Origin of the sequence: Bacillus sp. FSL R7-0685 (assembly GCF_038002425.1) — a bacterium.
GTDB classification, from domain to species: Bacteria; Bacillota; Bacilli; order Bacillales; family Bacillaceae; genus Bacillus; species Bacillus subtilis.
The window spans coordinates 575,083-690,425 of sequence record NZ_JBBOCN010000001.1 but is presented as its reverse complement, the minus strand read 5'-3'; the positions used below and the strand labels follow the sequence as shown (position 1 = coordinate 690,425).

The following is a 115,343-nucleotide window of genomic DNA, read 5'->3' as shown; positions in this document are numbered from 1 at the left end:
TCCTGCTTCAGCTTATAACCCTTTTGTTCCGCCGCCTTTTTTATGTAATCATAAGACGTATAGGAATTGTGGGGCGGTTTGCTGAAATCAGCTCTCCAAAATAAGCTTCCGTCAAAATCCAATCCGTTCATATAATCGGCAGCTCCGGATTCCAGCTGCTCTTTGGCGCCGGGACTCCAGCCGTGATGGACAAATATGCTGTCAAAGCCATTGCTGAGAGTGACGAAATATTCCCGCGCGCTCCGCACAGGTCCGACAGTTTCAGGCATCTGGCTTTGGAAAATGGCCAGAAATCTTGTGATTTGCCCTTCGGCTAGCGCTTCTATGACAATGTCGGCTTTAGACAGACCCGACTGCGGCCTCGCCTTCGGGTGATTGTTCACCACAACAGCAACAGGCCGGCGTTCAGTCACCTTCTGTTCAGTCTTTAGCCCCGTTAAAGGAGCTTTCAGCTTCTTTGCAGTATCCGGGACAGCATCCTTCTGCTGGCAGGATACCAGCAGAAAAAACACGAAACACAGCGCGCAAACTGTCATCCATTTTTTCATATGTCGGCTCCCTGCTCTTTTATATTTTAACGCATTATCGATGGAAAGAGTACAGTTTTTTTCATGACGTCGAAGATTCCTCTTGGCGTAATGCGTATATACGGAAGGTGCGTACTTTGCAAAAAGAGCAGCGTATAGATAGGATCGCAAAACTCATAGCCTCTTTCAGTCAAAAGATCTCTCAGCTTTTGTTCCTTCTCAAGCACGTCTTCATACGCTTCCGAAGAGGCGCAGCCGCACAGCGCAAGCGGGATTTCATGCAGAATGTTTCCGTTCTCCGCTAAAACAATTCCTCCTCCGATTTCTTTCATGCGGGCAAAAGCGAGCAGCATATCCGCTTTATTTTTTCCAATCGCGACAATGTCGCCCGTCGTCGTAAAGGAGCTTACAAATCCCTGCACGCTTGAGGCAAACCCTTTTATCATCGTATTGACGCGCCATTTCCCGTGTCTGTCGAGCATCGTCAAATAACTTTCATCATGGTCAAACGAGAGCTGTTCCATCGAATTGTCGATCTCAATCATATATGGCTCCATAATAACCGCATTCCGCATTTTCACGCCCATCGGCATAGAAAACTGCAAGTCATCCATCGTCATATCATATGAAAGTTCAAGCGGGACAAGACCGCCTTTGTGCCAGTCCGTCTTTGTAAACGCCTTCAAATCACAGCCGTCTTCACGCAGAATGGTCCCTTTTGACAGAACAGTCAAGGGATTCGGATTTAACGGATCTTCCAATATGTTCAGCGATGCCAGTCTACCCGGTCCGACAACTCCTAAATAATCATCCATTTGGTAATACTTTGCGATATTAAATGATGCCATATTGTAGGCGTCGATTGCAGGTACGCCTTCTTCTAACGCGATACGAATCAGCTCGTTTGTCATGCCGCCTTTATAGAAATTCGGAGTTGCGCCATCTGTCGTGTAAAAGAAGTGGTCATAATAGCGGAAGCCCTTCTCATGCAGCTCTTGCAAGATTTTTCTTACATCGGGACGAATGGAAGAGTTCCGAAGGGAAACATAATAGCCCAGTTCCAGCCTTCTCATCACTTCATCACCTGTCATCGCTTCATGATCACAATCCGCTCCGAACAGCTTCATTTTTGTAAGCGTTTTATCAGATGCGCCGGGAAAATGCCCTTCAATGCGTTTCCTCTGTTTCTTTGTAGCTTGCATGCAGTGGAGCATTAAATCATCACCATCTACCAAGCGAGGCCACCCGGTCATTTCTCCGCCTTGAATCACATCCGGATGTTCAATCCACTGTTTTCTGACGTCAAATGGAAGGACGTGGTCCTCGTTCAGAACCTCGGTCTGGAGGTCATAGCGTGACCACCAAAAATACTGGACAGGCTGCTTTTTGAGTTCATTCAAAATCGTAAGCGCTTTCTTTTTTCCGCTTTGTAAAAGCAAAAATAAGTTATCATTCACGAATGTCGTTGTTCCGTATTGAGACACATATTCCGCCAGTGTTTGGGGATTATATATTTGAAAAGGATGTGCGTGCGGTTCAATATAACCTGGCACAATGTATTTTCCTTCACAATCAATCGTATGAATTTCTTCGGCTCTATTCGGAAGTTCATGACCCACATAAACAATGCGGTCCTGATAAATCCAAATGTTTTTTTTCAGCCATTGTTTTACATATGGATTTAAGACGAGAGCATTCCGTAAAAGGAGCGTTGGAAGCAGCTTTGAGTCTACAACATCAACCTGTGCCCTGATGTCTTTGTTTTTCCAGTTAAAGGTGCGTTCGGACATTCACATACTCTCCTTTACATGTATTAGACTCATGGTATCACATCCTTCCTCATCACGCACGATAAAAACGTTACAAATTTTTGAAGGTTCGGTTAAAAAACTTTTTTTAAGTAAAAGGAGCGGATTTCCTTGAAGCCAAACATCAGTCTCATCAATGCCGTGTTCAGAATCGCATGCGGATTGACGATTATGTCAGCCGCAAGCGCAAAGTTTACGAAAAAACCTTGGTGCAGAATGCATCTCTTTTACATCTTTATGGGGGCCATGAAAGCGGGTTCGGGAATCCTTCGATTCTGCCCTGTGACCTACATGTTTCAACACAGCGATTCTGGAAATAACGGCCAGCATAACGGATAAATGAAAAAGCTTGATCACGAAACGTGATCGAGCTTTTTTTTATGCCCACCCTTTATTTTCATATAGAAATATCCTGCAGCTGCCAGCACTGCCGGATAAAGCAGTGCCCAGCCGCTGAATGAATAAATCACCGCGCACGTCACAAATGCCCCGAGCGCCATCCACCAGCCTATATCTCTCCTGCCCAGCAGTTTCAGTGCTGCCGCCATTGTACATATGTAAGATGCGATAAAAGCCGCGCTCGGCCCTTTCAACAGAGTCGTCAAATCGATTTGAAACAGACCATGCGCTGCAAGCACTAAGCCAAATACTGCGGCCATCGCTGTCAAAACGCGAATAGGCGTACGTTTTGTCGCACTGAGTTTTCCAAAAAATACGGGTATGTGCCCCTCTCTCGCCAATGCGTACACCATTCTTGAAAAACCAGCAATATTGGCATGGATGGTAGCGAATGTAATAAACAGCGCTAAACATACCGTGACGTATACACCGCTTTCCCCTGCTCCTTTTGAGATGAGCATGGCAAGCGATGCAATTTCTCCATTCTCTCCATATGAATGAGTACCCACGGTCACAAATGACAGCATGATATACAGCCCCGCCACACAAGACGCTGCCAAAAACAAGCTGAGCGGGACATCTTTTTCAGGACGATGAAATTCCTCAGCCAATGGGGTAATCATTTCCCAGCCTACAAAAGAGAAAAAAATCATAACAGAAACAGATCCCGCGGCAGACCAGCCATGCGGAAGAAACGGTTTGAATTCTGCTATCGTGACGTGTGGCAATGACACAGCAATAGAAGTGACAAGCAGAAATACAATGACACATATAACGAGTGTACTGATGTTTGCGGATAGTTGAATCCCTCTCATATGAAGCAAAATAGATATAGCCAGCATACAACCAGCAATCAATGTAATCTGCCAATCGGCCGCCTCTGTGATGTAACTGACGTAATGCGCGCCAGTCAAAGCGATGATGGGAACGCCAATCGGAACGGAACCTAACATGATCCAGCCCAAAATAGCCCCTGCTTTTTTCTGAAAGGCCAGCTGCACATAAGCCGTGATTCCTCCCGCGCTGGGCGCTATTTTCACAAGCCGTGCCAGCGTGCCGACGAGAAGAAAAGATAAAAAAGACATGAATACCCAGACAACTAAAGAAGCGGGGCCGGCTGCGTCAGCTGTTACAGACGGCAAAATTAATATCCCGCATCCTAAAACCGCCCCAATCGTTAACGCCGTCCCTTGTATCCAAGTAATAGAGCGCTGTAATTCTGGCAACATGATGCCTCCTCTCTGATTGATGGCTTTATTATAGAAAAAATAAGACGGCATCCATATGCTACAATGAAGGTAAGTCAACAGCATTGCCTTATGATCAAAGGAATTTTCATTCATTCGCCTAAATATGTAAAGGAGCCGGACAAATGGACGATACAGACCTTCAGATTCTCTCGCATTTGCAGCGAAACGGCAGATTAACGATGGTTGAGCTGGGAAAGCTTGTCGGACTCAGTTCGCCAAGCGCGGCGGAGCGTGTCAGGAAGCTTGAAGACAAAGGAGTGATTACCGGCTACAGCGCGAATATCTGTTACGAAAAACTAAACAAGCATGTCACCGCTTTTATTCTCATGGAGCCAAAAAGCTGTAAGCACTACGCCGCCTTTGCAACATCGCATCCTGATGTAGCAGAAAATCACCGCATCACAGGGATGTACAGCTATGTGACAAAGGTCGTGACTGAATCGGTACATACGCTTGAGGATTTTATTGACGCCTCGATGGCCCATGGAAAACCGACCACGCTCGTTGTCCTTTCTTCTTCCGCTCACCACCCCGCTTTTACATTATAAAAAAACCCGCAGCTAATCTGCGGGTTTTCCTCACTTATTTTTGGGCAGCCTTTAAAGCGCGTGCCCCAATGTCTTTTCTGAAAAAGAGTCCCGGTTTGAATATTTCATCAACCGCTTTGTACACTCGGTCTCTAGCCGCTTCAAACGATTCATCAAAAGCTGTCACATTGGCGACGCGCCCCCCGTTTGTAACGAACTCTCCGCCTTCTGCTTTCGTTCCGGCATGGAAGACCACGACCTGCTCAGTTTCTGCTGCAAGGCTGCCGATCGGCGTGCCTTTTGCATAGCTTTCCGGATACCCTTCTGATGCAAGCACAACACTCACTGCCGCGGTATCCTTCCATCTTAAGTCAACTTCCTTATCATCTAAAAGATCAAGAAGCACCTGTATCAGATCAGATTCCATGCGCGGAAGCACGACCTGTGTTTCCGGATCGCCGAAACGGGCATTAAATTCAATGACCTTCGAGCCGTTTTCAGTAAGCATCAATCCAGCGTACAAAACGCCAGTGAAGGAACGGCCTTCTTGTACCATTGCTTTTGCGGCCGGTTTCACGATGGTTTCTACAGCATGGCGAACCGTTTCTTCCGAAATTTGCGGAACTGGAGAGTAAGCGCCCATTCCGCCCGTATTCGGGCCTTTGTCTCCGTCAAACGCACGCTTGTGATCCTGGGCAATCACCATCGGATACACCTTTTCCCCTTTGACAAAGGCCATCAGAGAAAATTCTTCACCAGAAAGATATTCTTCAATGACAACGGACGCGCTCGCATCACCGAACTTTTCATCTTCAAGAAAGTCATGCAGACACGCAATTGCTTCTTCCTCTGTCATAGCCACAGTAACGCCTTTTCCAGCTGCAAGTCCATCTGCTTTTATCACAATCGGAGCACCTTTTTCCTGCACATATGCCTTCGCCTCTTCAAAGGATGTAAACGTGTCGTATTCTGCGGTCGGAATGTCGTATTTCTTCATTAAATCCTTAGCGAACTGTTTGCTTCCTTCGATGATCGCCGCGGCTTTTGACGGGCCGAACACACGAAGACCCGCTTTTTCGAATTCATCCACCAGACCTTCAATTAAAGGAACCTCAGGGCCGACAATGGTCAGGCCGACCTGATTTTCTTTTGCAAATGAGACAAGCCCTGCGTGGTCGCTTTCCTCAATGTTTACAAGCTGTGCGGAAGCTGCCATGCCGTCATTTCCGGGAGCGGCAAATACATTCTCGACGAGGCTGCTTTGCGCTGCCTTCCACGCCAGTGTATGTTCTCTTCCGCCTTTACCGATAATTAATACATTCACGTCGTTTTCATCCCCTTAATGTTTGAAGTGTCTGATGCCGGTGAATACCATGGCAATGCCGTATTCATCCGCTTTTTTGATGGAATCCTCATCTCGGATCGATCCGCCTGGCTGAATGATGGCTGTAACGCCCGCTTTTGCCGCTTCTTCGACAGTATCTGGCATTGGGAAATATGCATCCGAACCGAGCGCGCTGCCCTTCGCTTTTTCCCCTGCTTGCTCGATTGCGATTTTTGCCGATCCAACGCGGTTCATTTGGCCTGCTCCCACGCCGACTGTCATGTTGTCCTTCGCGAGAACGATCGCATTTGATTTCACATGCTTCACAACTTTCCAAGCAAGCTTCAAGTCTTCCCACTCTTGCTCGTTCGGTTCTCTTTTTGTCGGAATGCTAATCTCAGCATCATCAAACCCGTGCATATCTAAATCTTGAATCAGCAGCCCGCCTTGAACAGATGTCAGCTGTTTTTCCTTTTGAACAGCGGCGGATACGTCAAGCGTCAGCAGACGGAGATTTTTCTTCGCAGTCAGGACGTCGAGCGCTTCTTGGCTGAATGAAGGCGCAATGATGATTTCTAAGAAAATGTTATGAAGCGCTTCGGCAGTTGCCTTGTCCACTTCACGGTTCAGCGCGATAATGCCGCCGAAGATAGATGTTTTATCCGCTTCAAACGCTCTGTCAAACGCTTCGGCGATCGTTTTTCCTGTTCCTACACCGCACGGATTCATATGCTTTACAGCAACAGCAGCCGGCTCAGTGAATTCACGAACGATTTGAACTGCCGCATCCGCGTCTTTAATGTTGTTGTAAGAAAGCTCTTTTCCGTGAAGCTGTTCTGCTTGCGCAATAGAGCCTTTGACAGGAAGAGCTGTTTGATAGAAAGTTGCTTCCTGATGCGGGTTTTCTCCATAGCGAAGCGATTGTTTTTTCTCAAATGTCACAGTGAATTGCTCTGGTTCTTTTTCACCGACAACATTTGTCAGATAGTCAGCGATCAGTGCATCATATGCCGCAGTATGACGGAATACTTTTGCCGCGAGCTCGCGTTTTTTCTGAAGAGATACGCTGCCTTCTTCTTTGATTTGATTCAGCACTGGGCTGTAATCGGCCGGATCGACGATAACCGTGACATCCTGATGGTTCTTTGATGCCGCACGCAGCATGCCAGGTCCGCCGATGTCGATATTTTCGATCGCTTCTTCATACGTGACGTCTTCTTTAGAAATCGTTTCTTTAAATGGATAGAGGTTGACGACAACGAGGTCAATCGGCTGAATCCCGTGTTTATTGATCTGCGCCATATGCTCTTCATTGCCGCGAACCGCCAGAAGACCGCCGTGAATATTCGGGTGAAGGGTTTTTAACCGGCCGTCCATAATTTCAGGAAAGCCTGTCACTTCAGAAATTCCGATCACATCTACACCGTTTTCTTGAAGCAGCTTTTTCGTTCCGCCTGTGGAGATGACTTCAACGCCAAGCTCTGTCAGTTCTTTTACGAAAGGAACGAGATTTGTTTTATCTGAAACACTGATTAACGCACGTTTAATGGTCATGCCTTTTCACCTCTGTTATTTAATCCTAATAGCTGTTTAATCACACTCGGATACCATTTATGCTCAAGCTTGTGAATCCGCTGTTCGATTGTTTCCAATGTATCATGTTCATCAATTTCGATTGCCTTTTGAGCGATGATCGGACCTGTATCCATTCCTTCATCGACATAATGCACGGTGATTCCGGCCACCTTCACACCCGCCCGGAACGCCTGTCCGACTGCGTCGATCCCAGGAAACGCCGGAAGAAGCGACGGGTGAATGTTAATGATTTTTCCTCCATATGCTTGAAGGAGCGTATCACCAATTAGCCTCATATAGCCGGCAAGAACAATCAATTCAACCTCGTGAAGACGAAGCTGTTCAATGATGGCTTGTTCAAATGCGGCCTTGTTTTCATAAGACTTCGGCTCAAATGCAAAGGATGGAATGTGGAATGCTTCCGCCCGTTCGATGACTTTCGCCTGCGGTTTGTCGCAAACGAGGAGCGCTGCTGACGCATCCCAGTTCTCCTCCTTCAAACGCGTAACGATGGCTTCGAAGTTTGAACCGTTTCCTGATGCAAATACCGCAAACTTTTTCATGAAAGTGCCGCACCGCCGAATGTGACGCCTTCACCTTTTTTCACTCGCCCGATTAAATAGGCTTTTTCGCCATGGCTTTCAAGCGTTCCGATCACATCTGTCAGATGCTCTTCTTTGACAGCCAAAACAAAACCGATACCCATATTAAAGACGTTGAACATGTCTTCTTCCTTCAGCTTGCCGTACTCTTGCAAGAAAGAAAAAATTGGCGGGATCGGCCATGAGCCATGATCAATTTCCGCACTTAAGCCTTCCGGAAGCATACGCGGAATATTTTCAATAAATCCTCCGCCTGTCACGTGCGCCATGCCGTCGATTTTTCCGCTTTTGACCGCGGCAAGCACAGGCTTCACGTAAATCCTTGTCGGTTCAAGCAATTCCTCGCCAAGCGGGCGTTCAAACGGCTCATATGTTGTATCGAGGTCCAGCTCCGCATCATCCAGAAGCACTTTTCTGACAAGGGAAAAGCCGTTGCTGTGAAGGCCGCTGGAGCTGAGGCCGATCAACAGATGGCCCTCTTCAATGTTTTCTCCAGTCACGATTTCGTCCTTTTCTGCCACTCCGACTGAGAAACCGGCAATATCGTATTCATCAGCTGTATAGAGCCCCGGCATTTCAGCCGTTTCACCGCCGACTAAGGCTGAACCTGACTGCTCACAGCCTTCCGCAACACCTTGTACAATCTGTTCAATTTTCACTGGGTCCGCTTTGCCGACCGCTAAATAATCGAGGAAAAACAGCGGCTCTGCACCTTGTGCCAGCACGTCATTGACACACATTGCAACAGCGTCCACGCCAATCGTGTCATGCTTATCCATGGAAAAAGCGAGCTTTAATTTTGTGCCGACACCGTCCGTTCCCGAAATGAGAACTGGTTTTTGATAAGAAAGCTCAGACAGGTCAAACATGCCGCCAAAACCGCCAAGGCTGCCCATAACGCCAAGCCGTTTCGTGCGCTCCACGTGTTTTTTCATTCGTTTTACAGCTTCATATCCGGCTTCGATGTCAACTCCTGCGTTTTTATATGCTTCAGACATCCTATTCACTCCTTTAAGGCGCTTTTCAAAATATCTCCCCGAACGAGGGCAGAAAGAGAAAGGCAGCCGAACTGCGCTGCCTTTATGTCATTTTTCAAGTTTTATTTGGTTAATACTGCTTCTTTTACGTGAGGAAGCACTGTATCCTGGTAAATTTCAGTCGGATATTTTCCTGTAAAGCAAGCGAGACACTGTCCGCAATTCGAGTCATCGTATTTTCTGCCGATGCCTTTCAGCAGCCCTTCCACACTCAAAAATGAGAGGGTATCGGCTCCGATTTCCTGACGGATTTCTTCAACAGAATGCGAAGACGCGATCAGTTCTTCATGTGTGGAAGTATCAATGCCGTAAAAGCACGGATGAGCGATCGGCGGTGAACTGATTTTCACATGCACCTCTGTCGCACCCGCTTCTCTTAGCATCGTGACAATCCGGCGGCTAGTTGTTCCTCGCACGATAGAGTCATCCACCATCACGACGCGTTTGCCTTCTACAACCCCGCGCACCGCAGACAGCTTCATTCTAACGCCTTGCTCACGCAGAGCCTGGGAGGGCTGAATAAATGTTCTGCCGACATAGCGGTTTTTGATTAAGCCCAGCTCATACGGAATGCCTGTTGCCTCTGCATAGCCGATCGCCGCAGAAATACTGGAATCCGGAACCCCAGTTACGACGTCAGCTTCAACTGCGGATTCCTGAGCCAGCATTTTCCCAAGGTTTTTACGGGCACTGTGCACATTAATACCGTCAATATTGCTGTCTGGTCTGGAGAAATAAATGTACTCCATGCTGCAAATGGAACGATTGATATTCATGGAAAAACGCTCTGATTTCATGCCTTCATCATTAATGATCAGCATTTCCCCCGGCTCTACCTCGCGAAGGTACGTTGCGCCGACGACGTCAAATGCGCATGTTTCTGATGCGACCACATAAGCATCGCCCATCATGCCGATGGATAGCGGTCTCAGCCCGTTCGGATCAAGTGCGACAATCATTTCTGTTTCGGTCATGATCAGGAACGCGTAGGCGCCTTTCAGCATAGAAAGCGAGTTTTTAATTTGATCCTTCAGCGTGAAGTGTCCGCTTCTTTTGATCAGGTGAGCCAAAACCTCTGTATCCGAAGAGGTTTGAAAGATGCTCCCTTGATTTTCAAGCTGCTGCTTCAGCTGAGTGGCATTGACAAGATTTCCGTTATGAGCAAGCGCCAGGCTGCCGTTGTTTTGGGAACGGAAGAGGAGCGGCTGAACATTTTCGTATCCGCCGCCTCCAGCCGTTGCGTACCGAACGTGCCCGATAGCGCCTTTTCCCTTTACTTTGCTGAGTTCGCCGTTTTGAAATACTTCAGTGATCAGCCCTTGGCCTTTGTGAGCCGTCAGCTTTTCACCGTCAGTCGCTACGATGCCAGCACCCTCCTGTCCTCGGTGCTGAAGGCTGTGGAGACCGTAATACGTGATCTGCGGGGCTTCTTCATGTCCCCAAATCCCAAAAACGCCGCATTCTTCATTTAAGCCTTTGATTTCAGCAAGCATGGGATAGCTCCTTTCCATACGCGTTCAAGCTCTTTCGTTTGCGCATGAATCATTTGTTGTCCGTCTTGGTTTTGAATCGCCAGAATTCCGTCAGCTGTTACCTCACCAATATGAACCGCATCTTTGACAGTTGCTTCAAACGCTTCTTGGTGTTCTTTTTTCACTGAAACGACGAAGCGGGATTGAGATTCAGAGAATAATAATGCCGCTCCCCCTTCTACAGTCACATTAGCGCCAAGGTTTTCCGTCGTCATGACACTTTCCGCAATCGCTACGCCTAAGCCGCCTTCAGACACATCATGCGCAGATTGAACGAAGCTTTTTTTAATCGCGTCAAGCAGTGCTTTTTGACGAGACAGCTCTACATCAAGATCGATTTGCGGCGCTTTGCCGTAAATACGGCCTTCTGTCATTTTTTGCAGCTCGCTTCCCGCAAACTCTGGTTTTGTTTCGCCGATCACGTATACGAGATCTCCTGCTTGTTTGAAATGCTGTGTTGTAATGTGCGCTGTATCTTCAATTAGGCCGACCATGCCGATAACTGGTGTCGGATAGATCGCCGTGCCGTTTGATTCGTTATAAAGCGATACGTTACCGCCGATAACCGGAGTGCTGAGAACATTGCACGCTTCGCTTATGCCGTCTGCCGCTTTTTCGATCTGCCAGAAGATTTCCGGCTTCTCCGGGTTTCCGAAGTTAAGGTTATCTGTGACCGCAAGCGGTTCTGCGCCTGAGCAAATGATGTTGCGCGCTGCTTCAGCGACAGCAATTTTCCCGCCGACTTCAGGATCAAGATAGAGATAACGCGCGTTACAGTCTGTCGTCATCGCCAGCGCCTTTTTCGTTCCGCGGATTCTGAGAACACCAGCATCAGACCCAGGAGCGACAACTGTATTCGTGCGCACCATGTAGTCATACTGATCATAAACCCACTCTTTACTCGCAATCGTCGGCTGCTGAAGAAGGGCCTTCAGCGTTTCATTCGCATCTTCAATTTGCGGAGCCGGAACGTCCGTTTCCAAAAACTCGCGATAGTAAGCAGGCTCTTGAGAAGGCTTATGGTAAACCGGTGCTTCTTCTGCCAAGGCATCAACAGGCAGCTCGCATACAACCTCTCCTTTGTGTGTCAGGCGAAGCATTTTATCATCTGTCACATGTCCGACAGAAACCGCTTCAAGATCGTACTTGTCAAAAATATCGATAATTTCCTGCTCACGTCCGCGCTCAATAACCAAAAGCATCCGTTCTTGTGATTCAGAAAGCATCATTTCATACGCGGTCATGCCTGTTTCGCGCTGAGGAATCAGGTCAAGATTCATTTCAATGCCAGAACCGGCTTTACTTGCCATTTCTGCACTTGAGCTTGTTAAACCGGCAGCTCCCATATCCTGAATGCCGACCAAGGCGTCGCATTGGATGACTTCCAGACATGCTTCAAGCAAAAGCTTCTCCATAAACGGATCGCCGACTTGGACAGCAGAACGCTTTTCTTCAGACGAGTCTGACATTTCTTCAGAAGCAAACGTAGCGCCGTGGATGCCGTCACGCCCTGTTTTCGCTCCTACGTACATTACTGTGTTGCCGACACCCTTTGCCTGGCCTTTTTTGATGTCTTCATGGTTGATTAAACCGACGCACATTGCGTTGACGAGCGGATTTCCTTCATAGCTGCTGTCAAACTGCACTTCTCCGCCGACTGTCGGGATGCCGATACAGTTGCCGTATCCGGCGATACCCGCTACTACTTCTTCAAACAAGTACTTCACGCGGGGTGAAGTCAGTTCACCAAATCGAAGAGAGTTCAATACAGCGATTGGGCGTGCACCCATTGAGAATACATCACGGATAATTCCGCCTACGCCAGTCGCAGCGCCTTGGTAAGGCTCGAGAGCTGATGGGTGGTTATGTGATTCAATTTTGAACACAACCGCTTGGTTATCACCGATATCAACGATTCCGGCGCCTTCCCCCGGCCCCTGCAGCACACGCTCGCCGCTTGTCGGGAATTTACGCAGAATCGGCTTTGAGTTTTTATAGCTGCAATGCTCAGACCACATGACAGAAAAAATTCCGATTTCTGTGTAGTTCGGCAATCTTCCAAGAATGGATTCTATCAATGCAAACTCATCATCACTGACACCCATTTGCTGATACAGTTTCTCTTCTTTTATTTGTTCTTTACTTGGTTCAAGCAGTAGTGACATGAGTTTCCCTCCAATTTTTCACGATAGACTGGAACAATTTAAGACCGTCGGCGCTTCCAAGCAGTTCATCGACCGCGCGCTCAGGGTGAGGCATCATGCCTAATACATTGCCTTTCTCATTCACGACACCGGCAATGTCGCTGACACTTCCATTAATATTAGAGCCGTATGTGAAAGCAATTTGATTGTTTTCCTTTAATGAAGCAAGCGTCTCGTCATCACAGTAGAAATTCCCTTCACCGTGGGCAACCGGGATTGTAATCGATTGTCCCTTTTCGTAGGAAGCTGTGAATAACGTTTCGTCGTTCTGAACAATTAATTCAACCGGACGGCAAATGAACTTCAAATCTTTGTTGCGTCTCATTGCACCTGGCAGAAGGCCAAGCTCCTGTAAAATCTGGAATCCGTTGCAGACGCCAAGAACAGGTTTTCCTTCAGCCGCTGCTTGTTTGACAGCTGGCATAATATTCGCAAATCGGGCGATGGCGCCGCATCTTAAGTAATCGCCGTAAGAAAACCCTCCCGGAATTAACACGCCGTCGAAGCCGTCAAGACTTGTTTCCTCATGCCAGACGTATTCCACTTCATGGCCGAGCTCATCCTTTACAGCATGATACATATCGATATCACAGTTGGAGCCGGGTAACACAATCACCGCAAATTTCACTGTGCGACTACCTCCTCAACCTCATATCTATAATCTTCAATCACTGTGTTCGCAAGAAGTTTTTCGCACATTTCTTTCACTAGCACGTCAAGATCACGGTCAGATTTTTCAATGGTAAGCTCCATGTATTTCCCGATGCGCACATCTTGAACTTCATTGTAAGTCATACTGTGCAAGGCATGCTGGACAGCGCTCCCTTGTGGATCCAGTACACTTTCTTTTAAGCTGACATAAACTTTTACTTTATACATGATGAATGCCTCCCAGTCTTTTGAAAATCTCTTCGTATGCGTCGGTTAAGCTTCCCAGATTGCGTCTGAATAAATCTTTGTCCAGCTTTTCGTTCGTTTCTTTATCCCACAAGCGGCATGTGTCAGGAGAAATTTCATCCGCCAAAAGCACTTGCCCTTCTGCATCTAAACCGAATTCAAGCTTGAAATCTATTAATCTGACATGACAATCGTCGAAGATGCTTTGAAGCTCTTCATTTACTGTTTTTGTAATGGACTTAATGGTTTCTACCTGCTCAGGAGTCGCCGCCTTCAAAAGCCAAATATGATCTTCGGTGATGAGCGGATCACCCAGCGCGTCATCTTTGTAGTAAAACTCGATAATCGGCTGTTCAAGTTCCGTGCCTTCTGGAATGCCGAGACGTTTGGACATGCTTCCTGCCACAACATTTCTGACGACGACTTCAAGCGGCACGATCGTTACCTTTTGAATGAGCTGCTCCGTTTCCGAAATGCGCTCGATAAAGTGATTGTTAATGCCCTTTGTATGAAGATGTTTGAAAATCAAGCTTGAAATCTCGTTATTTAAGCGTCCTTTTCCGCTGATTTCTGCTTTTTTCTCGCCGTTAAAGGCAGTGGCGGAGTCTTTATACACGACATACAGCGTGTTTTCGTCATCGGTTTTGTAGATCTTTTTTGCTTTTCCTTCGTATAAAAGTTCATTCTTCACAATATTCACGGAAGGCCTCCTAACCCGAATGTTGGGAATTTTCAAACTGCGGCGGCTTAGAAGAAGCCGCTAAAAGCTTCTTCTATGCTAAACCTAAACGTTCAAAGATCAGATCAACATTTTTCAGATGGTAATTGTAATCAAAGCAGTCGGCAATTTTTTCCGGAGAAAGACGTGACGTGATTTTCTCTTCCGCTTCAACAAGTTCGCGGAACGGCACTTGTTTTTCCCACGCTTCCATTGCTTTCGGCTGAACAGTATCATAGGCTTCTTCACGTGTAAGGCCTGTGTCAATCAAAGCAAGCAGCACACGCTGAGAATAGATAAGGCCGAGAGTGCGGTCCATGTTGCGCTTCATGTTTTCCGGGAAGACCGTTAAGTTCTTCACGATGTTGGAGAAGCGGTTCAGCATGTAGTTCAGCGCAATTGTCGCATCCGGAAGAATAATCCGTTCTGCTGAAGAATGAGAAATATCGCGCTCATGCCATAATGGAACATTTTCGTAAGCTGTCATCATGTAGCCGCGGATCACGCGCGCCATGCCTGTCATGTTTTCAGAGCCAATCGGATTTCGTTTATGCGGCATTGCAGATGAACCCTTTTGCCCTTTCGCGAAAAATTCCTCAACTTCACGTGTTTCACTCTTTTGCAGTCCGCGGATTTCCACAGCGAATTTCTCAATGCTTGTCGCGATCAAAGCAAGTGTTGCCATATAGTCAGCATGGCGGTCACGCTGAAGGGTTTGAGTGGAAATTGGTGCTGCTTTCAATCCGAGCTTCTCACAGACATATTGCTCAACAAATGGATCAATGTTCGCATATGTGCCGACAGCGCCGGAAATCTTTCCAACCTCAATGCCTGCTTTCGCTTGTTTAAAGCGCTCAAGATTACGTTTCATTTCTTCATACCAAAGCGCAAGTTTTAAGCCGAAAGTTGTAGGCTCAGCATGTACGCCGTGCGTGCGCCCCATCATGACTGTGTATTTATGTTCTTTCGCTTTTTCTTTTATAATGTCAACAAATCTCTCAAGATCCTTGAGCAAAATATCGTTTGCCTGTTTTAATAAGTAGGAAAGAGCCGTATCAACAACGTCAGTTGACGTTAATCCGTAGTGCACCCACTTTCTTTCTTCGCCCAGTGATTCGGAAACGGCGCGTGTAAAAGCGACAACGTCATGGCGCGTGTCCTTTTCAATTTCTAAAATGCGGTTGATGTCAAATGACGCGTTCTCACGCATAACCTTTACATCTTCTTTCGGAATGACGCCAAGCTCCGCCCACGCTTCACAGGCAAGAATCTCTACCTCCAGCCATGCTTGAAATCTGTTTTCATCCGTCCAAATCGCGGACATTTCAGGTCTTGAATAACGTTCGATCATTCTGCTTGTCCTCCGTCTCTATTCATCCATTTATTTGTGATCTCCTGAATCCATTCGTCTTCAGGCTGCTTCATAAATGTAATATGCCCCATTTTGCGGCCTTTTTTGATTTTATGTTTTCCGTATATATATAGCTTTGCCTCTTTTAAAAGCTCCGGGTCTTCCTCAACAAGCTTTACTTCATCGCCGAGAAGATTCACCATCATGCCCGGCTTCAGCAAATCTGTCTTCCCAAGCGGAAGCCCGCATACCGCTCTGATATGCTGCTCAAACTGGCTCGTCTCGCAAAGGTCCAGCGTATAATGCCCAGAATTGTGCGGTCTTGGCGCCAGTTCATTGACCAAAAGCTCTCCGTCCTCTGTCAGGAACATCTCAACAGCAAGCGGTCCGACAAGGTTAAGCTCATCTGCAAGCTTAACTGCGAGATCAGCAGCCTTCTGCTGAATCCCTTTCTCTACCCGTGCGGACACGATGCTTTGGAAAAGAATATTGTTGTGGTGAATGTTTTCAGCTGTCGGAAATGTTGAAATTTCACCGTTTACCGATCTGACGACGATCACCGACAGTTCCATTTTAAAAGAAACCCAGCTTTCAAGAATGCAAGTTCCGTGTTCTAACAGACCGGCTGCCTGCTCCATTTGCGCCTCTTCTTTTATCACAAATTGGCCTTTGCCGTCGTACCCGCCGCGGCATGTCTTCAGAACTGCGGGTAACCCGAGCTCCTGTACCGCCTGTTTCAATTCATTCTTTGTTTTGACGATGCTGTACGGTGCGACTTCACAGCCCGCGGATTGAATTGCTTTTTTCTCTGTTTCACGGTTTTGGGTAATGAGCAGCAGCTCACTTCCTTGCGGGAGATACGCATGATCTTTTAGCCAATGCAGCGCATCATAGTCGATGTTTTCAAACTCATATGTGATGATATCGCTGATTTCAGCCAATTTTCGAATCGCTTCACGGTCATTATAATGAGCGGTAATTTCGACATCCGCAACCTGCCCGCACGGCGAATCTTTCACCGGATCAACGACCGCGACTTTATACCCCATTTGTTTGGCGGACACAGCCATCATTTTCCCAAGCTGGCCGCCGCCGATAATGCCGATTACAGCTCCCGGATAGATGATTTGTTTAGACAAGCTGATCACTGCTTTCTAACACTGTCTGTTTTGTATTTTCTCTTCTCTCATCCAGCTTACGGGCAAAATCCTCGTCAAATGCTGACAAAATTTGCGCCGCTAACAGGCCTGCGTTCACAGCACCCGCTTTGCCGATGGATGTTGTCGCAACAGGCACGCCTCCAGGCATTTGGACGATGGAAAGAAGTGAATCCATTCCGTTCAGCGCCTTGGACTGAACCGGAACTCCAATGACTGGCAGTGTTGTTTTCGCAGCCGTCATCCCTGGCAGATGCGCCGCTCCTCCGGCACCGGCAATAATCACCTTGATGCCTCTTTCTCTAGCAGTTTCAGCATATTCAAACATGAAATCAGGCGTCCGGTGAGCGGAAACGACCTTTTTTTCGTACGGAACATTGAGTTCGTCAAGTATGTCGCATGCGTGTTTCATTGTCTCCCAATCGGAAGTGCTTCCCATGATGATTCCTACTAGCGGCTGCATTCTGTTCCCCACCTTCTAATGCTTTTGTTTTCAGAAAATAAAAAATACCCGCTCTGCATTGCACTTATGAGGAAGCAATACAAACCGGGCATGGTACATGTATCGTCAGTCGTTCGCTTCTGCGATATATCCATGTCAGTTTTATCGATCACTTTCCTGCATAGTCCGGCAATTTACGGTTGCCGGGTAGAAACTTATGGGCCATATTCCCAAGATTATATGAGGTCGTGTTTTGATTTCATGTTTATCTTAACAACGGACATGGATAATGTCAACGATATTATCGAACGATACAAAAATTCATTCTACTAATGTTCGTGTTTTAGATCAATTTCCCTTCAAATACGATTTTTTTCCCGCACGGAACGATCTGAATTGACCCATTTTCCTTTTTTTCCATAAAAATAGGCTCTTCCATTCGCCTTACAGGCAGATATCCTTCTTCTTTCATTTGCTGAAGCACCGCATCAATCGTTTGCTGCTCTGTCACTTCAAACTTTTTCTTCTTCGGCTTTGCCATTATTCTTTAATTCTCCTCTTCTTCACCGCTTTGACCCAGAAGCCGCCGTGGATTGTTTTTGGTTCGTACGCAATAATAAAGGCTTTTGAATCAAGTGTTTTAATCGTATCATATAGCTGGAGTTCATATCTTCTCGGCGTCAGGATCTGAAGGGCTGTGCGGTCGCCTTCAAGCCCGCCTGCCACCCAATTTGTCACGCCGTAGCCTTTTTCCCGGAGCTGCTTCGGAAGATCAAGATCGAGCTCCTTCGTAATCACATTGACCATAATATAGCCAAGCGCCAATTTTTCTTCTATTTTCATGCCGACAATTACGCCTAGACCGTAACCGAGCGCGTACGCGATCACATTTTGAATCTGGTCTAAGTTATCGAGCACCAGACTCAGCCCCGTCACATAAACCAGTATTTCAATCGTACTGATGCCGGCCGCTAAATAACGCTGTCCTTTCAGCGTTAAAATCATTCTTATCGTAAAAAATGACACATAGACAATATTAATAATGAGAATTATGAGAACCATGGCTATCCCATTTGATAAGATGGTTTGCATCATTTTATTCATCCCCCTACTCTTCAGCTTGCACAAAGCATTCATATTCTACTAGAGAAATGAGCCGTTTACAATCAGCTTCGCCCGTAAGCTTAAGCAAAATATTTCGACATGCTTTTATGCGTTGAACAGTAGTAGTTTACCCTCTTTCTCGCCTTTTCAAAATCAAAACAAAAAAGCCCGCTTTTCAGCAGACTCACCTCTTTATATCTATTGTCAGATCTCTTTTTTCATTTTCTGAAGGGACTTGTATTCTTTCTCAAGCTCACTCAGCGTGTAGTCAGCAAGCTGTTCCCCTCTTCCTTGATAAAATTCCGAGAGCAGTAATTTGGTTTTTAAAAATTGCTTCTTTTGATTAATTGCTCGGCGAAGCACATCAGCCATGTCCATCATCCTCCTTAAACATAAAGGTTTTTGCGCTGGACGTTTTCAGCATTTTCCCCATCATACACGGGTTAATCCTACAAATCAACTATGTTTTTTAGATATATTTGTAAAAAATGTGACATAAAAAAACCGGCTAGGATTAGCCGGTTTTTTCATTAAAGCGGAATCAGCGACGCCGTAAAATATTCAGAAATAAATGGCCAAGTCACTGCCGTAAACAGCAGCGCTATCCCCACCACAGCCAATACACAATAGATATAATCAATCGGTGCATCTTCTGCCGCCTGGTACACCCGCTGTACATACAGCGCGATGATAAAAAAGATGGAAAACAAGATCAGCACCGTAAACAGTACTGTCAGCATTGGGATATTCACGATCGCAAAGATCAGCCAAAGGATTGAAACAGCAATTACCGGTACAAGCAATGAACCCAATACGGCAGCTGCTTCTCTGAACGTCACCTTCTGCTTCATCATATAGCGGGAGACAGCCCATATAGCAAAGACCATTACCGCGAAAAAGATCAGCAAATACACAAGAACAACTAAAAACCCGTCATAGAAAGCATGATGGCGTTCTCCGAAACCGAGCGGCCGATTCCAGCTTGCCTTTAACTGAAACCAATTCCCAATTGAAAAAATGATACTGAATATAAGCATTGAAATCAGACCGTACTTATAATGAGAAAAACCATCCGTTACGACAGTTTTCGCCGGTGATTTTAAAATCGAGAACGCAAAACCGCAATATCTGTTGATGGCTGCCCAAACAGACGCAAGCTTGTCTTTAACAGTTGATTCACCGCGTTCCTGGCGCGGTTTCTGCTTTTGTTTTTGCTTGCTTTGCCGGCTCGCCTTTCTGGACATTCTCGATAGCGGTTCTTCATCTGCATCTATTCTTTCACTCTGGTTAATTTCTTCTTCAAACGTTTCTTTTCTTTCTTCCGTCATGTCAGCAACTCCTATCAAAAAAATACGGCGGAATACCATTCAGCAAGAAAATAAAACACTTATATAAGGTACCGAAGCCTTCCTGAACAGTCAAGTCATTTCCATTTAAGTAAAGCATGGCGGCACATCTACATGACGGTATATCGTATGAAATGGTTTTATCTTTTGCAACAAAAAAACCAGCTGCCGGTGCAGCTGGTTTTTCATTCCTTATTTTAAGAAGATAAAGTACAGGATAAATACGACAAACAGCCCGTACATGATTGGATGAACCTCTTTTGCTTTTCCTTTGCACACCATTGTAATCGGATAGAAAATAAATCCGATGGCAATACCAGTCGCGATGCTGTACGTTAACGGCATCATGATCATGGTAAGGAAAGCAGGAACAGCCACTTCGAACTTATCCCAAGCGATTTTGCCAAGCGGCGCCACCATCAATGCACCAACAATAATAAGCGCCGGTGCTGTTACATTTGATGTAACGACTGATAGGAGCGGCGAGAAAAACGTAGCCAGTAAAAAGAGAATCCCTGTTACAATTGCGGCAAATCCTGAACGGGCACCCGCAGCGACACCTGAGCTTGATTCCACGTAAGAAGTTGTTGTAGACGTACCAAGCACGGCACCGATCACAATAGAAGATGAATCAGCTAAAAGCGCACGGCCCGCACGCGGCAATTTGTTTTCCTTCATTAAACCAGCTTGTGTTGCCACAGCAACAAGTGTACCAGCTGTATCAAAAAATCCGACAAACAAGAATGTTAAAATAACGATCAGCATTTGTACGGAGAAAATATCCGGGAGGTGAATCCACGCTTGTCCGAAAGTCGGCGCAAGGCTTGGCACACTGCCGATAATTTGAGTCGGAACCGGAACCAAACCGAAAATCATGCCGGCTACCGCTGTTAATAGCATCCCGATAAACACGCCTGCGTTCACGCGAAGCACCATTAAAATAACCGTGACAATCACACCGAAAATCGTTAACAGCACAGGACCGCTGTGAATGTTTCCGATCGTGACGAGCGTAGAAGGATTCGCTGTAATGATTCCTGAGCCTTGTAAGCCAACAAATGTAATAAACAGGCCGATCCCCGCACCGACTGCCAATTTCAGCTCAGGCGGAATGGCGTTGATGATTTTTTCACGAAAACCTGTTAAAGAAAGAGCAACGAAAATAAGACCTGAAATAAAAACACCAGACAAAGCTGCCTGCCATGAAATACCCATACCAAGGACAACAGAAAACGCAAAAAACGCGTTCAGCCCCATACCCGGCGCGATGGCAATCGGATATCTCGCTATTAATCCCATTAAGATACAGCCTGCTGCAGACGCCAGCGCTGTCGCCGTAAAGACCGCACCCTGGTCAATTCTCAGCGCCTCCGGAAAATCTTTCACGCTCTCCAAAGCAAGCGTAATCGGATTGACGAACAAAATATATGCCATAGATAAAAAAGTCGTTAATCCGCCAATGATTTCATTGCGATAGCTGGTGCCCAGCTCATCAAACTGAAAATACTTTTTCAAGCTATTTGACTCCCTTCACTCTTTGCTATTTATTCTGTCCTGAAATCGCCAAATAAAAAACGCCCCAATAATTTTGGGACGCTTGACTACAGACGGATTTCAGTTTGAATAAATAAACGTGTTTTATTTATATCAAACGAAAGAAATGTTTACGTAGTCAAGCCATTTACGGTAGCTTGGTAGAGACTTGCGAGCCATATTCCCGCGATTATACGAATTCATCTTATTTGATTTCTGTGTCTATTGTACCAAGTTCATTTTGAATTGACAATATAAACAACGAACATTACTTATTAAAAAAATTGGTTTATTCGTCTATTGACTAAATTGGTAACAATGATAAAAACCGTATGTATGGCAACATACGGCTTTTCAACTTATGATTATTTTTTTTCGGTAGGCTGACTCACCTGATGCACTGGTACAGTAAACGAGAATGGCTTTATTTGAATCAGGTCATTTAAAACGCCGTTATCAATATACAGACCGTATTCATTAAACTCAAAATGCTTTAAAGACAGCTTATCATTATAATCATCATCCAGTTCAAAAGTAGATACCATTTCGGCTGTTTTCATATTTTTCACTTTAGCAATATTTCCTTTCAAATAATAACCTTCTTCATAATCACCTACTGGATCAGGCCAAGATTGCATTTTTTTTATATCACCAAGGCCAATCGTTTCACCGATATTCACTAATTTATTTTCGTCCACGCTTGAGGTATCAATTCCAGTGAAATGGTAATGAACCAATACTTTCCTCCCTTTTTGGTTAATGTTATTGATTTCAATCCCTATGTTTTGATGGTTTGTTTCTGAAACATGAAATGGCATCTCTGCATTTAACGGGATAATTTCACTGCCCTCTGCCTCAGATTTAATATCAGCTATTAATGTTAGCTTTTTCGCTTTTGGATTAATTGGTGATTCTAACTGTGTTTGTCCTTTTGCTCTAACCGTTCTCTCGTTTACTTTTTTGCGGTCTCCCAGTTCGATGTTTGACGATGTCATCTCATATGTGTTTCCTAAATCATCTTTGACTTCGTTAATTTCAACCGTATCATGCTTTGCTATGCCTTGATAATCGATTGTAAATTGAAGGACAGATCCTAGCTTACCATTCTCCACTTGAATATTGGAAAATTGATAACGATTGTGATGCACTGATACCACTTTTGAGCTTTCTAAATAACTCGCATTCTTTTTGGTAATAGGCAGTTTGAATCTCCAATTTCCCGGTATTTCATTGATATGAGTCATCACAAAAGGCACGGTATCCCCATTCTTTATTTCTGTCCCCTTTGTATAAAGCCTTAATTGACCAGCATATTGTTTGTTATTTAATTTTTTGAGCATTAAGGAATCGTAGTTGATTGAAAAATTATTGTTAAAACTCGCTTTACTCACATTATAACTGAGCTCTTTTTCATCAGACTGGAGGTTATCAACAGTAAAGTTATACACAAGCTGCCCGGCATCGTAATAGGAGCTGTTTACCAAAACAGTGATTCCCCTTGACTCAGCTTTTTCATTCAAAGCTGTGACCAGATTGCTTTTAAACAATGATAGACCAACTTTATCTTGAAACTCCTTATAAATTTGGCCGACAATGGGTATGCTCCCCATCGCTTTGTTTACAGAAGGCAGAAAAAGACCGGACGTTAAATACAGTATACCTACCACAGCAGCAATAGCCATTCCATTTGTAATAGTTCGTGCCCATTTAAAACGGCGCCTCGTGTTACTTTCATTTTCAGCACGAACGACAGCTTGATGTATTGCCTTTTTGAGTGCTTTCTTTGGCACTTCAATGTCATCAAATATCTGCTTCATTTGGTGTTTGTCCATTTGTTTTGATCCTCCTTTTCCAGCTCCTGTTTTAATGCTTTTCTCGCTCTATGTAAATGGGTTTTAATTGTGCCTTCTACCATTCCTGTTTGTTCAGCTATCATTGAAATCGAATAATCTTGAAAATAATAGAGCTGTATCGTGAGCTGAACATGTTCATCAAGTAAATCAATCGCATTTCGCAAGTCTATGTATTCCTCAATATTTGCTTGATTAGTTCCAGCATCATGATGTTTCTCAAACGGAACCAAATCTCCCTTCTTTTTATTCATGGCAAAAATGGTATGAATCAATATTCGAGTAAGCCACGTTAAAAAATACTTTGGCTCTTTTAGTTTTTCTATACTGATAAAAGCTTTATAAGCTGTTTCCTGTACAGCATCAAGTGCATCTTCTTTATTTCTTAAATAGAGATAAGCGGTTTTATATAAAGTCTCCTGATGTGCCAGCATAAGCTTTTCAAAGGCCCGTGCATTTCCTTTTCTCGCCTTTGTAATCAATCTTTCTTCCTTCACCTTATCCACCTCCTATGTTGTTAGATACAAAAATTGTCGAAACGGTTTCAAAAAGTTAACAAAAAAACGCCCCTTTTGTAAAGGGACGTTTTTTTCGTTGTTATTTACTTATTCCCACTCAATCGTCGCAGGCGGCTTACTTGTAATATCGTACACCACGCGGTTAATGTGCTTCACTTCGTTTACGATACGTGTCGAAATAACTTCAAGCACATCCCACGGGATACGCGCCCAGTCAGATGTCATGCCGTCGATTGATGTAACGGCGCGGATTCCGATTGTGTAATCATATGTTCTTGCGTCACCCATAACACCAACGCTGCGGATGTCAGGTAGAACAGTGAAGTATTGCCAGATATCACGCTCTAAGCCGTGATTTGCAATTTCCTCACGCAAGATTGCATCTGATTCACGAACGATTTCAAGTTTTTCTTCTGTTACTTCGCCAAGAACACGGATTCCGAGTCCCGGTCCTGGGAACGGCTGACGCCATACGATTTCATCCGGAATGCCGAGCTCTGTGCCAAGCGCGCGCACTTCGTCTTTGAAGAGCGTGTTTAACGGCTCGATCAGCTCAAACTGCATGTCTTCAGGAAGTCCGCCGACATTGTGGTGAGATTTGATCGTTTGTGCCGTTGCTGTACCGCTCTCGATGATATCTGTGTAAAGCGTACCTTGTGCAAGGTAGTCGATGCCTTTGAGCTTGTCCGCTTCATCATCAAACACGTAAATGAATTCATTACCGATGATTTTGCGTTTTTGCTCAGGATCAGAAACGCCTTTTAGTTTATCTAAGAATCGATCTTGTGCGTCTACTTTAATCACGTTCATGTTAAAGCCTTCGCTGAATGTTTTCATAACACCCTCAGCTTCGCCTTTACGGAGAAGACCATGGTCTACAAAGATACAAGTCAGCTGGTCGCCGATCGCTTTATGAATCAAAACAGCAACAACAGAGGAATCAACGCCGCCGCTTAGCGCGCAAAGAACCTGTTTGTCTCCGACCGTTTCACGGATTTTTTGCATTTCGATTTCGATAAAGTTCTCCATTGACCATTCGCCTTCGCATTCGCAAACACCGAATACAAAGTTTTTCAGAAGATCATTGCCGTATTCAGAGTGGCGCACTTCCGGGTGGAACTGAACGCCATACCATTTTTTGTCCGCTTTGCTCATCGCTGAGTTCGGGCAATGATGGCTTGTCGCGTCAACAGTGAAGCCTTCAGGAACTTCTACAACCAAATCGCCGTGGCTCATCCAAACCACTTGTTCGTTTGGAAGATCTTTGAACAAATCAGGTGTGCCTTCGATGCGGATGTTTGCTTTTCCGTATTCACGCTGGCTTGCCGCTTCAACTTTACCGCCAAGGTAATGAGTCATCAGCTGCATGCCGTAGCAAATTCCCAAAACAGGAATATCAAGCTCGAAGATTTTCTCGTCACAGCGGAAAGAGTTTTCATCATACACACTGTTTGGACCGCCGGATAAAATAATTCCTTTTGGATTCATTTTTTTAATTTCTTCAGCCGTCAATGTATGTGGATGCAGCTCGCTGTAAACACCGAATTCACGGATACGGCGTGTAATCAGCTGGTTATACTGACTGCCGAAATCAAGGACAAGAATCATTTCATTCACTAACTTTGTCATGGTTGTCACCTAATCTCCTCTAAGTTTTTTGACACAGAAAAAAACGAGGACAGATATGAAGCTCGCTCCGCCCTCTTTGGCAAGGCCGTTTGCCGGAGTCAGGCCAACTCGCTCCCAGACTCCGATAATATTCACTAATTCTAACAACACGTCGATAAGCGGTCAAGACCATCTTCTTTTAATTAAATTTTCCCATAACTCTCTCGAATCATTCCATAGCGCCGAAGAATCTTCATTTCTGTAAAGCGCCCTTTCATAGCTTAATGTCAGCTTTGACATGTCTTCTATGTCGTATTTTTCATCGATTCGTTTTGCATAATCACGCAGCGTTTCACTGTCTCGTTTCGGCAGTCCTTTTCTCTTCAGTTGTTTCAGCAGCGCGCCATATGCCTCAAAAAACGCGTGCTGATCGCTGCGCCGCTTCAATTTCCTCACGGCGAAAACAGGAATCCATAACGAGCGGAAAACATACAGCAATACAGCTGCCACCAGGAGGACTGCAAGAACCGCAAGCGCTGCATACAAGCCCGCACCGGCATTGGTATGCGAAGCGGACGGCTTTTTAGAAACAGCTGGCTCCCGCTTTTCCTTTTGTTTTTCCTCTTTTTGCGGCTGTTTTTTCTCTTCTTTCTGTTTTGCTTTCTTCGGCGAGCTGCTGTTATCGCTGCCAGAGTCCTTTGTTTCAGAAGAAGTAAATTCAGCCGGATTTGTAAACCCTTTAGTCGGCTCAAATGTAACCCAGCCCTGTTCCGGGAAATACACCTCTACCCAGGAATGGGCATTGTTATTTGTCACTTCGTAGATGTTGCCATTTTTGTTTCCTGCTTCTTTGTATTCGCCGGACGTATAACCCTTTACCCAGCGGGCCGGAATCCCGGCCGAGCGCAAGAGCACCACCATGGCGGAAGAAAAGTTATCACAATAACCCATTTTCGTTTCAAAGAGAAATTGATCGACATAATCTTCATCATTCTTAGGAATGGTCACGTTTTCTGTTTCATATGTGAACGCATTTGACCCTAAATAGTCCTCAACCGCTTTCACCTTATCAAACATATTGTCGTGATCCTGAGTCAGTTTGATCGCAAGGGTTCTCACCCGCTCTGGCAGTGAATCTGGAAGCTGCATGTAGCGATCGCTGAATGTGTACTCCTCACTGTTTTTTCTCACTTTTACCTTTCTCAGTTCATCCAGCTTATAGACCGGGGAATTGTACGTTACAGTATAATTTCCCATATTTCTGATTTCACCGGCTTGTTCACTGATCGGAGAAATTTGCTCCGTGTTGCCGTTCATTTCAAGTGAGACAGCCTGCTTTGGCTGAATGGTTTCCGCACCAATCGGATACATCAGATGGTTATACCCGTAGTGCTTATCGACTTTTACACGGACGGTGCGGCGCTCTGTCGCAACCTTATGGTCAAACCACAGATTTTCAACTTTTCCATTGCTAAGCTGATACGACATGCCTGTGTCTGTTTCAATCCAGCCTTTTCCGGTATACGTGTCCTTCGTTTCCACACGGAAATACGTACGCTCTTTTCCCTGCCATGTAAAAACAGGTGTAGCATCCTGCTGGAACGGGCCGCCGAGTGATTCATCATGATTCCCGTATCCGATTTTGCTTTCCCCTGCAGACACGCGGTCTTGATGAGTGATTTTTTTAAGAAAAGGCACCGGATCAGGCCAGGCCGGCTCTGATTTTGGAGCGGCGAGTCCGAATCCCGTTGCAGCCAAAACCAATACAGATAAAGGAAGAAACCATTTCAGGACAGATGTTTTTGGCAGTGTGATTCTTTCCATCAGCTTAATGCGTTCCAAGTATAAAAGGCCCAGCATAAAGAAGCCGATCAGCACGATACGGATGACGGCAAAAGTGGCATCATATGGCGTAAAGGTATCAAGAATCGTAATATACGCTACTGTCATCAAAAAGAAAAACAAAATTCTTCTCTGGTAAATCACCCAATAATGCAGGAGATAGACCAGCAGCCACAGTAGCACAAAAAACAGCAGGGTCCGAAATGAAGGAATCATGTCATTCCATTGCCCTGATTGAATCAGCGTGATATTCAGATAGACATCCTGCAAAAAAGAGCTGACCCAGCTCAAGTCGAATATAGATCCTTGATAAAACAGGATGTGTATCGAGATCAATGTAAATATGACACAAAAAGGAACTGTGACAAACCACCTCATCCTGAAAAAAGTCAGCAGAAACGTCAAACCGATAAAGACACTAAAAAAGCCTGTATGTTTCGTTTCAGTAAAACTGTCAAGCGGCCTGAGCCACTCCCACAGCAATAAAAAAGCCAGAAAATAAAATAACAGCAAGCTCAAACGGCTTCCCTTGTGATCATCGTGCGGCATGTGAACCAGTCACCTCTCTTTCTAAACAACACGCGAAACTCGCCCACCCCTCATGACCCGAACTCTGATTTGGCGTTTCATCATGCGTTCAATCATGGCATTTTCAGCTTGAGAGAGCTCAGCATCTTTCTCTTTTGCCAATATCACCGTAACCCGGCCGCCTCCTATTTCTGCGAGGTGCAGCATATCTTCCGTTAACTGTCCCGTGACAACAACTTGATCAGCTTGGCGAACAGATGGCTTTCCCAGCTCTTCCCGTGCATATCGGCTTATCGGGTCTGCCGCATCACAATGAGCGATGGCTAAATGCCGAAGCATGTGCTTAAAATGCTGATCCCCTTCCTGAATAGGGAAAATGTTTTTTTCCTTCCCGATGGAAGCCAGACCAGCACCCGCGCCGTTTTTTAAAACAGAATGAAGAATCGAAGCTGTCACTGAAACGACCTCTTCGAATGCGTCTGAGGAAAAACGGTCCATCAGCAGAAACAGATTTTTGCTGCGAGAAGGCTCAAATTCCTTCGTCATCAGCTGGCTCCGCCGTGCAGATGTCTTCCAATCTAACGCAGCAAATCGGTCTCCCGGCTGATAATTCCGCACACTTGCTGCGACTGAGGAATGGTGCTGATGAATAGGAGAAGAACCGCTTACACCGTCTTCCTGATGCCTCTCATTCACCTGATAGGAAAAACGCTGATAGAATGGATAAACAAACAGGGTATCATCCAGCTCAAAAAATGCTGTTTTTTCAATCAAGCCAAGAACATCCCCGGTTCGCACCCTGACAGAATGAAAGTGATGCTCTCCGCGCGGTACCCGAGCTAATTCATACGACATCGTCATGCTCCGTTTAAACCAAGGAAAAACGAGCCGTTTGGCCGCGGCTCCGTCTCGATTTAATGACTCGATACCTTCTGGCAGGCAATCTTCAATCACCATATACATCAGGGGGAATGGCAGCTTTCTTCTCAGCGTAACCGTTACGCCCAGCCTGTCCCCCGCATGCAATTGTGTTTTATCCATTTGCCTTGAAGCCTGAAAAGAACGGAGCGGATACAAGGCCAACAGCCCGGCATACAAGACAAAAGGGAGAAACGCGTAAAACAAAAACCAACTGACAAAGCCGCCCTGAAACATCGCATAAGAAAAAACAGCAGCCGTCAATAAAGTTAATATAATCAGCTTCCAACCATATATGAGCCATTGCCATTTCTTATTCATCAGCGGACCGACGACCTTTGAACCGGCACCTTCACAGCTGACATGATCTCCCTTACGATCGCTTCTGCCTGAATCCCTTCAAATTTTGCCTCAGGATGAAGCATCATCCGGTGCGGCAGCGTGAAAGGAGCTAAATATTGAATATCATCCGGTATGACATAGTCGCGATGATGCAGCAGCGCGTATGCCTGTGCCGCTTTCATGAGGGCGATTGAGCCGCGCGGACTGACGCCTAATTGAACAGAAGGATGCTGTCTCGTTTTCTGCACAATTTCAACGATATATTCCTTAATGCTGTCATCAGCACGGACATTTTGCACTTCCCTCTGTAAATGGATGAAGTCTTCTTTTGCAATAATCGGCTCAAGCGTCTCAATCGGATGGCTTTTTTCCTGAAGAGATAAGACGTCAAGCTCTTCATTAAAGGACGGATAACCCATCCGAAGTTTGAATAAAAAACGGTCAAGCTGGGCTTCCGGCAAAGGATAGGTTCCTTCATATTCGACTGGGTTTTGCGTTGCCATCACAAAAAACGGATCGGCAAGCTGCATCGTATGGCCATCTACCGTGACGCTTCCCTCTTCCATCGCTTCGAGCAAAGCCGACTGTGTCTTCGGAGAGGTACGGTTGATTTCATCGGCCAGCACGATATTTCCCATAATCGGGCCGGGACGATATTCAAACTCCATCGTTTTCGCATTATAGATAGATACCCCTGTTACATCAGATGGCAGCAAATCCGGAGTGAATTGGATTCTTTTGAAATCGGCGCCGATTGACTTTGCCAGCGCGCGGACCATCATCGTTTTTCCGACTCCGGGTACATCCTCAAGCAGCACATGCCCTTTGGCAAGAAGGGCTGCTAAGCTGAGTATGGCAATGTCTCGTTTTCCAACCATTACTCTATTAATATGTTCAACTGCTTTCCCCAGCAAAGGATGCAGGTCTTCTCGATATGCCATTCTTTTCCTCCTAGTCATCTACAAAATTCATCATAATGTAACCTAACTTTACCACAAAAAGCAATCTGTATAAAAAAACGATTCAAGCAAATTGTTTCCAATAAAGCTGGCCAAAACACACAAAAAAGCTTCCTGTGGCAGGAAGCTCCAGATTGTTGACAAAATCCTAAAATGGCTTTCATTTTAGGGTTTTGTCATCTTTTCAGCGTGATTGAAAACCCTTGAAGTCTAGGAAGGACGAGCATAGGAGCGGAGCGAATGTTCTAATTCGTGAGCACCGAAGCGCAGACCTGACAACGAATGCGAGGGTTTGTCGACACGCTGAAGCTTCCTGTGGCAGGAAGCTCAATTATTTGTGTTCTAAAGGCTCCATATGAACATGCGAATAATCAATCGCATGCTCCTCCTTCATTCTCCGCTCAATTTCATTGGCTATATCGTGGCTTTCCGTAATATTTAAATCTGCCGATACCTCAACCACCACATCAACATGAACCGTACTGCCCAAGTATCTTGCTTTTATGTCTTTTAAACGGCTCACACCGGAGATTTTTTCGATTGTCTGTTTATAAGCGGAAATGTCTTTTATGTCGAATCCATCTGTCAAAGAGTGAGATGACTCTTTAAAGATATTCCATGCGGTCTTGCAAATAAGCAGACCGATCACAAACGCAGTGACCGTATCAATCCAAGCAAGATGGAATTGAGCAGCCACAATGCCGATAAATGTGCCGATACTGACGAATGCGTCTGATTTATTATCAGCAGCCGCAGCAAGGAGCGCCTGGCTCTTCACCTTTTTGGCCAGCCTTTTATTGTACCGATAAACGATCAGCATCAGGACTGCCCCGCCCGCTGCCGTCCAAGCCGCAATCATATCTGGCGTCTCTTGTTTAGCAGAAAAAATAGATTCTCCGGCGCTGAACAGCACTTGCAGTCCGACAACCATCATAATAAACGATGCGATAAGCGATGCAATCGTTTCCGCTCGAAAGTGGCCGTATGGATGATCTTCGTCAGGAGGCTTTTGAGAGATGCGCAGGCCAATCAGCACAGCAACAGAAGCAATAATGTCAGTTGTGTTATTTAACCCGTCTGCCGTAAGTGCTTCCGAGTGAAAAAGATAACCGATGATCAGTTTAATTGCGGAAAGAACAAGATACGCGGCAATGCTGACCAGCGCCCCGGATTCTCCCTTTTTCAGTTCATCATATCTCTCCATACAAAACCTCCTCCCCGCTCACATTTTCCTATTATTATCTTACAAAGCTGAACCGCAGTGGGTCTACAGAAACATGATTCACCCGCCACAGAAAAATAGTGATGATGGAACACTTTTTCTCTCATCCAATTTATTTGCTCCGCCAAAAAGCACATCAAACCCAATGACACCAGCGCTTCTCGCATTCTATAGAATTGTAAATATTACGCAAAATCATACAGCGAATAAAAAACGAAACATTTTTTCCACACATTCGCTGAAAGCGCAAACAAAACACTACAAATTTGAAATAAGCTGGTATATTTTCTTACACGAATTTTCGACAAACTGTATATTTATGATAGAGTTTCAATTATCATAATATTCAGTAATGATTGCATTTTAAAAGGAGGTAACTTATGAACCAGTCTCAATCAGGATTAAAAAAGGAATTAAAGACCCGCCATATGACAATGATTTCGATTGCCGGTGTAATCGGAGCCGGCCTATTTGTAGGCAGCGGTTCAGTGATTCACTCGACCGGTCCGGGTGCCGTTGTTTCTTACGCGTTAGCCGGATTATTGGTGATTTTTATTATGAGAATGCTCGGTGAGATGTCTGCCGTAAACCCGACGAGCGGATCGTTTTCTCAATACGCTCACGACGCCATCGGACCGTGGGCAGGATTTACAATCGGCTGGCTGTACTGGTTTTTCTGGGTGATCGTCATCGCGATCGAAGCCATTGCCGGTGCTGGCATTATTCAATACTGGTTCCATGATATTCCGCTGTGGCTGACAAGTTTGATCTTGACCATTGTGCTCACCCTGACAAACGTCTACTCCGTTAAGTCTTTCGGTGAGTTTGAATATTGGTTCTCCCTCATTAAAGTTGTGACTATCATTGCTTTTCTAATCGTTGGTTTTGCCTTTATTTTTGGCTTTGCACCGGGCAGTGAGCCAGTCGGTTTATCGAATCTTACAGGCAAAGGCGGATTTTTCCCGGAAGGCATCAGCTCCGTATTGCTCGGCATTGTCGTTGTCATCTTCTCTTTTATGGGAACTGAAATCGTTGCCATTGCAGCAGGGGAAACATCGAACCCGATCGAATCTGTGACAAAAGCCACCAGATCCGTTGTATGGCGCATCATCGTCTTTTACGTGGGCTCAATCGCCATTGTCGTAGCGCTGTTGCCATGGAATTCAGCAAATATTTTAGAAAGCCCTTTCGTCGCTGTACTTGAGCATATAGGAGTGCCCGCAGCCGCACAGATTATGAACTTTATCGTCCTCACAGCCGTACTCTCTTGCCTGAATTCAGGTTTGTATACCACATCCAGAATGCTGTATTCACTTGCAGAAAGAAACGAAGCGCCGCGCCGTTTTATGAAATTGAGCAAAAAAGGCGTTCCCGTACAAGCCATTGTGGCCGGGACATTTTTCTCTTATATCGCGGTCGTAATGAACTATTTTTCACCGGATACCGTCTTTTTATTCTTAGTCAACTCATCAGGCGCAATCGCTTTACTCGTCTATCTTGTCATCGCAGTTTCCCAGCTGAAAATGCGGAAAAAACTCGAAAAAACAAACCCAGAAGCATTGAAGATCAAAATGTGGCTCTTCCCTTTCCTAACCTACTTGACCATCATCGCCATTTGCGGAATTTTAGTGTCCATGGCGTTTATTGATTCCATGAGAGACGAGCTGCTGCTGACAGGCGTCATCACGGGAATCGTTCTGATTTCTTACCTTGTGTTCAGAAAACGCAAGGTGAGCGAGAAAGCGGCTGCCAACCCAGTTACACAGCAGCAGCCCGATATCCTGCCTTAATGCTGATCAAATCCTAAACGGCCTGCCGTTTAGGATTTTGTTATTTTCTTCTTCGGGCGGGCTGCAGCACGAAGATTTTTTGTAACCATCACGTCCTTATTGTCATTAACTATAATACCAATTTGGAAAATTTAGATAAGGACAGATGAAAATGACACTTGAAAAATTTGTGGATGCTCTCCCAATCCCAGATACACTAAAGCCAGTACAGCAATCAAAAGAAAAAACATACTACGAAGTCACCATGGAGGAATGCACTCATCAGCTCCATCGCGATCTCCCTCCAACCCGCCTGTGGGGCTACAACGGCTTATTTCCGGGGCCGACCATTGAGGTTAAAAGAAATGAAAACGTATATGTAAAATGGATGAATAACCTTCCTTCCACGCATTTCCTTCCAATTGATCACACCATTCATCACAGTGACAGCCAGCATGAAGAGCCCGAGGTAAAGACTGTTGTTCATTTACACGGCGGCGTCACGCCAGATGATAGTGACGGGTATCCGGAGGCTTGGTTTTCCAAAGACTTTGAACAAACAGGACCTTATTTCAAAAGAGAGGTTTATCATTATCCAAACCAGCAGCGCGGGGCTATATTGTGGTATCACGATCACGCCATGGCGCTCACCAGGCTAAATGTCTATGCCGGACTTGTCGGTGCTTATATCATTCATGACCCAAAGGAAAAACGCTTAAAACTGCCTTCAGACGAATACGATGTGCCGCTTCTTATCACAGACCGCACGATCAATGAGGATGGTTCTTTGTTTTATCCGAGCGCACCGGAAAACCCTTCTCCGTCACTGCCTAATCCTTCAATCGTTCCGGCTTTTTGCGGAGAAACCATACTCGTCAACGGGAAGGTATGGCCATACTTGGAAGTCGAGCCAAGGAAATACCGATTCCGTGTCATCAACGCCTCCAATACAAGAACCTATAACCTGTCACTCGATAATGGCGGAGAGTTTATTCAGATTGGTTCAGATGGAGGGCTCCTGCCGCGATCTGTTAAACTGAATTCTTTCAGCCTTGCGCCTGCTGAACGTTATGATATCATCATTGACTTCACAGCATATGAAGGAGAATCGATCATTTTGGCAAACAGCGCGGGCTGCGGCGGTGACGTCAATCCTGAAACAGATGCGAATATCATGCAATTCAGAGTCACAAAACCATTGGCACAAAAAGACGAAAGCAGAAAGCCGAAGTACCTCGCCTCATACCCTTCGGTACAGCATGAAAGAATACAAAACATCAGAACGCTAAAACTGGCAGGCACCCAGGACGAATACGGCAGACCCGTCCTTCTGCTTAATAACAAACGCTGGCACGATCCCGTCACAGAAGCACCAAAAGTCGGCACAACTGAAATATGGTCCATTATCAACCCGACACGCGGAACACATCCGATCCACCTGCATCTAGTCTCCTTCCGTGTATTAGACCGGCGGCCGTTTGATATCGCCCGTTATCAAGAAAGCGGGGAATTGTCCTATACCGGTCCGGCTGTCCCGCCGCCGCCAAGTGAAAAGGGCTGGAAAGACACCATTCAAGCGCATGCAGGTGAAGTCCTGAGAATCGCGGCGACATTCGGTCCGTACAGCGGACGATACGTATGGCATTGCCATATTCTAGAGCATGAAGACTATGACATGATGAGACCGATGGATATAACAGATCCCCATAAATAACCAGACAAACTTGCCTCTAGCAGGCAAGTTTTTTCTTTATGAAACCTTTGGCCCTATTTATCGTATTACGTAAAAACAGCAAAAAGGAGCTGCTTTTTATGCTGACACACGACCTATATGAAAAAATAAAGCAATACATTTCCATTTATGCTGAATTAAAATCAAAATTAAAATGGAAAGTTTCACACGATCAGATATTAATGCTCATTTCTTCTGCATATATTGTGAATAAAAGAGAGTTTGATTTTCAGCGCTTTTATGATTTGAGCAGCTATATCAAATCAAACATCGGCAGCTTCTCAACACTCAATTCACACCACCGCTTTACTGTTGCATCTATTCTGGACATTCATTTTCAGCATGAGGCAAAACAAACATTTCATACTTTTATCGATGTATACAATGAAATGGTGAAGCTAGGATATAAGCGGGATATGTTCACATACCTTTCCACTCTGATCTTGCTCACCGGCAAATCTGAAACGACAAACCAAAAAGAACAGATGAACATGGGGCTAGCAGTTTATCAGCAGATGAAGAAAAATCATTATTTCCTCACTTCAACTCAGAATGTTCCGCTCGCCATACTGCTTGGAGAAAACGGAGAAGGTTTGCAGGCGCTACAGAAGGCGGAAACATGCTATCAGCTGCTGGCGGCCAACGGCTTTAAAAAAGGACAGTACTTACATCAGGTCAGCCATATTCTGGCCTTGCAAAGTGAAAAAGAGCCCGAAATGCTTGTTTCCGCTTGCAAACAGATATATCAATCGATCACTGAATCTGTCAAAAAACCAAAGGATTATCATTATCCAGACCTTGCTCTCCTCACATTTCTGGAAGAGCCAGATATCAAAACGGTTTTGTGCATCACTGACGAATTAAACCAGGAAAAAGCTTTTAAATGGCAAAAGGAAATGAATTTTAAAATTGCTGTCAGCCTCTATCTCAGTGAGCATATGGAGAAAAATCTGCTGATGGAATCAGGACTATACACCGCTATCGAAACAGCCATTCAAGCGCAGCAGGCAGCCGCGACAGCTGTCATCATCAGCTCAACAGCAGCCAGCCATACTCATGATGGAAACTAAAGGAGGAGAAACATGCCATACATCACATTAGAAGATCAGACACGCCTTTACTATGAAACACACGGGAACGGGACGCCGATCCTGTTTATACATGGGGTGCTGATGAGCGGACAATTTTTCCACAAACAATTTTCGGCGCTTTCTGCCAATTATCAATGTATTCGTCTTGATCTTAGAGGACACGGCGAATCTGACAAAGTGCTTCACGGCCACACCATTTCCCAATATGCCCGTGACATAAGGGAATTTCTAAATGCAATGGAGCTTGACCATGTCGTTCTTGCCGGCTGGTCAATGGGCGCTTTTGTCGTATGGGATTATCTCAATCAATTTGGGAATGATAACATTCAAGCCGCTGTGATCATCGATCAATCCGCTTCCGACTATCAATGGGAGGGCTGGGAACACGGTCCATTTGATTTTGACGGCTTAAAAACAGCGATGCACGCCATTCAAACTGACCCGCTGCCTTTCTACGAAAGCTTCATCCAGAATATGTTCGCAGAACCGCCTGCCGAGACCGAAACAGAATGGATGCTGGCAGAAATCCTCAAACAGCCGGCTGCCATTTCTAGCACGATTTTATTTAACCAAACGGCCGCTGATTACCGGGGCACCCTCCAAAACATCAATGTGCCGACATTGCTGTGCTTCGGGGAAGACAAGAAATTTTTCTCTACAGCAGCTGGGGAACACTTGCGCAGCAATATTCCAAACGCGACACTCGTTACCTTTCCTAAAAGCAGCCATTGCCCGTTTTTAGAAGAGCCAGATGCTTTTAACAGCACACTCCTCTCCTTTTTAGATGGGGTTATTGGAAAGTCATAAAGAAAAAGGAATTAGGAGATTAGGGAAAAGTATGAGACAATAAGAAGTGTGCAGTAAAATACATGAGGGAAGAAGTGACTTTATGTCTTACTATAACAAACGAAATCAAGAACCGCTGCCAAAAGAAGATGTGAGTACTTGGGAATGCACAAAAGAAGACTGTAATGGCTGGACCCGAAAAAACTTCGCCAGCAGTGATACGCCATTGTGCCCTTTATGCGGAAGTAAAATGGTCGACGGCATCCGTTCATTAGTGAATCTCCAAAACAACAGCCAAACGAAAACAAGCTAGTTCTTCCCTATAACAAATGCATCTCCTGCAAGCAAACAAACCCCGAACGGAGACAAAATTCTATATTTCAGAATAAAAGCCTCTCATTGCAAGAGGCCAAATACGAAGAAAGAAGCCCAAAACTGTAAACGTTTAGGGCTTTTTTGTCTGTTTCAATGGTATAATATGGATATAAGAGGAGTGATAACGTGATCTCAAACCAGCAGCAAAAAGACTTGAAAAAAAGAGCTGCGTTCAAAAAGCTGAATGTTGCAATGAACTCATATGTTGAACTTCTGTTTTTGTCAGTACCTCTGATTCATATCTTTAAATGGCTCGGATCATTAGCTCTGCACCTCATCCATTAAAAAAACCACTCAGCTCATGCCGAGTGGTTTTTATTAGTTAATCACAGAAAAGCTGTTGATGATGCCGTTTGGATTTTCCCATACTTTTTTGAAGGTCTTATTTTCAAGGCTATAGGAATAAATCGTCCGCACCTTAGCTTCACGCCCTGTTTCATCCTTCAGTTTTTTAGCCCCCTTGGCTTCGGCAAGAAAATAAATGTTCTTTCCATCCTTAGAGAACTGAGGCTGTGCGTCAATTAACAGCTTAAATGATTTTTGATTTGAGATGATGCTTTCATACTTTTTCGTATCCGCATTGAGCATCTGAATAGAAGCGGTTTGCTCCGTTCCTTTCTGCGTATATGATGTGAATAAAATACGTTTATCATCATCAGAAACAGCAATATCGCTGATAAATTGGTTCAGGCTTTTCAGCTCATTAAATTTATGTTGACGGCCTTCCGCAAAATGAATCGTTGTCGGTTCAGGGTCGATGCCCTTTTCGTTTGCTTCATCTGTTTTCTTGTAGTCTTCTTCTACAGAATAATGAAGCAATGCAAATGAATCGTTTTTTTGGTTATAAAAGAAGCTGCTGACGGTGTCATCCTGATCATTAGCGGCAGGATAAAGATTTTTATACTTTTTCGTCTTCAGATCAAAAGCGGCGATCCGAAAATTGCTTTCGTCCGCTTTTCCTAAGCGGAAATAGATGGTTGAACGGTCCTTTGATAAAAATAAACTGTCCGCACTCTCCGCGCCTTTATAAAGCACCGTCTTTTTATTAGACTTTAGATCCAGTTTAAAAAGCCTCATTTCATTCTGTTCATTATTGCCCGTATAATAGAGCACCTGCTGTTTTTGATCCAAGGCAAATGCCGGATAGCTGGTCAGCTTCTCCTCATGGATCACCTTGTCATTTTCATAATACTTTGTCAGCAGATCCGTATCTGTAATTGAAACCAGCAGCTCATCACCGCTATCGGTATTGACTGAAACATCAGCAGCCTTCTCATGGCCTTTATCCTTTGCAACATAAAACGCAACCCCCGCGGCAGCTGCCGCTATTATCACTGCTAACAATAATATGATTCTTTTTTTCATCTTTTATCTCCACCAATAGAAAAAGCAAGAATGTGACTTCTTGCTTTCCAGATTATATATGTACATTAATAGCTGTAATGCCCCGCTACTTTACCTTTGCTTAATGGGTATCCAAGCGCTTTAAACGCTTTAGGGCTAACATCCAGCACTGCATTAGGCATTCTGCCAACATCATTTTTATAAACCGTAATCACCTTTTTAGGCTTTGCTTTTGCATAAGCTCTGATTTTTGTCCCGTTTCTAGGAACATCAAATCCGATTTTGGTCGCACAATCCCAATGTCCAAGTTTCTTACCTGAAGAGCCTTTTTTCCCGACTCCATTATACCAAGTAATATTTCCGTTCACATGTTTCGCACTGGCATCTGATGAAAAACTAAAAGCTCCCAAAGTACTTCCTACTAAGATAAAAGCGGCTAAAATGACTTTCTTCAACATTTCGTCCCCCTGTTTGTTAACATCTAGGAAGATTATACACGATCAACCAGCTATTTTTTATTTCAATATCCTTACAGTAATGTTACAAAGTCAAAAAGTTGCCTCTGCTAAATTAAACCATGGAAGATTATCCTATTATAATAGCGGTATTAGCGTTATAATTATTGATAGAGTAGTTGTCGCATTCAATATGAACGAACCATTACCGTATTGTTCAAACCAAATTCATAGCTATGTAAACAATTGATACTCTCATATAAAGAAAAAAGAGTGTGCGAGACCCTTTTTTCTTTAAAGTTTCTTTTTTCAAAAAAACGTAGATTATATTATATAAAAATTTCATTTCTTTTTTGGTTTTAAAAATGGCGATTTTGTGAACAGTTCATATTGACCGGTGCGGAATTACTCACATCAAAAGTTATAGGAGTGGTAATCCATGAAGGCAGCAAGATGGCATAACCAAAAGGATATCCGTATTGAACATATCGAAGAGCCAAAAACGGAGCCGGGAAAAGTAAAGATCAAAGTCAAATGGTGCGGCATCTGCGGAAGTGATTTACACGAATATCTGGGCGGCCCGATCTTTATTCCGGTTGACAAACCGCACCCATTAACAAATGAAACGGCACCTGTCACAATGGGGCATGAATTCTCCGGTGAAGTTGTCGAAGTCGGAGAAGGCGTTGAAAATTATAAAGTTGGAGACCGCGTTGTAGTCGAGCCGATTTTTGCTACACACGGCCACCAAGGCGCCTACAACCTTGATGAACAAATGGGATTCCTCGGCTTAGCCGGCGGAGGCGGCGGTTTCTCTGAATACGTCTCTGTGGATGAAGAGCTTTTGTTCAAACTTCCTGATGAATTATCATATGAACAAGGCGCGCTCGTTGAACCTTCTGCAGTTGCTCTATACGCTGTCCGCTCAAGCAAACTCAAAGCAGGCGACAAAGCGGCTGTATTCGGCTGCGGCCCGATCGGACTTCTTGTCATTGAAGCGCTGAAGGCTGCCGGTGCAACTGATATTTACGCTGTTGAGCTTTCTCCTGAACGCCAGCAAAAAGCTGAGGAGCTTGGCGCGATCATCGTTGATCCGTCTAAAACAGACGATGTAGTCGCTGAGATTGCAGAACGTACAGGAGGCGGTGTTGACGTAGCATTCGAAGTCACTGGTGTCCCAGTGGTGTTACGACAAGCCATCCAGTCCACTACAATTGCCGGTGAAACCGTCATCGTCAGCATTTGGGAAAAAGGTGCTGAAATCCATCCGAACGATATCGTAATCAAAGAACGTACAGTAAAAGGAATTATCGGATACCGCGACATCTTCCCGGCTGTATTGTCATTAATGAAAGAAGGCTATTTCTCAGCCGACAAACTCGTAACGAAAAAAATCGTACTAGATGATTTGATCGAGGAAGGCTTCGGGGCTCTTATTAAAGAGAAAAGCCAAGTCAAAATCCTTGTTAGACCTAACTAATTTGAAACCAAAAAGAATCCGCACTCGGGTGCGGATTCTTTTTTAAATTATCCAATCACTTCAGCCCCAGAATCCTTCTTTGCCCCGCTGTGATCATAAGCGCGGAAGTTTTCCTCCAGCTGCTCAAGCGAAAGCCCTTTCGTTTCCGGCAAAAACCTCTTCACAAACAAGACAGAGCAAATTCCTAATCCAACGAAGATAAAGAACGTTGTGGACAGCCCGATAGCTGCCAGCAATATCGGAAACGTGAAACTGACTGCAAAATTCACCATCCACAGACAGAATACCGTAACACCCATTCCCAGTCCGCGAAGGCGAAGCGGGAAAATTTCAGATAGCATCAGCCAAGTCACTGGTGAAATGGCGCCCTGCTGAAAAGCAAGAAATGTGACCGTTAATGACAGGACTACATACGGAAGTGCCGGTGATCCTTCAAGTACAAGTGAGAATATCCCGATTAGCAATAATGCTGTTGTCGTACCGATCAAGCCTGTCATCAGCATCGGCCGGCGCCCCACTCTTCCCAGCAGCCAGATTCCGACGAATGTTGCCAATACCGAAATCACGCCATTCGCAATATTTCCGATTAAAGCGGCTTCCGTTTGGAAACCGGAATTTCTTAGAATTTCAGTCCCATAATACATAATCGAATTCACACCTGTAATTTGCTGTACAATCGCAATCCCTAATCCAATAAACACAATACGGCGCACCCATGGGACTGAAAGATCTTTAAATGTCGCTTTTTCAAGCTGGTCTTCTTTTTTGAAAGCGAATTCAATTTCTTGCAGCTCAGCTGCTGCCCGTTTTTCGTCCCTGATTTTTTTCAATACACGCAAAGCATCTTCTTTTCTTCCTTTAGAAACAAGCCAACGGGGACTCTCGGGCATTCTGATCATGCCGAAAAACAGGAACAAGGCTGGAAGTGACGCAATGACCAGCATAAACCTCCACACATGGGAGTTGTCTCCCATTGTTGTTCCAAGGATCGCATTAAAAACAAAGGCCAAAAGCTGTCCTGATACAATCATCAATTCGTTCTGCGTCACCATCCGTCCCCTGCTTTTCACAGGAGACATCTCTGCTAAATAGGCAGGCACCGTTACGGATGCACCCCCAACCGCAATACCGAGCACAAAACGGGAAATAATCATGACCGTAACATTTGGTGCAAACGTACACCCAATCGTTGAAATAAAAAATATAACAGCGAGGAACAAAATATTTTTGCGGCGGCCGTTAAAATCAGACATCCTGCCGCCAAACACAGCACCCAGTGCCGCTCCAAAAAGAAGTGAACTGGTGACAAGGCCTTCTGTGAAGGCATTGAGATTAAGCTGATCCGGCTCTCCCATATACGGCAAAGCTCCATTGAGCACACCGGTATCATAGCCAAAAAGAAGCCCGCCGAAAGTGGAGACTAAAATAATTGTACGTAAAAATGACATTTGATTTCCTTGTTTATTCATACTGTTTCCCCCAGTCTTTTTCAAAATGCGTATGTCAAAAACTTATTCCAGGGCTGCTGCCTTCCTCACATTTCGTAAGCAGGCTTCAGAAAATAGTTGTTCATGTTTTTATCCAATAACCTCATAACCTTCCCTTCTTCTTAGCATGTCAATCCCTATGGAAGCGATTTCATTTCTCGTTAAAAGAACAATGGTCATTTCTTTGTGCATAACCTCGTTCATTTGGTATTTATTAGTCACTTAATAGTTCAATTGTAGTGATGTTATAGTGACATTTTTGTTATATCTGATATTATCATAATTATAAAAACGCTTTCAGTCAATATAAATTTCTGAAAATTTTTTACTCTATAAAAGGAAAATCACCAATTCAAGGGGAAAATGGACGTTTTTCTTCATGAAAGTGTGTGAATCAAGTCAAAAATCCTGTGATTTTCTATTCATATCGATAAATGAGTAAGTGTTGGGTAACTTCACCTACTTTTCTCTGTAAAATCAAACATTCGTTCAATTGTTTCAGACTCAAGATAAAAGGAAATAGAAAAGAAAAATAAAAGAAGGCTGGCTTAAGGGAGGCAACCAAAATGAATGAGGGTTATATCATTGCAGGCCTTTTATTATTGACAGCGGGGATGATTGATTTTTTATGGACCACGTTATGGTTAGAGAGCGGTGCAGGCCCGATCACAAGATGCCTGTCTGCCTGGCTGTGGAAGGGCTGCCGCAAAATCAGCGGTGACCACGCAAAGGTTCTAAGTATGGCTGGTCCTCTGCTGTTATGCCTGACGTTAGTGATATGGATTAGTCTATTTTGGGGAGGGTGGGTTTTGATTTACTCAAGTGACCCTCAATCACTTATGGAAACTCAATCAAAAGAACCGGCTTCCTGGTCAGACCGAATTTATTTTTCCGGCTATGTCATGTTTACATTAGGAAATGGCGACCTCGCTCCGAACGGAGGCCTATGGAAGCTTGTCACGATTATTGAAACAGCTCAAGGACTGCTTACCATCACGTTTTCTGTCACGTATTTGATTTCCGTCTTGAGTGCGGTTAATCAAAAACGCTCCTTTGCCCAAAGTGTATTAAGTCTAGGGCATGACGGAACAGAAATCGTCCATAATGCATGGAATGGCAAAGATTTTCACGACATTGATTTTCTTCTTATCGCTGCCTCATCAGAACTGGGAAAGCTGACCGCTCAGCATAACGCCTTCCCCATCCTTCATTTTTACCACAGCACGCAGCATCAGGAATCATCCATTATAGCTGTTGCTGTATTGGATGAGGCTCTAACCATTTTCAAATACGGAATTCCTGAACAATATCAGCCGAATCAGCTTCATATCAAAGAAGCGCGCTCAAGTATCAAAAACTATCTAGATACCGTTCATACTGCCTATATCCATCCTGCAGAACAAGCGCCGCCGGAACCAGACATCTCAAAGCTTCAACAATCAGGCATACCGGCTTTATCAAAGCAAACATTTCAAATTGCCGTCAATTCAATAAAGGAACGTCGTCAATTGCTGCTGGGAATTATCCAAGCGGGTGCTCGAAAATGGCCTGTACGAGAGTAGACAATAAAAAAAGATGCCTCCAAAAGTCCAAAGACTTTCAAGAGACATCTTCAATGATTTACAAAGAAACTTCAATCTCATCCAAGCTCGGCAGTGCATCAATCGCTCCAATTTTAGTACACACAAGAGCTCCGACCTTATTGGCAAACGACACAATCTCACGCAGTTTCACAAAATCAGCATCTACAGATTGAATCTGATCCGTATTTGCCAATTGATATAAAGCCGCACCGACAAAAGCATCTCCCGCCCCTGTTGAGTCAATTGATGTCACCGGAATGCTTGGAATGATTTCACGGTCTTTTCCATTGGAAAGAAGCGTTCCGCTTTTCCCAAGTGTCACAGCGACAATGTTGGCTCCGATCTCATGAAGGATCGCAACTCCCTTTTCATGATCCTTCACACCGCTGATAATCTCAAGCTCCTCGTCACTGACTTTCACAAAATCACTTACAGCGATCGCTTTTTTCGCAACACTTACAAACTCTGAGACTCTTCCCCTCCATAAATCTTCACGGTAGTTAGGGTCAAACGAAATAAACTGTCCATTGTCTTTCGCACTCGACATCAGCCGTAAATAGGCTGAGCAAAACGGATCTGATAGCAGTGCCGTTGCAGAGCCGAAATGAAGGATTTTCGCTTCGTTTAGTTTTTCCTGGACAATATCCTCCAGCGTAAACAAAGCGTCCGCGCCTCTATTAAAAACAAAGTCACGCTCTCCATTTTGTTTTAATGAAACAAAAGCAAGCGTTGTAGGCGCTTTCTCATCCATCACCAGCATAGAGGTATCGACATGTACAGCGTCCAATGTTCGCTTCAGAAAATACCCAAACGGATCCTTTCCTACTTTTCCGCTGAAAGCGGCGTCTCCGCCCAGCTTGGCAATCGCTGCCGACACATTCGCCGGTGCCCCGCCGGCACTTTTCAGGAATTGGCGCCCTTCCATTAAATCAACGTCAACATCGGTACAAAAGAAATCAATCAACAATTCCCCAATACAAACTACAGAATGACTACGCATATTATCACACTCATTTATAAAGTCTAGATTACAGTCTCAGTATATTACTTTTTGCCATAAATATAACATTGAATATTAAAAATTTTACATATATTTATCTCGCAGACCTTTGCTCCAGCTCAGAGATGATGTGTTTATATCTTTTTTCCGTTAAAGGATAGAAGGCGATAAGAATAATAGAAAGCAAAATGAAAAATCCCGGAATCAAAGCATTCATATTTTTAATCGCATTCAACGACGCAACTGTCTGGTCTGTATTCGCCACATACCCGGCGATTCCTAAATAAATGGCCGAAAATGACCCGGCTAACGCAACACCCAGCTTATTAATAAAGCTCATGCTCGAAATCACAACACCATCCGCGCGAATTCCGGTTTTCCATTCCGCATAATCGACGCAATCCGCAACCATTCCCCAAGCAAGCGTATTTAAAGGCGTTGTGAAAAATCCCGAAGCGAAAAGCCAAATGAAAATGAGTGGAATTGAAGAATACGGCGTAAAATGCAGGCCGGCATAAGAAATAAGCGATAGAGCTGCCGTGATAATCATGACTTGTTTTCTGCCCCACTTCTCAGAAAAGAAAGGAATAAACAAATTGCTGATCAGCGCTGCCCCGAAAAATAAAACGGTGCCCATAAACACGAACTCTTTATGGTTTACGTTATACGTAAAATAATACACCATCGTGCTGAGCTTAATATTAAACCCGATCGCAAAAGCCAAAAATGATGAAATTAACATGAGCAAGGGTTTGTTTTGGAATAAAACGGATAACGTCTTTTTGATCCCTTGTTTTTTTCTCTTTTTAGGCTGAATCCGCTCCCTGACAGTAAAGAAACTGAATAGATTCAAAACAATGCTGACCGCCGCGTAGATGAGCGCCGTCATCTGAAATCCAAACGCCTGATCCTCTCCTCCGATAGCAGTTGCAAGCGGTGTCGCACAGGAAATGGATAAAAGAATGCCGATATACACCAAAATCATCCGGGTTGTGGTCAGAACCGTTCGTTCCTCCACCGAATTCGTCATCCGCCCCGTTAAGCTGTTCACCGGGATCGTTTGCATACTAAAGGACATCCCAAGCAGAATATAAGTGACATACGCATATACCATATTTCCGGTCTCACCGAAATGAGGTGTCGTGAAACATAAAAATGTGAATAGCGCAAAAGGAAATGCCACCCACAGCAAATATGGCCTTGCTTTTCCCCACCTTGTATTCGTTTTATCTAAAATCAATCCCATGATCGGGTCAAAAATAGCATCCAGCACACGCACAACAAGAAACAAAGTTGCGATCACCGCAGGCTGAATGCCGCCGACGTCTGTATAATAAAATAATAAGTATGCGTTTACAAACTGAAAGATAATATTATACGACATATCGCCGAATCCATAACCGATTCGTTCAAACCAGGACAGTCCGGTACTGGATTTTGACTGATGCTTCACTTTCATTGCTGTTACTTTTTCTGTTTCAATCATCATTTCCCACCCCAAGAATCCGTTTTCATTTCCAGTAAACAAGAGGGAGAATACGAAGATCCTCCCTGTTCACTCAGCGATTTGGATACACCATCACTTTTAAACATTCATTCTTAAATTGAAGCGCCCGCTCCATCGCATCTTGCGTCTGCTCCAGCGAATATTGGTCCGTTACTAGATGCTTCGTGTCCACAATGCCTGAAGCAAGAAATTCGATTCCCTTTGGATACGTATTGGCATAACGGAAGATCCCGTAAATATCAATCTCATTATCCGCAATAAACGGCACGTTGAGCGGAATCTCGTTCTGTGAAGGCAAACCGACAATCGCCAATTTTCCGCCCCGGCGCACAGAAGCCAGTGCGGATTGCAATGCCGCTGGATTCCCTGCTGTTTCCCAAGCAACATCAACGCCTCTATCATTCGTGATCGTTTTAATCTCTTCAAGTGCATCCTGTTCACGTATATTAATAATATGAGTCGCTCCCATTTTTCTCGCAGCTTCTAACCGCAGCGGCTCTAAGTCGGTGACAATGATTGTACCTGCCCCAAATGCTTTAGCTGCGGCAACAGCCATTAACCCAACAGGGCCCATCCCCATAATCGCAATCGTTGATCCGGGCTGAAGCTTCGTTCTGGCCGCCGCATGGATGCCGACAGAAAACGGCTCGATCAAAGCAGCATCTTCATAAGAAAGTGAGTCTGGGATTAAAAAAACAAAGTCCTGACGCATTTTAATATATTGGACAAACGCACCGTCTACCGGCGGTGTAGCCAAAAACTGTACATCCGGGCAAAGATTATAGCGCCCTTCTTTGCACGCTTCACAGCGTCCGCACGTAACACCCGGCTCTACAGCGACGCGGTCTCCCACCTTGAATTGATCGACAGATGATCCGACAGCGGCAATTTCACCCGCACATTCATGCCCAAGGATAAATGGTTTTTCCACAACATAGTTACCTATTCGGCCATTTGTATAGTAATGCAGATCAGATCCGCAAATTCCGACAGCCATCACCTTAATCAACACTTCATCATGATTGATGTCAGGCACAGGCAATGTTTCAATTTTGATCTCTCTTGTGTTGTGCATAACAGCCGCTTTCATGTTTTGAGGTACTGTGTGAGTCATTTGGCAAATTCCTTTCTTCAGAAAATAAAATGTAAGTGCATACATTTTTGTTTTCTCTGTTACTGCCCCCATTTTATCTGCTTTTCAAGACGTTCAACAGCCTTTTCTGCTGTATAAAAGGACAGCGGCACTGTACTTTTATTTTTTCATATACAAAAAACGCTGGATTGATAAAATAGTACTAATAGGAGGTGCAGGCTTATGGCTGAACTTGAAAACCGAAAACAATTTGCACAACTGCTGGCACCTGGCGTCAAAACGCTAAAACTTCATCCTGATTATAAAGTCAGAAGGAAAAAGAATGAAAAAACAGGACAGTCTTACATAGATAAAATCGCACTCCAGCTGGGAGTCTCCCCAAACACGATCAAAAGCTGGATCGGACAGATGGGGGCAAACTACATTCCCGGAAGAATTGACGACGGAAAACTGTTCGGAATGATCTGGATCATTCTCGAAAAGACCGACTTCGATATCGATTGGTTGACCGACTTGCTGGAAGCCACCACTATCCCAGTCATCAAACCCGCATTGCCTGTATGGGCAGCATCTTGTTTGAAAAAAGCGAAAATACTGCGAAAAGACGGATTATTTGGGGCTCCGAGTGAAGACGAAATTGAAAATGTAGTAAAACGGCTGTTTCATGACAGACCCGGCCATGAAACGAATGCGCTTACAGAACAGCCTATCACGCATAATTTACCCTCACGCTGGTCCGGACGCTTTATCGGACGCAGCTTTGATATGGAAGCGATACGGCAATGGATGCTTTCTCCTTTACCAGTCTGTTTAATCACCGGCTGGGCTGGTATGGGTAAAACCACAGTCGCTCTTGAAGCCGCTTATTCCTGTGTCGACGATACTTCAGATTGGCTGGCGTTCAACAGTATCATTTGGGTCAGCGCTGATTGGAAAGGATTGAGCTTTAGCGATTTTTTAAATACGATCGCCTATCAGCTCGGACGCACAGAACAAATCGATAAATCAATCAATGAAAAACGATTCGTCGTCCGCAATGCGTTAGCCAATTACACAAGAGAAAAACCGATCCTGCTGATTGTTGACAGCATTGATACTGCAGAACGTGACATTCATGAATTTATCACCAGCCTTCCGCAAGGCGTGAAAGTTCTCCTCACAGCGCGGGAAAACGTAAAGCAAACCTATCGGGAAAGCTTCGGAGAAATGACAGCTATTCAGCTGAGCGGCCTTGAGCAAACAGATGCCTTGGATTTTTTTCAGCAAGAAGTGCACCGATGCTTACAAACATGCAACATTCAAAATAAACGGGAAAAGCTGGAGCAGCTGTTACATCTATCATCTGACCTGAAAAACGAATTCATTTCAGCGACTGCCGGAAACCCGAAAGCCATGGCACTCAGCATTGCCTATATGTCAGACGATGACATCCCCGCTCAGCAGCTGATTCATGAGCTTGGAAAAGCAGGCTACTCACTGCTGGAATTGTTTGAATTCCTCTTTGGCCGCACTTGGGATAGATGCAATGAAGATACGCGAAAGCTATGGCAGACGCTTTGCTTTTTCAGCAAGCCGCCTGATGAAAAAAGCCTGGCGGCAGTAGCCGGATTAGACGCCCGCCGTTTTCATTACGCTATGGAGCAAATGCGGTCATATGCGCTGATTCAGCCGGAACGAAGCCAAGGCAGGACACAATACTTAGCGCACCAAACCGTTGTCGCTTACGGAGAACAGCACTTGTCCGAACAGCACGAATATGAAAAAGAAGCCCGCAATCGCTGGGCTCACTATTATATTGATTATGCCGAAACCCATTTAAAGCGGGAACAGCCCAACTCTATCTATTGGAGCTACCTGCTGGGACGGAACTTAGATCAAATGAAACAAGAATGGCCAAACATCTTAAAGGTCATCCAATGGGCAAGTGAAACTGAACAAAAAGAAATCCTAATCGAACTCATCACCCGCATCAGCCATTTTCTAAGCAGAATCAACCTGCCCCTGCGAATCGAATACGGACGCAAAGCGGCCGACGCCGCCCATCAATTAGGCAAACACATACGAGAAGCGTTCTTCCGAATCGACACAGCAGGCTGGGCCCTGATGGAAGTCAATGATTTAGACGGAGCGCTTCAGCAAATAGAAGCCGGGCTGAAGATTCTTGAACAATCAGACGCTCACGATGCCTATGATCTAAAGGTTTGGGGACACGCACTCAAAGCAAGGCTTTTTTTAAAAGACGGGCAACAGGAAATAGCAGAGACCATTTTAAACGAAATCGAAAATCAACCGATTTCCCCTACCATTCAACACAGAGTTCTATTGGTTCGCGGTGACTTAAGCTTTGCGAGAGGTCATCATGAAGAAGCCATTCAATTATACGAAGCCGCAAATGAAATCAGCTCCACGTACGGCGGCGAAAAAACGATAGAAGCCTATTTCAATCTGGGTGTCGCTTACGTGAAGTCTGATCAGTTTGAAAAAGCGGAAGAAGCCTTTGAGCAAATGCTCTATGACAAACATAACGCCAATCAAGTTGAACTGATCTACTATCACTACGGAATGGCGCAGCTGTTGTATCGTAAAGGAGAGAAAACGAAAGCGGTGGAATCTAATCAGAAGGCGATTCGTTTGATTGATTCGTGGGAGCCTGCGATTGGGATTCGGGGAGAGGTGGAAGAACTGGCAATGGTGATTAAAGAAAACGACTAGTACGTATAGTAGTTCTGTCAGCAATCTCACTCAGTTTCTTTATTATAAATAGAAAAGGCCAACTGAAGTCGCAGTTGGCCTTTCGTTTCTTATTAATGTCTACAAATGAACTGAACCAGGTTTTCCCGTATTTATCCTTTCTCTTATAAAGGAAAGCGTATCATTTGCCAGCTTTTTGCGACAAAGAACAATACCGGAATGACCACAATTGTAGACATATCTTGTGGGTTTCCCCCAGCTTTCCCATAAATAATCTGCATCTTTTAAGTCAATATATTGATCATGTTTAGCAGAAATCAGCAGAATGTTATCTTTATTAACTTTCGGCAAGGCTTGACTAGGATCTGTGATATTCCAATATTTTGTTAAATCTTCATAGGTCACACCATTTTGTTCTAATTCTTCTCTTATGAATTTACCTGGGATCGTCTTCCATATTGAATAAGAAAGGCGATTGGCATAAAAGATTGATACCATTACATCAATTTGAGATTCTAGGGTAGCAATTAGATTAGTGACCCATCCCCCTAAGCTTACCCCCACTATGATAACGGGGCCTTTTTTATTTGCTTTTATCCAGTGAATTAATGCCCGTAAATCTACAATGGCCTGTCTTGTCGACTCAATTGTACGATCAATATTCGCACTAATCATCAACTCGCCACTATACAGTGAATTTTCCGGTTCTCTTTCAAAATGGTATGGAAGAGAATAATAATACATATTCCAGCCTAAATCGTTCATTATACGGTTATGAAATATTTTTTTAATTCTATCGAACGAATCCATGCGCCAGCCGTGTACAAAGATGACATTGGGTTGATCTATATCATTTTTATTTAAAAAAACCTCCCCTTTTAAAGTATCATTAACAAGATTCCCAGAGTGAATTAAGGATTCATAGCTAAATGTTCCAACCTTATAATTTTTTTTAGATTCATCCAAATCAATTGAAACATCAGCTATATTTGCACTGTAAAATTCCTCTCTATCCTCGATATCGGCTGCAATAGCAGCAGAAAAATGTTTATCTTTGCTTCTTTTTCTGTGTAAATCATATAAAGCCAAGCGATCTATTATTTTTGAGAAATGCACTATTAAGTCCTCCTTGGTAATCATAAAAAACTAATATTAGATTTAATAATTGGAATGTCGGTCTCCATAGAGTAGGGATGAATATTATCAAGATGTTGGTGGAAGAACCTAACTACATCGCCAGTGAATTTACATACATCGTCTTATTAGCTAAAAAGCAGCACAAATAGACATTTTAATAGGATTTCTTTTGACAATGTTTTCCTTGGGGAAACGTCTAAGAGTGTTGGTGACACTATTTATTTAGATAACTGGGGCTTTTTTGTCTTATGAGAGGATACCATCTCCTGTCTGCAATAGGGAGAGAAGTAACAGAGGTTTGGACGAATAATTTTTAAATCCTTTTTATAATCATAACAGAAATGCAGTTTACTGAAGTTACAGTAAGCCGTTTGTCAAAGAAGACGTAAACAGGAATCTGAGCCGGTGGAATTTTGTATTTTGGTCAATTGAATAATTCATATCGGGATTATCTACCATTTATCAAAACTATTAAAAATCGATATAGAACAGTGCTGAAAAAGTCAAACTACGAAAGACAGAAAAAAAGAAGCTTCTCACAAGTTCAATGAACTCATGAGAAGCCTCGAAATTTACAAATGGCATCAAAAGGGCATCAAAAATGACGTCCGTTGCCGACAAACCCTTGTAAATTAAGGGATTTTTGTCGGTATTACATCATGCCGCCCATACCGCCCATGCCGCCCATGTCAGGCATTCCGCCGCCAGCGTTTTCTTCTGGCTTGTCAGCGACAACGGCTTCAGTTGTTAAGAACATTGCAGCTACAGACGCAGCGTTTTGAAGAGCTGAGCGTGTAACTTTCGTTGGGTCAACGATACCTTTTTCGATCATGTTTACCCATTCACCAGTTGCAGCGTTGAAGCCTACGCCGATTTCTTCGTTTTTGAGGCGTTCAACGATGACAGATCCTTCAAGACCAGCATTGTGTGCGATTTGACGGATTGGCTCTTCAAGCGCGCGAAGCACGATGTTGATACCTGTTTGAGCATCGCCTTCAGCTTCAACTGCAGCGACTTTGTTATATACGTTTACAAGCGCTGTACCACCACCGGATACGATGCCTTCTTCAACAGCTGCGCGAGTTGAGTTCAGGGCGTCTTCGATGCGAAGTTTACGCTCTTTCAGTTCAGTTTCAGTCGCAGCGCCGACTTTGATGACAGCTACGCCGCCAGCAAGTTTAGCAAGACGCTCTTGTAATTTTTCTCTGTCGAATTCAGAAGTTGTTTCTTCCACTTGAGCGCGGATTTGAGTCACGCGGGCAGAAATTTTGTCTGTTTCGCCAGCGCCTTCAACAATTGTTGTGTTTTCTTTAGTAACGACAACTTTAGAAGCGCGTCCCAATTGAGCAATTTGAGTAGATTTCAGGTCAAGGCCAAGATCTTCTGTGATGACTTCTCCGCCAGTAAGGACAGCGATGTCTTCAAGCATTGCTTTACGGCGGTCACCGAAGCCAGGAGCTTTAACAGCAACTGCGTTGAATGTGCCGCGAAGTTTGTTCACAACAAGTGTTGCAAGTGCTTCGCCTTCAACGTCTTCTGCGATCAGAAGCAATGGTTTGCCTTGCTGAACAACCTGCTCAAGCACAGGAAGGATTTCTTGAATGTTTGTGATTTTTTTGTCTGTGATTAAGATGTAAGGATTGTCAAGAACCGCTTCCATCTTATCAGAGTCAGTTACCATGTAAGGAGACGCATATCCGCGGTCGAATTGCATACCTTCAACAACTTCAAGCTCAGTTGTGAAGCCTTTAGACTCTTCGATTGTGATAACGCCGTCGTTTCCTACGCGCTCCATTGCTTCAGCGATAAGGCTTCCGACTTCCTCATCAGCAGCAGAGATCGCAGCAACCTGAGCGATAGACTCTTTGCCTTCGATTGGCTTAGAAATTTCTTTTAAGTTTTCGATCGCAACCGCTACAGCTTGTTCCATACCTTTACGCACGCCTACAGGGTTAGCGCCTGCTGTTACGTTTTTAAGGCCTTCACGGATCATTGCTTGCGCAAGAACTGTCGCAGTTGTTGTACCGTCACCGGCAACGTCGTTTGTTTTGCTGGCTACTTCAGCAACAAGCTTAGCACCCATGTTTTCAAACGCGTCTTCTAGCTCGATCTCTTTAGCAATTGTTACACCGTCATTTGTGATTAACGGAGAACCGAATTTTTTCTCTAGAACCACGTTGCGTCCTTTTGGTCCTAAAGTTACTTTAACAGCATCAGCAAGTGCATCGACACCGCGAAGCATTGCGCGGCGAGCTTCTTCACTAAACTTAATTTCTTTTGCCATGTTTACAAGACCTCCTCAAATGTTTTAAGTATTGTTTATTTAAGAATTAGCCAATAACAGCTAAAATGTCGCTTTCACGTAAGATTAAGTATTCAGTACCTTCGTATTTCACTTCAGTACCTGCGTATTTTGAGAAGATAATGCGGTCGCCCTCTTTTACTTCTAAAGCAACGCGCTCTCCGCTTTCTAACACGCGACCTGAACCAGCTGCCACGATTTTGCCTTCTTGCGGTTTTTCTTTTGCAGAATCCGGCAACACAATTCCGCTGGCAGTTTTTTCTTCAGATTCTACGAGTTCAATGACAACGCGATCACCTAATGGCTTTAACAATGTAATAACCTCCTCAATAGTATGAATATGTAATTTTAGCACTCAGCACTAAAGAGTGCTAACACAATTCTTATAATAAAGAATCTCCCTTCCAATTTCAAGTGATAAGATAAAAAATTTTTCACGCTTACATGATTCTTTTCAGCTCCCGTATCCGTTAGCTTTTTCACCCCAGTTCCGATTATGTTACAATAGCTGTAGATGAACGAAACCCACTTAACAAAGGAGTACATACCATTTGAGAAAACAGTATTGGTTTATTATTTTGACATATATCATCATGCAGTTTTCCGCATTAATCGCGATTCCCTTGTTATTTAAATTCGGTTATGCCGGAGGACAGCCTACAGATGAAAATATGCTGCATGCACAAGGATTATGGTCCGTTATCAGCTTTATCGCCTGTCTCGTTGTTGTTCTGCTCATTCTGAGAACCGTTCCGAAAGAAACGCTGCGAAACGGACAGAAGGACTCAATCGGACTTTCTATCCTTTGGGCGATAGCCGGTTTTTTCATTGCCCTTTTCTCTCAAGGAATAGCAGGCTCTATTGAATATTATGTTTTTGGCATCGGAAGAGAATCAGAAAATACACAAGCGATTCTGGATGTCATTCAGGCAGTCCCGCTCATGATTATCGTTTCTTCCATCGTCGGGCCTATATTAGAAGAAATCATCTTCAGAAAAATCATTTTCGGCGCACTGTACGAAAAAACGAATTTCTTTTTCGCAGGACTGATCAGCTCGGTTATTTTCGGTATTGTTCACGCTGATTTGAAGCATCTTCTTTTATATACAGCAATGGGCTTCACCTTTGCCTTTTTATATGCGAGAACAAAACGGATATGGGTGCCGATTTTCGCCCATTTAATGATGAATACATTCGTCGTCATCATGCAGCTTGAGCCTGTTCGGAATTACCTTGAACAGCAGAGCACACAAATGCAATTGATTATTGGAGGATTATTTTTATGAGAAACCCGGTAGTTTGGGGAATGATCTACTTTGCCGTAGGGTGCATCTTTACTTATCTTGCCGCAAGCTCGCCAGGCAGCATGTGGTCACTTTACTCCATCCTGCTGATGGTGTTCGCCGCTTACAACATCAGCATTTCTTTTAAGATGTTCGCCTTTTCATTTAAAATCAAAAAGAACCAAAAATAAAGAAAATCCATTTCTGAATGAGAAATGGATTCAAAATTAAATCCTAAAACGGCTTTCGTTTTAGGATTTTGTCATTTTCAGGTGATTGAAAACCCTTGAAGTCTAGGAAAGGCGAGCATTGGAGCGGAGCGAATGTTTTCATTCGTGAGCACCAACGCACAGACTTGACAACGAATGCGGGGGTTTTTCAACACGCTGAATCCATTTCTCGCATGAGAAATGGATTTTTTATTATTGCCCAGAAGACACGTCCTGATCGGCTGCACTGCTTTTCTGTGCTTTCCGATAAGCGGCCTTCGATATCAGAATACTGATTTCATATAAAATCAAAAGCGGGACTGTGACCATCATATGGGACAGAAGCTCAGGCGGTGTAATCAGGGCTGCGATCACCAGCAGCGTAAAATATGCATACTTTCTGATTTTTGCCAAAAACATCGGTGTCACAATTCCAAGCCTGGTCAAAAACATGAGGATGACCGGCATTTGGAACAGCAGTCCAAACGGAATCGTCAGCTGCAGAAGAAAATGAAAATATTCATTAATTCCGATCACCTGATTGACATTTAAGTCCTGAGAGATCCGCTTCATAAAATCAACAACAAAAGGAAATAAAATATAATATGAAAAAGATAAGCCCGCTAAAAACAGCAAAATAGAGATCGGAATGTAGCTGAGCGTTACTTTGCGCTCTTTCTCATAGAGGCCCGGGCTCACAAAAGCCCAAAGCTGATAAAGAATAACCGGCGAGGTCAAGACTATGCCGATGATAAATGCAAATTGCATAAACACATAAAGCGGGTCTGTCAGGTTAAACGCGTTAAGCGTAAGCTGCTTCGCTTCATCTGTTTCTTGCAGGTACACAATAATCGGCTTTGCTAAGAAAAATCCAGCAATAAAGAAAACGACAAACGCCAGCGCTACAATCAGCAACCGTTTTCGAAGCTCAGCAATATGCTCCAGCAGCGACATTTGATTCACTTTCATTCGTGTCATCCTAACTTACTGATCTTCTTTCTTTTTTTCCTCTTCATCACTCGTTAATCCTTTTGTAGCGTTTTTGAATTCACGAAGTGTGTCTCCCGCTGCTTTCCCCAATTCAGGCAGCTTTTTAGGACCGAAGATAATCAGAGCAACGATTGCGATAACAGCAAGGCTTCCAGGACCGATCGGCATATTTGGGCTCCTCCTTTCCCTCTATTCGATTTCCTCTAAAACTGAATAATGCTTCAAAAAATAAACCAGTGACTGAAGCTCAACTGCTAAATCTATATGATGAATTCGAATGTGTTCCGGCACATTCAAACGGGCCGGCGTAAAATTAAGGATTCCCTTGATTCCTAATGCGACCAATCTGTCTGTAATGGATTGAGCGGCAACTGCTGGCACTGTAAGAATGGCAACTGATTCATCTTTTACGTGTTGTTCAAGGTCATCAAGGTTATAGACGGGCACGCCGCCTACCTCAGTTCCTATTTTACTCTCATTTATATCAAAAGCCATAGAAATTTTTGTGTTATTATTTTTTGTGAAATTATAGTGAAGAAATGCCGTTCCCAAGTTCCCGACACCAATCAAGATGACGTCTGTCATCTCATCCTGATCAAGCGTTTTCCGGAAAAAAGACAGCAAATAATCCACATTATATCCGTATCCTTTTTTGCCAAGAGCTCCAAAATAGGAAAAATCCCTCCGAATCGTGGCAGAATCAACCTTTACGGCATCACTGAGTTCAGCGGATGATACACGCTGTTTTCCTGACGCATGCAGATTCTTTAAAAAGCGATAGTAAAGCGGCAGCCGTTTCGCCGTCGCCTGCGGAATTTTTGATTGATCCTTATTCATTTTTGGTCCTCCAAATTATACTCGGATAGTTCTCTTTTAAAGTCACCGTTTTTCCCGCCTGTCTTCTCCAGCAAGAAAGTAGGGCCGATGACCATCCCCTTATCAAGGGCCTTGCACATATCGTAAACGGTAAGAGCGCACACCGATGCAGAAGTGAGCGCTTCCATTTCCACACCTGTACTCCCTTTCGTTTTGACCTGTGCTTTTATATGAAGTATAACTTCTGCTTCTTTTATTTTCCAGTCAAACGATATATCTACCCCGCTCAATGAAAGCGGATGGCACATCGGAATGATATTCGACGTTTGCTTTGCGGCCATAATGCCTGCCACCTGTGCGACAGCCAGTACATCTCCTTTGCCGATATCGTGACTCTGTATTTTCTCGTACACCTCATTCTTCATGTGTACGCTTGAAACAGCCGCCGCAGTACGGACAGTCGAAGATTTTTCGCTAATATCCACCATCTGGGCTCTGCCCTGTTCATTAAAATGAGAAAATCCATTCATATTAAAACGCTCCTTAAACAGATCATACACTATTTTCTTCTCTATGTCTTATATGGCCAATGTATTGTTTGCTGACTTCTGGTTCATAAGCTACACTTAACTTATTATAGCAGAGGTGAAATAATATGATGATCTTACAAGTTAATCAGCTGTCCAAATCGTTTGGTGCTGATACTATTTTAAACAATATAAAGCTGGAAGTCAGAAATCGTGATCGCATCGCCATTGTAGGAAGAAATGGCGCCGGAAAATCCACGCTCCTTAAAATTATCGCAGGCCAGCTTTCGTATGAAAAGGGCGAAATTATTAAACCGAAAGATATTACAATGGGATATCTCGCCCAGCATACTGGCTTGGATTCTAAGCTTACCATAAAAGAAGAGCTGCTGACTGTTTTTGACCACTTAAAAGCAATGGAAAAGGAAATGCGGGCTATGGAAGAAAAAATGGCGGCAGCTGACCCGGGTGAATTAGAAAGCATCATGAAAACCTACGACCGCCTTCAGCAGGAATTCAAAGATAAAGGCGGCTATCAATATGAAGTGGATGTAAGATCTGTGCTGCATGGTCTCGGCTTCAGCCATTTTGACGATTCTACACAGGTTCAAAGCCTCAGCGGAGGCCAGAAAACAAGACTGGCTTTAGGTAAGCTTCTGTTAACACAGCCTGATTTGCTCATTCTCGATGAGCCGACAAACCATCTGGATATTGATACTCTTACCTGGCTTGAGCATTATTTGCAAGGCTATTCAGGCGCCATCCTCATCGTTTCGCATGACCGCTACTTTTTGGACAAAGTAGTAAACCAGGTATACGAGGTATCAAGAGCAGAAAGCAAAAAGTATCACGGCAACTACAGCGCTTATCTCGACCAAAAAGCCGCGCAGTATGAAAAAGATCTGAAAATGTATGAAAAGCAGCAGGACGAGATTGCAAAGCTGCAGGACTTCGTAGACCGAAATCTGGCGAGAGCCTCTACCACCAAAAGGGCGCAAAGCCGTAGAAAGCAGCTTGAGCGAATGGAAGTCATGTCAAAACCGCTTGGCGATGAAAAATCCGCAAACTTTCATTTTGATATTACAAAACAGAGCGGAAATGAAGTCCTTCGTGTTCAGGATCTCACAATCAGCTATGAAAACCAGCCGCCGCTTTTAACAGAAGTGTCATTCATGCTCACAAGAGGAGAAAGCGCAGCGCTTGTCGGCCCTAACGGAATTGGTAAATCGACATTGCTGAAAACATTGATAGACACCCTAAAACCAGATCAAGGAACGATCTCATACGGCTCAAATGTCAGTGTCGGCTATTATGATCAGGAACAGGCTGAGTTGACTTCCTCTAAACGTGTCCTTGATGAGCTGTGGGACGAGTACCCCGGGCTCCCAGAAAAAGAAATCAGAACGTGTCTCGGAAATTTCTTATTCTCCGGAGATGACGTGCTGAAACCCGTCCATTCACTGAGCGGGGGCGAAAAAGCAAGATTGGCTCTAGCTAAGCTGATGCTTCAAAAAGCCAACTTTCTCATCCTTGATGAACCGACAAACCATCTGGACTTAGACAGCAAAGAAGTTCTCGAAAACGCGCTGATTGATTATCCAGGTACACTGTTATTTGTCTCACATGACAGATATTTTATTAACAGAATCGCCACAAGAGTATTGGAGCTTTCTTCAAGCCATATAGAGGAGTATCTGGGAGATTACGATTATTATACTGAGAAAAAAACAGAGCAGTTTGAATTGGAGAAAATAAATCAGCAAGAAGAAACTGAAAAAACGCCAGCTACTGTGAAGTCTGACTCCAAACGTTCCTACGAGGAAGAAAAAGAATGGAAAAAGAAAGAGCGCCAACGACTCCGTCGGATTGAAGAAATTGAAACCACTGTTCAAACCATTGAAGAAAACATCAGCCGCAATGATGAATTGCTATGTGACCCTGAAGTCTATCAGGATCATGAAAAAGTACAAGCTATCCATGCAGACAATGAGAAGCTCAATCAGGAGCTGGAATCTCTTTTGTCCGAATGGGAAGAACTATCCACAGAAGAAGATTAAAAAAGTCAAGCACCTCTTTTTAGAGGTGCTTTTTATCCACAGAACATACCCTAATAAGCAAAACAAAGTAAGCGCTTTATACACAATATCCACAAAATATTCTGAATTTATCCACTTTATTAACAGCGACTTCAGCCCTTTATCCATCTATATCTCTATAATTACTCACAGACATGTGGATAAATTGTGAATTATCTGTTAATAACAAACATATAAAAAGTCTCACGCTATTATCTCGTGAGACTTTGATAAGAAGTCAATTCAAGGCCGGGCTGGCCATTCATATCATATGCACCGCGAATTCCTTTTTCAAAAGCAATTGTACCAGCAGCAGCAATCATCGCAGCATTATCCGTGCATAACGCTAATGGAGGAATGACAAGCGTAATCCCTTCATGCTGGGCAAATTCCTTTTCTAATGCAGCTCTGAGGCCTCTGTTTGCAGCTACTCCTCCGGCTAAAAGGACCTGTTTGACATCATATTCCTTTGCCGCGCGCGCCGTTTTGGTTACCAAGACATCGATCACACTATTTTGGAAGCTGGCAGACAAATCTTCCGGAGCAATCTCTTGCCCTTTTTGGGATGCATTATGAAGCGTATTGATCACTGCAGACTTCAACCCGCTAAAGCTGAAGTTGTAAGAGCCTTCTTCAAGCCATGCGCGAGGAAGCGGAATATTGTCATTCCCTTTTTCAGCTAGCTTGTCAATTTGCGGTCCACCCGGATATGGCAATCCCATCGTCCGCGCCACTTTGTCGTAGGCTTCTCCTGCCGCATCATCAAGGGTTTCCCCAATGACTTCAAATGATCCATGTTCCTTCATATAAACCAGTTCTGTATGGCCTCCTGAAACGACCAATGCCAGTGCCGGGAACACGATGTCTTCTACAAGACGGTTCGCGTATATATGACCGGCTATATGATGAACGCCTACTAACGGAATGTTATGTGCAAAGCTCAATGCTTTAGCGGCATTCACTCCGATAAGAAGCGCTCCCACCAGTCCCGGACCTTCTGTTACTGCAATCGCATCAATATCACTATACGTCATGCCAGCTTTGCGAAACGCCTCTTCTATAACCAAAGTGATTTGTTCAACATGATGTCTTGAAGCAATTTCCGGAACAACTCCTCCGAAGCGCTTATGGCTTTCAATTTGAGAGGCTACTACGTTTGAAATGATCTCTTTCCCGTTTTTCACAATAGCTGCAGCAGTCTCATCACAGCTTGTTTCAATTCCTAATACGTACATGTCTTTTTGCTCACTCATTTATCGTCACCCACATAATTAACGCATCTTCCCCGTTATCAGTATAATAGTTCTTTCTTATTCCGCCGGGCTGCATCCCGAATTTCTTATATAAGCCTTGAGCAGGATGATTCGAAACCCTCACTTCAAGCGAAAGCCGCCTTGCGTCTTTTTCTTTGCACAGTTCAACAGCTGAGCGAAAAAGCGTTTCTCCTAAAGACTGGCCGCGATACTCTGGTTTTATCGCTATATTTGTAATCTGGGCATCATCCATCACAATCCAAATCCCGCAATACCCAGCAACATGGCCGTCCTTTTCAATCACGAGATAATGAGCATATGGATTTTCCAGCAGCTCATGATAAAACGAATCCTTCGTCCAAGGAGACGTAAAGGAGGATGCTTCGATTTCGTATACGTGATCTATATCTTCAAGCCGCATATTTCTGACCGCTGCTTTTGTTTTCATCCTATCACCCTACTTTTGACTTTCAATCCATTTCGCTTCAGCTTCTGCCAGCCGCAAGTAATCCGGGACAAGCCCATGAACATCAGCTGCTTCCTTTTCCTTCCCGAGAAAAGCCAATTCTGAAGGACGCGGGTTATGCTGGGCGGCAGTTCCAATGAATCCTTTTGTTCTAAGAACATCCTTTATCATCTGCTTGTGAATAGAAGTGTCGTGACCTAAAAACAAAACAGGACGACCCTTTTCTTTTAGCATCTCCAGCCAATCTGCCAGCATCACATTTTGATCTGGAACAACTTGCTCTAAAAGTCCATTTTTATATTGATACAGACCTGTGTACACCTGTCCCCGTCTAGCATCAAAGATTGGGCTGATCAGACCGTCAAAATGCCGGCCATTTGCCGCAAGCGTCTCAAGACTTGATACAGCACTTATTGGAATGTCTAAAGACCAGGCAAGTGTTTTGGCCAACGTCACACCTATTCTTACTCCTGTGTATGAACCTGGGCCTTTTGCAACGACAATTTTAGAAAGGTCCTGCGGTGCCATATCACAATCATTCAGCAATGAATGAACAGCAGGCATCGCTCTTACAGAGTGGTTCTTTTTCAAATATGTAATGTATTCTGCTATAACAGTGTCTTCTCGAAGCAGCGCAATGCCCAATGTATAATTTGATGTATCAATTGCTAATATTGTCATGTCTACTTAACTCCTCACAAAGCATTTCATACCGATTCCCAACAGCAGTAAAGGTAATTTCCCGCTCATCATCACCAGCTCTTTTGATGACAATTTGCAGTCGCTCCTGTGGCAGCTGTTCTTCAATTAAATGAGCCCATTCAACGAGACAGACACCTTGTCCGTGAAAATATTCATCAAGTCCCAAATCTTCACTTTCATCTTCCATTCTATACACATCCATGTGATAAAGAGGAAGTACGCCATCGTTATATTCTTTTATAATTGTAAAAGTCGGACTGTTTACAATACGTGTAATTCCCAGCCCTTCTGCAAAACCTTTCGTAAAAGTCGTTTTTCCTGCACCTAAATCGCCCTCTAATGTCAGGACGTCTCCCGGTTTAGCAAACGCTGCCGCAAGCTTGGCAATTGCTTTTGTTTCTTCTGGATTTACAGTTCTCCATTTTAATTGCTTCACATGAGTCACCCGTCTTATTTAAAATGATTATATCCCTTTTTCTCTAAGATCATTGATGTTTGATCTGTTTTTAGGATCACTTTAGATTTTGTTTTTTCCCTGACATGGCCAATCTTTGTAATGGGAAGTTGACGTGCTGCGCACTGCTGCTTCAACACTTCCCACTCCTCTTTTGAAACCGTCCCTGTCAGCTCAAAATCCTCACCGCCAAACAAAGCCCATTCTTTCCAGTTAGGATGAAGCTTAGGTAAATCAGAATGAATTGGAAGCATGCTTTCATCAATTTCAATTGAAACACAGCTGGCTTCTGCAATCTCGTTCAGTTCACTAGCCAATCCGTCACTAACATCATTTAAAGCTGCCCGTTTAAAAATCGAGCATAATCTACCGACGCTTACTCTTGGCTCAGGCCGTTTATGCCTGTGGATAAAGTAATCCGTGTCAATAGAAGAATTTTGAGGATGAGTCTCCTCTAATAATAAAGAAAGTCCTGCTGCAGAAGAACCGATTTCACCGGTTACAAACACAATATCATTCGGTTTTGCCAAGCTGCGCAAACAGGCCTGTCCCTTTTCAATTTCACCGATCACAGTGACTGTAACGACTAATTTGTCAGCGGTAGAAACTGTATCGCCGCCAATCAGATCCATATGATATAGTTTCGCCAGTTCATTCATTCCTTCATACATCGCCTTGATTTCAGATTCAGTCCATTTTGAAGGTACCGCAAGTGATACCAGATAAAACTTAGGAATGCCTCCCATCGCGGCAATATCACTTATATTAACGGCTAACGCCTTGTACCCGATATCTTCAGGTGAGGAATAGTGTAATTTGAAGTGCACGTCTTCTACCATAGTATCAACACAAACAATTTCCTGAACGCCGTGTTTCGCAGTGTAGAGCGCTGCATCATCACCTATTCCTACATCAACGGAAGAATGGTGAATGGTCCGCGGAGTAATGCTATGTATCAAATCAAATTCATCCATGAACCAAAATCTCCTTTCAACCCTGCTTATGCCTATATGTGCTCTTCCTAGTTTATCGAATTTTGCTGAAATATCCAAGATGTTCCCGATATAAAGAAAGCTTGGCTATGACACCAAGCAGAAGATATAGTAAAAGAAAACACAAAAAAAACGAAAACATGATCGTTTCGTTTACATTAATGGCGGTCCGGACGGGACTCGAACCCGCGACCTCCTGCGTGACAGGCAGGCATTCTAACCAACTGAACTACCGGACCATATTTGTATAAGATTATTTTAGTTGTACCCTTAGGGCACTCCTTATTTAATCATATATTTGGTTGCGGGGGCAGGATTTGAACCTGCGACCTTCGGGTTATGAGCCCGACGAGCTACCGAACTGCTCCACCCCGCGATGATAAAAGTAATGCTTGGCGGCGTCCTACTCTCACAGGGGGAAACCCCCGACTACCATCGGCGCTGAAGAGCTTAACTTCCGTGTTCGGTATGGGAACGGGTGTGACCTCTTCGCTATCGCCACCAAACAAATTGAGAGTGTTCTCTCAAAACTAGATAACAGGTGTGACATCATTCAAAAATATGGTTAAGTCCTCGATCGATTAGTATCTGTCAGCTCCATGTGTCGCCACACTTCCACCTCAGACCTATCAACCTGATCATCTTTCAGGGATCTTACTTCCTTGCGGAATGGGAAATCTCATCTTGAGGGGGGCTTCATGCTTAGATGCTTTCAGCACTTATCCCGTCCGCACATAGCTACCCAGCGATGCCCTTGGCAGAACAACTGGTACACCAGCGGTGCGTCCATCCCGGTCCTCTCGTACTAAGGACAGCTCCTCTCAAATTTCCTGCGCCCGCGACGGATAGGGACCGAACTGTCTCACGACGTTCTGAACCCAGCTCGCGTACCGCTTTAATGGGCGAACAGCCCAACCCTTGGGACCGACTACAGCCCCAGGATGCGATGAGCCGACATCGAGGTGCCAAACCTCCCCGTCGATGTGGACTCTTGGGGGAGATAAGCCTGTTATCCCCGGGGTAGCTTTTATCCGTTGAGCGATGGCCCTTCCATGCGGAACCACCGGATCACTAAGCCCGACTTTCGTCCCTGCTCGACTTGTAGGTCTCGCAGTCAAGCTCCCTTGTGCCTTTACACTCTGCGAATGATTTCCAACCATTCTGAGGGAACCTTTGGGCGCCTCCGTTACCTTTTAGGAGGCGACCGCCCCAGTCAAACTGCCCACCTGACACTGTCTCCCCGCCCGATAAGGGCGGCGGGTTAGAAGGTCAATACAGCCAGGGTAGTATCCCACCGATGCCTCCACCGAAGCTGGCGCTCCGGTTTCCAAGGCTCCTACCTATCCTGTACAAGCTGTACCAACATTCAATATCAGGCTGCAGTAAAGCTCCACGGGGTCTTTCCGTCCTGTCGCGGGTAACCTGCATCTTCACAGGTACTATAATTTCACCGAGTCTCTCGTTGAGACAGTGCCCAGATCGTTGCGCCTTTCGTGCGGGTCGGAACTTACCCGACAAGGAATTTCGCTACCTTAGGACCGTTATAGTTACGGCCGCCGTTTACTGGGGCTTCAATTCGCACCTTCGCTTACGCTAAGCGCTCCTCTTAACCTTCCAGCACCGGGCAGGCGTCAGCCCCTATACTTCGCCTTACGGCTTCGCAGAGACCTGTGTTTTTGCTAAACAGTCGCCTGGGCCTATTCACTGCGGCTCTCTCGGGCTTGCACCCTAACAGAGCACCCCTTCTCCCGAAGTTACGGGGTCATTTTGCCGAGTTCCTTAACGAGAGTTCTCTCGATCACCTTAGGATTCTCTCCTCGCCTACCTGTGTCGGTTTGCGGTACGGGCACCTCTCACCTCGCTAGAGGCTTTTCTTGGCAGTGTGGAATCAGGAACTTCGCTACTATATTTCGCTCGCCATCACAGCTCAGCCTTATGGGAAACGGATTTGCCTATTTCCCAGCCTAACTGCTTGGACGCGGATATCCAATACCGCGCTTACCCTATCCTCCTGCGTCCCCCCATTGCTCAAATGGTGAGGAGGTGGTACAGGAATATCAACCTGTTGTCCATCGCCTACGCCTTTCGGCCTCGGCTTAGGTCCCGACTAACCCTGAGCGGACGAGCCTTCCTCAGGAAACCTTAGGCATTCGGTGGAGGGGATTCTCACCCCTCTTTCGCTACTCATACCGGCATTCTCACTTCTAAGCGCTCCACCAGTCCTTCCGGTCTGGCTTCACAGCCCTTAGAACGCTCTCCTACCACTGTTCGAAGAACAGTCCGCAGCTTCGGTGATACGTTTAGCCCCGGTACATTTTCGGCGCAGAGTCACTCGACCAGTGAGCTATTACGCACTCTTTAAATGGTGGCTGCTTCTAAGCCAACATCCTGGTTGTCTAAGCAACTCCACATCCTTTTCCACTTAACGTATACTTTGGGACCTTAGCTGGCGGTCTGGGCTGTTTCCCTTTCGACTACGGATCTTATCACTCGCAGTCTGACTCCCAAGGATAAGTCATTGGCATTCGGAGTTTGACTGAATTCGGTAACCCGGTAGGGGCCCCTAGTCCAATCAGTGCTCTACCTCCAAGACTCTTACCTTGAGGCTAGCCCTAAAGCTATTTCGGAGAGAACCAGCTATCTCCAGGTTCGATTGGCATTTCACCCCTACCCACACCTCATCCCCGCACTTTTCAACGTGCGTGGGTTCGGGCCTCCATTCAGTGTTACCTGAACTTCACCCTGGACATGGGTAGATCACCTGGTTTCGGGTCTACGACCACGTACTCATGCGCCCTATTCAGACTCGCTTTCGCTGCGGCTCCGCATCTTCTGCTTAACCTTGCACGGGATCGTAACTCGCCGGTTCATTCTACAAAAGGCACGCCATCACCCGTTAACGGGCTCTGACTACTTGTAGGCACACGGTTTCAGGATCTCTTTCACTCCCCTTCCGGGGTGCTTTTCACCTTTCCCTCACGGTACTGGTTCACTATCGGTCACTAGGGAGTATTTAGCCTTGGGAGATGGTCCTCCCGGATTCCGACGGAATTTCACGTGTTCCGCCGTACTCAGGATCCACTCAGGAGAGAACGAAGTTTTGACTACAGGGCTGTTACCTCCTATGGCGGGCCTTTCCAGACCTCTTCATCTACCTCGTTCCTTTGTAACTCCGTACAGAGTGTCCTACAACCCCAAGAGGCAAGCCTCTTGGTTTGGGCTAATCCCGTTTCGCTCGCCGCTACTCAGGGAATCGCATTTGCTTTCTCTTCCTCCGGGTACTTAGATGTTTCAGTTCCCCGGGTCTGCCTTCTCATATCCTATGAATTCAGATATGGATACCACTCCATTACGAGTGGTGGGTTTCCCCATTCGGAAATCTCCGGATCAAAGCTTGCTTACAGCTCCCCGAAGCATATCGGTGTTCGTCCCGTCCTTCATCGGCTCCTAGTGCCAAGGCATCCACCGTGCGCCCTTTCTAACTTAACCGTTAAAAAGAATCACTATGTGATATCTTGTATTACTAATTGAATGTGATGTCTACTGTTATCTAGTTTTCAAAGAACACGTTTCGAAGGAATGATCCTTCAAAACTAAACAAGACAGGGAACGTTCTGTTTATAAGACCCAAGGTCTTATATTCCGTATAATATCCTTAGAAAGGAGGTGATCCAGCCGCACCTTCCGATACGGCTACCTTGTTACGACTTCACCCCAATCATCTGTCCCACCTTCGGCGGCTGGCTCCTAAAAGGTTACCTCACCGACTTCGGGTGTTACAAACTCTCGTGGTGTGACGGGCGGTGTGTACAAGGCCCGGGAACGTATTCACCGCGGCATGCTGATCCGCGATTACTAGCGATTCCAGCTTCACGCAGTCGAGTTGCAGACTGCGATCCGAACTGAGAACAGATTTGTGGGATTGGCTTAACCTCGCGGTTTCGCTGCCCTTTGTTCTGTCCATTGTAGCACGTGTGTAGCCCAGGTCATAAGGGGCATGATGATTTGACGTCATCCCCACCTTCCTCCGGTTTGTCACCGGCAGTCACCTTAGAGTGCCCAACTGAATGCTGGCAACTAAGATCAAGGGTTGCGCTCGTTGCGGGACTTAACCCAACATCTCACGACACGAGCTGACGACAACCATGCACCACCTGTCACTCTGCCCCCGAAGGGGACGTCCTATCTCTAGGATTGTCAGAGGATGTCAAGACCTGGTAAGGTTCTTCGCGTTGCTTCGAATTAAACCACATGCTCCACCGCTTGTGCGGGCCCCCGTCAATTCCTTTGAGTTTCAGTCTTGCGACCGTACTCCCCAGGCGGAGTGCTTAATGCGTTAGCTGCAGCACTAAGGGGCGGAAACCCCCTAACACTTAGCACTCATCGTTTACGGCGTGGACTACCAGGGTATCTAATCCTGTTCGCTCCCCACGCTTTCGCTCCTCAGCGTCAGTTACAGACCAGAGAGTCGCCTTCGCCACTGGTGTTCCTCCACATCTCTACGCATTTCACCGCTACACGTGGAATTCCACTCTCCTCTTCTGCACTCAAGTTCCCCAGTTTCCAATGACCCTCCCCGGTTGAGCCGGGGGCTTTCACATCAGACTTAAGAAACCGCCTGCGAGCCCTTTACGCCCAATAATTCCGGACAACGCTTGCCACCTACGTATTACCGCGGCTGCTGGCACGTAGTTAGCCGTGGCTTTCTGGTTAGGTACCGTCAAGGTACCGCCCTATTCGAACGGTACTTGTTCTTCCCTAACAACAGAGCTTTACGATCCGAAAACCTTCATCACTCACGCGGCGTTGCTCCGTCAGACTTTCGTCCATTGCGGAAGATTCCCTACTGCTGCCTCCCGTAGGAGTCTGGGCCGTGTCTCAGTCCCAGTGTGGCCGATCACCCTCTCAGGTCGGCTACGCATCGTTGCCTTGGTGAGCCATTACCTCACCAACTAGCTAATGCGCCGCGGGTCCATCTGTAAGTGGTAGCCGAAGCCACCTTTTATGTTTGAACCATGCGGTTCAAACAACCATCCGGTATTAGCCCCGGTTTCCCGGAGTTATCCCAGTCTTACAGGCAGGTTACCCACGTGTTACTCACCCGTCCGCCGCTAACATCAGGGAGCAAGCTCCCATCTGTCCGCTCGACTTGCATGTATTAGGCACGCCGCCAGCGTTCGTCCTGAGCCAGGATCAAACTCTCCGATAAATGGATCACAGGTTAAGTTCACCGCATCCTGCGGCGACACCTGTGTGACCTACGTCGTGCAGGCCCTAGTTTGACTGACTACGCACATTGCTGTGCGATTTTTAAAAACTGAATTAACAGGTACGTTTTGTCTTGTTTAGTTTTCAAAGATCATTCAATAATGGAGCGGGTGATGAGAATCGAACTCACGACATCAGCTTGGAAGGCTGAGGTTTTACCACTAAACTACACCCGCGTGGTATCTTATATGGCGCGCCCGAGAGGAGTCGAACCCCTAACCTTTTGATCCGTAGTCAAACGCTCTATCCAATTGAGCTACGGGCGCTTATCAAGCGACTTAACTATCATACTATCATTTAATGTTGAAGTCAAGAAATTTTTTTAAAAATGTTTTTCGAATCTTTTTCAATTCGACTTTTCTTATTATACACATTTTTATAATCTTGTAAACACCTTAGAAAAAACTTTTTTGTTTTTCGTTTTGTTTCATGCTGTTCATCAGCGACGTTTAATAATATACCATGCCTGTTTTATTTGGTCAACACTTTTCCTGTATTTTTTTATTTTCTTCTTTCACGCCTTCCCATGCTTATCGTGTATATATTTTATCTCATCTTACAAATAATATAAGAAAATCTCTTAAGAAGAAATGAGGCGTGTTATGTATTACTACAAAGAGGAACTGATTAATATCATTAAACCGGACAAGCCAGACCCGGCAGCTGCTAAGGTCCTGCAGGAGATATTAGGCGGTCATTATGGAGAAATGCGTACAATGATGCAGTTTTTTTTCCAAAGCTCTAATTTCAGAGGAAAGCAGAAACAGTATCGCGATCTGCTTCGCGGCATTTTTTTAGAGGAGATTGCCCACGTTGAACTGGTTCAAAACACAATCAATGCTTTATTAGATGAATCAGGCGGTGAAGGTGTCGGCAGTCAAGGTACAGATCAAGCGCCACTTGATGAAGCGGTTAAACATGCTAATCCTCATCATTATATTATTGGAGCGCAAAGTTCCCTTCCTGTTGATGCAGGGGGCAATCCGTGGAACGGGTCGTGGGTGTATAACCACGGAAACTTAATTACTGACCTGCTGGATAACCTGCTTCTTGAGTCGACAGGTGTGCTGCAAAAAACAAGAATTTATGAAATGAGCTCTAATCAGACGTTCCGCGAAACACTTGCTTTTCTGATTGTACGCGACAATGCTCACCAGAATGCATTCGCGAAAGCGCTCGAGACATTGGGCGTTGAATGGGCGAAGCTGCTCCCTGTGCCGAATTATGACATTAATAAATATCCTGAGTGCAGAAAGTATGTCGAATTAGGCTATCATAATGCACAGTTTAACTTTAGGTTGGATGAAACGAGAATCAGTGAAATCTATCAAGGGAAATCTCCAAGCCGAAATGGCGGAGAGTTACAAGTAATAGATCCTCCGGCAGGGTTTCCCGTACCAGTGCTTCCTGAAATACCAAATGAACACAGTCCTGGGTTAGGCGATATGAATGCTTAATCCAGTGGGAAGGTGCTCAAGAAACTTCTTGAGCACCTTCTTAATTGTGACATTACGGATTCACTCAACGATTGGCGTTAAAGAATCACCATTCCATATTTCTCCCTTATTGAGTGTCCAGCTGTCATGATATAAAGCTGAAGCACCCTTGTTTACAGCTGGGCTCCATTCATCATTCCATGCCAGAAAGTAAATGGTTTTAGGATATTTTTGTTTTATAGCATTGATAAATAGGCTGTAATCAAAGCTGCCGTTTGCTGTTTGCGGGCCGACTTCTGTAAAAGCAAATGGTTTATTAAGCGCTGTTAGCTGATCATATCCATTGATCGAGTAGGCATCTTGAAAATACGCATCTAATCCGACAATATCCACGTAAGACGCGCCCGGGTAGAAATCAGTTTTAAAATCTCGGTTGGCGTCGGGAGAGTAAACCCAAATCAAATGATCAAGTCCTCTTGTGTCGGTCATATAATGATAGATTTTCTTGTAGAGCTGTTTATATAGAGAGATTCTTTCATTATCCTTTTGGTTATATGATGTAAGTCCCCACCAAAACCATTCACCGTTCATTTCATGCAGCGGCCTGAACAAAACAGGCACACCTTGGTTCTCCAGCTCTTGAAGTCCGTCAGCAATTTTGCTGAGCATGGCATTCAGCCGCTTCCCTTCTGCTGTTGAAGAATCTAGTATTTTTTTATACTGATCGTTTGTAATCGGTGTTTTAAAATGCCCTGACTGAAAAGCAGGATTTGCCAGGTGCAAGCTGATTTGAGGGATTCCACCATTTTTCCAATACGACATTAAATCGCTGTTGCAGCTTACATCTATTGAATCTTCAATATTTGCTGTTTCAAGCCATCCTCTGGCATAATCGCAGCCGTAAATAGCAGGCGATTGCCCGGTGGCGCTTCGGATTCTATCAGTCTCAGCCATAGAAAATGTGTCATGACTGTAACCTCCGAACGCTCCGGAAAGGACTCTGTTTTCCGTTCGGTTCGGCAGGTGCGCAAGCCAGTTCATCACTGTTTTTGTTGTCTGCTGGGCATTAGGATTCACAGGCGACACAGTATGCGCTTCAATTGGTTTTGCTAAAACAGCAGACGCAAGTAAAAATATAATGAGCAAAGAGATCGTATGTTTCTTAAACAAATGCAACTCCCCCATTCATTAAGGATGAGATATCATGAATTCACATGTTCCTTCTATTGAAAACTCGCCAAAATGCGCAGGCAAGACAAAGTGTGAGCCTGCATTGCATTCATACTGAATACCATTATTTATGATTCGTCCTGATCCGCTCAGAACACTCCCCAGCAAATAGGTTTGATATGAAGGAAAAGCAGCTCGGCCGCTAATCTTCCATTTGTACACTGAGAAATAATCTGATTGCACATAAACAATGATCTCAGCGTTACCAACTTCTTTTACTTCCGGTGTATGCACTTTATCGATATGCGGTATCGTTATGACTTCCATGGCTTTTTCTATATGAAGAGTTCTTTTTTGGCCCTGGTCATTACAGCGGTCATAATCGTATACGCGATACGTTGTATCAGAATTTTGCTGGATTTCAAGGACAAGGGTTCCCTCACATAAAGCATGGAGTGTACCGCTTGGCACATAAAAGAAATCTCCGGGCTTGATTTTGATTCGCCTCAGCAGCCCGTTCCAATCACCGCTTTCTATTCGTTGTTTGAACTCTTCCTTTGTGCTTGCATGATGTCCCAAAATTAGTTCGGCGTCATCTTTGCAATCAATGATATACCAACACTCCGTTTTACCAAGGTCGCCATTTTCGTGCAGTTTTGCATAATCATCATCAGGATGGACTTGCACGGAGAGATCCATATTGGCGTCCAGCAGCTTTACCAGCAGCGGAAACACCTTACCATCCGGAAACCCGAATATCTCTGGATGATCTTGCCATACTTGATCTAGTGTTTTTCCTGCCAGCGGGCCATTTTTTACAGCCGACGGGCCATGGGCATGTGCAGAAACGGCCCAGCACTCACCTGTTTTTTGTGAGGGTATTGCGTAGCCAAAAGCGTCACGAAGCTTCGTCCCTCCCCATAGTCTTTCTTTAAAGACAGGCTCTAAAAATAAAGGATGCGTCATGAACGCACCTCCCCGGATGCTGCCTCTGCTTGTAAGGCCTGATGCGCTAAAACTAGCGTGCCGATGATTCCGGCGTTACTGCCTAAACGTGGAGGTACAATATAATCACTTATATCATCTGATAATTCAGAAAAATCCAAGTAGCTGTTCATGATTTTTGGTACATATTGATAGATATAAGAAAACACTTGTTTCTGTTGCATGACGCCGCCGCCAAGAATGATTTTTTTAGGTGCAAGGATCAAAATATACTGAGCCAGCGCTTGGGCAATATAGTACCCTTCCAGTTCCCAGACTTGGGCTATATCTGATAAATCCGCGGCTTTTTTTCCCCAGCGGGCTTCGATAGCGGGGCCTGAAGCTAAGCCTTCAAAGCAATCTCCATGATAAGGGCACTTCCCTTGGTATACGTCATCCGGGTGCCTCCGGATATAAATATGGCCCATCTCTGGGTGTGACAGCCCCTGAAGGAGCCTCCCCTCTACAATAGCCCCCGCTCCGATGCCAGTGCCAATCGTTATATACAGGCAGCTGTCAAGACCCTTCGCTTCACCGAAAAGGAATTCACCCAGCGCCGCAGCGTTGACATCTGTACTAAATCCGACTGGGATCTTCATTTCGTTCTTAACGGTTTGCAAAAAGGGATAGTGTCTCCAGCCCGCTTTCGGCGTGGCCGTAATGGTACCGTATGTTTGACTGGTTTTATCGTTATCAACGGGACCAAAGGAGCCGATGCCGATTGCCTGTAATGAAAATTGGCGAAAATATTGAATCACTTTCTCTATCGTTTCATCCGGCATCTTTGTGGAGAATTCTATCCTGTCAATGATCGTTCCATCTTCTCTACCGACAGCACAAACAAACTTTGTGCCGCCTGCTTCAATACCGCCAAGCATGCAGATGGCCTCCTTGTTGTCTCCGCAATCAGCGCCGTATGTTTACAGAAGTCACAACAAACTTGTCATGCCGATGACGTGAAAAGGAATATTCAAATGGAATCCCGGTATCTAAGAAGCCCACATGTTCCACTTCCAGAATTGGATCATCCTGTTTACAGCCCAGATGCTGCTGGTCAATATGATCAGATTTGCAGGCTCTGATTTTCCGATGCGTTCCGGCGATTTTGAGCTGCAGCACATTTGTAATATGATTGTAGATCGAATCATGAAGGACATCGTCATTAATGCCCGGTATTAAATGAGTCGGCATATATGTTTTTTCTAATACATAGGGTTCACCTTCTACAATTCGCAGCCGAACGACATAATAAACCGGTGTTTTCTGATCAATAGACAAATGGGCGGCCACTTCCTCAGTGGGAAATTGCACTTCAAACTGAATGACCTTGCTTTGGATTTTTTTATCTTTCAGCAAGTTGGTCAATCCAAGAATCTCATTGCTGACTACATGTACATGGTCATCCTGTATTGCAGATTGAATAATAAACGTGCCATGGCCTCGTTTTCTGAACAGCAGACCCTCGGCAACTAAATTATCCAAGGCTCTCTTCATCGTCATGCGGCTTGAGTTAAATTCTTTTGCAAGAGATACTTCATCAGGAATGGGCTGATCGATCGGATATACGTTATTTTTAATTCTATTTCTCATTTCATTTGCAATAATTTCGTATTTATTCATTGGCATCCTCCGGCAGCTGTTAGAGTCTGATATCACATAAGCTTTTACGGATATCATAAGTTCTTTTCCCTATTTCATCAATGTTGCGGATTTTCGTCATCTCTATTCGTTATGATGATTGCCGGAAGATCTTGACCTTTAGGAAAATCTAGAAACCGCTATGCTCAGCAACCTTTTTGAACCATTTTCCGCTCTTTTTGACGGTTCTTTCTCCGTCTTTCTCAAGATTGACTGATACAAATCCGTATCGGTTTTTATAGGCATTTGTCCAAGACCAGTTGTCCATGAACGTCCATAAGTGATAGCCTTTTACGTTTGATCCTTCCTGTATGGCGCGGTGAATCCATTTGAGGTGCTCTTTTATAAATTCAATCCGGTAATCATCTTGAATGATGCCTTGTTCATCCCTGAAGCGCTCTTCACCTTCAACCCCCATACCGTTTTCAGAGATAAAACACTCGATGTTGCCGTAGTTTTCTTTTAAATTAATTAAAATATCATAAACGCCTTTTTCATAGATCTCCCAGCCGCGATGCGGATTCATTTTGCGGCCCGGCATGACGTAGGGATCAAAATATCTGTCCGGCAAAAAAGGAGCGTCGGGATTCGGAAGATGTTCTTTCGCTTTCACACGTCTCGGCTGGTAATAATTCACTCCCAACAGGTCAACCGTGTTCTTTTTGATAATGTCAAGATCTTCAGCGTTGTAATCAGGCATAAAGCCTTCATGCTTCAAAATGTCAACCAGCTCTTTTGGAAATTCGCCTTTGACAGATGGGTCTAAAAAGGATCTGTTAAAAAACGCGTCTGCGATTTCCCCGGCTTTTACATCCGCCGGATGGCTGCTTCTCGGGTATGAAGGGGTCAAATTTAAGATGATGCCGATTTTTCCGTCCTGCTTCATCTCCCTGTAAGCCTGAATGGCGCGGGCACTTGATAGCATCGTATGAAATCCAACCTGGACGGCCTCTTTAAAATCGACCTTGTTTGGATAATGAAAATCATATAGGTATCCGCCTTCTACGGGAACGATTGGTTCATTATGCGTGAACCATTTTTTCACCCGGCCGCCAAACAAACGGAAGCAAGTTCTTGCATAGTTTTCATACGCGTCAACCGTCTCTCTGTTGACCCAGCCGCCGATTTTTTGAAGCGCCATCGGCATATCGAAATGAAACAAATTGACAAAAGGTTCAATTCCGTTAGCGATCAGCTCATCAATGACATTGTTATAGAAATCTGCGGCTTTATCGTTGATCTCGCCCGTTCCGTTTGGTATTAAACGTGACCAGGAAATCGACATCCGGAACGAGTTGTGGCCAAGTTCCTTCATCAGCCTGATATCTTCTTTATAGTTGTCGTAAAATTGGGATGTGTCTGCGGGTCCGACATGATCAAAAAAACGATGCGGTTCTTTTTCAAACCAATAATCCCATATATTCTGGCCTTTTCCGTCTCTGTCGGCGGCACCCTCCATTTGTGTTGCTGAAGCGGATGATCCCCACCAAAAATCCTTTGGAAAACGATATTGTTCTGTATGTGCCAAGTCTCTCTCCCCTTATGTCACATTTTTATGCTGTTATCATTTTGCTGAGCAGCTGTCTCCTGCACAGCCTGTTCTTTTTCTTTTGCCAGATTTAATTTATCCATTGCTTTTAGGAACGGAAACCAGATCACGAAGACAATCAGCAGATTGATAAGCTGCATCACGCCCCCCATGATTGAGTTCGTCGCCATGATGCCATTAATGAATAATGGAACCGTCCACGGCACTGTCACACCAGTTGGAGGCGGAACGAGCCCGGCTGACATAGCCAGATAGGTGACGAGCGTAACAACCATCGGTGCCAGCACCCAAGGCACAATAATGATCGGATTCATGACAATCGGAAGCCCAAAGATAATCGGTTCGTTTACGTTAAAAATACCGGGAGCGAGGCCAAGTTTTGATACTTGCTTCATCTGCCTGCTTTTCATGAATATGAGAATGGTAAACACAATCGCAAGCGTCATCCCTGTTCCGCCCATCCCTACTGTATAAATCTCCATAAACGGTTTTGAAATAATATGAGGGCTTTCTTTTCCCGCCGTGTAAGCAGAAAGGTTTTCTACCTGCAGTGTATTCCAAATCGGGTCCATCACGGAGTTGATAATGATCTGTCCATGCAGTCCGAAAAACCAAAGAATTTGAATGAAAAACACGGCAATCAGTGTTGGAATGATACCGCTTCCAAGTCCGACAAGCGGAGCCTGAATCGCATGATAAATGACGTCGTGCATATTTGTTTTAAAAAACAGAGTCACCATTACGTTAATCAGCAAAAATACAGTCAATGTGATAAAAGCCGGAATAAGTGCGGCGAATGATTTTGCTACAGCAGGCGGAACGCCGGCTGGCATTTTGATTGTCAGGTTTTTTTGAACGATTCTTCTGTAAATTTCGCCAGAAAGAAATGCCGTAATCATCCCAAGAAACATCCCTTTTGCACCGAGACGATCGACCGGGATAACCCCTGTAATGGCATCACCTGTTTCCGGCTGAACGATAAATGGCGTTAAGAGCAAAAAGGAAACCAAAGCGATCGCTCCGCCAAATACAGCTTCGACCTGATAGCTTTTCGACAGGTAATAGCCTATCCCGAACACAACAAAGACAGACATAATGCCCATTGTCGCCGTGGAGGCAATGCCGAAATGAGACTGAAACGACGTAAGCATTGAGGCGTTCATGATTTTGTTTAGAAACGGCAAATTCGTTAACACGACAAAAATGGACCCGAATATCGTCAGCGGGAAAGCCAGCATAAATGCATCACGCAGCACTTGCAAATAGCGGTTATTGTTTAACCTCCCTGCAATTGGAACAAGGAATTGGCTGATTTTCTCGAACACCCTATCCACCCCGATTATTTATAGATTCTTGGTTTTAAAGAGATCAAGCATCTCTTTCACTAATTCTTTCATGGATAATGTTGACATCAGATGATCCTCTGCATGCATAAGCAGCAATGAAAAAGCTGTTGCTTCTCCGCCGGATTCCTTCTGTATCATTTGAAAGTGAATGTCATGGGCCGCGGATAAATCATGCTCAGCCTTGGCAATGAGGGCATCAGCCTCGTCCTTGTTCCCTTCTTTGTAGGCGCGCAGTGATTGTATGATGCAGCTTCGGGCATTTCCGCTGTGCAGGATTAGCTGAAAACTGATTTGCTCGTCTGTTAAATTCGTGATTTTCATCTGTTCCATTATTGATTCACCATTAAGGACAATGCCTGCTCATACGCTTTTTTCCCATCTGCCATTCCGTAGGCCATCATGTCAATGACTTCAACCCGAATGTTGTATTGATCCGCTTCTTTTTGGAGTTCGCTTTTCAGAAAGCTCATTTGCGGACCAATCAAAACGGCATCCGCTTTTCTCATGTCTTCTTTTGCTTTATCCTGGCCAACAGCCCAAATCTCTGCTTCCTCACCAATAGACTGTGCGTATTCCTTCATTTTTGTCACCAATAAACTGGTAGACATTCCTGAACTGCACGCGAGTAATATTTTTTTCAACTGCTATCCCCCCTTGTGATTAAAACGCTTACACCGATTATTATAGTCATTTATTTTTAAATGTCTATACTTTTGTAAAATAAATATAATCATATGCTTGTCCGGTTCATCATTTTGTAAATTTTTCTATGGAAGATTCATTCATAATATGGTACACTCATCAACGGAAACGAATCAATTAAATAGCTATTATCACTTGTATAACCTCAATAATATGGTTTGAGGGTGTCTACCAGGAACCGTAAAATCCTGATTACAAAATTTGTTTATGACATTTTTTGTAATCAGGATTTTTTTTATTTATCAAAACATTTAAGTAAAGGAGTTTGTTATGAATTTCAAAGTTTTCCTGCTTGCAGCTTCTACGATTGCAGTCGGATTGGTTGAGTTAATTGTGGGGGGAATTCTTCCTCAGATCGCAAATGATTTAGACATTTCCATTGTTTCAGCCGGACAGCTGATCAGTGTGTTTGCGCTGGGATATGCAGTATCTGGGCCGCTGCTTTTGGCATTGACTGCGAAGATTGAGCGGAAGCGCTTATATCTAATTGCTTTATTTGTTTTCTTCCTTAGCAATCTTGTCGCCTATTTCAGCCCTAATTTCGCAACACTGATGGTATCTAGGGTATTGGCAGCAATGAGTACAGGGCTGATTGTTGTGCTTTCTTTAACAATTGCCCCGAAAATTGTAGCGCCTGAATACAGAGCCCGCGCAATCGGAATTATTTTTATGGGATTCAGCTCTGCTATCGCATTAGGCGTGCCGCTCGGAATCTTAATTAGCGATTCCTTCGGGTGGCGGATTTTGTTCCTTGGCATCGGCCTGTTGGCACTGATCTCCATGCTGATTATTTCAATCTTCTTTGAAAGAATACCGGCGGAGAAAATGATTCCTTTCCGGGAACAACTCAAGACGATCGGTAATCTGAAAATCGCGAGTTCACACCTCGTCACGATGTTTACATTAGCTGGCCACTACACGCTTTACGCTTACTTTGCGCCGTTTTTAGAAGAGACTCTTCACCTGAGCTCTTTCTGGGTCAGCATTTGTTATTTCCTTTTCGGGATATCTGCTGTATGCGGAGGCCCTTTCGGAGGAGCGCTATCTGACCGGCTTGGTTCCTTTAAGAGCATTTTGCTGGTGACCGGTTCCTTTGCCATCATTATGTTCTTACTGCCGCTGTCTACATCGTCTATGATTTTCTTTTTGCCTGTCATGGTGATTTGGGGTCTTCTGAGCTGGAGCCTCGCCCCGGCTCAGCAAAGCTATTTAATTGAAATTGCACCTGATTCGTCTGACATTCAGCAAAGCTTTAACACATCGGCCCTCCAAGTCGGAATTGCCCTTGGCTCAGCCATTGGCGGTGTTGTTTTGGATCAGACGGGTACTGTGGTGTCAACGGCATGGTGCGGCGGATCGATTGTGATCATCGCTGTCCTGTTTGCTTTCATTTCTTTAACAAGACCTGTTCAAACAGCAAAAAAATCCTCCTTGTAAAAGGAGGATTTTTTATTATTTAGCTGAAAGCTCATCTTCGGTGACCCATTTGTGGTTTTTCACTTTTTCGCCGCTTGTTGTCGATGTATAGTCAACCATGTATACAGTTGTTTTTTCCGCGGAGTCGATCTCGGCTGTTGCTCCTTTCATGCCTTTCATATGAGAAGCCTCTAAAATCACCTGATCTCCGGGTTGTAACGTTTTATCTCCAGCATCTTTGATTTCTTCTTGGATCACCCATTTGTGATGATCCACACGCTGTCCCCCATTAGTCGGAGTATAAGAAACCACATACGCCGTTGTATCATAGGCGCCTGTTACCGTAGCTTCGGCACCTTTCATGCCTTTCATATGAGAAGTATTGATGATTACCTGGCTGCCTACTTTGTATTTCGGATTTTTAGATTCCTGTAATCCCTCTGGAACGTCAGCTGATCCGGAATGGTCCATCTCTTCATGTGTTGAGGAGTCTGAATGATTGTCATGTGTGCTTTCTTTCGTACTGTTGTTATTGCCGCATGCTGATAAAACAAAAACAAGAGATAACATCAGAATTCCCAGTGCATTTTTAGAGATTTTCATGTTCATTCTCCTTTGCTTCATTTTTTTCCTGTAACTTTTGCCCGCAGACAATGAAAACATGCCCTCTCGATAATACTATACCCCCGAACGGTATGTAAATACGCTGATATTCTCATAAAGCGTTCCGCAGTTTGTCCTATTCCCCTTTGTTTGCAAAGCCAAACATAAAAAAAGCCGCTGTCAGGCGGCAATTACTGCTTTAAGATTTTTATATACACACCTTTTTTTGCTTTTTGATAAGCGGCCTCACCCATTTTCCTCACCTTTTCAGAAACACCTGAGGATTTGATCCATTTGTCATCAAGAAAAATGGATGGATCGATTAGGCGCATTTTCTTCTTTTGATGGAAATCGTACTGGATGTCATCCTCTATTACTTGTATGCCGGGATGAATGGATGTAAGCAAGCTCAGGACTTCTTCATTTTTTGATGCACGCAGGATGTTCAGTACCTCTTGGTCCGTTTTCAGCAGATCCTCTGCAGATATGACATCATGCCGCAGCGCTGCCTTCAATGCTCGCGCTAAATATTCATATCCATATACATTCACAGGATTCAAAAAGAAATCAATTACTTCCTTGTAGTACACACTGACAAACCATTCGGCGGCTTCAATACTATCAGGAAACATCCTTCCGTTTCTCACAATAAGATGATCCAAAAAGGTTTGCGCTTCGTGCAGGTTAATGTGTCCATATCGGTACATATCACGCAGCGTATAGTCTGTCCGATCAGCACACAGCTCCGGTGCGGGCTGTTCGAGCAATGTCCACCTTGAATCGTCAGATAAAAGTTCTTCAGTATGATAGCCGTGTTTTTGTAAAATGTCCGGGATTTCAGAGTGAACAATGACTTGTTGAAAGATGTTTTCATGATAGTCTTCTGCTTGATTTTCAAAGACAACGTCAACCACATGAGAAAAAGCTGTGTGTGATACATCGTGGAGCAGACCTGCAATCTGTTCTTCTATCGTTCCTCCGAGCTTTTTGATGAGGAGCATTACGCCGATGGAGTGCTCATACCTGGTCACATTCCACCTTCGATTGACTAAAAAGCTTGCTCCGCCTTGATAGATCCCTTTTAATCTTTGCACAGGCGCGCTTTTGATAAGCTCTTCCAGCACTCCGTCTATATGGTGGTGCCCGTAAATAACATCGCTGATTTCCATGCCGTCACCTCAACATCTATTTTTTTTGTTATATATTGTTTATATTGATAGTACATATGCAATCTTTCAATAGAGGAGTGTTATGATGATGATCATCCCAAACAATGAGATAGCGAAACAGATGTTGACCGATTTTTTTGCCAAGCATTGGGGTACACCCGAGATGGCGATTTCCAGCGGCATTTTTCGGTGTGATGAATTAGATGGATTTGCCGCAGTAAATGAAAGCGGCGAAATCATTGGCTGTATTACATACACAATAGATGGGAAAGATTGTGAAATTATTTCATTAGATAGTATGATTGAAAATAAAGGAATCGGCACAGCTTTACTTCAGCAGGTTGAAGAGACGGCTAAACATGCACATTGTCAACGAATAAAGCTTATCACAACGAATGATAATGTACATGCGATGGCGTTTTATCAAAAGAGAGGCTATCAATTCGCCGAAGTGTTTCCGAACGCAGTTGAAAAAGCGCGCCGACTCAAGCCGGAGATTTCCGAGGTGGCTGAAAACGGCATTTTGATTCGGGATGAAATTCTATTTTCGAAGGTAATTGATTAAACGAATAGGAGTCTTTTATGTCCAGTCATTATAAATACCCTCTCATTTTCACGGCATTCCTATTAATCGCTCTCTGCTTGATCTTTTTTTCCTATCACCTGATTCATCATGTTCGTTTGGAGTATCCGAATTGGCAGGGAGAAAGCAAAGACCAGAATTGGGAAGCTGTTTTCAAAAAAAATGAAGATGCACCGAATGAATACAGCGGCGAACTTTATTGGATCGGTGAACCACATGAAACAGACAACACTTATTTGGAATCACTGATTGTAAAAAAGGATGATGAAATTCTGCTGAGTTCTGACACGGAAATCCCGATGCATGATTATGCTGGAGGCACTTATCGTGATGGAAGCGCAAAGGAAAAGTCCGTTTCTTTTTTAGAGCGGTTAGATGAACATGAGCTTGAAGGCCATGATATTACGATTGAAGTGAAATGGAAACAAGGTAATCATTATTCTGCGAGCCAGCTTACGCTCAATGAAATGACCTTGTTTGAAGAAAAGCAGCAATAGATGATCAAAACGAAAAATAGACAAATGAAAAGGCGTAACATATTTTATACAGCTCATATGTTATGCCTTTTTCCTTCATTTTCGCCAAAAAGTGGAGCATTCCGCCTTGTCCAGAATATTAAACTCAATCATTTTCTCAAGTAGCGTGTAATCAACTGGACCATTCCAAGGGATACGTATCAGCTGCTCGGTGTAATCATATCCGGCCTTCACAATATCATCCTCTACGTGCGCTATCGTTACTTTTTCAGGAGCGACAGCTAAATGCTTTTTAGAAACACTAAAGCCAATAATAAATGTACCGTGATCCGTAAACATCGGCTGATTCCATTTTATTTCTGTATGTAAATTTGGATATTTATTTTTTATCCAAGTTAACACCTCTTCCGTTCTTTCTCGGTGGAACGGGTCAGCAATCCCCGCTAAGTACTCAGAAAAAACGTCCATGTTGTTCCCTCCTAAAATAAAATGATGCCACTCCATATGAACTGCTCAGACATGTGCTTACACAATACCTCTTTCCAACGTAATACTTTAAATTGTTCAAGATGTAAGCGGGTTGCTTCTATGCGACTATAGCAGATTTCAGTCCGCCTATCCACGGCCAGTATCTATTCCTCCAATTTATTTCTTTAGTACTATCGCTCTTTCCTTCTAAAACTTCTCATAAAAGAATAACCATTATTTAAGGGTGCCAGTTCATTATTCTTGTAAATCCAATCTTTAAAATCGATTAATACTAGCTTAACAGTTTAAAAATATAATTGGGTTGTCATTGAGATTCATCTATATTTAGGAGGTTATCCAGTTGAAAAAATTCCCGAAGAAATTACTGCCTATCGCGGTTTTATCATCAATTGCGTTCAGCAGCTTAGCCAGCGGCAGTGTGCCTGAAGCCAGCGCCCAGGAAAAGAAAAAGGGGAACCAAGACGAAATTAAAAATGTTATTGTTCTGATTGGTGATGGTATGGGTGTGTCTTATACGTCTGCTTATCGATACTTAAAGGATAATAAAAAGACAAAAGTTGTGGAGCCTACGGCTTTTGATCAGTATCTTGTCGGCCAGCAAACAACTTACCCCGATGATCCTGAACAAAATGTAACGGATTCTGCAGCGGCGGCAACGGCTATGTCTGCGGGAATTAAAACATACAATAATGCCATAGCCGTTGATAACGACGGGTCAGAAGCCAAAACGGTGCTTGAAGCTGCGAAAGAAAAAGGAAAAGCAACAGGACTTGTGGCCACTTCAGAAATTACACACGCCACTCCGGCCTCTTTTGGTTCACACGACCACAGCCGAAAAAATATGAACTCAATTGCGGATGATTATTTTGATGAGATGGTCAACGGCAAGCACAAAATTGATGTCCTTCTAGGCGGAGGAAAGAGCAATTTTGACCGTAAGGACCGTAATTTGATTAAGGAATTCAAAAAGGCGGGGTACAGCTACGTGGATGATCGCAAGGACATGCTGAAAAACAAAGACAGCCAAGTTCTCGGCCTATTCGCTGACGGCGGCCTGCCTAAAAAGATTGACCGTACGAAGGATATTCCATCACTTAAAGATATGACAAACACAGCCATTAAAAAATTAAACAAGGATAAAGACGGATTCTTCCTCATGGTGGAAGGCAGCCAGATTGACTGGGCGGGCCATGACAATGATATCGTTGGCGCCATGAGCGAGATGGAAGACTTCGAACAAGCTTATAAGGCGGCTATTGATTTCGCTAAAAAAGACAAGCACACATTGGTTGTCGCAACGGCTGACCACTCAACCGGCGGATATTCCATCGGTGCGGACGGCATCTACAACTGGTTCAGTGAACCCATTAAAGCCGCAAAGCGCACACCAGACTTTATGGCAGAAAAGATCGCTGACGGCGCGGATGTTGAAAAAACGTTGAAAACATATATCGATCAAAAGAAATTGGCTTTAACAAAAGCCGAAATTCAATCTGTTGAAGAAGCGGCAAAATCGAAGGAAGTACTGGATATCGATAACGCAATCGAGAACATCTTTAATAAACGCTCTCACACTGGATGGACAACAGGCGGACATACCGGTGAAGATGTTCCCGTCTATGCATACGGTCCGTCTAGTGAGACATTTGCCGGCCAAATCGACAATACAGAAATCGCCAAAAATGTTTTCAAGGCTTTACAATACAACATTAAGATTAACGATAAGTAAAAGAATACAAGGTGTCCCGTTGCTTGTATGAAGTAACGGGATCTCTTTTTAATGGAGGAATCATCATGAGAAGAATTCTTTCAATTCTCGTTTTTGCTATCATGCTTGCGGGCTGCTCATCAAACGCCAGTACTGAAAAACAGCATGCAGGCGGGGAGAAAACAGTAAAAGCTGAGCCGCAAAGCACTTCATCCCAGAAGGACAGCACAGATGATTATCAGCCTAATTCCCAGGTAACTGATGACCGGACATTGCATAAGGTCGGCCAAACGTTTTCAGATGATAAAGGAAAAGCTGTCTTAAAAGATATCAAACAAGTGAACAAAACCTATAAAATTGGCGACGTGGAGTTAACAGTAAAAGAAATGAAGCTGATCCACTTGCGCCCGGACTACAGCATGATTGATTACTTTCATGAGTTAACACACGATGAAGAGTTTGATTTCGTTAAGGTTTTCGTTGATATCAAGAACACCTCTACAAAAAAAGTAAATGTTGCGCCGATTGCATTGATGAAAACAAATACGGGTGAAACCTTTGATTGGAACAAAGATATTTATCTTGAAGAGTTAAACGGCGAATTGGAAGGCGGCGCCGAAAAGTCCGGAAATCTCGGCTTTATTGTGAACGCATCAAGCGGCCATGCTCATGATAAGGCCGCGGATGCTGAGAAGAAAACAAAAGAGATCAAGTGGATCGAAATCACGACAAGTGACGTCTTTGACCATAACCATAAGAAAATCAGTGATGCTCAAAAAATCAAAATCAAGTTTTAAATCAAGAACTCCCGTACAAGGTACGGGAGTTCTTTTTCTTATTTGTTTTTTTGGCGAATCAACTCATCAATCCGCTCCATCACTTCTTCCATGTCCATACATTCTTTGAAGCTTTGATTGATTTTTTTAATGCCTGCCGTATACTGATCGTTGCGCAAAACCTCATCTACGGCCTGTTTTAATATTTGGGCATTGACTTCATCTTTAGAGATGACATAGCCTGCATGGAGTTCAGAGAGACGCTGCGCCACCATCGGCTGATCCTTGTCATGAGGCATGACAACCAGTGGCACGCTGAAATGAATGCCTTCGTTTACGCTGTTCATTCCGCCGTGTGTAATGAAAACATCCGATTGCTCCAGCACTTCCAGCTGAGGGACATACGGAGCAATGATAAAGTTTTCCGGCGCCTGCTTTAATTTGGTCAGGTCCGCTTTTTCTCCGGCAGCGATGACGACTTTTCCGTTAAAGCCTGAAAATGCATCAATACAAAGGTTGAAGAAATCCTCTGTATGATCCAGTACAGTCCCCATTGAAATATAAATGACCTTCTCATCTTTTAGCTGTTCAATCGGGAAATCTGTTTTTTCCGCTCTCTTTGGAAAGCTCGGCCCGATAAATAGACATTCATCCCCGAAACGATCACTTTCTGGCTGAAAATAACGGCTTGTATACACTACGTTCAATTCCCCTTTATTGTTCATGAATTGAACCAGGTTTTTCGGGGCAACACCGTACGTTTCTTTCATTTTTGCCAAAAGGTCTTCGCACTCTTGATCCAATTCAAGCGGCGCTCCAGACTCCGGATGCAGCGGCAGGATTTTCAGATGCTCCTCGCCAAACAGGAAAGACGCCGATGAAGAGACCCCTGGAATATCTAAGTAATCCCTCACCAATTCCCCCGCGCCGAATTTATCATAATAAACAAAATCAAATTGAATGCTCTTAGATAAGTCTTTGACAATCTGTAAAATGTCCAATGACGTTTTGATATGGATTTTCACGAAATCAAGAATGCCATTGGGCGAACCGACATGAATAGGTGTCGTTCGCAGCAGATCCCGGTGAAGATGGACCGTTGCTCCCGCTGCTTCTAATCGTTTTTTATATTTTTCAGTGGATATATAATGGACATCATATCCCTTATCGGAAAACGCTTTCGTAATGCCTAAAGTAGGATTCACATGGCCTTCCGCAGGAAAATTCAAAATCAATACTGTCTTCATGTAGACAACTCCCTCTCAAATCGTATTCTGACTCTTTGTTTGATCAGACTACTACTAATCGTAAAATGGGAACACAACCCATGCAAGGTACAAATGAATGAACTATTCTGCTGCTCTGGACTTAATCAAAAAAAAGACACCCAAGCTCTGGTGTCTTTTTTTACACTTTTCTGATCGTAAAAAATTTCCGCAGAAGCCATGGGCCCGGCGTAAAGCCCAGCGTTAACTGCCAAGCGCCAATAGCCTGCAATCTGTATTCACGGACGATCTGCATCTTCCGGCTCATGCTTCTGACATCCTCAAACCATACCTCATGCGTCCGCCCCTGCTGATCACTGTACCGGAAAAACGGTGATTGATATTCGGCTGAATATTGTATCGGGGCTTGGTACCTCATCGCTCTTTCGATTGCGTTTTGATTTGAAATCGCTGAAGCAACTGTGCCCGGCTGGTACGGGATGATCCAGTCGTACCCGTAGAGCGGGACTCCGATAATGATTTTTCTGCTCGGCACCTGCGCAATCGTAAACTCAATGGTTCTCCTTATTTCAGTAATCGGCGCTACAGGACCCGGCTCACTTCCCGCATGATGCCAATCATAAGCCATGATAAACATATAATTGACAACCGCTCCTATCCCCCCGTAATCGTAGCCCCTCAGCCATGGGATATTATCACTTGTTTTTGCAGGAACAGCTATCGTCAGCACATACCCTCCCGCCTGAAGTCGATCTCTCAGCTGGCGTAAAAATCCAGTGAAAAGATCGCGATCCGCGGCGCTCACCTGCTCAAAATCGATTGTGACACCGCCATATCCCCTTGTGGAAACTAAGTCATAAATGTTGTTGACCAGATTGGTTCTCGCTGTCGGATTGTTTAGCACTTGGTGAACAATCTCCGTACTGAAGCCTCCTGATGTAAGGTTCGTTATTGTTGCCAGCGGCGTGACTCGTCTTTGCCAAGTTGTCTCAATAGCGGCCGCATCATTCAATTGGTTTGCAATGTCGCCGTTCGGTGCAATATGGTATTCGAAAATTGAAATCGAAGACGAGTATGGCGCATAATCATTGATTAATTCCCGATCGAGGTCTGGGTTTCGGAGCACATAAAAACTTAACGTTCCCGCAATGTAATTTGAGATCGAAGGAATCGTTATTTTTGCTCCCGCTTGTAAAGCATTTGGGCTGATGCCCGGATTGGCCGCTCGCAGTCGCTCTAATGGCACAAACGCTTTAGCTGCAATGGCGGTAAGCGTATCTCTCGGCTGGACTGTATATACATAAAGAGGGATAAGCAGAGCCTGCCCCGGCACGATATTCGTTTCATCTAAACCATTCACACCCCGTATTTGATCAACAGAAGCACCGTATCTTCTGCCTATCGAAAACAAAGAATCACCAGGCCCGACGATATGGATAAACATATTTAACCCCCATTATTCGTTAGTCAAACCATCATAAAATCTTATTAACGGGGCCTCTTAGATATGTGGTGAATACATAAAAAAATACCAAGGGTTCTGCTCTCCCTTGGTACCGGATCATACAAATCAATTCTCTTTACCTTCTTCAAGCACATGCTTCAAATGCTCACAGTCATGATTGAAATGAGCCAGCACATGTTGTTTGGCTGCTTCTTTGTTTTTCTTTTTCACTTCTTCAAATATCCTGCGGTGCTCACGTAGTATCGTTTCTGCACGGTGGTCGCCGGTATAATTAAGGATTCTGCAAAAATGAATCAGGTCATTTACATGCTCAAGCAAATTTTTCAAATGTCTGTTATGGCTGAAATCAACCAGCAGCTCATGAAATTTTTGGTTTAAACGAATGATTTCCGTATCTTCCGTGCCGTTGTGAATCGCTTTCTCTGTTTCTTCAAGCTGTTTTTCGAGTATGGTCAGCTCTTCTTCGTCCGCTTCGTCTATGACTAATTCGACTGCCAGCTGCTCCAGCGGAATTCTGATTTTATAAATCTCATCTACATCTTTTGCCGTTAATGACGTGATCGAAAATCCATTTCGGTCATCCGCTTTTAACAACCCGTCTTTCTCAAGCAATCGCATGGCTTCCCTTATCGGAGAGCGGCTGACGCCAAAGCTTTTCGCCAGCTGTGTTTCGTTTATCCGTTCCCCAGGCTTAAAAGTCCCGTTGAAGATCATTTTTTTTAGCTGGTTATAAAATTGCAGGTAGTAGGGAGTCGGCTTATCTAATTTAAAATCGTCCATATATAATACCTCTTTTGAATATATTCAAGGGCTTTTCTTCATCAAAATCATATAACAGATGGTAATGGGAAGCAACAAACTGCCTTGTCAGATCCCAGAATTTGAGGTACGATATGTTTGCTGAACGACGGTCGACGGACCACTGGCAACTGAAAAAACGGCGTGTTTTTCGTCGTCAATAGGACACCATACCTCCGCCAGAATAGCGCACGATTACATTTTTACATCTTTTCAATGGAGGAAAAAATATGCTCATTATTCTTGTTATGTTTCTTCTAGGAATTATTTTAGGCTTTATTGGCGCCGGTGGAGCCGGCTTTGTCATTGCCCTTTTAACGCTTCTTTTCCATATCCCTATTCATACGGCTTTAGGCACTTCGCTTGCCGGCATGGCTTTTACAAGCTTATCAGGGGCATACAGCCACTATCGCGAGGGCAACATTCAAATGAAAATCGGCTTAATAGTCGGAGGCTTTGCTGCGGTTGGCTCATTTTTCGGCGCCAAGCTGACATCTTTTATTCCGGCTGATTTGCTTCATTATTTGACGGCTGGAATGTTATTTTTATCAGCAATTCTCATTTTAATCAGATTATTTATTTTAAAAGAGAAGGCTCAAGTGAATCAAAGCACTCTTTCAACGTATACGAGAGCGGTCATCTTAGGAATTGCAGCCGGCGTTCTTTCCGGCACATTCGGCATCGGATCGGCACCTTTTATTCAAATCGGTTTAATGATTATGCTGAATCTGTCCATTCGCCATTCTGTCGGAACGACGATGCTTGTGATCATCCCTCTGGCTGTAGGTGGAGGCATCGGATATATCACAGAAGGTTTTGTTGATTACGTTTTGCTTGTCAAAGTTCTGGTCGGGACAATGTGCGGTGCCTATGTAGGCGCGAAATTCACCAACCTCATGCCAAAGGTGGTTTTGAAATCAGCCATCTTTTTGACTCCGGCGATTGCAGGCCTGCTGTTGTTATTCTAAATAAAACAAAAAACCTGACGTCATGTCAGGTTTTTTTATGAATTCTGCCCTACTCGTTCTTTCGTTAATCCAAAAAACGCCAGTGAGCCGATGACAGCTGTCACAAACATGATGGCTCCCATCGGAACGGCTGTTGTCTCATTAATGCCTACAAGCGGTGACACGATTGAACCGAGGAGCAGCGGGAGCATCCCAAGCAGCGCACTTGCACTTCCGGCGCGGTGCCCCTGCTTTTCCATGGCCAAGGTAAACGTGCTGGTTAGAACCATGCCGATCGTAATCATGTAAATGAAAATGGATATGACTAATGTAGCAAGAGGACCGTGAATCATGGTCATGGTTAATAGCACAGCCGTCGCAATCATAGCCGTAATGACCGCTATACGAAGCAGGCTTTTTTCATGAATGATTCCGCCAAAGCGTCCGATGATAAAGCTGCCCGATATAATCGCCAGCCCGTTAATGCCAAAAAGAATACTAAATACCTGCGGAGACACCCCGTAGATATCCTGGTATACAAAAGGCGTACCAGACACATATGCAAAGCTTCCCCCGTGAATAAATCCGACAGTTAACGCGTACCCCATAAAGGATCGATCCTTCAGCAGGCTGCCCATCGTTTTGACAGATGTTCCGATTGAGCTTGGAATCCGTTTTTCCGGCGGAAGCGTTTCTTTTAACCTCAATGCAATCAGAAGAACGAGTAAAAATCCGATGATCATGAGGACGTGAAAAATTGTATGCCACGTTGCGAACGGCAAAAGCAAAATGGCACCGCCTGTCATAGGCGCAACCATTGGCGCCACCGCGGTAATGACCATTAACAGCGAGAAAAATTTAGAAAGCTCTCTTCCGGTAAACACATCGCGGACGATTGCGCGAGACAGCACAAGCCCTGCAGAAGCAGTGAAGCCCTGTAAAAAACGCGCAGCCACTAAAGTTGTTATATTGGGCGACAGTGCACAAAACAGAGAAGATAACGCAAATAAAAAAATACAGATTAATAGCGGTTTTCGTCTTCCCTGCGCATCGCTGACCGGCCCGACAATCAGCTGGCCGATCGTAAGTCCGACCAGACAGGCTGTTAAACTTAACTGAACAAGTGAAGCACTTGCTGATAAATCTTCCGCGATTTCAGGAAAACTTGGCAAATACATATCTATATTAAGCGGGCCCAATATAGCAAGCATGCCGAGCAGAAACGCTAGTGCCAAGCGTTCTTTTCCAGTTGGATTGTGCAGCATGTTATCAAACCTTCCCTTCAACCTAGTCCCTTATATAATGGATGTCAGCTCCAACTATGGATTGAAGCTGTGAAACATTTGTATATTGTATCATAACTTTCAGCCTGTGAAAGCCGCTTGAGCATGGGCTCGGCAAAGTGATATTCCGAACACCTATAAATGGGAATGATGCAGAGAATCATCGTGACCAGCATCATCTGAAGAAGCGGCCAGCTTTTTATCTAAGTTCTAGCCTAGCGAATTTTATACGCTGGGAGGTTTTTCTAGAGTGCAAATGGCTTGCAAGATGAAATCAATCGTTGTATATTAATTGACGTGTCAATCATTGATATATCAATTAATGGTTTTGACAGGAAAGAAGGGATGGGTTTTGGCGTCATTTTGTTCAGAGGAAGCCGAGATTTTATATCAGCTGCAAGGCGTGAACAAGGTGATTGGCGTGAAGTTCGAGGCATGCACGGGCATCAGCCAATCTCGTTTGGAATTGCTGACATTGCTTTATCATGCAGATGAGATCAGTCAAAGCGACCTTCAAAAGAAAGTAAATATCGATAGCGCAGCCGTTACCAGACACCTGAAACAGCTGGAAGCCAAAGGCATGGTATCAAGGCGGCGCAAGCCCGAGGACAACCGCATCACCCTTGTTCGGTTAACAGACCAAGGAAGAGAGCGAATTGAGTCTTCTAAGAAGGAAAAGGAGCGTTTCATGAAGGAAATGCTCGCAAATGTAAGCGCAGAAGAACGCCGCCTGCTCATTGATGTGCTGGCGCGCATGCGAAACAATATAAATAATATCGAAGCTTAAGAGGAGTGTATCAACATGATCAAAACAAACGATTTTATGGAAATTATGAAAGGCCGCCGTTCTATTCGCAACTATGATCCGGCAGTAAAAATCAGCAAAGAAGAAATGACAGAGATCTTAGAGGAAGCAACAACTGCGCCATCTTCTGTTAACGCGCAGCCATGGCGTTTTCTTGTCATTGACAGCCCGGAAGGAAAAGAAAAGCTCGCACCGCTTGCAAGCTTTAACCAAACACAGGTCACAACATCGTCTGCTGTCATCGCTGTATTTGCAGACATGAACAATGCAGACTACTTAGAAGAAATCTATTCAAAAGCCGTGGAACTTGGTTACATGCCGCAGGAGGTCAAAGACAGACAAATCGCCGCGCTGACCGCACATTTTGAAAAGCTTCCGGCACAGGTCAACCGTGAAACGATCCTGATTGACGGAGGTCTCGTTTCCATGCAGCTGATGCTGACTGCACGCGCGCATGGCTACGATACAAACCCGATCGGCGGATACGATAAAGAAAACATCGCGGAAACCTTCGGATTAGATAAAGAACGTTATGTACCAGTCATGCTACTCTCTATCGGAAAAGCAGCAGACGAAGGCTATGCTTCCTACCGTCTGCCGATTGATACAATTGCAGAATGGAAATAAAACAAAGAGCCTAGGAATGTTTTCCGGGCTCTTTGTTTTTAAGTACAGCCGCCGTTTGATCGTCTGACCTTTTTCGGGTAACACGTCTGAAGTTAGTCGTTTAGTCATGAAAAAAGAGTGATGACCATTCATCACTCTTCTCTCGATTATTCTTTTCCTTTCTTCCTTCCGAACGGCCACCAGTTTCCTTCTCCAAAAGTTGCAATGATTGCCGGAATGAAAAGCGGAAGTATGACAAGGCCGTAAAGCAAGAGCCCGATGATAATAACACTTGCCACCTGCATCAGTGTATTGACGCCTGAAGGCATCATCGCCGCGAACGTACCGGCCAATATAATGGCAGCTGTAATAATGACAGATCCCATTTTGCTCATTGACCTGACGACACCTTGCTCAATGCCAAGGTGCACCTCTTCCTTAAATCGATCCAGCAAGAAGATTGAATAATCTACCCCTAACGCGATCAAGATGACAAAGCTGAAGAATGGCACTGCCCAGCTGACACCCGCGTTTCCTAAGCCGTTTACAAAAATTAATTCTGTTATGGATATCGACGTATAGTACGTCAGCAGCAATGACGCGATCATATAAATCGGCATGATCATTGAGCGGAACAAAATGGTTAACACGATAAACAGGCCTATAATCATAATCACCATTGTTCTGGAGAAGTCCGTTGTGGACAGCTCCTTTAAGTCCGCATTCATACTCGTGACCCCGCCGTATACGATCTGTGCATCCTCCAAAGGAGTGCCGTCAACTTCGTTTGCTACAGCTTTTTTGATTTGGTTTATTGTCGTAATAGCTTGTTCTGAGTACGGATTTGAATCCAGAACGACACTTAATTGAACACCTTTTCCGTCTGCAAAGGAATACTGGTCAATTGACTTCTTAAAGTCTTTGTCCTTCATTACTTGATCAGGAATGAATATGCCTGTATCTCTTACAGTTGGACTTTTGCTCATATCCTCTAACATATCACTGGAAGCTGTAATACCGTCAGAGACTTTCGTCAGGCCCTGATTTGCGCTCCTCACACCTTCGGACAGCTTCTTCAGGCTTTCTGTCAGCGTTCCAGCTTGTGCCTGCTGGCCTGAGAGCTGTTGGTTCGCTTGTTCAAGGCCGGTTTGAATCTGGCCAAGCTGTCCGCTTATTGCCGTAAGCTGCTGCACGGTCTGTGCGGTATTGCCGGTTTGGGAAATCTGTTTGCTCACGAGCTGCAGCTGCTGATTGATTTTGCCCAAGCCATCTGCCGCATCGCCCAGTGAACCGCCAGACCCTCCATTTGAGGCCGAGCCGGTTTGCCCTGCCATTTGATTCAGTCCGTTTTCTATATCCGTTAATCCGCTTTGGACATCTGCAATCCCTTTCACCGTCTTATCCAGCCCGTCTGAAACCGATCCTAGCTGGTTATCAATATATAAATCTTTGATTTTTTCACCAGTCGGCTGCGTAATGGTCATAACAGAGTCAACATGATCAACTTTCTCGATCGCTTTGCTGATATTTCCTAGATAGGGGATTGTATCAGCTGTTGTAAGATCTTTGTCTCCTTTTACGACAACATTGATCGGGAACGCTTTTCCTTCCCCGAATCCATCCTTAATGGCCTCGAGAGCTTTTATAGATTTATAATCGCTGCTGATTTCCGCAGTTGAGTCGAATGAAATCTGGTCATCATAGGTCAAGATGAACGGAAGCGTAATCACCACCGTGATGACAATGAACAGAAACGGACGCGCAACGGAGTGTCTGCCGAGAAACGCCCATAGTTTGTTATCACTGTGTGACAGCACTTTCTTAGAAGGCCAGAATAATTTTTCACCCAGCGTCACCATAAATAATGGCAGCAGTGTGTAGAGGATGATCATTAAAATTCCCACACCGACTGCTACCCCTACTGCGGATTGGAAAATCGCAAACTTCGCAAATCCTAAGGCGGAAAATCCGATCAATACCGCAAATCCGCTGATAAATAAGGTTTTTCCCCCTGTGCGGTAAGCGGTAAGCGCCGCTTCTTTTTTATCATGCCCGTTTGCCAATTCTTCACGGAATCGTGTAAGAAGCAGTATGCAGTAATCTGTTCCAATGCCGAACAAGATCGCGACTAAGAAGGTTTGCGTAAACGTCGAGATAGGAAAATCAACATTGTATACAAGGATGCCCAGTATGGATTGACTGATCAGATAAGAAAAACCGACAACCACAATCGGGATAAAAGGCGTCACAACAGATCGGAACACGATCAACAGTAAACCGATGATCAGGCAGACTGTGATCACTTCCGTTTTCTTAAGCCCTTCCTCTGAGCTGTGAGCGAAATCCTGGTTGATAAGGGAAGCTCCCGTAATATATGCCGTCAAATCATCAGGAACGATTTGATAAATCTCGTCCGCAATTTTTTCCGCCTTTTTATCAGAACCTGTAATCGTGATAGGCATGAGAACGGTTTTCTTGTCTTTAGACATCAACTGGTCTTTGACTTCTTTTTCCGCTGACAGAGGAGATGTTACCTCTTCTACACCGTCGATCTTTTTGATTTTATCGATCATTATCCGAAGCTGATTCTCTGTTTCTTTCTTTAGAGCATGGTCTAACGTAAAGACGACACTGATCGAATTATTGTCTTCTCCCGCTTGTTTTAAAATGGCGTTTGCCCTTTCTGAAACAGCATCAGCGGGAAGCTGGGCCTGCCCCTTTTGATTGGCCAGCTCCGTTAAGTTCGGAGAAAACAAACTCAAAACGACGGTAAGTGCTAATACTATGGCTGCAATTGCCCACTTGAATTTGATGATTGCTCTCATTCGGCAGAATCTCCTCCTTTAAATTTGCTTTTTAAAATGGTGAATATCTCGATGATGGAATGTAAGTGTTCCTCATCTATATCATCAATCAGCGGTTTGAGCGCGTTAAAGATGGCAGAATCTAATTCTTCTAGTATGTGTTCACCACTGGGTGTAATGTTAATAAGCTTAGAGCGCCTATCACTTTTTGCCGGACAGTCGTCCCATTGAACCAATCCCTTTTCGAGCAGCTTTTTCAGTCTGTTAGAGATCGCGCTCTTATGTACATTTTGGTACATGGCCAGGCTGCCGGGAGAGGTTGGGCCCTTGACTTTTAAAATTTTCAACAGGTCTGCCTGTTCCCTTGAGATATGCTTGAAGACATCCTGATTGATTTCACGATGCACAAATTCTGTCCCTTCAAGCAGGACTTCCACAAACAGGTTTATCGCCTGACATAGCTTTTGTTCATTCAATATCTTCCCCTCCTCATTATAGTTTACCCCGCTAAACTTTATGTTCAATGTCATTTAGTTTATTCCTCTAAACTATATATGTCAACAAATTTTATTTTCGAGCACTCTACATAAGAACTCACGTTCGTGTATAATGGAAGCTATACACACGAAAGGGGGAATTTTAACATGTCAGATTTTGCATTCAAATTGTATGAATATAACGTCTGGGCCAATCAACAAATATTCAACCGATTAAAAGAGCTTCCAAAAGAGATATACCATCAAGAAATTCAAAGCGTGTTTCCGTCAATATCCCATGTATTGTCTCATGTTTATCTTTCTGATCTCGGCTGGATTGAAGTGTTTTCCGGCAAAACCTTGAGCGATGCGTTGGCTTTAGCTGAACAGCTTAAAGAACAGACAGAGGCTAAAGAAATAGAGGAAATGGAAGACCTTTTTCTGAGGTTATCCGAGCGCTATATACTATTTTTACAGCAAAAAGAACAGCTCAATAAGCCACTCCAGATTCAAAATCCCTCAAGCGGAATCATGAAAACAACTGTTTCCGAACTGCTTCCCCACGTTGTCAACCACGGGACATACCACCGCGGCAATATCACAGCAATGCTGCGGCAGGCAGGCTACGCATCCGCACCGACAGATTACGGGCTCTACCTGTTTATGACAAAAACTGAAAAAGCATAAAAAAGCGGCTCCCTAAATGGAGCCGCTTTTTTCGGGAAATAGTCCAAATCACATTAAAATTCTTTTCATCAATCCTTTTTTAGTAAAAAAGATAGAAATTTTAGTGTTATAATAATCATTAAAAATAGATTGCTGACTCAATAAACAATTTTCAATGGAGGAACACATAAAGTGACAGACGACATGACGAAAGACAATATAAATCAGCAAACGTTGCAGAGAGGCTTGAAAAACAGGCATATCCAGCTCATCGCCATTGGCGGAGCCATTGGGACAGGCTTATTTCTCGGCTCGGGCAAATCGATTCATTTTGCCGGACCTTCGATTTTATTTGCTTATATGATCACAGGGATCATTTGCTTTTTAATTATGAGATCGCTGGGTGAACTGCTGTTATCAAACTTGAACTATCACTCTTTTGTGGATTTTGTACAAGACTACCTAGGCGATATGGCAGCATTTATCACCGGCTGGACATATTGGTTCTGCTGGATTTCCATTGCGATGGCTGATCTGACAGCAGTCGGGCTCTACACTCAATATTGGCTCCCGGGTGTGCCGCAATGGGTGCCTGGCTTAATCGCTCTAATTATTTTACTGATTATGAACCTGGCGACAGTCAAGCTGTTTGGAGAATTAGAATTTTGGTTTGCTTTGATTAAAGTCATTGCCATTTTGGCGTTAATCGTCATTGGCCTTGTGATGATTTTCAAAGGCTTTTCCACAAGCTCAGGAGTGTCCAGCTTCACAAATCTCTGGAGCCACGGAGGCCTGTTCCCGAATGGCATGCACGGGTTTATCCTCTCGTTCCAGATGGTTGTGTTTGCTTTTGTCGGCATTGAGCTTGTCGGGCTTACGGCCGGTGAAACAGAAAATCCTGAAAAAGTAATCCCTAAGGCGATCAACAATATTCCTGTCCGTGTGCTGCTTTTTTATATCGGGGCTCTTCTCGTAATTATGAGCATCTATCCTTGGGATGTCATCAATCCCAGCGAAAGCCCATTCGTACAAGTATTTGTCGCGGTTGGCATCGTCGGGGCTGCAAGTATTATCAACTTTGTTGTGTTGACATCTGCTGCTTCAGCATGCAACAGCGCTGTATTCAGTACAAGCCGTATGGTCTATTCCCTGGCGAAAGATCACAATGCGCCTGAGTCAATGGCGAAACTGACTCAGCGTAAAGTGCCTAGAAATGCTTTATTCTTTTCAGCTATCGTGATTTTAATCGGTGTTACGTTAAACTACATCATGCCAGAAGGCGTATTCACCCTGATCACAAGTATTTCAACCGTATGCTTTATCTACATTTGGGGAATTACGGTCATCTGCCATATGAAATACCGCAAAACAAGACCTGAATTAGCGAAAACAAACAAGTTTAAGCTTCCGCTTTATCCGTTTACAAATTACCTGATTCTTGCGTTCCTGGCGTTTGTTCTGGTTGTGCTGGCACTGGCACAGGATACTCGTGTTTCCTTATTTGTCACACCGGTTTGGTTTATTTTGCTGATTGTGATTTATAAAGTGAGAAAAGCGAAGCATCAATAAGACTCAAAACTCCTGCCTCAAAAATGAGAGCAGGAGTTTTTTTGATGAAAATGACCTTTGCTTTTGAATTTGAAGGTATGCTATAGTGTTTGTAATCAAAACAAGAAGGGATGATGGGTGGACAATGATTAACTAATCTTATTTTTACCGTTTGAAATCAATATTTCAAATCAAAAAATAGGATTAGTCTGCCCATTTTCTATATATACGACCTGCTATTTATAAAAAATAGCTTATTTGATCATGCACAGGCACGGCTAATCCTTCCAACACATTTGGGAGGATTTTTTTATTCTCCCTTTAAAGCGAGGGATATGGATGAAAGAGATCGTAACATTAACAAACGTTAGCTATGAAGTGAAGGATCTGACTGTTTTTAAAAATATAAATGCCAGTGTTCAGCAAGGAGATATCATTGGGATTATCGGCAAAAACGGCGCTGGGAAATCTACGCTGCTGCACCTCATTCACAATGACTTAGCCCCTTCCCAGGGTCAAATCCTTCGAAAGGATATAAAACTGGCTTTGGTTGAACAGGAAACAGCGGCATATTCCTTTGCGGATCAGACACCTGCCGAAAAGAAGTTACTGGAGAAATGGCATGTGCCTCTTCGTGATTTTCATCAGTTAAGCGGCGGTGAAAAACTGAAAGCGCGGCTGGCGAAAGGACTATCAGAGGATGCAGATCTGCTGCTGTTAGATGAACCGACAAACCACCTTGATGAAAAAAGCTTGCAATTTCTCATCCAACAGCTGAAACATTATAGCGGCACGGTGATTCTCGTTTCTCACGATCGATATTTTTTAGACGAAGCCGCAACAAAAATATGGTCGCTTGAGGATCAGACGCTGATTGAATTCAAAGGGAATTACTCCGGGTATATGAAGTTCCGGGAGAAGAAAAGACTCACCCAGCAGCGTGAATATGAAAAGCAGCAAAAAATGGTTGAACGGATTGAAGCACAAATGAATGAGCTCGCTTCTTGGTCGGAAAAAGCCCATGCTCAATCGACGAAAAAGGAAGGGTTTAAAGAATATCATCGGGTAAAAGCGAAGCGTACGGATGCCCAGATAAAATCCAAGCAGAAGCGGCTTGAAAAAGAGCTGGAAAAAGCAAAGGCGGAACCCGTTACCCCAGAATATACAGTCCGCTTTTCAATCGATACAACCCACAAAACAGGAAAACGTTTTTTAGAAGTTCAGAATGTAACAAAAGCGTTTGGAGAAAGGACCCTCTTTAAAAACGCAAACTTTACGATTCAGCACGGCGAAAAGGTTGCGATCATAGGCCCCAATGGCAGCGGAAAAACGACATTGCTGAACATCATTCTTGGACAGGAAACAGCAGAAGGAAGCGTATGGGTGTCGCCGTCCGCAAACATCGGCTATTTAACGCAGGAGGTGTTTGATTTGCCTTTAGAACAAACACCGGAAGAGTTATTTAAGAATGAAACATTCAAAGCAAGGGGGCACGTTCAAAATCTGATGAGGCACTTAGGTTTTACAGCCGCCCAATGGACTGAACCGATCAAGCATATGAGTATGGGTGAGCGTGTAAAGATCAAGCTGATGGCATATATTCTGGAGGAAAAAGACGTGCTGATTTTAGATGAGCCGACAAACCATCTCGACCTGCCGTCACGCGAACAGCTGGAAGAAACACTATCACAATACAGCGGCACATTGCTGGCGGTATCACATGACCGATACTTTCTCGAAAAAACAACAAACAGTAAACTCGTCATCTCGAACAATGGCATCGAAAAGCAGTTAAACGACGCTCCTTCAGAAAGAAATGAGCGGGAGGAGCTTCGGTTAAAGCTTGAGACAGAAAGACAAGAAGTGCTGGGAAAGCTCAGTTTTATGACGCCAAATGATAAAGGGTATAAGGAGCTTGATCAGGCTTTCAATGAGCTTACGAAACGAATAAAAGAGCTGGATCATCAAGACAAAAAAGACTGAGGGAGAAAGTTCAAGCGGCATTGAAAAGGACAACTGCTGTTGTCCTTTTTTCTTTATATGTTCAAGCCTTCCCATGACCTTAATGTTTCTAATGATGACTTATAGTACCCTGCCACTGCTTCCAGATAGGCATGTTGTATTTGGGTAACGTAAGCGGCTTTTCAGCATAGCTGTTTCCGCATACGTATATTGGTCATGGCATAGCCCATCTTCTGATAAAGATAGACGGCTGTCTCGTTGTGTGCAAATACATGTAGAGCCAGCCTTTCCGCACCAAGCTCTCTTGCTCTTTCATCAAGCGTTTGAAGCGCCAATTGAGCAAGTCCTTTTCCGCGAAAGGCTTCATACAATCCAAAGGAATAGATAAACGCTTCCTTTTGCGGATGTAATGGATCAGCATACAGCCAGAGCCAGCCCATTCTTTCTCCTTGGTCATTTGTGATGTTCCAAAAATAATGATTGCTGCTGTCTCGCCCATTCGGAATCATGTTTTCATATGCCTGCTCCGATTTCTCAAACGCCTCTTTTTCCGTCCAAGTTCCTGACGTTATGTTTTGTTTCGCAAAATTTTGCACGGACATCCCGCGAAAGGCTTCGAACTCTTCCTCAGTCATGTCTTCCAAAGTGAATGCCATCCTGTATTCCTCCTTTATAAAAAAAGCCCAGCTGATGCCGGACGAATAACGCAGAAATGGATCTCTATTTTACTGCTTCAGTTAATTCCTGGACTTTCTATTATTCGATAAGAACAGGAGATTTCCTGCAAATGGGCTTGTTCTTAAACATTAGTGAAAAGCTTACGTGTAACTCCCCATGATGATCATGATAGAAACAATCAAACAGATCATCGCTGGTATCGCCATGATGGCCGATTGTCTTGCTCGAAACATATGCGCATGAATGGCTCCCGCCATGAGAACGACAAACAGAACACCTGCTCCAATCGCTGCATTCCGATTCCAAATTCCCGCTGTCATAGCAAGTGCCCCGGCTATTTCAAGAATGCCAGTAACAGTCAGAAACCATAATGGATATTGATAATGCCGCCAATGCTCAACTTGAAAGGGAACGCGGCTTACCTTTATGATGCCTCCCGCAAGCATAAAAACTGCCAAACTGACTTTCAGAATAATAGATATCATCTTACGTCATTCCTTTTCGGAAGCATCCCGTATATCAAAAGATTCACAACCTCTGCTGCGAGGCTTGCCGGATCTTTGATTCCGGTTAACAAAAATGAATCGGTTAAATGTTCAATCATGCCGACCAAACACTCAGCGACAGTTTCCATATCCAGTTCAGAGTGAAAATAGCCAAGCCGCTGTTCTGCTTCTAAGTTCTCTTTCAAAACCATCGCCAAGTCTTTTTTCATTTGTTTTGCTTCCGGGTTGAGAAAAAAGCCGATCTTGGTTAAATCCTTGTCCTCAGCCAGACATTGAAAAACAGATTCCACAGCAGACAGCACCCGTTTTGTCACATCCTCCGTGTTTAATCCGTTTTCCAGAAGAAGTGACTCTGTCAGCTTTCTTACTCGGAAGTGAAAATCGGTGATTAACTCCTCAAAGATGGCTTCTTTGCTTTGAAAGTACAGGTAAAATGAAGGCTGCGTGAACCCAGCTTTTTTTACAATTTCACTTACCTTAGCGTCATGGAATCCCCGAATCGAAAATTCATTAGCGGCAGCTTTGAGTAACCGTTTCCGGCTTTCTTCCCCTTTACGTCCTTTTTTACTTTTCAACGAGGACCACCCCCAAAAATAATACTCGCAAGTAATGTTACTAACGAGTATTATTTCATGACATTAGCTTCATTGTCAATGATTTCAAACTGATCCTGTTTGCCAGCTTCCTTTATTAAAAGGTCTCATGCATTTCGAATAACTGAATCAATTCATTGCTTCCTATATCAATGGCTTTTCATTCACTGATAATTGAGCATCACTCCGGGGCCAGATAGAGTTTTGCCCGTAAATGCAAGGAACAATTGGGTGCAGCGGCGCATAATGTACTGTACAGAAAGATGGAAGGGTGTGATGGGATGCCGTCTACAGTAATCAACCTATATTATTTGAAGATCAACAGTATTTCGGGCAATGGTTCAATTACAATAGGCGAAGCTGCTTATAACAGCCCTACCAACAATCAAAAATCTCAAGGGACCAACTCTTCTTTCGGTGATACATCACCTACAGAATCCGTAATGGAAAACTTCTTAAACGATCCTGATGTAAATGACCAGACATCTATCGGCAACTCTGATACATCCAACGTTAATGCTCCTCCGATTGCACCACCGCCAATTTTAGATTAAAGGGGTTTCGTCTATGCCATATCAAATTAACATCGCAAATATTAAGATCAACGGCGTCACGCAAAACGGAAATATAGATGTCGGTCCGACTGTGCACAACAGCCATACTGCGAACAGCAAATATTTTGGAGCAAACTTTTCCTTAGGGGATCTTTCGCCTACGTCTTCACTTTTAAACACTGGAAATATTGATTCAGACGTTAGTGACCAAGACCAAATCGGAAACCCTTCTGCGCCGATTTCAAATCAAATTTAAGGAGAATCTCATATGGATTTCGAAAAAATTCGAAAGTGGCTTGAGATTACGAATGAATATAAACAAAGTGACTTTTGGACAAATGTGCTCAAATATAAAGCCCCGGAACATTTTTTTGATTCCGAAGCTTCTACGTTTGTTTACGACTTTTATCAAGATGAGGAATATAATTTTATCATTGTGGAAATGCCCGGTGTGTATGAGGAAGAATTAACGATCCGTTTACTGTCTAAAACCCAGCTGCTGATCAAAGGAACGATCACGCCTGTTTTTCCAGCCGAAATGGAAGTGCTGCGTGAACGGTATTACGGAGAAATTGAGCGAATCATTCAGCTTCCCGAAGCCGCTGAAACTCATTTGTTACAGATTCAGCTGTTAAACGGGCTTCTGCATATTTCGTACCCAAGACAAGTTGAAACCATTGCGTTCAATAAGGGGCTTTAAGATTGATTGTTCCTTCATTCCTTATCCATAGGGACTGATATATGGTCTTTATATTGATCCACATAAATATCCCCATTACCCATCAGCACTGCGTACACGGTCTCTTTCACCTTTATGTCTCTTTTTCGCAATTCTTCCAAAAGCCAGGATTCCGTCAAACGATTCTGCTTTAAATTATTCTCAATGATTTCTCCGTCCATAATAAGTTCTATCGGAAGCCTTTGTTCTTGGTTTACCGCAATCATTAAATCCTGTTTGGTCACATGCCGGAATTGCGGTTTTCTTAACACAGTCAGCTGACCATTCGTTTCAAGAATGGCAAAAAGAACTTCTTCGATATTAAATATTTCTTTTTCCCGTAATTGCTGATTTAAATAATCAAGTGTGTAACGCATTTTCCTCATATTTGATTCAAGTATCTTCCCGTTTTGAATCAGCACTGTTGGATCTCCGGCAAAAAATTTCCTCAGCTTCCTGTTCTTTATCGACAGAAACGAAATTAGAAAAATGGTTAGCACAAAAATACTAAACGAAATGGCCATATTGTGCGGTTTTATTGAAGTATTGTAAGCTAATCCGGCAGCAATCGCCCCTAGTGTGATCGCCGCAATAAAATCAAAAATCGTCATTTGAGAGATTGTCTGTTTGCCTAAAATTCGTTCTGCGATTAACAGCAAGCCAAAGCTGGCAACCGTTCTAATGACAACTTCAAGTTCAATCATGTTATGGTGCTCCCCGCTTCCCAGATTGTTTTGGCCAAAACTCCTGCTGCTATCATTGTTTGGCTTAATATATCCATCTATACCAAAAATATTGTTCGGTTCAGGACAGAATGAACCGACTGCCTTTCGGATATATTAAATTGCGATTGGCCGGAAGAAAAGCCAATCCCATGACAAATCTAATTCATCATTGGTCAGGTGGTAGCATGAATTTCACTTGGGAATCTCTTGTTCTCATTGTAGCCGGGGTCATTTTGCTGAGAATTTCAGGAAGGAAATCAATCGCACAAATGACGTCAACTCAAACAGTTGTCATGATTTCGATCGGAACTATTATCGTTCAGCCAATCATTGAGTACAGCCTCTTCAAAACATTAATTGCAGCGGCAATTTTCACAAGCACACTCATCGTTATGGAATGGATCCAAATGAAATCGAACACCATTGAAAAGATGTTAACCGGAAAAGCAAAAATCGTCATTGAAAACGGACAGCTTCATATCGAAAACTTAAAGAAGATGAGACTTACAGCTGACCAGCTTGAAATGCAGCTAAGGCTTCACGGCGTTACGGCTATACAAGATGTCAAAATTGCGACATTAGAGGCAAACGGGCAATTAGGAATAGAATTAACTGATGACGCCAAGCCTTTAACAGTCAGGGATCTGAAAAAACTCATTCACCCCGATTTCATAAATAAGGACGGACAAGCCCAGTCTGGCAATCAGAATATTTTTGATGAAGTTGGCAAAAAAAATAAAAAAAACGTCCCTAAAAAGCTGCATTAACAAAAGGCGCTTGTGGCATTTTGCAGGTTTTTGTCTCTTACTGAAAGTTTTTGCCGTTTTGTTTAAGCAACTGCTGCTCACACACCATATTGTATAAACAGTCATAACAGAGAGGAGAGATGAATGATGAAATTCCCAGTTTATATTCATTCGATATCCGGGAACAGCGTTTTTAATAACGGATTTGCAGTTTCCATCAGCCCGTTCTCTGTGTCTAAAACAACAGAGGGTTCCGGTGGGAGTAATACAGGTTTGGTTTTTGAATCCAATGCTTTAAGCCAAACAAGCTCCGCCAATCAAGCCCAAAATGTAACATATGCGATCCAAGAGCTGCTTTCCAAGCTTTTAGCGTAAAAATTAAGAAATAAACACTTCATGAGGTGCCGTATGGCTTTTCCAATTATTCACACGAACTTTTGGGATGCTGTGATAGCTGTTCCAATCATCATATTGATAACCCAAATCCTCAAAATATTATTGAAAATCCCCAAAACTTTTGTACCGTCAGTTGCCTTAATAACAGGCCTTGTCATTTCTGTTTTCATAAGCCATCGACACAGCCTCTTTTCTGGCGTATTTATGGGCTGGTTTTATGGCTACGCTGCTATAGGCTCCTACTCATCATTAAAAACGACTATCTTATCCTTCAGGCAAACGAAAAACGATACATCAAATTCATAGATGACATATAACGATCTGCCGCCTCTTTATCAGGCGGCTTTATTTCTGCTGATAGGTTGATCATCTTCAAAAGATGATCATTCACTCGCTATTATTTTTACCATTATGTTGATGCAATGATATAAAAACGCAATATCATAGAAGTAAATAGACTGCCAGCGTCCTTTATGACAGCTACTTCTGAGTGAAAGGAGTTTTTGAAGCATGCGATCTCAAATCAACATCTCAAATCTCACGATAAATGGAATGACACAAAACGCCAATACAGATATCGGACAAAACTTGCAAAACAGCCATACTGCGAACAGCAAAAATTACGGAGTGAATTTCACATTAGGAGATTACTCTCCTTCTCATTCAATTATTATTTCAGCAAGTTGTGATAATGATACAAGTGATCAAGGGCAGGTTGATAACCCTTCTTCGCCTAGTGAAGAATAAAAAAAGAACTCATTTGAGTTCTTTTTTTGCCTTATTCCTTTATTCGCCTTCATATAATCGATAAACCCTTTTCAGCTTTTGTTCAAGCTGTTCAAAATGAACAAAACGGGCTTCTCTTAGAAACTCAGTCCCATCAATGAACAAAAGAAGCACAGGAACGGTGAAAACTGAAAATCTGCCGGCGACCTCTGCTACATCGTCAGCATTGATATGCCCCAATTTGATGTTTGGAAACTGATCCAATACTATTCTGAGCTGGGGCAGGACTGCGTGACATACTGTACAGGCAGGCCTTGATATATAAATAAAACTGAATTTGTGCTGTTTGATAAAATTATCTATAGAATCTAATGAATGTAATTCTGTCATCTCTTTCATCCATTTACTCCTTCAAATAGGTCTGTCTTTTATAACCAAGCTCATCAATACGTATCATTCACTATACTGATTTATATTTATTATATCCGCTTTTTTACTTTGCAGAGTACCTGCAAGCTTGCCGAAAATGTCAAAATAAAAGAACAGTTACTGACAAGCAACAACTGTTCTTACATACTTTCGTATTAAAAATGCAAAGCGTAAGCTCCTGAACCGATGAGTGCAACCCCTATGGAAACTGCAATGAGCACCAGGTTATATTCAAAACCTCCGGCGCCATTCGCAAAACCTTTCGCTCCATGGACTTTTACGATAGCACCTAACATGATGATCGTTATGATAGCAGCTCCAAGCGGGAGGAATACGCCTAAAATAAATAGAATTCCGCTTACTAACTCCCCAAGACCTGATAGAGCGGCCGCAACGTTTCCTGGTTTCACCCCAATTGATTCGAACCATTGTCCGGTTCCTTTAATCCCGTATCCGCCAAACCAGCCGAATAATTTTTGTGTGCCATAAAACAAAAACACCACACCAATCATTATACGAATAAGCAACAGTCCTGCATCTTCCATTTGTATCTCTCCTCATCTTTAATTTTATCTAATTCTTTGCTGACGGTATCCAGCAATCATCAATTGAATATATGTTTCTTTATTTTTTATGTGTCAAATCAATCTAACTCTCTTACTTCAAACGGCAGCAGCCCTTGTTCAATTTGTGTGCGATGCGGTTCATATTGCACAGGCAGCATCAGTTTTTCGCCCATTGTTTCCTGTGTTTCATCATGTGCAAAGCCTGGGGGATCAGTTGCGATTTCAAACAGGATTTCCCCGTGTTCCCTGAAGTAAATGGCATTAAAGTAGTTTCTATCCCGAACAGGAGTTACACCATATCCGTGCGAAGCAATATATCTTTGCCAATCTAACTGATCTTCATCATCGTTAGCCCGCCAAGCGATGTGATGCACCGTTCCGGCCCCCATTTGCCCGCGGCCAATAGGCGTTAACTTAAGGTCAATCACATTTCCGATATCACCGGCGGAACGATAACGAACGAAGTCTCCTTCTTTGCCGACTCGCTCCAGCCCCATGATGTTTTCTAAAAGGTCAGCGGTTTTGTCAGGCTGCTCTGATAATAGGGTTGCACCCCCAAAACCTTTAATGGCAACATCGGGCGTTACTTCTCCGAAAGTCCACGTATTAGCCTCTCCTTCTTCTCTTTCCACGATTTCTAAGTGCAGTCCATGAGGATCATCAAATTCTACATATTGTTCCCCAAAGCGCTCGATTTTGGTGTAGGGAACGTTGAACTTTTCTAGTCTCTTTTCCCAAAATGCCATAGCCCCTTTCGGCACGACATACGAAGTCACGCCAACTTGACCGTCTCCAATGACGCCTTGGCGGGCTCCGGCCCACGGAAAGAAGGTAATGATTGTTCCCGGCTTCCCGCCTTCATTCCCAAAATAAAGATGATACGTACCTGGGTCATCAAAATTGACAGTTTGCTTGACCAAACGAAGCCCAAGCACTCCTGCGTAAAAATCTGTGTTCTCTTGAGGGTGACCGACAATCGCTGTAATATGATGAATTCCCATCGTTTTTTTAGCCATTTTTATCCGCTCCTTTTACATATACTCAACAAACTCATTCACAGGCTTCCGGTAGCCGCGCGGTCTTCTGCTCTCTGTTTTTTCTTTTCCAATCGTAATCATCATGACAACCTCAAATTGGTCGTCTATGTTCAAAATCCGTTTTACGGCTTCCGCATCAAAGCCGATCATCGGGCAGGTATCCCAGCCTTTTTCCTTAGCACTCAGCATAAACATCATCGCAGAAAGTGAAGCATTCCTTATCGCCTCATCTCTCTTAAATTGTTCTCCCCTGTTTTCATAAAACGAAACGGTGTCTTGCACCATGTGGTCATACTCTTGCTTATTTAATATCCCCAATACCTTTAAACCTTCATAGATATCGGCCGCTTGTTGATATGCCTGCTTATCCCCTAATACCAAGAGAACCGCAGAAGAGCTAACCACTTTATATTGTCCGTTTGCGGCCTGCTTCAGCTTTTCCTTTACGTCCTGGTCAAGAACCGTCACATATTTTGTATGCTGCAAATTAAAAGCCGATGGTGCCAATGCAACCAATTCAAACATCTCATTGAGATCTTCTTTTGTGATTGGATGACCTGAAAGAAAATTGCTTGCAGATCGTCTTTCATTGACTAAATGAGTAAATTCAGCCATTACGCTACACTCCCTTTTATCTCGAATTCGAGATATTATGTTATAAAAAATCATATTGAATATTGTGTAAAAGAACTGACAACGATTGAACACTTAGAGTTGCGCTTGATCGCTGATCTTTCCGACCAAATATCTCAAATTAAAATATCTTGAATATGAGATAATAGTAAAATACAGATCTTCTCATGTCAATAGGTTTTTGAAAATTAGGTGGAAATTTTTCACTGACGGCAGCATTTTAATAGCGAATCATCACTGTTGTTACATAAGAACTCATTTGTTTGCTGTATGACCTTTTTAGCATAGCTCCAACTTTTTTTCTGTCACCTTATTTATTAGTAAACAGGAAACAACGTTGCTATAGACCCACTCGAAATTGAATTGGTATGATAAACAAAGTGATTACACAGGAAAGGATACGGAGAGCGTATATAGAGCACTCCTATTTTTTTGTGCAGTTTTATAGGAGGAAAAAATGGCAAGTGAAAGAGAACAAATAAGCAGAAAAGTTGCTTTGATTGCATTGATCGCCAATCTGATCTTAATGGCAGGAAAGGTCTTTTTTGGGCTGGTAGGCGATAGTGAAGCCGTGTTTGCAGACGGAATACATTCCGCGGCAGATGTCGTTGCTTCGATTGCAGTCTTGGCAGTGATCGGAATTTCCAATAAACCGCCCGATCAAGACCATCCTTTTGGTCACGGAAAAGCTGAAGTCATTAGTGAGGCGATTGTAGGAATTATCTTAGTGATCGTATCCGTTTATATCCTCATAGAAGCGATTCTGTCCTTTGTTAAAGGGCCAAGCGTTCCCCAATACAGCGCATTGTTTGCGGCTCTGATTTCGTACGTGGCTAAGGAAATCTTATATCGTTATTCTATAAAGCAAGGGGAAAAATGGAACAGCAAAGCGATTATAGCGATTGCGTACGATCATAAAGGCGATATCGTTGCCTCTCTTGCCGCTTTTATCGGCGTCCTGTTGGCTATCATCGGAAACACCCGCGGATGGTCCTATCTGTTGTACGCCGATGCCATTGCCAGTGCAATCGTTGCTTACCTCATTTTTAAGATTTCAATGGAATTAATCAGGCCGTCTGTTGATGTGCTCATGGAAAAGAGTGTTGATCCCGAGCTGATAGAGGAATATAAAGCTGTTATTTTTCAATGTGATCAAGTAAAACGAATTGATAGAATCCGCGCGCGAGAACATGGCCACTATAAATTGCTTGATGTCCGTTTATCTTTGGATCATGATTTGACAATTAAGCAGGGACACGATATTGCCCGCGAAATTCGAAATGAAATCAAAAGACAGTTTTCAGATGTAGAAGAAGTGCTCATCCATGTAAATCCTTATTTCGAAGAGTGAAAAGCTCCTTTTTAGAAGGAGCTTTTTCTTTATGATGCAAACTTTACCTTTAGAACTCGCCCGTACTATATAATGTGGATGTATATAATCATAGGGACAGAAAGGTTGTTAGAATGAAGGAATTTTTTTCGATTGGAGAAGTGTCAAGGTTATTCAATGTGAAAATCTCTGCTCTTCGGTATTATGATGAAATCGGCCTTTTGAAACCGGAATATAAAGATGGGCAAACGAACTATAGATATTATTCTACCCAACAGTTTGAGCGGCTGGATACCATCAAGTATTTGAGGGCCCTAGGCCTGCCAATCAATAAGCTTCTTGATTTTTATAACTCTCAAAATACAAACACTCTTCTTCATTTACTAAAAAGCCAGCAGGCTGAAATTGATCGCAAAAAGAAAGAATTGGAACGCATTGAACGAAAGATCTCCCGACGCATCACACATATAGAAGATGCCGTTAACATGCCGTTATATCAAATTACAAAAATCAAACTTCCCGCAATGCGTGTGGCTTACTTGCAGCATGAATATGTTCTCGGCCATGATATCGAACATTCGTTAGCTGAATTGAGAACCCACCTGAATGTGAACGAAGATATATTCATAGGCAAGATCGGTTTATCCATATCAGCAGCAAATGTGAAAGCAAAACAGTTTGACAAATATTCCAGTATATTTATGATTCTTGAAGATGAAAATGAAAAAACTTCTTCAGAAATCATCTTTCCTTCAAGAGAATATCTGCAAATTAGGTTTAAAGGGTCACATCCAGAAGCCGAACCATACTACAAAAAATTACTGGCATATATGAAAGAACATCATTATGAGGTAGCAGGGGACTCAATTGAAATCACACTCATTGATTATGGCATTACGAATAACCTAGATAATTATGTGACTGAAATCCTGCTGCCCATCAAATAATCTCATGAATATGTTTTTATCTCCCTTGACTCTCTACTAACTAGAGGGTTTATTTTTTATGCAGGAATGATTTTTGGAGGAGAAAGCTTATGTTTGGAACGATTTTTAACACAGTGATGATTATTGCAGGAAGCATAATCGGGGGGATATTCAAAAAAGGCATTAAAGATGAATACCAGGATATTTTGATGCAGGCAATGGGGTTCGCTGCGGTCGCGCTGGGGATCAACGCCATTACACAGCACTTGCCTGATAGTAAATACCCCATTCTATTCATCGTGAGTTTAGCCATTGGAGGTTTGCTAGGCCAGATCATCAATTTAGAATTACGATTCAACAAGCTGGTGAACAAATTTTCTAAAAGTAATTTAGCAGAGGGCTTATCTACTGCGGTCTTATTATTTTGTATAGGTTCGCTGTCAATATTGGGCCCTGTTGAAGCCGCTTTGCATGGAGATTATACATACCTCCTGACAAACGGGATGTTAGATGGGATCACCTCCATTGTGCTCGCTTCAACTTTTGGTTTTGGAATAGCGGCTGCAGCCATTGTATTATTTGCCTGGCAGGGCTCCATCTATTTATTTGCTAAAGTAATGGAGAGCGCAATCAATACAGACCTTATTAATGAAATCACAATTGTGGGAGGCATACTCATCCTCAGTTCAGGTCTAAGCATTCTTGGAATCAAGAAGTTCAAAACATTGAATTTGCTGCCTTCCCTCTTGATCCCTCCTGTTGTGATTTTTGTGATTCATGCATTTGGATTGCGGTTTTAATGAAGCGGCTCCACAAAGGAGGTTAATATTCTGTTATATTGATTTTCAATAATCTGTTCCAATCGTTTTATTTCCTTTTTATCTTGGATTTGACGTCTAACAACAACTGTATTATATTGTAAATAAAGTCTGTTATATCAAAATCAGATTCCCCATCACGAAACGGCACATTCATTTAAACAATGTTGGGAGGGGCATTTGTATGTCAAACCATTCATCTAGTATTCCCGAATTAAGTGACAACGGTATCCGCTATTATCAAACTTATAATGAAAGCCTTAGTCTTTGGCCGGTCCGTTGCAAATCATTCTATATATCTACTCGTTTTAGTCAAACACATGTGATTGCAAGCGGCCCAGAGGATGCCCCGCCGCTTGTATTACTCCACGGAGCATTATTCAGCTCGACGATGTGGTATCCCAACATCGCCGATTGGAGCAGCAAATACAGAACTTATGCAGTTGATATCATAGGTGATAAAAACAAGAGTATTCCTGAGAATTTAAGCGGTACAAGAACGGATTACGCCAATTGGCTTCTTGATGTGTTTGACAATCTGGGGATCGAAAAGTCCCACATGATCGGACTTTCGCTTGGCGGTCTCCATACGATGAATTTCCTTTTACGTATGCCTGAGAGAGTAAAAAGCGCAGCTATACTGAGTCCGGCAGAAACGTTTTTGCCATTTCATCACGATTTCTACAAATACGCTCTTGGCCTTACAGCGTCAAATGGAGTTGAAACATTCTTAAATTGGATGATGAATGATCAGAATGTGCTGCACCCGATTTTTGTGAAGCAGTTTCAGGCAGGGGTAATGTGGCAGGATGGATCAAGAAATCCAAATCCTAAAGCAGACGGATTTCCGTATGTTTTTACCGATGAGGAATTACGTTCAGCAAGAGTTCCTATCCTATTATTACTTGGTGAACATGAAGTCATCTATGATCCCCACTCAGCCCTGCACCGAGCCTCTTCATTCGTTCCTGATATTGAGGCGGAAGTCATTAAAAATGCCGGACATGTTTTATCGATGGAACAACCCGCTTACGTAAATGAACGTGTAATGCGTTTTTTCAATGCAGAAACAGGCATTTCACGGTAAGGGCTTATAAGATAGTGTTTTGCATTCATAAAGACCTGCAATATACTTCTAGCCGGGCATTTCAAAAAATAGAGTCCCTCTTATGGACTCTATTTTTCTTGGACAAAACCCGCAGCTGGTTTTGTGTGCTTGTTTCTTTAGGTTTCTTATATGATCAGTTGTAAAATCCTTTATTTTCAAGAAGGATTCTCAAGATCGTTGGCATCAAGTAGTGAATGCAAAGTCAAAAAATCATGTCACTTCTCCTGGGATGCCTGCTAGTATGATGCAGCTTCTGCCAATATGAAACAAAGTTCCATCCATATCGAAAATGAGTGATGGCGCCATAAGTGTCTCCTTTTAACTGCCGACTTCATCTTCTAAATACTACCATATGCAAAAAAAGCAGATCATTAAAGATCTGCTTTTTCTATTACACACTGATTTGTTTCTTTTGTTCATGATCTATTTCCGGCTGTATTTCCTTTGTCAGTTGATGCCCTTCTATATCCACGTTCGGAATCATCTTGTCCAGCCATTTCGGCAAATACCAGGCTGCATTCCCCATCAGCTTCATGACACTTGGAATCAGTGTCATTCTTACAATAAAGGCATCAAAGAGCACACCAAAGGAAAGAGCTAATCCGTTGGCTTTAATAGAAGCTTCGCCTGCAAAGATAAATCCTGCAAAAACGAAGATCATGATCAAGCCGGCTGCTGTAACAACAGGACCACTGTGTTTTAATCCAGCCTGAATGGCTTGTACTGGATTGTTTGTTTTTACATATTCTTCACGCATTCTGCTGACAAGGAATACTTGATAATCCATGGCTAACCCGAACAGAATCCCAATAGATAAAATCGGCAGGAACGCGAGTATCGGCCCTCTTTCAGGTATTTTGAAAAAGTCGATGAGATTCCCGTCTTGCAAGACAAATACACAGATTCCAAGAGTGGCTGTCATCGTCAACATGAAACCTGCAACAGCAACAAACGGCACAAGCAGCGAACGGAAAACGATGGTCAGCAATACAAACGCAAAGCCAACAATAAGTACAGCAAACACCGGTATCGCATCATTCAGGCGATCTGAAATGTCAATATTCACTGCAGTCGATCCAGTAACAAGCAAATCTACTCCGTTTTTATCTGACAAACTGCGTACATCGTGTACCAAATCTTTCGTTGTGACATCATTTGGACCTGTTTCCGGAACGACCGTAATGATGGCAAAGTTCCCTTCTTTATTAGGCATTGCAGGGGTGACACTTGCTACATGGTCTAAGCCCTTTATTTCTTTCACTGCATCTGCGAAAGCCTCCGCCTTATTTTCTGTAGCATTTGTGGCATCCGCTACGATTGTTAATTGGCCATTAAATCCTTCTCCAAAGCCTTCGGCAAGCAAGTCATATGCCCGGCGATCCGGATTATCCTTAGCTTTCATCCCAGCATCAGGCAAGCCCAGTTCCAAATGCATAGATGGGATACTAATGACGATCAAAATCAGAATGCTGCATACACTTAGCATGATAGGATTTTTGGTGACAAAGCGTCCCCAGACATTTGTTTCAGTGCTTTGTTTTTCTATTTTCTTGTTTGATTTCGGAATCATCCGCTTCCCTGCAATCGATAAGACCGCAGGCACAAGTGTGATTGAAGCCAAAACAGCCATCAGTACACTAAGCCCTGCTGTCAGCCCCATCGCGGACATAAAAGGAATGTTAACGACAGTCAATCCGCAAAGTGCAACGATAACAGTAAGTCCGGCAAAAACGACTGCGCTTCCCGCTGTTCCCACGGCTCTCGCAATTGATTCATTCTTTTGTATGCCTTCGCCTAAAAACTGGCGGTGTTTCGTAAAAATAAATAAAGCATAATCAATACCAACAGCAAGGCCAATCATTCCGGCTAATGAAAGACTGACGGAAGCAATATCAAATACTTGTGTCCCAATCAAAACCAGTCCAATACTTACACCTAAACCAATCAGTGCAGTTAAAATCGGCAAACCTGCTATTAATAAAGAACCGAATGTAATGGCTAAAACGACAAAAGCCAAGATAATGCCGACAATTTCAGAGACACCGCCTATCTCCATCTCGGCTCCCGGTACATCTCCGCTTAGCTCAGTTTGCAATCCTTCATCATCAGCCATTTTCAAACTGTCTTTTAAGTGTTTGATAGAGTAATCCTTTATATCATCTGCTGATGATTTATACTTGATATCAGCATAGGCAACTGTGCCATCTTTCGCGATTGTCCCTGTCAAAAAAGGACTTGCAATCGAGTCAACAGAATCATCTTTACTGATTTCTTTGAGCGTATCTTCTATTGCTTTTTTTGCTGGGTTCCCAGTAAGTTTCTCCCCATCACCAGCACCGAAAATAACCCGTATGCTCCCTTTATCAGGACCGTGAGGAAATTCTTTCTGAATCACATCCATCGCTTTTTCCGAAGGTGTGTCAGGTATGGACATGTCCTCAGAAAAATTTGGTTTCAAGGTGACTGCAAGGCCTATCGCAGCAACTAACACAACGATCCACGCACATATTGCTTTTATGCGATTGCGAGCAACCCATCCTCCTAATGTATATAACATTTTTGACATGATAATCTCCTTTCAACACATTGCTTGATCACATTCTTTCTCATTGTAGTTGACAATGAAATGAAAAAAACGTACATTCGGGCATGTACGTTTGGGCAATTTTCAAAAATGCAGTTTAGTTGTCTATTGTCAGAATACCTTTTTGCATGGCAATCGTTACTGCCTCAGTTCTTGAATTCGCGCCTAATTTATTGTAAATGGACGTTAATCTGGACTTTACTGTTCGCTCAGAGACGCCCAAATCAAAGGCAATCGCTTTGCTTTTAAGACCTTTAGCAATTGCTTTTAGAACAATGACTTCCTTTTCTGTCAGCTGCGTCTCATTGCGCTGCTTTTTCATCCGCTCAAATTGGATTTCTTGCAGACGTTTGAGGATATCAGGCTGCAACAGCACATTTCCTCTGATCGCTGCATCCATTGTGTGAAAAAGGGTTTCTGAACTCGTATCCTTTAACAGATATCCTTTCGCTCCTAATTCAATCCCTTCGATCATTAAGTGATCTTCATTATATGTAGTCAAAATAATGATGGGGATATCGTGTTTTTCTTTTATTTGTTTAATGGCCTCTAACCCGCTCATCTCCGGCATATACAAATCCATCAGAATGATATCCGGTTCTAATTCATCTGCAAGACGGACTGCGACTTTTCCATTTTCCGCCTCTCCTATAATGGTGTATTGATCATTCGTTTCAATTAAAAGCTTCAGACCTTCCCTCACGACAAGATGGTCATCAACGATTAAAACCTTATTCATCTTGCATCTCTCCCTGAATTGGTACAGTGATCTCAATTTGTGTTCCTTTCAATTTTGTACTCTTGATATTGAATTGGCCATTTATTGCCCTGACACGTTCTTGTATGCCAAGAAGCCCATAATGTCCTCTCTTTTTCTTTCCTTTTTCAACATCAAATCCCTTGCCGTTATCCTTAACTGTTAAATGGAGCCTTCCCTTTTCATCATCCCAAATGGATATCCAGATTTTTTTCGCCTCAGCATGCTTTGCCGCATTCGTCATGCATTCTCCAATGATGTAATAACAGTTTTCAGCTGTACGCACATCCAGCACCTGATGCAATCTGTAATCTAATAAACAAGCCATGCCTGTCGACTCTATAAAATGATCCATTAGCGAGGTAATTCTTTCTTTTAAAACACCGATTTCTTCTGATTTGCTGCGGAGATCGTCAATAGCTGAACGTGCATCAGCTAATGTGCTTTTCACTCTTTTCATCGATTGTTGTATGATTTCCTTCGCTCTCTCTGTGTTGCCTTTGGCGAGATGAACATGAATCGCATCCAGCTGCATATTTAAACTGACAAGACCTTGAGCAAGCGTATCGTGTAAGTCTCGGGCCATCCGCTGTCTTTCGTTCTGCAGCGTCAGCTGTTCTACCTGCTGATGAGCCAGCTCCAGCCTTTCAAGAGTCAATTGAGCTTTTATTTTTTCATCGACTTGGGCAAAAAATGTTGCGGCATAAGTGATGATGACAATCATGATCGGCGCAGCAATAACAATAAAATGCAAAACTTCACCTTTATGAAGGTGATACGCCGAATTTATGACCAGCAGCAGCAATAGATAAAGAATGGGAATCGTCCTTCTTCTGTCTGCCATTCCTAAAATCTGTCCAATCAAAAATGCATAAAGGCCAATGATGACCAGCAT

The 115,343-nt window shown here is 43.8% G+C and carries 111 protein-coding genes, 4 tRNA genes, 3 rRNA genes and 3 riboswitches (2 of these 121 only partly in view); of the genes, 38 read left to right on the top strand and 80 right to left on the bottom strand.

Annotated elements, in window-relative coordinates:
* Nucleotides 1–548, bottom strand: the 5' portion of a protein-coding gene (locus MKY50_RS03645; protein WP_069837340.1) for a DUF3048 domain-containing protein. Its footprint begins 448 nt before the window's first position; 548 of the gene's 996 nt are visible here — the first part of the coding sequence; its start codon is at nt 546–548; its stop codon lies off the left edge, out of view.
* Between the two features lie 26 nt (nt 549–574).
* Nucleotides 575–2,317: an adenine deaminase gene (locus tag MKY50_RS03640; RefSeq protein WP_341116178.1), complete on the bottom strand. Its 1,743-nt coding sequence runs from the start codon at nt 2,315–2,317 to the stop codon at nt 575–577.
* Between the two features lie 129 nt (nt 2,318–2,446).
* Between MKY50_RS03640 and MKY50_RS03635 the strand changes: the two genes are divergently transcribed.
* Entirely contained in the window at nt 2,447–2,674 is a 228-nt protein-coding gene (locus tag MKY50_RS03635) for a YgaP family membrane protein (protein WP_047182212.1), read from the top strand.
* A 14-nt stretch (nt 2,675–2,688) separates the two neighbouring features.
* On the opposite strand, the gene MKY50_RS03630 is transcribed toward MKY50_RS03635, so the two are convergent.
* Nucleotides 2,689–3,963, bottom strand: a complete 1,275-nt coding sequence (locus MKY50_RS03630; RefSeq protein ID WP_341116177.1) for an APC family permease — start codon at nt 3,961–3,963, stop codon at nt 2,689–2,691.
* A 143-nt stretch (nt 3,964–4,106) separates the two neighbouring features.
* On the opposite strand from MKY50_RS03630, the gene MKY50_RS03625 reads away from it, so the two are divergent.
* Entirely contained in the window at nt 4,107–4,532 is a 426-nt protein-coding gene (locus MKY50_RS03625; RefSeq protein ID WP_341116176.1) for an Lrp/AsnC family transcriptional regulator, read from the top strand.
* Between the two features lie 34 nt (nt 4,533–4,566).
* On the opposite strand, the gene purD is transcribed toward MKY50_RS03625, so the two are convergent.
* From purD to mneS, 24 genes are all read right to left on the bottom strand, one after another.
* Nucleotides 4,567–5,835, bottom strand: coding sequence for a phosphoribosylamine--glycine ligase (gene purD / locus MKY50_RS03620; protein ID WP_341116175.1), 1,269 nt, complete (start codon nt 5,833–5,835; stop codon nt 4,567–4,569).
* Between the two features lie 15 nt (nt 5,836–5,850).
* The gene (purH, locus tag MKY50_RS03615) at nt 5,851–7,389 is read right to left on the bottom strand and encodes a bifunctional phosphoribosylaminoimidazolecarboxamide formyltransferase/IMP cyclohydrolase (protein WP_032722973.1); all 1,539 of its coding nucleotides are present in this window, start codon (nt 7,387–7,389) and stop codon (nt 5,851–5,853) included.
* The gene (gene purN, locus MKY50_RS03610; RefSeq protein WP_015252651.1) at nt 7,386–7,973 is read right to left on the bottom strand and encodes a phosphoribosylglycinamide formyltransferase; all 588 of its coding nucleotides are present in this window, start codon (nt 7,971–7,973) and stop codon (nt 7,386–7,388) included. Before purN ends, purH begins: the two co-directional genes overlap by 4 nt.
* A complete protein-coding gene (gene purM, locus MKY50_RS03605; protein WP_003233945.1) occupies nt 7,970–9,010 on the bottom strand; it encodes a phosphoribosylformylglycinamidine cyclo-ligase in 1,041 nt (346 codons plus the stop codon). The genes purN and purM overlap by 4 nt, the downstream gene beginning before the upstream one ends.
* A gap of 101 nt (nt 9,011–9,111) precedes the next feature.
* Entirely contained in the window at nt 9,112–10,542 is a 1,431-nt protein-coding gene (gene purF / locus MKY50_RS03600; protein ID WP_003233947.1) for an amidophosphoribosyltransferase, read from the bottom strand.
* Nucleotides 10,518–12,746, bottom strand: coding sequence for a phosphoribosylformylglycinamidine synthase subunit PurL (purL, locus tag MKY50_RS03595; RefSeq protein ID WP_341116174.1), 2,229 nt, complete (start codon nt 12,744–12,746; stop codon nt 10,518–10,520). The genes purF and purL overlap by 25 nt, the downstream gene beginning before the upstream one ends.
* Nucleotides 12,730–13,413: a phosphoribosylformylglycinamidine synthase subunit PurQ gene (gene purQ, locus MKY50_RS03590; RefSeq protein WP_014663062.1), complete on the bottom strand. Its 684-nt coding sequence runs from the start codon at nt 13,411–13,413 to the stop codon at nt 12,730–12,732. Before purQ ends, purL begins: the two co-directional genes overlap by 17 nt.
* Entirely contained in the window at nt 13,410–13,664 is a 255-nt protein-coding gene (gene purS / locus MKY50_RS03585; RefSeq protein WP_003219409.1) for a phosphoribosylformylglycinamidine synthase subunit PurS, read from the bottom strand. Before purS ends, purQ begins: the two co-directional genes overlap by 4 nt.
* A complete protein-coding gene (gene purC / locus MKY50_RS03580; protein WP_014663061.1) occupies nt 13,657–14,382 on the bottom strand; it encodes a phosphoribosylaminoimidazolesuccinocarboxamide synthase in 726 nt (241 codons plus the stop codon). Before purC ends, purS begins: the two co-directional genes overlap by 8 nt.
* A gap of 73 nt (nt 14,383–14,455) precedes the next feature.
* Nucleotides 14,456–15,751, bottom strand: a complete 1,296-nt coding sequence (purB, locus tag MKY50_RS03575) for an adenylosuccinate lyase (protein ID WP_247471327.1) — start codon at nt 15,749–15,751, stop codon at nt 14,456–14,458.
* Nucleotides 15,748–16,890 (bottom strand): 5-(carboxyamino)imidazole ribonucleotide synthase, encoded by a 1,143-nt coding sequence (gene purK, locus MKY50_RS03570; protein ID WP_341116173.1) that lies wholly within the window; start codon nt 16,888–16,890, stop codon nt 15,748–15,750. Before purK ends, purB begins: the two co-directional genes overlap by 4 nt.
* The gene (purE, locus tag MKY50_RS03565) at nt 16,883–17,371 is read right to left on the bottom strand and encodes a 5-(carboxyamino)imidazole ribonucleotide mutase (protein ID WP_341116172.1); all 489 of its coding nucleotides are present in this window, start codon (nt 17,369–17,371) and stop codon (nt 16,883–16,885) included. Before purE ends, purK begins: the two co-directional genes overlap by 8 nt.
* A 141-nt stretch (nt 17,372–17,512) precedes the next feature.
* A riboswitch (purine riboswitch) is annotated at nt 17,513–17,614 on the bottom strand.
* Nucleotides 17,615–17,693: 79 nt separating this feature from the next.
* On the bottom strand, nt 17,694–17,891 hold the full coding sequence (locus MKY50_RS03560) for an NETI motif-containing protein (protein WP_003219403.1): 198 nt from the start codon (nt 17,889–17,891) through the stop codon (nt 17,694–17,696).
* Nucleotides 17,891–18,445 carry a DUF2179 domain-containing protein gene (locus MKY50_RS03555; protein WP_009966729.1) on the bottom strand — a complete coding sequence of 185 codons (555 nt, stop codon included), beginning with the start codon at nt 18,443–18,445 and terminating at the stop codon, nt 17,891–17,893. The genes MKY50_RS03560 and MKY50_RS03555 overlap by 1 nt, the downstream gene beginning before the upstream one ends.
* Nucleotides 18,446–18,658: 213 nt before the next feature.
* Nucleotides 18,659–18,826, bottom strand: coding sequence for a Fur-regulated basic protein FbpA (locus tag MKY50_RS03550; RefSeq protein WP_003244066.1), 168 nt, complete (start codon nt 18,824–18,826; stop codon nt 18,659–18,661).
* 158 nt (nt 18,827–18,984) lie between these two features.
* Nucleotides 18,985–19,782, bottom strand: coding sequence for a hypothetical protein (locus tag MKY50_RS03545; RefSeq protein WP_341116171.1), 798 nt, complete (start codon nt 19,780–19,782; stop codon nt 18,985–18,987).
* 210 nt (nt 19,783–19,992) lie between these two features.
* A complete protein-coding gene (gene pbuG / locus MKY50_RS03540; protein WP_038428518.1) occupies nt 19,993–21,315 on the bottom strand; it encodes a hypoxanthine/guanine permease PbuG in 1,323 nt (440 codons plus the stop codon).
* Nucleotides 21,316–21,449: 134 nt separating this feature from the next.
* A riboswitch (purine riboswitch) is annotated at nt 21,450–21,551 on the bottom strand.
* A 147-nt stretch (nt 21,552–21,698) separates the two neighbouring features.
* Nucleotides 21,699–23,165: a DUF4179 domain-containing protein gene (locus MKY50_RS03535; RefSeq protein ID WP_341116170.1), complete on the bottom strand. Its 1,467-nt coding sequence runs from the start codon at nt 23,163–23,165 to the stop codon at nt 21,699–21,701.
* A complete protein-coding gene (locus MKY50_RS03530) occupies nt 23,147–23,680 on the bottom strand; it encodes a sigma-70 family RNA polymerase sigma factor (protein ID WP_341116169.1) in 534 nt (177 codons plus the stop codon). Before MKY50_RS03530 ends, MKY50_RS03535 begins: the two co-directional genes overlap by 19 nt.
* A 108-nt stretch (nt 23,681–23,788) precedes the next feature.
* Nucleotides 23,789–25,330 carry a glutamine-hydrolyzing GMP synthase gene (guaA, locus tag MKY50_RS03525; protein WP_015715432.1) on the bottom strand — a complete coding sequence of 514 codons (1,542 nt, stop codon included), beginning with the start codon at nt 25,328–25,330 and terminating at the stop codon, nt 23,789–23,791.
* Between the two features lie 162 nt (nt 25,331–25,492).
* Nucleotides 25,493–27,700, bottom strand: a complete 2,208-nt coding sequence (locus MKY50_RS03520) for a DUF4129 domain-containing transglutaminase family protein (protein WP_341116167.1) — start codon at nt 27,698–27,700, stop codon at nt 25,493–25,495.
* A gap of 21 nt (nt 27,701–27,721) precedes the next feature.
* Nucleotides 27,722–28,918 carry a DUF58 domain-containing protein gene (locus MKY50_RS03515; RefSeq protein WP_326149771.1) on the bottom strand — a complete coding sequence of 399 codons (1,197 nt, stop codon included), beginning with the start codon at nt 28,916–28,918 and terminating at the stop codon, nt 27,722–27,724.
* On the bottom strand, nt 28,918–29,880 hold the full coding sequence (locus MKY50_RS03510) for an AAA family ATPase (RefSeq protein WP_134991986.1): 963 nt from the start codon (nt 29,878–29,880) through the stop codon (nt 28,918–28,920). Before MKY50_RS03510 ends, MKY50_RS03515 begins: the two co-directional genes overlap by 1 nt.
* A gap of 349 nt (nt 29,881–30,229) precedes the next feature.
* Nucleotides 30,230–31,102 (bottom strand): manganese transporter MneS, encoded by an 873-nt coding sequence (gene mneS, locus MKY50_RS03505; RefSeq protein WP_167407934.1) that lies wholly within the window; start codon nt 31,100–31,102, stop codon nt 30,230–30,232.
* Between the two features lie 73 nt (nt 31,103–31,175).
* Between mneS and MKY50_RS03500 the strand changes: the two genes are divergently transcribed.
* The 7 genes from MKY50_RS03500 to MKY50_RS03470 all read left to right on the top strand — a co-directional run bounded on the left by MKY50_RS03500 (nt 31,176) and on the right by MKY50_RS03470 (nt 37,158).
* On the top strand, nt 31,176–31,463 hold the full coding sequence (locus tag MKY50_RS03500) for a hypothetical protein (protein ID WP_341116159.1): 288 nt from the start codon (nt 31,176–31,178) through the stop codon (nt 31,461–31,463).
* A gap of 37 nt (nt 31,464–31,500) precedes the next feature.
* A complete protein-coding gene (gene gabP / locus MKY50_RS03495) occupies nt 31,501–32,910 on the top strand; it encodes a GABA permease (protein ID WP_041351472.1) in 1,410 nt (469 codons plus the stop codon).
* 151 nt (nt 32,911–33,061) lie between these two features.
* On the top strand, nt 33,062–34,603 hold the full coding sequence (gene cotA, locus MKY50_RS03490; protein ID WP_014479048.1) for an outer spore coat copper-dependent laccase CotA: 1,542 nt from the start codon (nt 33,062–33,064) through the stop codon (nt 34,601–34,603).
* 98 nt (nt 34,604–34,701) lie between these two features.
* The gene (locus tag MKY50_RS03485; protein ID WP_341117284.1) at nt 34,702–35,691 is read left to right on the top strand and encodes a DUF4003 domain-containing protein; all 990 of its coding nucleotides are present in this window, start codon (nt 34,702–34,704) and stop codon (nt 35,689–35,691) included.
* 12 nt (nt 35,692–35,703) lie between these two features.
* The gene (locus MKY50_RS03480; protein ID WP_116316326.1) at nt 35,704–36,519 is read left to right on the top strand and encodes an alpha/beta fold hydrolase; all 816 of its coding nucleotides are present in this window, start codon (nt 35,704–35,706) and stop codon (nt 36,517–36,519) included.
* An 82-nt stretch (nt 36,520–36,601) separates the two neighbouring features.
* Complete coding sequence (locus MKY50_RS03475; RefSeq protein WP_003234008.1) at nt 36,602–36,811, top strand: cold-shock protein; 210 nt, start codon at nt 36,602–36,604, stop codon at nt 36,809–36,811.
* A gap of 188 nt (nt 36,812–36,999) precedes the next feature.
* Complete coding sequence (locus tag MKY50_RS03470; RefSeq protein WP_003243985.1) at nt 37,000–37,158, top strand: hypothetical protein; 159 nt, start codon at nt 37,000–37,002, stop codon at nt 37,156–37,158.
* Between the two features lie 33 nt (nt 37,159–37,191).
* Here MKY50_RS03470 and MKY50_RS03465 read toward each other — a convergent pair whose 3' ends face one another.
* Together MKY50_RS03465 and walM are read right to left on the bottom strand one after the other, a co-directional pair.
* Complete coding sequence (locus tag MKY50_RS03465) at nt 37,192–38,238, bottom strand: PD40 domain-containing protein (protein WP_167407931.1); 1,047 nt, start codon at nt 38,236–38,238, stop codon at nt 37,192–37,194.
* 65 nt (nt 38,239–38,303) lie between these two features.
* On the bottom strand, nt 38,304–38,675 hold the full coding sequence (walM, locus tag MKY50_RS03460) for a cell wall metabolism protein WalM (protein ID WP_003234013.1): 372 nt from the start codon (nt 38,673–38,675) through the stop codon (nt 38,304–38,306).
* 436 nt (nt 38,676–39,111) lie between these two features.
* Here walM and bdhA point away from each other — a divergent pair, with 436 nt between their 5' ends.
* Nucleotides 39,112–40,152 carry a (R,R)-butanediol dehydrogenase gene (bdhA, locus tag MKY50_RS03455; protein ID WP_003234015.1) on the top strand — a complete coding sequence of 347 codons (1,041 nt, stop codon included), beginning with the start codon at nt 39,112–39,114 and terminating at the stop codon, nt 40,150–40,152.
* Nucleotides 40,153–40,199: 47 nt separating this feature from the next.
* Here bdhA and iolT read toward each other — a convergent pair whose 3' ends face one another.
* Nucleotides 40,200–41,621, bottom strand: coding sequence for a myo-inositol transporter IolT (gene iolT / locus MKY50_RS03450; protein WP_341116158.1), 1,422 nt, complete (start codon nt 41,619–41,621; stop codon nt 40,200–40,202).
* Between the two features lie 584 nt (nt 41,622–42,205).
* Here iolT and MKY50_RS03445 point away from each other — a divergent pair.
* Nucleotides 42,206–43,201 carry a potassium channel family protein gene (locus MKY50_RS03445; protein ID WP_341116157.1) on the top strand — a complete coding sequence of 332 codons (996 nt, stop codon included), beginning with the start codon at nt 42,206–42,208 and terminating at the stop codon, nt 43,199–43,201.
* A 58-nt stretch (nt 43,202–43,259) separates the two neighbouring features.
* Here MKY50_RS03445 and MKY50_RS03440 read toward each other — a convergent pair whose 3' ends face one another.
* The 3 genes from MKY50_RS03440 to gutB form a co-directional block, all read right to left on the bottom strand.
* A complete protein-coding gene (locus MKY50_RS03440) occupies nt 43,260–44,222 on the bottom strand; it encodes a carbohydrate kinase family protein (RefSeq protein ID WP_341116156.1) in 963 nt (320 codons plus the stop codon).
* A gap of 94 nt (nt 44,223–44,316) precedes the next feature.
* Nucleotides 44,317–45,708, bottom strand: a complete 1,392-nt coding sequence (locus MKY50_RS03435; protein ID WP_038427472.1) for an MFS transporter — start codon at nt 45,706–45,708, stop codon at nt 44,317–44,319.
* Nucleotides 45,709–45,781: 73 nt separating this feature from the next.
* Nucleotides 45,782–46,843 carry a sorbitol dehydrogenase gene (gene gutB / locus MKY50_RS03430; protein WP_038430000.1) on the bottom strand — a complete coding sequence of 354 codons (1,062 nt, stop codon included), beginning with the start codon at nt 46,841–46,843 and terminating at the stop codon, nt 45,782–45,784.
* Nucleotides 46,844–47,044: 201 nt separating this feature from the next.
* Here gutB and gutR point away from each other — a divergent pair, with 201 nt between their 5' ends.
* Nucleotides 47,045–49,534: a glucitol operon transcriptional regulator GutR gene (gene gutR / locus MKY50_RS03425; RefSeq protein ID WP_341116154.1), complete on the top strand. Its 2,490-nt coding sequence runs from the start codon at nt 47,045–47,047 to the stop codon at nt 49,532–49,534.
* A gap of 99 nt (nt 49,535–49,633) precedes the next feature.
* Here the strand turns inward: gutR and MKY50_RS21705 are convergent, their stop codons facing one another.
* The 3 genes from MKY50_RS21705 to groES all read right to left on the bottom strand — a co-directional run bounded on the left by MKY50_RS21705 (nt 49,634) and on the right by groES (nt 53,265).
* Nucleotides 49,634–50,629, bottom strand: coding sequence for an alpha/beta hydrolase (locus tag MKY50_RS21705; RefSeq protein ID WP_445662037.1), 996 nt, complete (start codon nt 50,627–50,629; stop codon nt 49,634–49,636).
* A 673-nt stretch (nt 50,630–51,302) separates the two neighbouring features.
* Nucleotides 51,303–52,934, bottom strand: coding sequence for a chaperonin GroEL (gene groL / locus MKY50_RS03410; protein WP_003234067.1), 1,632 nt, complete (start codon nt 52,932–52,934; stop codon nt 51,303–51,305).
* A 46-nt stretch (nt 52,935–52,980) separates the two neighbouring features.
* Complete coding sequence (gene groES, locus MKY50_RS03405) at nt 52,981–53,265, bottom strand: co-chaperone GroES (protein WP_003155970.1); 285 nt, start codon at nt 53,263–53,265, stop codon at nt 52,981–52,983.
* 238 nt (nt 53,266–53,503) lie between these two features.
* Between groES and MKY50_RS03400 the strand changes: the two genes are divergently transcribed.
* A complete protein-coding gene (locus tag MKY50_RS03400) occupies nt 53,504–54,238 on the top strand; it encodes a CPBP family intramembrane glutamic endopeptidase (protein ID WP_003234069.1) in 735 nt (244 codons plus the stop codon).
* Nucleotides 54,235–54,426 (top strand): DUF4305 domain-containing protein, encoded by a 192-nt coding sequence (locus MKY50_RS03395; RefSeq protein ID WP_341116152.1) that lies wholly within the window; start codon nt 54,235–54,237, stop codon nt 54,424–54,426. Before MKY50_RS03400 ends, MKY50_RS03395 begins: the two co-directional genes overlap by 4 nt.
* Nucleotides 54,427–54,657: 231 nt before the next feature.
* On the opposite strand, the gene tatC is transcribed toward MKY50_RS03395, so the two are convergent.
* Genes tatC through moaC form a run of 4 tightly spaced genes read right to left on the bottom strand, consistent with a single transcriptional unit; the run spans nt 54,658 to nt 56,780 of the window.
* Nucleotides 54,658–55,422, bottom strand: coding sequence for a twin-arginine translocase subunit TatC (gene tatC, locus MKY50_RS03390; RefSeq protein ID WP_015252680.1), 765 nt, complete (start codon nt 55,420–55,422; stop codon nt 54,658–54,660).
* 6 nt (nt 55,423–55,428) lie between these two features.
* Nucleotides 55,429–55,602: a sec-independent protein translocase protein TatAY gene (gene tatAY / locus MKY50_RS03385; protein WP_003234072.1), complete on the bottom strand. Its 174-nt coding sequence runs from the start codon at nt 55,600–55,602 to the stop codon at nt 55,429–55,431.
* Nucleotides 55,603–55,623: 21 nt separating this feature from the next.
* Nucleotides 55,624–56,271, bottom strand: coding sequence for a redox-sensing transcriptional repressor Rex (locus MKY50_RS03380; RefSeq protein WP_003234073.1), 648 nt, complete (start codon nt 56,269–56,271; stop codon nt 55,624–55,626).
* On the bottom strand, nt 56,268–56,780 hold the full coding sequence (gene moaC / locus MKY50_RS03375) for a cyclic pyranopterin monophosphate synthase MoaC (RefSeq protein ID WP_003243499.1): 513 nt from the start codon (nt 56,778–56,780) through the stop codon (nt 56,268–56,270). Before moaC ends, MKY50_RS03380 begins: the two co-directional genes overlap by 4 nt.
* 125 nt (nt 56,781–56,905) lie before the next feature.
* On the opposite strand from moaC, the gene MKY50_RS03370 reads away from it, so the two are divergent.
* On the top strand, nt 56,906–58,834 hold the full coding sequence (locus MKY50_RS03370; protein WP_341116151.1) for an ABC-F family ATP-binding cassette domain-containing protein: 1,929 nt from the start codon (nt 56,906–56,908) through the stop codon (nt 58,832–58,834).
* A 230-nt stretch (nt 58,835–59,064) separates the two neighbouring features.
* Here the strand turns inward: MKY50_RS03370 and tsaD are convergent, their stop codons facing one another.
* The 12 genes from tsaD to MKY50_RS03310 all read right to left on the bottom strand — a co-directional run bounded on the left by tsaD (nt 59,065) and on the right by MKY50_RS03310 (nt 68,253).
* Entirely contained in the window at nt 59,065–60,105 is a 1,041-nt protein-coding gene (gene tsaD, locus MKY50_RS03365) for a tRNA (adenosine(37)-N6)-threonylcarbamoyltransferase complex transferase subunit TsaD (RefSeq protein WP_003234076.1), read from the bottom strand.
* Nucleotides 60,098–60,553 (bottom strand): ribosomal protein S18-alanine N-acetyltransferase, encoded by a 456-nt coding sequence (gene rimI / locus MKY50_RS03360; RefSeq protein WP_014476001.1) that lies wholly within the window; start codon nt 60,551–60,553, stop codon nt 60,098–60,100. The genes tsaD and rimI overlap by 8 nt, the downstream gene beginning before the upstream one ends.
* Nucleotides 60,554–60,562: 9 nt before the next feature.
* Entirely contained in the window at nt 60,563–61,252 is a 690-nt protein-coding gene (gene tsaB, locus MKY50_RS03355; protein WP_014479023.1) for a tRNA (adenosine(37)-N6)-threonylcarbamoyltransferase complex dimerization subunit type 1 TsaB, read from the bottom strand.
* Nucleotides 61,233–61,709 (bottom strand): tRNA (adenosine(37)-N6)-threonylcarbamoyltransferase complex ATPase subunit type 1 TsaE, encoded by a 477-nt coding sequence (gene tsaE, locus MKY50_RS03350; RefSeq protein WP_014479022.1) that lies wholly within the window; start codon nt 61,707–61,709, stop codon nt 61,233–61,235. Before tsaE ends, tsaB begins: the two co-directional genes overlap by 20 nt.
* 14 nt (nt 61,710–61,723) lie before the next feature.
* Entirely contained in the window at nt 61,724–62,701 is a 978-nt protein-coding gene (thiL, locus tag MKY50_RS03345) for a thiamine-phosphate kinase (protein WP_341116150.1), read from the bottom strand.
* A 180-nt stretch (nt 62,702–62,881) separates the two neighbouring features.
* Nucleotides 62,882–62,958, bottom strand: a tRNA-Asp gene (locus tag MKY50_RS03340).
* A 60-nt stretch (nt 62,959–63,018) separates the two neighbouring features.
* Nucleotides 63,019–63,095, bottom strand: a tRNA-Met gene (locus MKY50_RS03335).
* A gap of 14 nt (nt 63,096–63,109) precedes the next feature.
* A 5S ribosomal RNA gene (rrf, locus tag MKY50_RS03330) occupies nt 63,110–63,225 on the bottom strand.
* 55 nt (nt 63,226–63,280) lie between these two features.
* Nucleotides 63,281–66,208: ribosomal RNA gene (locus MKY50_RS03325) — 23S ribosomal RNA — on the bottom strand.
* 170 nt (nt 66,209–66,378) lie between these two features.
* Nucleotides 66,379–67,928, bottom strand: a 16S ribosomal RNA gene (locus MKY50_RS03320).
* Together the 16S, 23S and 5S rRNA genes with 4 tRNA genes alongside form the textbook arrangement of a ribosomal RNA operon.
* A 161-nt stretch (nt 67,929–68,089) precedes the next feature.
* Nucleotides 68,090–68,163: transfer RNA gene (locus tag MKY50_RS03315), tRNA-Gly, on the bottom strand.
* Between the two features lie 13 nt (nt 68,164–68,176).
* Nucleotides 68,177–68,253: transfer RNA gene (locus MKY50_RS03310), tRNA-Arg, on the bottom strand.
* Between the two features lie 336 nt (nt 68,254–68,589).
* Here MKY50_RS03310 and MKY50_RS03305 point away from each other — a divergent pair.
* Nucleotides 68,590–69,444 carry a manganese catalase family protein gene (locus tag MKY50_RS03305; protein ID WP_024573398.1) on the top strand — a complete coding sequence of 285 codons (855 nt, stop codon included), beginning with the start codon at nt 68,590–68,592 and terminating at the stop codon, nt 69,442–69,444.
* Nucleotides 69,445–69,504: 60 nt separating this feature from the next.
* Here MKY50_RS03305 and gmuG read toward each other — a convergent pair whose 3' ends face one another.
* The 8 genes from gmuG to MKY50_RS03265 all read right to left on the bottom strand — a co-directional run bounded on the left by gmuG (nt 69,505) and on the right by MKY50_RS03265 (nt 76,751).
* Nucleotides 69,505–70,593, bottom strand: a complete 1,089-nt coding sequence (gmuG, locus tag MKY50_RS03300) for a mannan endo-1,4-beta-mannosidase (protein ID WP_341116148.1) — start codon at nt 70,591–70,593, stop codon at nt 69,505–69,507.
* An 18-nt stretch (nt 70,594–70,611) separates the two neighbouring features.
* A complete protein-coding gene (gene manA / locus MKY50_RS03295; RefSeq protein WP_167407898.1) occupies nt 70,612–71,559 on the bottom strand; it encodes a mannose-6-phosphate isomerase, class I in 948 nt (315 codons plus the stop codon).
* Nucleotides 71,556–72,455 (bottom strand): fructokinase GmuE, encoded by a 900-nt coding sequence (gmuE, locus tag MKY50_RS03290; protein WP_029317333.1) that lies wholly within the window; start codon nt 72,453–72,455, stop codon nt 71,556–71,558. The genes manA and gmuE overlap by 4 nt, the downstream gene beginning before the upstream one ends.
* 28 nt (nt 72,456–72,483) lie before the next feature.
* Entirely contained in the window at nt 72,484–73,197 is a 714-nt protein-coding gene (gene gmuR / locus MKY50_RS03285) for a transcriptional regulator GmuR (RefSeq protein ID WP_015715336.1), read from the bottom strand.
* A 148-nt stretch (nt 73,198–73,345) separates the two neighbouring features.
* A complete protein-coding gene (gene gmuD, locus MKY50_RS03280) occupies nt 73,346–74,743 on the bottom strand; it encodes a 6-phospho-beta-glucosidase GmuD (protein WP_341116145.1) in 1,398 nt (465 codons plus the stop codon).
* Nucleotides 74,744–74,760: 17 nt separating this feature from the next.
* Nucleotides 74,761–76,089 (bottom strand): PTS cellobiose transporter subunit IIC, encoded by a 1,329-nt coding sequence (gene celB, locus MKY50_RS03275; RefSeq protein ID WP_341116144.1) that lies wholly within the window; start codon nt 76,087–76,089, stop codon nt 74,761–74,763.
* A gap of 18 nt (nt 76,090–76,107) precedes the next feature.
* Nucleotides 76,108–76,440, bottom strand: a complete 333-nt coding sequence (locus MKY50_RS03270) for a PTS lactose/cellobiose transporter subunit IIA (RefSeq protein WP_003234101.1) — start codon at nt 76,438–76,440, stop codon at nt 76,108–76,110.
* Nucleotides 76,440–76,751, bottom strand: coding sequence for a PTS sugar transporter subunit IIB (locus MKY50_RS03265; protein ID WP_014475989.1), 312 nt, complete (start codon nt 76,749–76,751; stop codon nt 76,440–76,442). The genes MKY50_RS03270 and MKY50_RS03265 overlap by 1 nt, the downstream gene beginning before the upstream one ends.
* A gap of 176 nt (nt 76,752–76,927) precedes the next feature.
* Nucleotides 76,928–77,027, top strand: a riboswitch (purine riboswitch).
* 55 nt (nt 77,028–77,082) lie between these two features.
* On the opposite strand from MKY50_RS03265, the gene pbuE reads away from it, so the two are divergent.
* Entirely contained in the window at nt 77,083–78,249 is a 1,167-nt protein-coding gene (gene pbuE / locus MKY50_RS03260) for a purine transporter PbuE (protein WP_003234105.1), read from the top strand.
* 15 nt (nt 78,250–78,264) lie between these two features.
* Here the strand turns inward: pbuE and MKY50_RS03255 are convergent, their stop codons facing one another.
* On the bottom strand, nt 78,265–78,882 hold the full coding sequence (locus tag MKY50_RS03255; protein WP_082200996.1) for a YdhK family protein: 618 nt from the start codon (nt 78,880–78,882) through the stop codon (nt 78,265–78,267).
* Between the two features lie 140 nt (nt 78,883–79,022).
* Nucleotides 79,023–80,000 carry an HD domain-containing protein gene (locus tag MKY50_RS03250; protein ID WP_069322413.1) on the bottom strand — a complete coding sequence of 326 codons (978 nt, stop codon included), beginning with the start codon at nt 79,998–80,000 and terminating at the stop codon, nt 79,023–79,025.
* A gap of 82 nt (nt 80,001–80,082) precedes the next feature.
* On the opposite strand from MKY50_RS03250, the gene MKY50_RS03245 reads away from it, so the two are divergent.
* The gene (locus MKY50_RS03245) at nt 80,083–80,565 is read left to right on the top strand and encodes a GNAT family N-acetyltransferase (RefSeq protein WP_192858230.1); all 483 of its coding nucleotides are present in this window, start codon (nt 80,083–80,085) and stop codon (nt 80,563–80,565) included.
* A 17-nt stretch (nt 80,566–80,582) separates the two neighbouring features.
* Nucleotides 80,583–81,080, top strand: coding sequence for a YdhH/YoaO family protein (locus tag MKY50_RS03240; RefSeq protein WP_038428430.1), 498 nt, complete (start codon nt 80,583–80,585; stop codon nt 81,078–81,080).
* A 75-nt stretch (nt 81,081–81,155) separates the two neighbouring features.
* Here MKY50_RS03240 and fra read toward each other — a convergent pair whose 3' ends face one another.
* Complete coding sequence (gene fra, locus MKY50_RS03235) at nt 81,156–81,527, bottom strand: iron chaperone frataxin (protein WP_069322410.1); 372 nt, start codon at nt 81,525–81,527, stop codon at nt 81,156–81,158.
* Between the two features lie 361 nt (nt 81,528–81,888).
* Here fra and phoB point away from each other — a divergent pair, with 361 nt between their 5' ends.
* A complete protein-coding gene (gene phoB, locus MKY50_RS03230; protein WP_003234119.1) occupies nt 81,889–83,277 on the top strand; it encodes an alkaline phosphatase PhoB in 1,389 nt (462 codons plus the stop codon).
* Nucleotides 83,278–83,342: 65 nt separating this feature from the next.
* Nucleotides 83,343–84,053, top strand: coding sequence for a membrane lipoprotein lipid attachment site-containing protein (locus tag MKY50_RS03225; protein WP_003244238.1), 711 nt, complete (start codon nt 83,343–83,345; stop codon nt 84,051–84,053).
* A gap of 38 nt (nt 84,054–84,091) precedes the next feature.
* Here the strand turns inward: MKY50_RS03225 and MKY50_RS03220 are convergent, their stop codons facing one another.
* The 3 genes from MKY50_RS03220 to MKY50_RS03210 all read right to left on the bottom strand — a co-directional run bounded on the left by MKY50_RS03220 (nt 84,092) and on the right by MKY50_RS03210 (nt 87,503).
* Nucleotides 84,092–85,279: a macrolide family glycosyltransferase gene (locus MKY50_RS03220; RefSeq protein WP_003234124.1), complete on the bottom strand. Its 1,188-nt coding sequence runs from the start codon at nt 85,277–85,279 to the stop codon at nt 84,092–84,094.
* Between the two features lie 160 nt (nt 85,280–85,439).
* Nucleotides 85,440–86,702, bottom strand: coding sequence for a glycoside hydrolase family 18 protein (locus tag MKY50_RS03215; RefSeq protein ID WP_003234126.1), 1,263 nt, complete (start codon nt 86,700–86,702; stop codon nt 85,440–85,442).
* A gap of 126 nt (nt 86,703–86,828) precedes the next feature.
* Complete coding sequence (locus tag MKY50_RS03210) at nt 86,829–87,503, bottom strand: GntR family transcriptional regulator (RefSeq protein ID WP_003234129.1); 675 nt, start codon at nt 87,501–87,503, stop codon at nt 86,829–86,831.
* A 248-nt stretch (nt 87,504–87,751) separates the two neighbouring features.
* Here MKY50_RS03210 and MKY50_RS03205 point away from each other — a divergent pair, with 248 nt between their 5' ends.
* Nucleotides 87,752–88,489, top strand: coding sequence for a sulfite exporter TauE/SafE family protein (locus MKY50_RS03205; protein WP_003234130.1), 738 nt, complete (start codon nt 87,752–87,754; stop codon nt 88,487–88,489).
* A 35-nt stretch (nt 88,490–88,524) separates the two neighbouring features.
* Here the strand turns inward: MKY50_RS03205 and MKY50_RS03200 are convergent, their stop codons facing one another.
* A complete protein-coding gene (locus MKY50_RS03200; protein ID WP_014475975.1) occupies nt 88,525–89,733 on the bottom strand; it encodes an MFS transporter in 1,209 nt (402 codons plus the stop codon).
* A gap of 310 nt (nt 89,734–90,043) precedes the next feature.
* On the opposite strand from MKY50_RS03200, the gene MKY50_RS03195 reads away from it, so the two are divergent.
* Nucleotides 90,044–90,538: a MarR family transcriptional regulator gene (locus tag MKY50_RS03195; protein WP_341116143.1), complete on the top strand. Its 495-nt coding sequence runs from the start codon at nt 90,044–90,046 to the stop codon at nt 90,536–90,538.
* 15 nt (nt 90,539–90,553) lie between these two features.
* Nucleotides 90,554–91,183, top strand: a complete 630-nt coding sequence (locus MKY50_RS03190) for a nitroreductase family protein (protein WP_003234135.1) — start codon at nt 90,554–90,556, stop codon at nt 91,181–91,183.
* Between the two features lie 146 nt (nt 91,184–91,329).
* Here the strand turns inward: MKY50_RS03190 and MKY50_RS03185 are convergent, their stop codons facing one another.
* The gene (locus MKY50_RS03185; protein ID WP_341116142.1) at nt 91,330–93,987 is read right to left on the bottom strand and encodes an MMPL family transporter; all 2,658 of its coding nucleotides are present in this window, start codon (nt 93,985–93,987) and stop codon (nt 91,330–91,332) included.
* Nucleotides 93,984–94,442: a MarR family transcriptional regulator gene (locus tag MKY50_RS03180; protein ID WP_015252707.1), complete on the bottom strand. Its 459-nt coding sequence runs from the start codon at nt 94,440–94,442 to the stop codon at nt 93,984–93,986. The genes MKY50_RS03185 and MKY50_RS03180 overlap by 4 nt, the downstream gene beginning before the upstream one ends.
* 168 nt (nt 94,443–94,610) lie before the next feature.
* On the opposite strand from MKY50_RS03180, the gene dinB reads away from it, so the two are divergent.
* The 3 genes from dinB to vmlR all read left to right on the top strand — a co-directional run bounded on the left by dinB (nt 94,611) and on the right by vmlR (nt 98,639).
* Nucleotides 94,611–95,129, top strand: coding sequence for a damage-inducible protein DinB (gene dinB / locus MKY50_RS03175; protein ID WP_003234141.1), 519 nt, complete (start codon nt 94,611–94,613; stop codon nt 95,127–95,129).
* Between the two features lie 171 nt (nt 95,130–95,300).
* On the top strand, nt 95,301–96,677 hold the full coding sequence (locus tag MKY50_RS03170) for an amino acid permease (protein WP_014475969.1): 1,377 nt from the start codon (nt 95,301–95,303) through the stop codon (nt 96,675–96,677).
* A gap of 318 nt (nt 96,678–96,995) precedes the next feature.
* Entirely contained in the window at nt 96,996–98,639 is a 1,644-nt protein-coding gene (gene vmlR / locus MKY50_RS03165) for an ABC-F type ribosomal protection protein VmlR (RefSeq protein WP_341116141.1), read from the top strand.
* A gap of 161 nt (nt 98,640–98,800) precedes the next feature.
* Here the strand turns inward: vmlR and MKY50_RS03160 are convergent, their stop codons facing one another.
* From MKY50_RS03160 to MKY50_RS03150, 3 genes are all read right to left on the bottom strand, one after another.
* A complete protein-coding gene (locus MKY50_RS03160; protein ID WP_003234145.1) occupies nt 98,801–99,274 on the bottom strand; it encodes a GNAT family N-acetyltransferase in 474 nt (157 codons plus the stop codon).
* Between the two features lie 162 nt (nt 99,275–99,436).
* Nucleotides 99,437–99,781, bottom strand: coding sequence for a DoxX family protein (locus MKY50_RS03155; protein WP_015715317.1), 345 nt, complete (start codon nt 99,779–99,781; stop codon nt 99,437–99,439).
* Complete coding sequence (locus MKY50_RS03150; RefSeq protein WP_317680259.1) at nt 99,778–100,377, bottom strand: TetR/AcrR family transcriptional regulator; 600 nt, start codon at nt 100,375–100,377, stop codon at nt 99,778–99,780. Before MKY50_RS03150 ends, MKY50_RS03155 begins: the two co-directional genes overlap by 4 nt.
* A 299-nt stretch (nt 100,378–100,676) precedes the next feature.
* Between MKY50_RS03150 and MKY50_RS03145 the strand changes: the two genes are divergently transcribed.
* The 3 genes from MKY50_RS03145 to cotP are packed head-to-tail and all read left to right on the top strand — an operon-like array spanning nt 100,677 to nt 101,649.
* A complete protein-coding gene (locus tag MKY50_RS03145; RefSeq protein ID WP_003243854.1) occupies nt 100,677–100,949 on the top strand; it encodes a spore germination protein in 273 nt (90 codons plus the stop codon).
* A gap of 13 nt (nt 100,950–100,962) precedes the next feature.
* Entirely contained in the window at nt 100,963–101,205 is a 243-nt protein-coding gene (locus MKY50_RS03140; protein ID WP_003234151.1) for a spore germination protein, read from the top strand.
* Nucleotides 101,206–101,217: 12 nt separating this feature from the next.
* Complete coding sequence (gene cotP / locus MKY50_RS03135) at nt 101,218–101,649, top strand: spore coat protein CotP (RefSeq protein ID WP_015715315.1); 432 nt, start codon at nt 101,218–101,220, stop codon at nt 101,647–101,649.
* Nucleotides 101,650–101,663: 14 nt separating this feature from the next.
* On the opposite strand, the gene MKY50_RS03130 is transcribed toward cotP, so the two are convergent.
* Nucleotides 101,664–102,371 carry a DUF421 domain-containing protein gene (locus tag MKY50_RS03130; protein ID WP_015715314.1) on the bottom strand — a complete coding sequence of 236 codons (708 nt, stop codon included), beginning with the start codon at nt 102,369–102,371 and terminating at the stop codon, nt 101,664–101,666.
* Between the two features lie 206 nt (nt 102,372–102,577).
* Between MKY50_RS03130 and MKY50_RS03125 the strand changes: the two genes are divergently transcribed.
* The 4 genes from MKY50_RS03125 (at nt 102,578) to MKY50_RS03110 (ending at nt 104,281) form a co-directional block, all read left to right on the top strand.
* Nucleotides 102,578–103,159 carry a DUF421 domain-containing protein gene (locus MKY50_RS03125; protein ID WP_003234158.1) on the top strand — a complete coding sequence of 194 codons (582 nt, stop codon included), beginning with the start codon at nt 102,578–102,580 and terminating at the stop codon, nt 103,157–103,159.
* A gap of 123 nt (nt 103,160–103,282) precedes the next feature.
* Nucleotides 103,283–103,513 (top strand): spore germination protein, encoded by a 231-nt coding sequence (locus MKY50_RS03120; RefSeq protein WP_003244212.1) that lies wholly within the window; start codon nt 103,283–103,285, stop codon nt 103,511–103,513.
* 33 nt (nt 103,514–103,546) lie between these two features.
* Nucleotides 103,547–103,840, top strand: coding sequence for a hypothetical protein (locus tag MKY50_RS03115; RefSeq protein WP_009969672.1), 294 nt, complete (start codon nt 103,547–103,549; stop codon nt 103,838–103,840).
* A 204-nt stretch (nt 103,841–104,044) separates the two neighbouring features.
* Nucleotides 104,045–104,281: a spore germination protein gene (locus MKY50_RS03110; protein ID WP_003244342.1), complete on the top strand. Its 237-nt coding sequence runs from the start codon at nt 104,045–104,047 to the stop codon at nt 104,279–104,281.
* A 39-nt stretch (nt 104,282–104,320) separates the two neighbouring features.
* On the opposite strand, the gene MKY50_RS03105 is transcribed toward MKY50_RS03110, so the two are convergent.
* The 4 genes from MKY50_RS03105 to MKY50_RS03090 form a co-directional block, all read right to left on the bottom strand.
* Nucleotides 104,321–104,659, bottom strand: coding sequence for a thioredoxin family protein (locus MKY50_RS03105; RefSeq protein WP_024572376.1), 339 nt, complete (start codon nt 104,657–104,659; stop codon nt 104,321–104,323).
* A gap of 185 nt (nt 104,660–104,844) precedes the next feature.
* Nucleotides 104,845–105,234 (bottom strand): DoxX family protein, encoded by a 390-nt coding sequence (locus MKY50_RS03100; RefSeq protein ID WP_003234169.1) that lies wholly within the window; start codon nt 105,232–105,234, stop codon nt 104,845–104,847.
* 98 nt (nt 105,235–105,332) lie between these two features.
* Nucleotides 105,333–106,271 carry a ring-cleaving dioxygenase gene (locus MKY50_RS03095; RefSeq protein WP_003234172.1) on the bottom strand — a complete coding sequence of 313 codons (939 nt, stop codon included), beginning with the start codon at nt 106,269–106,271 and terminating at the stop codon, nt 105,333–105,335.
* Between the two features lie 15 nt (nt 106,272–106,286).
* A complete protein-coding gene (locus tag MKY50_RS03090) occupies nt 106,287–106,907 on the bottom strand; it encodes a nitroreductase family protein (protein ID WP_003244392.1) in 621 nt (206 codons plus the stop codon).
* 475 nt (nt 106,908–107,382) lie between these two features.
* Between MKY50_RS03090 and mneP the strand changes: the two genes are divergently transcribed.
* The 4 genes from mneP (at nt 107,383) to MKY50_RS03070 (ending at nt 111,086) form a co-directional block, all read left to right on the top strand.
* A complete protein-coding gene (gene mneP / locus MKY50_RS03085; RefSeq protein ID WP_015252717.1) occupies nt 107,383–108,276 on the top strand; it encodes a manganese transporter MneP in 894 nt (297 codons plus the stop codon).
* 113 nt (nt 108,277–108,389) lie between these two features.
* Nucleotides 108,390–109,202, top strand: a complete 813-nt coding sequence (locus MKY50_RS03080; RefSeq protein ID WP_015715309.1) for a MerR family transcriptional regulator — start codon at nt 108,390–108,392, stop codon at nt 109,200–109,202.
* 89 nt (nt 109,203–109,291) lie between these two features.
* Nucleotides 109,292–109,981, top strand: a complete 690-nt coding sequence (locus tag MKY50_RS03075; protein ID WP_015252719.1) for a DUF554 domain-containing protein — start codon at nt 109,292–109,294, stop codon at nt 109,979–109,981.
* Nucleotides 109,982–110,183: 202 nt separating this feature from the next.
* On the top strand, nt 110,184–111,086 hold the full coding sequence (locus tag MKY50_RS03070) for a carboxylesterase (protein WP_341116138.1): 903 nt from the start codon (nt 110,184–110,186) through the stop codon (nt 111,084–111,086).
* 412 nt (nt 111,087–111,498) lie between these two features.
* On the opposite strand, the gene MKY50_RS03065 is transcribed toward MKY50_RS03070, so the two are convergent.
* From MKY50_RS03065 to ydfH, 3 genes are all read right to left on the bottom strand, one after another.
* Nucleotides 111,499–113,673: an MMPL family transporter gene (locus tag MKY50_RS03065; RefSeq protein ID WP_341116137.1), complete on the bottom strand. Its 2,175-nt coding sequence runs from the start codon at nt 113,671–113,673 to the stop codon at nt 111,499–111,501.
* A gap of 115 nt (nt 113,674–113,788) precedes the next feature.
* Nucleotides 113,789–114,430, bottom strand: a complete 642-nt coding sequence (ydfI, locus tag MKY50_RS03060; protein ID WP_003234184.1) for a two-component system response regulator YdfI — start codon at nt 114,428–114,430, stop codon at nt 113,789–113,791.
* Nucleotides 114,423–115,343 carry the 3' portion of a two-component system sensor histidine kinase YdfH gene (ydfH, locus tag MKY50_RS03055; RefSeq protein WP_080479513.1) on the bottom strand. Its footprint extends 303 nt past the window's final position, so only the last 921 of its 1,224 coding nucleotides appear in the window; its start codon lies off the right edge, out of view; its stop codon occupies nt 114,423–114,425. The genes ydfI and ydfH overlap by 8 nt, the downstream gene beginning before the upstream one ends.

Bases quoted from the DNA above. Each gene is read 5' to 3' on its own strand.
- purM (WP_003233945.1), bottom strand. From the start codon at position 9,010: ATGTCTGAAGCATATAAAAACGCAGGAGTTGACATCGAAGCCGGATAT.
- MKY50_RS03120 (WP_003244212.1), top strand. From the start codon at position 103,283: ATGATGAAATTCCCAGTTTATATTCATTCGATATCCGGGAACAGCGTT.
- MKY50_RS03145 (WP_003243854.1), top strand. From the start codon at position 100,677: ATGCCGTCTACAGTAATCAACCTATATTATTTGAAGATCAACAGTATT.
- MKY50_RS03465 (WP_167407931.1), bottom strand. From the start codon at position 38,238: ATGAAAAAAAGAATCATATTATTGTTAGCAGTGATAATAGCGGCAGCT.
- MKY50_RS03475 (WP_003234008.1), top strand. From the start codon at position 36,602: ATGTCTTACTATAACAAACGAAATCAAGAACCGCTGCCAAAAGAAGAT.
- purH (WP_032722973.1), bottom strand. From the start codon at position 7,389: ATGACCATTAAACGTGCGTTAATCAGTGTTTCAGATAAAACAAATCTC.
- MKY50_RS03630 (WP_341116177.1), bottom strand. From the start codon at position 3,963: ATGTTGCCAGAATTACAGCGCTCTATTACTTGGATACAAGGGACGGCG.
- groL (WP_003234067.1), bottom strand. From the start codon at position 52,934: ATGGCAAAAGAAATTAAGTTTAGTGAAGAAGCTCGCCGCGCAATGCTT.
- MKY50_RS03510 (WP_134991986.1), bottom strand. From the start codon at position 29,880: ATGGCATATCGAGAAGACCTGCATCCTTTGCTGGGGAAAGCAGTTGAA.
- iolT (WP_341116158.1), bottom strand. From the start codon at position 41,621: ATGAATAAACAAGGAAATCAAATGTCATTTTTACGTACAATTATTTTA.
- MKY50_RS03200 (WP_014475975.1), bottom strand. From the start codon at position 89,733: ATGCTGCACAATCCAACTGGAAAAGAACGCTTGGCACTAGCGTTTCTG.
- MKY50_RS03095 (WP_003234172.1), bottom strand. From the start codon at position 106,271: ATGGCTAAAAAAACGATGGGAATTCATCATATTACAGCGATTGTCGGT.
- purN (WP_015252651.1), bottom strand. From the start codon at position 7,973: ATGAAAAAGTTTGCGGTATTTGCATCAGGAAACGGTTCAAACTTCGAA.
- MKY50_RS03075 (WP_015252719.1), top strand. From the start codon at position 109,292: ATGTTTGGAACGATTTTTAACACAGTGATGATTATTGCAGGAAGCATA.
- mneS (WP_167407934.1), bottom strand. From the start codon at position 31,102: ATGGAGAGATATGATGAACTGAAAAAGGGAGAATCCGGGGCGCTGGTC.
- MKY50_RS03245 (WP_192858230.1), top strand. From the start codon at position 80,083: ATGATGATGATCATCCCAAACAATGAGATAGCGAAACAGATGTTGACC.
- purS (WP_003219409.1), bottom strand. From the start codon at position 13,664: ATGTATAAAGTAAAAGTTTATGTCAGCTTAAAAGAAAGTGTACTGGAT.
- MKY50_RS03515 (WP_326149771.1), bottom strand. From the start codon at position 28,918: ATGAATAAGAAATGGCAATGGCTCATATATGGTTGGAAGCTGATTATA.
- MKY50_RS03395 (WP_341116152.1), top strand. From the start codon at position 54,235: ATGAGAAACCCGGTAGTTTGGGGAATGATCTACTTTGCCGTAGGGTGC.
- MKY50_RS03100 (WP_003234169.1), bottom strand. From the start codon at position 105,234: ATGGAAGATGCAGGACTGTTGCTTATTCGTATAATGATTGGTGTGGTG.
- MKY50_RS03435 (WP_038427472.1), bottom strand. From the start codon at position 45,708: ATGATTGAAACAGAAAAAGTAACAGCAATGAAAGTGAAGCATCAGTCA.
- MKY50_RS03080 (WP_015715309.1), top strand. From the start codon at position 108,390: ATGAAGGAATTTTTTTCGATTGGAGAAGTGTCAAGGTTATTCAATGTG.
- MKY50_RS03380 (WP_003234073.1), bottom strand. From the start codon at position 56,271: ATGAATAAGGATCAATCAAAAATTCCGCAGGCGACGGCGAAACGGCTG.
- moaC (WP_003243499.1), bottom strand. From the start codon at position 56,780: ATGAATGGATTTTCTCATTTTAATGAACAGGGCAGAGCCCAGATGGTG.
- MKY50_RS03205 (WP_003234130.1), top strand. From the start codon at position 87,752: ATGCTCATTATTCTTGTTATGTTTCTTCTAGGAATTATTTTAGGCTTT.
- pbuE (WP_003234105.1), top strand. From the start codon at position 77,083: ATGAATTTCAAAGTTTTCCTGCTTGCAGCTTCTACGATTGCAGTCGGA.
- dinB (WP_003234141.1), top strand. From the start codon at position 94,611: ATGTCAGATTTTGCATTCAAATTGTATGAATATAACGTCTGGGCCAAT.
- rimI (WP_014476001.1), bottom strand. From the start codon at position 60,553: ATGAAAACAAAAGCAGCGGTCAGAAATATGCGGCTTGAAGATATAGAT.
- purE (WP_341116172.1), bottom strand. From the start codon at position 17,371: ATGCAGCCGCTAGTAGGAATCATCATGGGAAGCACTTCCGATTGGGAG.
- MKY50_RS03520 (WP_341116167.1), bottom strand. From the start codon at position 27,700: ATGCCGCACGATGATCACAAGGGAAGCCGTTTGAGCTTGCTGTTATTT.
- MKY50_RS03270 (WP_003234101.1), bottom strand. From the start codon at position 76,440: ATGGAACAGATGAAAATCACGAATTTAACAGACGAGCAAATCAGTTTT.
- thiL (WP_341116150.1), bottom strand. From the start codon at position 62,701: ATGGATGAATTTGATTTGATACATAGCATTACTCCGCGGACCATTCAC.
- MKY50_RS03220 (WP_003234124.1), bottom strand. From the start codon at position 85,279: ATGAAGACAGTATTGATTTTGAATTTTCCTGCGGAAGGCCATGTGAAT.
- cotA (WP_014479048.1), top strand. From the start codon at position 33,062: ATGACACTTGAAAAATTTGTGGATGCTCTCCCAATCCCAGATACACTA.
- MKY50_RS03225 (WP_003244238.1), top strand. From the start codon at position 83,343: ATGAGAAGAATTCTTTCAATTCTCGTTTTTGCTATCATGCTTGCGGGC.
- MKY50_RS03555 (WP_009966729.1), bottom strand. From the start codon at position 18,445: ATGATGCAAACCATCTTATCAAATGGGATAGCCATGGTTCTCATAATT.
- MKY50_RS03550 (WP_003244066.1), bottom strand. From the start codon at position 18,826: ATGGCTGATGTGCTTCGCCGAGCAATTAATCAAAAGAAGCAATTTTTA.
- gmuE (WP_029317333.1), bottom strand. From the start codon at position 72,455: ATGCTTGGCGGTATTGAAGCAGGCGGCACAAAGTTTGTTTGTGCTGTC.
- purL (WP_341116174.1), bottom strand. From the start codon at position 12,746: ATGTCACTACTGCTTGAACCAAGTAAAGAACAAATAAAAGAAGAGAAA.
- walM (WP_003234013.1), bottom strand. From the start codon at position 38,675: ATGTTGAAGAAAGTCATTTTAGCCGCTTTTATCTTAGTAGGAAGTACT.
- MKY50_RS03370 (WP_341116151.1), top strand. From the start codon at position 56,906: ATGATGATCTTACAAGTTAATCAGCTGTCCAAATCGTTTGGTGCTGAT.
- MKY50_RS03500 (WP_341116159.1), top strand. From the start codon at position 31,176: ATGATTCACCCGCCACAGAAAAATAGTGATGATGGAACACTTTTTCTC.
- gmuR (WP_015715336.1), bottom strand. From the start codon at position 73,197: ATGAATAAATACGAAATTATTGCAAATGAAATGAGAAATAGAATTAAA.
- ydfI (WP_003234184.1), bottom strand. From the start codon at position 114,430: ATGAATAAGGTTTTAATCGTTGATGACCATCTTGTCGTGAGGGAAGGT.
- MKY50_RS03210 (WP_003234129.1), bottom strand. From the start codon at position 87,503: ATGGACGATTTTAAATTAGATAAGCCGACTCCCTACTACCTGCAATTT.
- MKY50_RS03440 (WP_341116156.1), bottom strand. From the start codon at position 44,222: ATGCGTAGTCATTCTGTAGTTTGTATTGGGGAATTGTTGATTGATTTC.
- guaA (WP_015715432.1), bottom strand. From the start codon at position 25,330: ATGACAAAGTTAGTGAATGAAATGATTCTTGTCCTTGATTTCGGCAGT.
- MKY50_RS03130 (WP_015715314.1), bottom strand. From the start codon at position 102,371: ATGATTGAACTTGAAGTTGTCATTAGAACGGTTGCCAGCTTTGGCTTG.
- MKY50_RS03480 (WP_116316326.1), top strand. From the start codon at position 35,704: ATGCCATACATCACATTAGAAGATCAGACACGCCTTTACTATGAAACA.
- fra (WP_069322410.1), bottom strand. From the start codon at position 81,527: ATGGACGTTTTTTCTGAGTACTTAGCGGGGATTGCTGACCCGTTCCAC.
- MKY50_RS03140 (WP_003234151.1), top strand. From the start codon at position 100,963: ATGCCATATCAAATTAACATCGCAAATATTAAGATCAACGGCGTCACG.
- purB (WP_247471327.1), bottom strand. From the start codon at position 15,751: ATGATCGAACGTTATTCAAGACCTGAAATGTCCGCGATTTGGACGGAT.
- tsaD (WP_003234076.1), bottom strand. From the start codon at position 60,105: ATGAGTGAGCAAAAAGACATGTACGTATTAGGAATTGAAACAAGCTGT.
- MKY50_RS03110 (WP_003244342.1), top strand. From the start codon at position 104,045: ATGCGATCTCAAATCAACATCTCAAATCTCACGATAAATGGAATGACA.
- gutR (WP_341116154.1), top strand. From the start codon at position 47,045: ATGGCTGAACTTGAAAACCGAAAACAATTTGCACAACTGCTGGCACCT.
- MKY50_RS03105 (WP_024572376.1), bottom strand. From the start codon at position 104,659: ATGAAAGAGATGACAGAATTACATTCATTAGATTCTATAGATAATTTT.
- MKY50_RS03240 (WP_038428430.1), top strand. From the start codon at position 80,583: ATGTCCAGTCATTATAAATACCCTCTCATTTTCACGGCATTCCTATTA.
- MKY50_RS03160 (WP_003234145.1), bottom strand. From the start codon at position 99,274: ATGGCATTCACTTTGGAAGACATGACTGAGGAAGAGTTCGAAGCCTTT.
- MKY50_RS03640 (WP_341116178.1), bottom strand. From the start codon at position 2,317: ATGTCCGAACGCACCTTTAACTGGAAAAACAAAGACATCAGGGCACAG.
- MKY50_RS03090 (WP_003244392.1), bottom strand. From the start codon at position 106,907: ATGGCTGAATTTACTCATTTAGTCAATGAAAGACGATCTGCAAGCAAT.
- MKY50_RS03155 (WP_015715317.1), bottom strand. From the start codon at position 99,781: ATGATATCTATTATTCTGAAAGTCAGTTTGGCAGTTTTTATGCTTGCG.
- MKY50_RS03560 (WP_003219403.1), bottom strand. From the start codon at position 17,891: ATGGCAAAGCCGAAGAAGAAAAAGTTTGAAGTGACAGAGCAGCAAACG.
- tatAY (WP_003234072.1), bottom strand. From the start codon at position 55,602: ATGCCGATCGGTCCTGGAAGCCTTGCTGTTATCGCAATCGTTGCTCTG.
- MKY50_RS03535 (WP_341116170.1), bottom strand. From the start codon at position 23,165: ATGGACAAACACCAAATGAAGCAGATATTTGATGACATTGAAGTGCCA.
- MKY50_RS03250 (WP_069322413.1), bottom strand. From the start codon at position 80,000: ATGGAAATCAGCGATGTTATTTACGGGCACCACCATATAGACGGAGTG.
- MKY50_RS03545 (WP_341116171.1), bottom strand. From the start codon at position 19,782: ATGACGGAAGAAAGAAAAGAAACGTTTGAAGAAGAAATTAACCAGAGT.
- tatC (WP_015252680.1), bottom strand. From the start codon at position 55,422: ATGACACGAATGAAAGTGAATCAAATGTCGCTGCTGGAGCATATTGCT.
- gabP (WP_041351472.1), top strand. From the start codon at position 31,501: ATGAACCAGTCTCAATCAGGATTAAAAAAGGAATTAAAGACCCGCCAT.
- MKY50_RS03190 (WP_003234135.1), top strand. From the start codon at position 90,554: ATGATCAAAACAAACGATTTTATGGAAATTATGAAAGGCCGCCGTTCT.
- MKY50_RS03305 (WP_024573398.1), top strand. From the start codon at position 68,590: ATGTATTACTACAAAGAGGAACTGATTAATATCATTAAACCGGACAAG.
- MKY50_RS03445 (WP_341116157.1), top strand. From the start codon at position 42,206: ATGAATGAGGGTTATATCATTGCAGGCCTTTTATTATTGACAGCGGGG.
- bdhA (WP_003234015.1), top strand. From the start codon at position 39,112: ATGAAGGCAGCAAGATGGCATAACCAAAAGGATATCCGTATTGAACAT.
- MKY50_RS03185 (WP_341116142.1), bottom strand. From the start codon at position 93,987: ATGAGAGCAATCATCAAATTCAAGTGGGCAATTGCAGCCATAGTATTA.
- gutB (WP_038430000.1), bottom strand. From the start codon at position 46,843: ATGACTCACACAGTACCTCAAAACATGAAAGCGGCTGTTATGCACAAC.
- mneP (WP_015252717.1), top strand. From the start codon at position 107,383: ATGGCAAGTGAAAGAGAACAAATAAGCAGAAAAGTTGCTTTGATTGCA.
- MKY50_RS03065 (WP_341116137.1), bottom strand. From the start codon at position 113,673: ATGTCAAAAATGTTATATACATTAGGAGGATGGGTTGCTCGCAATCGC.
- MKY50_RS03115 (WP_009969672.1), top strand. From the start codon at position 103,547: ATGGCTTTTCCAATTATTCACACGAACTTTTGGGATGCTGTGATAGCT.
- vmlR (WP_341116141.1), top strand. From the start codon at position 96,996: ATGAAAGAGATCGTAACATTAACAAACGTTAGCTATGAAGTGAAGGAT.
- tsaB (WP_014479023.1), bottom strand. From the start codon at position 61,252: ATGACAATATTAGCAATTGATACATCAAATTATACATTGGGCATTGCG.
- MKY50_RS03625 (WP_341116176.1), top strand. From the start codon at position 4,107: ATGGACGATACAGACCTTCAGATTCTCTCGCATTTGCAGCGAAACGGC.
- manA (WP_167407898.1), bottom strand. From the start codon at position 71,559: ATGACGCATCCTTTATTTTTAGAGCCTGTCTTTAAAGAAAGACTATGG.
- MKY50_RS03215 (WP_003234126.1), bottom strand. From the start codon at position 86,702: ATGTTTATCCATATCGTCGGGCCTGGTGATTCTTTGTTTTCGATAGGC.
- MKY50_RS03070 (WP_341116138.1), top strand. From the start codon at position 110,184: ATGTCAAACCATTCATCTAGTATTCCCGAATTAAGTGACAACGGTATC.
- MKY50_RS03125 (WP_003234158.1), top strand. From the start codon at position 102,578: ATGAATTTCACTTGGGAATCTCTTGTTCTCATTGTAGCCGGGGTCATT.
- purF (WP_003233947.1), bottom strand. From the start codon at position 10,542: ATGCTTGCTGAAATCAAAGGCTTAAATGAAGAATGCGGCGTTTTTGGG.
- cotP (WP_015715315.1), top strand. From the start codon at position 101,218: ATGGATTTCGAAAAAATTCGAAAGTGGCTTGAGATTACGAATGAATAT.
- MKY50_RS03485 (WP_341117284.1), top strand. From the start codon at position 34,702: ATGCTGACACACGACCTATATGAAAAAATAAAGCAATACATTTCCATT.